Here is a 115,343-nt window from a genome sequence, read left to right as displayed (position 1 = left end):
ATTTTTGGCGATCTCCCGTCCTTTGCTTGAGGCGGGAGTTGTCTCTTGCTATTTTTTATTGTCTTTCTTGCCTTCGACGACCACGTAGGATGGCCGTCCGCTGCGGTCCCAGTCGATCAGGTTCTGGGCTGCCTTGCGGCGCAGTTCGCGCGCGGCGACGTCGGAGTAGAACGCCGCGTGCGGCGACAATAGCACACGCTTGTGCTGCACGATAGCCGATGCCGTCGCCGGCGGTTCCACCGGCAGCACGTCCAGCGCGGCGCCCTTGAGCTGGTTCGATTCGAGCGCCGCCAGCAGGTCGTCGATGTCGACCAGGCCGCCGCGCGCGGAGTTGACCAGGTAGCTGTTGGGCTTGAGCAGGTTCAGCACCGAGGCGTCGATCATGCCGCGCGTCTCGTCGTTGAGCGGGGTGTGCAGCGAGACCACGTCGGCCTGCTTGAACAGCTCTTCGCGGCCCACGCGTTCCACGTAGGCGGGGAAGTCGCCGTCGATGATATGCGGGTCGTAAGCGATCACGCGCTTGAACACATTGCGGCTGATATGCGCCATGCGCTTGCCGATGCGGCCCAGGCCGATGATGCCCAGCGTCATGTCGGAGGCGCGCGGGATGATGCCGGCGGTGGTGTAATGCCATTCGCCGGCCTTCACGGCACGGTCGTAGACGGTGATGTTGCGGATCAGGTCCAGCGCCATGGCCAGCGCGTGCGTGGCGACTTCGCCCACGCCGTAGTCGGGCGAGTTGCCGACCCACACGCCGTATTTGGCGGCGTCTTCGGTGTTGATGGTGTCGAAGCCCGCGCCGTAGCGGCTGGCGATGCGGATTTCAGGGCGCGCCGCGAACACCTTGGCGTTGACCGGCGCGTATTGCACCAGGAGGCCCTGGCATCCTGCGGATGCGGCGATGACTTCTTCCTCGGTGCGGCATTGCGCGGTCACCACTTCGACGCCGGCAGCCTTGTACAGCGCCAGCTCCAGGTCGACGTCGGGGAAATCGTAGTCGGTGATCAGTACTTTCATTGCTTCGTCTCCATGATGGTTGTCTCGGTCCCACCTTGATGCAATTACGTCTGTCGCTGTTTCCTCGCCGGTCGCGTCGGCCTGTGGCTCTGTCCGCAACCGCTTGGATGTGTTTCTGTTTCTATTTCAGGTGTTTCCGATCCAGCCGTTTATCCAAAGGGTGCTTGATGTGTACGCGGGCGCCGGGTGGCGCTTCTGGCATCGCCTGCCTTGGCGCCCGCGGTGTTGCCTAGAACCTGTTTACGATCCCATCCGAGGTTGCTCAAATCCCCTTTCAGGCGGTCTGCGGCGTTGCAAAGCCTCGCCGGGCCACCAGCCCGGCTACGTTTTGCGCCTTGCAGCCCATCCTGAAATGGCATTCGATCAACTCCCGGCGGGATCATAAACAGGTTCTTAGTGACTTAGTGATTATCCTTGGGCACGTAGGCGCCGCTCTTGCCAACCAGGAAGTCGAGGTCGGCGCCGAGGTTGGCCTGCTGCACATGGTCCACATAGAGCTTGATCCAGCCGCGCGTGGCCGGCGACTCCGGCTTTTGCCAGGCGGCGCGGCGGCGTTCCATTTCTTCGTCGCTGATGTCCAGGTGCAGCTTGCGCGCTTCCACGTCCAGCTCGATGAAGTCGCCGTTCTGCACCAGCGCCAGCGGGCCGCCGGCGGCGGCTTCAGGCGTGACGTGCAGCACCACGGTGCCATAGGCGGTGCCGCTCATGCGGGCGTCGGACACGCGCACCATGTCGGTGATGCCCTTGCGCAGCACCTTCGGCGGCAACGGCATGTTGCCGGCTTCAGCCATGCCCGGATACCCCTTGGGGCCGCAGTTCTTCAGCACCAGCACGCAGGTTTCGTCCACGTCCAGGTTCTCGTCGTCGATGCGCTTGTGCAGGTCGTCGCTGTTCTCGAACACCACGGCGCGGCCGCGGTGCTTCAACAGCGCCGGGGTGGCGGCCGACGGCTTGATCACGGCGCCGTCCGGGGCCAGGTTGCCCTTGAGGATGGCGATGCCGGCGGCTTCCTTGAACGGCTTGTCGAAGGAACGGATCACTTCCTCGTTCCAGTTCGGCGCGTCCTTGCAGTTGTCCCACAGGGTGCTGCCGTTGGCGGTCAGCGCCGACTTGTCGATCACGCTTTCCAGCTGGCGGATCACCGCCGGCAGGCCGCCGGCGTAGTAGAAGTCTTCCATCAGGAATTTGCCCGACGGCTGCAGGTCCAGCAGGCAGGGCAGTTGCTGGCCGATGTCGTCCCAGTCCTTCAGGTCCAGCTTGATGCCGATGCGCCCGGCGATCGCCAGCAGGTGGATCACCGCGTTGGTGGAGCCGCCGATGGCGGCGTTGACGCGGATCGCGTTTTCAAACGCCTGGCGGGTCAGGATCTTGGACAGCACCAGGTCTTCCTTGACCATGTCCACGATGCGGCGGCCGGCATTGCGCGCCAGCACGTTGCGGCGGGCATCGACGGCCGGGATGGCGGCATTGTGCGGCAGGCCCACGCCCAGCGCCTCGACCATGCTGGCCATGGTGGAAGCGGTGCCCATGGTCATGCAGTGGCCGTGCGAGCGGTGCATGCAGCTCTCGGCTTCGAAGAATTCTTCCTGCGTCATCTTGCCGCCGCGGACATCCTCCGACATCTGCCACACGCCGGTGCCGGAACCGATTTCACGGCCGCGGTATTTGCCGGACAGCATCGGGCCTCCCGACACGCCGATGGTCGGCACGTCGACCGACGCCGCGCCCATCAACAGGGCCGGGGTGGTCTTGTCGCAGCCCATCAACAGCACCACGCCGTCCAGCGGGTTGGCGCGGATCGATTCTTCCACGTCCATCGACGCCAGGTTGCGGTACAGCATGGCGGTCGGGCGCAGCAGGGTCTCGCCCAGCGACATCACCGGGAACTCCAGCGGGAAGCCGCCGGCTTCCCAGATGCCGATCTTGACCTGTTCGGCCAGGGCGCGGAAGTGCGAGTTGCAGGGAGTGAGTTCGGAATAGGTGTTGCAGATGCCGATCACCGGACGGCCGTCGAACTGGTCGTGCGGGATGCCGCGGTTCTTGACCCAGGAGCGGTAGATGAAACCGTCGCGGTCCTGGCGGCCGAACCAGGCTTGGCTGCGGCGGGTGAGTTTCTTGGTATCGTCAGTCATGTGGGATTCCCTCGATGACGGGCAGGGCGGCCGGTCAGGCCGGACACTGCCCGTACAACATCAAAATGCCGTGCGCGCATCGGCGCGCTACGGTGCTGTTTCGTGGTGACGGCGCAAGCGTGCATGCGCCGTCCTGCGGGCGTCAGGGCTTAACTGTCGTCCTGGTCAAAGAAATAGCGGGAAAAGTCGATCAGCAGGAAGGCCAGCAGGGAACCGAAAGAGGATGCACGGTGCAGCGCGCGCCGGGCGCAGGTGGTGGATGGCAATGCGGCCACGGCGGCATGGGTCCAGCTGCCGTGTGACTTGCCGTTCGCGCTCATTGCTGCGTATGCCAAGAGATGTCTCCGTTGCCTGATGCTGCCTGCGGTATTGGATACCGCGGCGGCTGGGTCCTGGGGTTGCCCGTTCCTGCAGCTGTTGCCTTGCGCTCGTCTCCCCGAGGTTGCAAATGGCCGCAGCATGCGACGTGACTTGTTCGATTGGCAGCGAGTCTATTGCAGCATTCTTTGTTTGGTCAAGTGGTAATACCAAATTGGAACGGCAATTTTGGCCCAGGGGCGAGGCGCGCATCCGGCGCTGTGCCGGTGCAGCATCGCAGGCTTGGCGCTGCGGCCGCAGAAAGCAGGCTGGACAAGGCTTTGCAAGGTGAAAGCCGGCCTGGAAATTTGCTGCGGCGCGAGATGGATGAATTGTTTTGATGCATAGGATTCATCCTTGACACTCGCTATCGGATATGAAATTCTAAGCCGAGTGGTCTGACCACATTACCTGTCAGCCCTGAATCATCGTACAGCAAAGTGCGACGACAAGAAATAAGCAGACAGACAATACAAAAAGCAGCAAGGCACCGGAACCTGCGCACAAGAGACAGCAACCAGAATTCTCATGCAGGTAAAGCATGCAGGAACGGAAAGTCCTACGCCAAAACGTTTCTGCTCCCTGACGCCGGAGGAGACATGAACTTTACACGCAGAATGACACGCAGGACCCTGATCAAGACAGCCGCGGCCGCGACGGCGGCCTGTGCTTTGCTGGCCGCCCAGCCGGCGTTCGCCGCCTGGCCCGAGCGGCCGGTCACGCTGGTGGTGCCCTGGGGCGCCGGCGGCGGCACCGACGCCACCGCGCGCATCATCGGCGCCTTGCTGGAAAAGGATATCGGCCAGCCGGTCAACGTGGTCAACCGCACCGGCGGCAACGGCGTGGTGGGCCACCAGTCGATCGCCGGCGCGGCGCCCGACGGCTACACCATCGGCATCGCCACGGTCGAAATTTCGATGATGCACCACCAGGGGCTGACCAAGCTGACGCCGCGCGATTTCACGCCGCTGGCGCTGATGAACTTCGACCCGGCGGCCTTGACCGTGAGCCACGATTCTCCCTACAAGACCTTCGATGAGCTGATGAAGGCGATCAAGGCCAATCCGGGCAAGCTCAAGGCTTCCGGCACCGGCCAGGGCGGCATCTGGCACCTGGGCCTGGCGGGCATGCTCAACGACCTGAAACTGGCGCCGACGGCGGTGCGCTTCGTGCCCTCCAACGGCGCGGCGCCGGCCATGGTCGACCTGGCTGCCGGCGGTGTGGACATCGTGGCGGCATCGTTGCCCGAGGCGCGTTCGCTGGTCGATGCCGGCAAGGCGACGCCGCTGGTGATCATGGCCAACGAACCGGCGGCGCTGTATCCCAAGGTGCCCACGCTCAAGAGCCTGACCGGCAGCGGCTGGACCAATGGCGCCTGGCGCGGCATCGTCGCGCCCAAGGGGCTGCCGGCCGATATTTCGACCAAGTTGGCGGCCAGCCTGAAGAAGATCTATGACAGCAAGGAGTACAAGGACTTCATGAGCGGACGCGGTTTCGGCGTGATGTATGCCGACTCCGCCGAGTTCGGCAAATTCATGGACAAGAGCGATGCCGACATGGGCGCGATCCTGAAAACGCTGGGCATGGCGCGCTGATGCGGGCGCTGCCGCCCGCTTTTCCGTCATCGCCGGACCACGCGTCCTGCGATGGCGGAGGGCGGCGCCATCTCTCGGCGCCATCTTTCGCCGCCATGACAACCACTTCGCCAAACTCCTTACGACTGATTCCATCATGAAAATCAACGACGCTCTCTCCGGATTGCTGGTCGCGCTTTTCGCGGTCGCCATCTATGTTTCTTCCGCGGCGCTGCCCGCCATGGGGCAGGACATCGGCCCTCATGTCTTCCCGCAGGCGCTGGCCGGCGGCTTCATGATCTGCGCCGTGCTGCTGGTCATCCGTGGGCTGCGCGGCTTGCGTAAGAGCGCCGCGTCCCACGTTTCGGTCATCGCCACCGTCGGCGGCGACGACCAGGACGCGCACTGGTTCACCGTGCCCGAATGGGTGCGCAGCCGCCGCGCGGTGTTCGCCTTCCTGCTGGTGCCGGCAGCGCTGCTGTTCTACATCTGGGTCTCCGAGCCGCTGGGCTTCCTGCCGACCGCGTTCGTGTTGCTGATGGTGCTGTTCCTGACCTTCCGCACGCGCATTGCGGTGGCAATCCCGGTGGCGCTGGCCAGCGCGCTGGGCATCCACTACGTGTTCTACAAATTGCTCAAGGTGCCCTTGCCCTGGGGCGTCTTGCAACCGGTCGCCTGGTAAGGAGCACAGCATGCTTGCAAATATCTATGCGGCGTTCGGGATCGTATTCGACCCTTATGTGCTGGCGGTGATCCTCGGATCGTCGATGTTCGGCCTGTTCATGGGCGCGGTGCCGGGCCTGTCGGCCACCATGGCGGTGGCCTTGCTGGTGCCGGTGACCTTTTTCATGCCGCCGGTGCCGGCCATCGCCGCCATGGTGTCGGCCACCGCGATGGCGATCTTTTCCGGCGACATTCCGGGCTGCCTGCTGCGCATTCCCGGCACGCCGTCGTCGGCGGCCTATACCGACGAAGCCTATGCCATGACCATGAAGGGGCAGGGCGAGATCGCGCTCGGCGCCAGCCTGGTGTTCTCGGTCATTGGCGGCCTGTTCGGCACCGTGGTGCTGATCCTGGCGGCGCCCATGCTGGCCGAGCTGGCGCTGAAGTTCTCTTCGTTCGAGTACTTCTGGCTGGTGTTGCTGGGGTTGACCTGCGCCATCTTCATCGCTTCCGAAAATCCCCTGAAGGGTTTCGTCTCGCTGTTCCTGGGCATGTTCATCGCCTCGGTCGGCATGGGCAACCCGGCCGGCGTGCCGCGCTTCACCTTCGACCAGCCCGACCTGCTGGGCGGGGTGTCGCTGGTGCCGCTGATGGTGGGCATGTTCGCCATGTCCGAGGTGCTGCGTTTCGCGGTGTCGAAGGATTTTTCGATGAAGATCGCCGATGGCCGTGTCGGCAATGTCTTCAAGGGCATGTGGGGATTGATGCTGAAGTATCCGCGCTCGGTCTGGCGCGGCAGCGTGCTGGGCACGCTGGTGGGGGCCTTGCCGGGCGCCGGCGCCGATATCGCGGCCTGGATGTCGTATGCGATGAGCAAGAAGATGTCCAAGGAGCCGGAGAAGTTCGGCACCGGCCATCCGGAAGGCATCGTCGAGTCCGGCGCGGCCAACAACTCGGCGCTGGCCGGGGCGTGGATCCCGGCGCTGGTGTTCGGCATCCCGGGCGACTCCATCACCGCCATCGTGATCGGCGTGCTGTACATGAAGAACCTCAACCCCGGCCCCATGATCTTCGTCGAGAACCCGGTGTCGATGTACGCGATCTTCATCGTCTTCATCCTGGCCAACCTGCTGATGCTGCCGCTGGGCTTCTGGTGCATCAAGATGGCCAAGCGCATCCTGACCATCCCGCGCGGCATCCTGATGCCGCTGATCCTGCTGTTTTGCATCGTCGGCTCCTATGCCACCAACAACAGCGTGACCGATGTGGGCATCATGCTGGTATTCGGCATGCTGGCTTACTTCATGGAAGAGAACGGCTTCCCGGTCGCGCCGGCGGTGCTGGGCGTGGTGCTGGGCGGCATGCTGGAAGAGCATTTCGTGACCTCGATGATCAAGGCCGACGGCGAGTTCCTGGCGTTCTTCAGCCGGCCCATTGCCGGCACGCTGGGCGTGATCACCATCATCGTGTGGCTGCTGCCGTTCGCGCTGAAGATGCTGCGCAAGAGGACGATGGCGCCGGCTTGACGGTAATGCCGTTCAGTGAAGCCGAAATTTCTCCGTCGCCCTGACGAAGGTCAGGGTCCAGCGTCGTTCAACGGCCATTGAGGCACGACGAAAGACACTGGATCCCGGCCTTCGCCGGGATGACGATTTGCAGATGGAAGGCTTAACTGAACAGCATTACCGGTTTGACGGTTGTTTTTTATTTCACCCAATGAAAGGATGGTTGTTTCAATGGCTTCACCCGAACGTTTTTCCGCTGCCGCACTGACGCGCTTCGCCAGTGACCTGCTGCAAAAGGCCGGACTGGACGCGCCCAAGGCCGACAGCGTCGCCGCGACGCTGGTCGACGGCGACTTGCTGGGCCACGATACCCACGGCCTGGCGCTGCTGGCGCCGTATGTGAAGGAGCTGGAAAAAGGCGCGATGGCCAAGAGCGGCCAGCCGGAAGTGCTGTCCGAACGCGCCGCCGCGCTGGCCTGGGACGGCCGCCGGCTGCCGGGGCCGTGGCTGGTGCACCAGGGCATCGATGCGCTGATTCCCAAGGCGCGCGACTATGGCAGCGCTTCGCTGACCATCCACCACAGCCACCACATCGCCTGCCTGGCGGCCTACCTGCTGCGCGCCACCCAGGAGGGTTTCATGATGATCCTGGCCAGCTCCGACCCGGCGGTGCAAAGCGTGGCGCCGTTCGGCGGCACGCGCGCGGTGTTCACGCCCAACCCGATCGCCGCCGGCATCCCGACTTCGGGCACGCCGTTCCTGATCGACATCTCGGCCTCGGTCACCACCAACGGCATGAGCAACCGCCTGCACAAGGCCGGCCGCCAGTTCGAGGAAGAATGGCTGATCGACGGCCAGGGCAATCCCTCGCGCGATCCGGCGGTGCTGGCGGCCGATCCGCCGGGCACCATCCTGCCGCTGGGCGGCTTGTCGGCCGGCCACAAGGGCTTTGGCCTGGCGGTGCTGATCGAGGCGCTGACCGGCGGGCTGTCGGGGTTCGGCCGCGCCGATCCGCCGGCGGGCTGGGGCGCGACCGTGTTCATGTCGCTGTACGACCCGTCGGCGTTCGGCGGCCAGGACGCTTTCCTGCGGCAGATGGATTTTGTCGCCGAGTCCTGCCGCAGCAACCCGCCGCGTCCCGGCGTGGAGCAGGTGCGCATGCCGGGCGACCGCGGCATGCAGCGGCGCGCGCGGCAACTGCAAGAGGGCGTGGCGCTGCATCCGACCATCGCGCCCATGCTGCGCGATGCGGCCGGGCCTTATGGCCTTGCGTTCCCAGCGGCGTTGGCCTGATGGAAAAACGGCCCGGTGCGGTGGAGACCTGCCGGGCCTGAGATACAATCCGGCGTCATAAAAGGAAGCTGAATGGGAAGCCGCATGGGAGGCTGCATGCGGTTTCCAGGCAGATAAAAACTTGATCGGATTCATCCATGCCCATAGAAGCGATTGAGCCGCAGCGGTTATACCGGCAGATCAGCGACCAGTTGCGCAAACTGATCGTCGACGGCGAATTTCCGGTCGGCTCGCGGTTGCCGTCGGAGCGCGACCTGGCGGTGCAGCTCGGCGTGAGCCGGCCTTCGTTGCGCGAGGCGCTGATCGCGCTGGAAGTCGAAGGCTATATCGAAGTGCACATGGGGTCGGGCATCTATGTCTGCCCGCCGGCGCCGCGCGAAGGGCAGATCGACCTCTCCAGCGAAGAGGGGCCGCTGGAACTGATCAGTGCGCGCGAGATGATCGAAGGCGAGGTGGCTTATGCCGCCGCCGGCAATGCCAGCAAGGAGCAGATCGAAGCCATCGAGCAAGCCTTCCAGCTGATGATCGAACATACCAATGCCGGCATCAACCCCTTGCAGGCCGATCGCCTGTTCCATATCCGGGTGGCCGAAGCCACCGGCAACAGCGTGCTGGTGGGGCTGGTGACGCAGTTGTTCGATGCGCGCCTGGGGCCGCTGTTCAAGCGCCTGCACAGCCATTTCGACAGCAAGGTGGTGTGGTATGAGGCGATCGAGGAGCATTCGCGGGTGATGAAGGCGCTGCATGCGCGCGACCCCGAGCAGGCGCGCGAGGCGATGCGGCGGCACATGGATATCTCGTTCACCCGTTACAGCGCCAACCTGACGGCGCAATACGGCAGCCAGGAAAAGCGCGATGCCGCCGAAGCGGGCGACGCCAAGGCCGCCGGCAAGGCGCCCGGACGCAAGCGGGTAGCGGGCAAGGTCGCGGGAAAGGTCGCGGCCAAGACGCCGGTATCCAGGATCGCCGCCAAATCCAAATCAAAATCCAAAGCCGGCGCTGCCGCCGCCAAGCCGCGCGTGCGCGCCGTGCGCAAATTGCCGGCCTGATCCTTTCCCATTCCGCCCGCAAGGAGCGCGGCGGCTTCAGTTGAAATAGCTGCGCGCCATCTCGAAGCGTTTGGCGAAGTAAGGGTTGTCCATGCGCGTGATGTGCACGCGGCCGTTGGTCGATGGCGCATGCACGAAACGGCCGTCGCCGAGGTAGATGCCTACGTGCGAGAAGGGTTTGTTCATGGTGTTGAAGAACACCAGGTCGCCGGCGCGCAATTGGCTGGCATCGATCTGGCGGCCCCTGCGGGCGATATCGGCGGCGCTGCCGCTGATTTTGTAGTTGGCGGCCTGTCCGAAGATGTAGCTCACCATGCCGCTGCAATCCAGGCCGGCCGAGGGGTTCTTGCCGCCGAAACGGTAGCCGGTGTCGATCAGCGAGAGGGCGTAGATGGCGACTTCATTGCCGGCGTCGGATGCCGGCAGCGCCGGCGTATTCGATTCCGGGGCGCCCGGCAGGCGTTCGACCGGGGGCGCCGTGCTGCATGCGGCCAGCGCCAAGGCCAGGCACAGCGCCGCCATGGCGCCGGCCGGGCGCGTCGCGGCCGGGATCGCGGACGCCGGCGGCAAAGCCGCCGGATCGGACATTCCCAAGACCAAACGACGCGCCCGCATGGCTTATTGCCCGATCTTGGCCAGCACCTCTTCCAGCATGGAGAACATCTGGTCGATCTCGTCGCGGCTGACGTTGAGCGAGGGCATGAAACGCAGCAGGTTGGGGCGCGGCGAATTGAGCAGCAGGCCCACCGGCCCCATGTCGCGCGCGGCCTCGACGATCTGCGGGCCGATGTCGCGACCCAGATCCAGCGCGCGCAGCAAGCCTTCGCCGCGTTCGCCTTCGAAACCGTACTTCTCGGACAGCGCCAGCGAGCGTTCGCGCAGGTATTGGCCGCGTTCGCGCACGGTTTCCATGAAGCCGGGCTTCAACAGTTCATTGATCACCGCCACGCCCACCGCCGTCATCAGCGGGTTGCCGTTGTAGGTGCCGCCCTGTTCGCCGGCTTCGAAGCAGGCGATGTCTTCGCGCGCCAGCAGCGCCGCCAGCGGCACGCCGCCGCCGATGCCCTTGCCCAGCGTCATGATGTCGGGCTCGATGCCCGAGAGCTGGTAAGCAAACAGTTCGCCGGTGCGGCCCATGCCGCTTTGCACTTCATCGACGATCAGCAGCAGGTTGGCCTGCTTGGTCAGGCGGCGCAGGCCTTGCATGAATTCGCGGGTGGCGGGGATCACGCCGCCTTCGCCTTGCACCGGCTCCAGCATCACGGCTACGGTGTGCTTGGTGATCAGCTTCTCGACGCTGGCCAGGTCGTTCAGCGTGGCCTTGGGGAAGCCTGGCACTTGCGGCGCGAACATGGTGTCCCAGCCGTCCTTGCCGCTGGCCGACATGGTGGCGATGGTGCGGCCGTGGAAACTGTGCTTGAAGGTGATGATCTCGAAGCGGGCGTCGCCGTTGGTGGCCGGGTTCTTCTTGCCCCATTTGCGCGCCAGCTTGATGGCGCCTTCGTTGGCTTCGGCGCCGCTGTTGGCGAAGAACACGCGGTCGAACACCGAGTTGGCGGTCAGCAGGTTGGCCAGCTCGATCGACGGCGCGTTGTAGAACGCGGGCGAGGGATTGAGCAGTTTCTTCGATTGCGCCGCCAGCGCATCCTGGATGCATTGCGGCGAGTGGCCCAGCGCGTTGACCGCCCAGCCTTGCAGGTAATCCAGGTAGCGTTTGCCCTTGTGGTCGGTCAGCCACATGCCGTCACCCTCGGTAAACACCAGTTCGGGGCGGTTGGTGACGTACATCAGCTTGTTGCTGTCGAAATCTTTGTATTCCATCGATGGGCTCCTGCAAGAATGGGTGGATGGGGATGGTGCGGGGCAGACCGGCCTGAAACTTAAAGGATCGGTGGAAAGCGCACGGCAACCCGAAATGGCGGATAAAAAAAAGCCACAGGGTTTGCCTGTGGCTTCGCGATTCGTTTCATTTCACGCGCACAGCAGCAAACCTCCTTGAGGTTGGCTGCGACGTCGTAAAAATGTGGCGTTGGCGATCATGCGGTCAATATTAGGACGTTTTGCGCACAGCGTCAAAAAGAATTGACCGTCATTTTGCCTGAATCCGGCAAGCGTTGCATTTGCGTCGCCTGCCGCCGCGCCACGCCTTTTCCGGAGACGGCACCGACTGGTGCCATGATCGCAAACGCGCATGACGGCGGCGTGACACGCGCGGGCCTGGCCGGGGCTTGTACCGCCTCAGTTCGCGGCCGGTACGCTGCTGGCCAGATCGGCCTCGGAAGTGAAGGAGTCGGCGTAGAACTCGTCTTCGGGCAGCTTGCACTGGGCCACGAAGTCGCGCTGCGCCGATTCCACCACGATGGGGGCGCCGCAGGCATACACCTGATGACCGGACAGGTCCGGGAAGTCGGCCATGACCGCCTGGTGGACGAAACCGGTGCGACCGCTCCAGCTGTCTTCCGGCTGCGCGTTGGACACTACCGGCACATAGGCGAAGGCGGGCAGGGTGCGCGCCCATGTTTCGCACAGTTCGTTCATGTACAGGTCTTGCGGGCGGCGGCCGCCCCAGTACAGCGTGACCGGGCGTTGCGAGCCGGCATGCTCGAGCTGCTCGACGATCGCCTTGATCGGCGCGAAGCCGGTGCCCGAGGCCAGCAGCACGATCGGCTTTTCCGAATCCTCGCGCAGGAAGAAGGTGCCCAGCGGGCCTTCGATGCGCAGGATGTCGCGTTCCTTCATCGTGGAAAACACCTGGTCGGTGAACAGGCCGCCCGGCAGGTGGCGGATGTGCAGGCTCATGTGCTCATCCTTGTGCGGCGCGTTGGCCATGCTGTAGCTGCGGCGCTTGCCGTCGCGCAGCAGGAACTCGACGTACTGGCCGGCCTTGTACTGCAGGCGGTCGTTGGCCGGCAATTGCAGCGAGAGCACGATGACATCGTCGGCCTTCTTGTCCAGCGCGGCCACGCGCACCGGCAGCTTGCGGATCGGGAATTCGCCCACGCCCGCCACTTCGCGCGCTTCGATGGTCACATCCGACTGCGGCCTGGCGCAGCAGAACAGCGAAAATCCCAGCTTCTCGTCGTTGGCCGACAGCGCGCGCTCCTGGTGCGGGCCGTGCTCGACCTGGCCGGAGACCAGTTTGCCCTTGCACGAGCTGCAGGCGCCGTTTTTACAGCCATAGGGCAGGCCCACGCCTGCGCGGATGGCCGCATTGAGGATGGTTTCGCCTTCATCGCAGGTGAATTGGCGGCCGCTTGGCTGGACTGTGACTTGGAAACTCATACAATTGCGCTTCTGGACTAAGGAAAATAGGTTAATAAAACTGTGAAAAAACTGGGTTTGCCACGCGTTCTGATACTGGGTTGCGGCGATGTCGGCCTGCGCCTGCTGCCGCTGCTGCTGCCGCGCTGCCGCGTGCTGGCCGTCACCAGCAACCCGCAACGCTGCGCAGAGCTGCGTGCGGCCGGCGCCGTTCCCATCGTGGCCGACCTCGACCGGCCGCATACGCTGGGCCGGCTGGCGCGCCTGGCGCCGACCGTGGTGCACCTGGCGCCGCCGCAGTCGGCCGGCCGGCACGACCGCCGCACCCGCAATTTGGCCGCCATTTTACCCGAGGGCACGCGCCTGGTTTATATCAGCACCACCGGCGTCTACGGCGATTGCGGCGGCGAGCGGTTTGACGAAACCCGCCCGGTGCGGCCGCAGAATGCGCGCGCGGTGCGCCGGGTGGATGCCGAAAACGTGCTGCGCGCCTGGGCCAGGCGCTGCGGCGCGCGCGTGTCCATCCTGCGCGTGCCCGGTATCTATGCGGCCGACCGGCTGCCCGTCGAGCGCCTGCAAAAGAGCACGCCCGCGCTGCTTGCCGCCGACGATGTCTATACCAGCCATATCCATGCCGACGACCTGGCGCGCGCGGCGCTGGCGGCCATGCGGCGCGGTTCGCCCAACCGCATCTACCATGCGGTGGACGACACCGAGCTGAAGATGGCCGACTACTTCGACGCCGTGGCCGATGCCGTCGGGCTCCCGCGTCCGCCCCGCTTGCCCCGGAGTGAGATGGAACGCAGCGTATCGCCGATGATGCTGTCGTTCATGTCGGAATCGCGCCGGCTGGATAACCGGCGCCTCAAGCAGGAGCTGGGGGTGCGGCTGGATTACCCCAGCGTGCAGGCGCTCCTGGCGAAGCGGGGGATCGAGCCGGCTTGATGGCACATTGGCGAATCCTTTTCTCTTTATGCAATTTTTGAGTCCTCCTTATTCGGATTTCGAATAAGCATAAGAATTTAAAGTAGTTGTCTTGCATTGGCAGCAACAGTAAAGTCCAGCGCTAACGTGAAATAAATGGGGATTTTGTCCGCATGCCAGACAAGACGGCCACAGGCCGCGGGGCATCGGCGCCGCGCAAGACATCGCCGGACCGCTCGCCAGTTATCCTCCTTCCCAACCAATCCTATCCACTGCAGCGGCTGCCCACGCGCCGCGGGACGACATGAAGCTATCTTTCAAGAACGTCGCCAAGCATTTCGGCGGCCTGCATGTGATCGACGAATTCAGCCGCGATATCGAATCGGGCGAACTGGTCGCGCTGGTCGGCCCTTCCGGTTGCGGCAAGTCGACCCTGCTGCACATTGCCGCCGGCCTGGAAAAGGTCAGCTCGGGCTCGGTCACCGGCGACGGCCAGGAAATCAAGGCGCCGCATCCGGAACGGACCTTGATGTTCCAGGAAAACGCCCTGTACCCCTGGCTCACGCTGGAGCAGAACGTGGCGCTGGCGCTGGAATTCCAGCAGGTCGACAAGAACAAGGCAGCCCAACAGGCGCGCGTGTGGTTGGAGAACGTCAAGCTCAAGGGCTTCGAATCGTATTACCCGCACCAGGTCTCGGGCGGCATGCGCCAGCGCGCGGCCCTGGCGCGCGCCTTCATTTCGCAGCCGAAGGCGCTGCTGCTGGACGAGCCTTTCGGCGCGCTCGACGCGCTCACCCGCATGACGCTGCAAGATGCGCTGCGCGACCTGATCCGCCAGCAGGGGCCGACCGTGCTGCTGGTCACCCATGATGTCGATGAGGCGCTGTTCCTGGCCGACCGCATCTTCGTGTTCAGCCCGCGTCCGGCCAAGGTGCTCAAGGAATTCAATCTCGTGCATCACGAAAAGACGCACGACCTGTCCGAATTCGCGGCCGTCCGCCGCGAGATCCTTTGCCTGCTCGGCATCCATGCCGAACAGGATGATTTTTCCAAAACACTAGAAGGGGTTGGAGTATGAAACTCGCACGCATCCTGGTACCTGCGCTGGCCGCCCTGGCCGCATTGGCGTTCACCAACAACGCGCTGGCGCTGGAGAAATTCAAGATCGGCTACCTGCGCGTGATGGACGACGCGCAAGCCATGGCCGCCTATGAAGCCGGCCTGTACAAGAAGTACGGCCTGGATGTGGAACTGATCGAATTCAAGTCCGGCACCGACCTGGTCAAGGCGATTGTCGGCGGCCAGCTCGACAGCGGCGTGTTCGGCTTCTCCAACGCCGTGGCCTGGGCCTCCAAGGGCGCCGACCTGAAGGTGGTGGGCGGCGCGCAGCTGGGTTACCACGCGCTGGTGGCGCGTGAAGACTCCGGCATCAACAAGGTGGCCGACCTCAAGGGCAAGACCCTGGCCTCGCAAGCCGAGGGCAGCACCGCCGACACCGTGTTGAAGGGCGTGGTGTTCAGGGATGCCGGCATCAAGCCGGACGACGTCAACGTGATGGGCGTGTCGCCGCAGGTGGCGGTGCAGTCGCTGGTGGGCAAGCGTGTCGACGCCGCCTTCCTGTTCGAGCCGCAGGCGCGCATCGCGCAACTGATCGCGCCGGTCAAGCAGATCTATGAAATCGGCGAAGTCTGGCCTTTCCCCTGCATGGTGGTGATTACCTCGGGCGATACGCTCAAGAAGCGCCGCGACGCCGTGTGGAAGTCGCTCGATGCCCAGCGCGACGCCATCGCGCTGCTGCAGAAGAAGCCGGCCGAAGCGTCCAAGCTGATCGCCGGCTACTTCATCGCCGAGCCGACCCTGAAGACGCTCAAGCATGGCGAAGTGCTGCGCGAAGACGTGATCCGCGACGCCATCAAGAGCCAGACCTTCACCCCCAAGATCTCCAAGAAGGACCAGGACCGCATGCAGGAAATTTCCAACATCCTGCAAGAGCAGGGCGCCTTGAAGACGCGTGACGGCAAGCCGTTCGACGTCAACACCATCACCGACCTGTCCTGGCAAACTGCGCGTAAGCTGTAAGCGGGAAGCTACTGCGCAACCCGATCTCGCTCCTGTGATGCTCGCCGTACATCTCGTACGGCTGCGCTTCTCGAAGCGACCTCGGGCTGCTCGCTACGCTTCCCACTCACAGCACAGAGCTGATTTATTTTTTGGTTCGCAGCTTTGCTTCGCTCGCTGCGTATCGTTGAAGTTTTTCACCGGCCGGAGGTTTCCGGCCATCGTCATTTATAAGCGTCAAGCGTTATGAGCTCTCAACGTCGCGTTACCGGTCTCCGCAAGAAACTCGCCATGGTGCTGGCGATCGCTTTCATCCTGTTGATGTGGCAGATCGCCGCGTGGTCGCTGCCGTCGTTCCTGATGCCGGGGGTGCCGTCGGTGGTGGTGCGGCTGTGGGAGGAAGTGCAGTCCAGCAACTTCCGGCTGGCGCTGTATGGCAGCCTGTACCGGTTGGGGCTGGGTTATGGCTCGGCGCTGCTGTTGGGGATCGGTTTCGGGCTGGTCGGCGCGGTGCTGTTCTTCTTCCGCGAGGTGCTGAAGTCGGCCATCGTGATCCTGCAATCGATCCCGTCGATCGCCTGGGTGCCGCTGTTCCTGATCCTGATGGGGTTCGGCAACCTGCCGATGGTGGTGGTGGTGGCCATCGCCGCGTTCTTCCCGGCCGCGCTGTCGGTGATGAACGCGACCGAAAGCGTGCAGCAGGTGCATGTATCGGCCGCGCGCGTGATGGGCGCCTCGCGCCTGGGCTTGTTGCGCCGGGTCTACCTGCCGGCGGTGATGCCGGAACTGATCACCGGCGCCCAACTGGCCTTCGGCAACGCCTGGCGCGCGCTGATCTCGGCCGAGATGCTGGTCGGCTTCGGCAAGGGGCTGGGCCGCACCCTGGCGTATTCCGGCGAAACCGCCGACATGGTGGGGGTGATGGCCAATATCCTGACCATCGCCATTCTCGCCGCGCTGATCGACCAGGTGATCCTGGAAAAGCTGAAGCATCGCCTGCTGCGCTACCAATACGTCTAAGGTCTAAGTCTTCCGCCATGCAGCCCGCACGCCTGTTCTTCCCGCTCTTGCTGCTGCTCTGCGGCAGTGTGCAGGCGGGCGTGCTCGATGCGGCCAGGCAGGCCGGCATCCTGCGCGTGGGACTGGATTACGTGCCGCCGGCCTACAAGGGCGGCATGAAATTCCGCACGCCCGAGAGCGTCGACACCGTGCTGGCCGACGATCTCGCCGCGCAGTTCAAGATCAAATCCGCTTACCTGAAAAATGCATCTGGCATCCGCGCCGATGTGGCGCTGACGCTGGCGCCCGAGGGCGAGGCCGGCGATGCCGATACCGTCGTCATTCCCACCGGCTATCGCGCCGGCGGCATGGCCATCATGCGTACCGACACCAGCATCAGGAAATGGGACGACCTGAAGGGCCGCAGCGTGTGCGTTTCGGAAGGTTCGCCCTACGTCGGCACGCTGGCCTCGCGCTATGGCGCCATCGAGAAGCTGATGCGCGCGCCGGCCGATTCGCTGCTGGCAGTGCGCACCGGACTATGCGACGCGGCCGTGCATGACGACAGCCTGATGAAGGAATTGCTGAAGCTGCCCGAGTGGAAGAAATTCTCCGCCCAGTTGGCGCCTGCCAGCCGCCAGGCGCTGGTGTTGAAGGTGCGCGGCGCCGACGCTGCCGATCTGGCCGCGCTCAGGCAGGCGACCGGCCGCTGGAACAATGCCTTCTGGGCCGGCGTCAGGAAGAAGTGGGTCAACAACGTGGCCTTCGAGGTTTACCTGGACCAGAACGTGCCGGATTGCCACTGAGGCCACTGAGTTTCCGGTTCCGCCCAACTTGCTATCGTGGCAATTCGGCTTTGCCTTTTGGCATCTTTTCCCCGGGTTTGCTTGCTTCCCGTATAACAGGCTGTATCGATGCCGCAGTTTTTTTGCGGATGCATGCTGTTGCCAGGTTGCAGAGTTCGGCAATGGGCGTACCATGGTGGCCAGCACCGAATATCAGCGATAGCAACAGGAGGCCAGCGTGTCCGTCGATCTCGCAATCGTACCCAGTTCCAGCACCACCGCATCTACATCCACTTCCACTGCCTCATCGGTCACCGATCCGGAGGCGGTGCGCCGGGCCGATGAAGCGCGCATGGCGCAAAAGGCCGAGCAGCGCCGCCAGGAACAGATCCAGGCCGACCAGAAGCGCGCCGAGGCTGAACTTGAACAGCGCAACCGCCGCGAACAGATTTCCCGCAATTCCAATGGCGAAGTCATCGGCACCACGGTGAACGCGGTAGCCTGAACGCACCTTCTGCATGAACAAAGCCCGCACGGCGATGCCGTTGCGGGCTTTTGTCTTTCCGGCTCCGGCGCGCCTCAATCCGAGGCGTTGAGCGAACCGAGGAGCCAGGTCTCAGCCATGTCGATCTGGTTGATCAGCATCAGGAAGGTTTCGTCGTTGATGCGCTGTTCGGCGCGCAGGTAGTGGATTTCCATGCGCTCGGCGCGGATCGCCTCCAGCCTCAGTTCGCGTTCGAATTGCTTGAAGCGGTTGGCGGCGCGATGGGTCTCCTCCGAATCGCTCTCGGCATTCATGCGCATGCGGTAGGTTGCCAGCAGGCTGCCGCTGACTTCGGTCAGCAAGGCCAGGTCGGACTCGTCCAGGCCGTGGCCGATGCGTTCCTGGGCTTCCTCGATACGGCGCACCGCCGCTTCCGACAGGCGCATGCGCGCGTTCATTTCTTCCGTGCGGCGGCGCTTGGCTTCGGCATCCAGTTGCAGGTCCTTCAGCATCCACGGCAGCAGGAAGCTGCCGAACAGCAGCGAGCAGACGATCACCCCGGTGGCCAGGAAGATCAGCAGGTCGCGCGCCGGGAAGGGCGTGTGCTCCTTGAGCAGCAGCGGGATCGACATCACGCCGGCCAGCGTGATCGCGCCGCGCACGCCGGAGAGGGCGGTGATGCCGATCAGGCGCAGGTCGAACTTGCGGTTGCGCCCGCTCTGGCCGCGCACTGCGTTGGCGAAACGGCGCATGCGCAGGTTGATCCACACCCAGATGAAGCGCAGCACGATCAGCGCCACGGTGATGGCGAGGATGTAGGCGAACAGGTACCACACCGGCACGTCGCCGGCGGTCTTGGCATCGGCATGGGCGAGGCTGACGATGCCCGGCAGCTGCAGGCCCAGCAACAGGAACGACATGCCGTTGAACACGAACTCCATCATGGTCATGATGCTGCGGCCCTGCATGCGGGTCGCGGCCGACTCGCCGCCGGCGGTTTCGATGTAGGGCATCAGCATGCCCGCCGCGACCGCAGCCAGGATGCCGGACAGGCCGAAGTGTTCGGCGAAGATATAGGCCGTGAAGGGGATCAGGATCAGCAGCACCACCTGGATGCCGGGTTCGTCGCCGGCCCATTCGATGATCTTGCGGCGCACCAGGCCAAATCCCCAGGCGACGATCAGGCCGATGGCCAGGCCGCCCACCGAGATCAGGACGAAACTCAGGCTGGCGTCGAGCAGCGAGAAGGTGCCGGTCACCACCGCGGCGATGGCGAACTTGAAGGCCACCAGGCCGGACGCGTCGTTCATCAGCGCCTCGCCTTCCAGCACGTGCTGCATCGAGGCCGGCAAGCGGCCCTTGCCGATGATGGACGATACCGCCACCGCGTCGGTGGGCGAGAGCACCGCAGCCAGCGCGAAGGCCGAAGGCAGGGAGATCACCGGGATCATCCAGTGGATGAAGTAGCCCACGCCGACCACGGTAAACAGCACCAGCCCCAGGGCCAGCGCCAGGATCGGTTGCGCCAGGCGGAAGAATTCGCGCTTGGGCATGCGCCAGCCGTCGGTAAACAGCAGCGGCGGGATGAACAGCAGCAAGAACAGTTCCGGGTCGAAACTGATCTTCAGTCCGAACAGCGGCAGCGCCAGCACCGCGCCCAGGCCGATCTGGAACAACGGCAGCGGCAGTTTGAAGGGGACCAGGCGCGCGGCCACGCCGGAGACGGCAACGGCCAGCAGCAGGATCAGGACGGTGAAGACGATTTCCATGGTTGAGCGATATTGGATGAGCGGTGCGGAATGCTGCGCCGGCGTCAGTGAGACGGCGGTTGGTAATCCAAACCAAAGCGGGATGAAAGTTCGCTGAGCCGTTTGTCGCGCGTCCACAATTGCGCGCCCGGCGTAATGAGCGTGGACGCCAGGAGAACCAGGTCGACCAGCCCGCATCCTTTGCCAAACAGTTGTTCTCTTTCCACGAATGCAGCGACTTCGTTAAACCCGGCCGAGTGCGCCTGCTGCAGAAAGCCCAGGCTCTTGAGCGTAGCCGCCCGATCCGGCGGGGTGCCGCAGGATATTTCCAGCAGCACCATGGGATGGGTCAATACCGCGTCGGCGTTGAGCAAGGCTTTTAACGCCGCGTTTCCGTAACGGAAATGATGTACCCATACCGAGGTGTCGACCAATACCATCCCGGCCATCAACAGCCTTCCCCGCGCTTGCGAGGAATGTCCTGCATATCCGGCATGGCGCCGCCCAATGCGGCCAAACGCCTGGCGGCGTGGACGCGTACAAAGGTCTTGATTGCCTCGCGGAAGATTTCAGACTTATCCATCGCTGGATCGGCCAATTCAAGGGCCTCTTTGTAGAGGTCGTCATCGATTGTGACAGTGGTACGCATAGGGGCTCCTGCATCAAAATTGATGCTTGATGATGCTGATAATAGCACCGAATGCAAGAGGCTGATATTGGGAAGCGGGGCCATGTCAATGTTGCGGTGAAATCCCCGCCAGCTCCCGCGCAATGAAATCGACAAAGCTGCGGATGCGGTTGGACATCTGGTGCCGTTGCGAATACACCGCGAAGATGTCGGCGTTGGGCGTTTGCCAGCCCGGCAGCACCTGCACCAGCCGGCCGTCTTCCAGGTAGGGACGGATGTCCCACTCGGCGCGCATCAGGATGCCGTGGCCATCGAGCGCCCACTTGACGGCGATCTCGCCGTCGTTGGTGGTGAGGTTGCCGCGTATCTTCACCGTCTCGGTCTTGCGTGCCGCGCCCGAACCGGAAGACAGCCGCCACACGCCATAGGCTTCGTCGCCCTGGCGGATGCCCACGCAGTTGTGCTTGGTCAGGTCGTGCGGAGTGACCGGCGTGCCGCGCTTGTTGAGATAGCCAGGCGTGGCGCACAGCAGGCGCGCATTGGCCGCCAGCCGGCGCGCCACCACGCGGGTGTCGGGCGGTTCGCCGAAGCGGATGCAAACGTCGAAGCTGTCGTCGGTCAGCGGCGGCGGCATCACCGACAGTTGCAACTGCACCGACACCTGCGGATGCTCGCTGACGAACCGGGAAATCACCGGCGCCACATGGCTGCGCCCGAAACCCAGCGTGGCGTTGACCCGCAACAGACCCTCCGGGCGACGCTTGGAGCTGCCCAGCAGCTCCGACAATTCATCGATCTCGTCCAGGATGCGGCGCGCATGCTCCAGGTAGAGCTCACCCTCGGGCGTGAGCGTCATGCGGCGCGTGGTGCGGTTGACCAGCGGCACGCCGGCGCGGCTTTCCATCTGTGCCAGGTGCTTGCTGACCGCCGCCGTGGTCAGTCCCATCTCGCGCGCCGCCGCCGACAGGCTGCCGGCCATGGCCAGCACGGAGAAGAAGCGCAGGTCGGCGGGGAGGACGGTGTCCTGCATCGGTTTATCTTTAATCTAAAGTTAAGAATGCTTTAAGTATAGCGTCGGTTCTTAGCAATCAATGTCGATACAGTACCGGTCACCCATACATTTTTCGAAAGGCCGGAGACATGAAGACATACCGCATTGCAACCATCCCGGGCGACGGCATCGGCAAGGAAGTGGTTCCCGCCGGCCGCAAGCTGCTCGAAGCGCTGGCCGCCACCAGCAGCAAGTTCGCCTTCGAATTCGAAGACTTCGACTGGGGCGGCGACTACTACCGCAAGACCGGCGCCATGATGCCGGCCGACGGCCTGGACGCGCTGCGCAACAAGGATGCCATCCTGTTCGGTTCGGCCGGCGACCCGCACATCCCCGACCACATCACCCTGTGGGGCTTGCGCCTGAAGATCTGCCAGGGCTTCGACCAGTACGCCAACGTGCGTCCGACGCGCATCCTGCCCGGCATCGACGCGCCGTTGAAGCGCTGCAAGCCGGAAGACCTGAACTGGGTCATCGTGCGCGAGAATTCCGAAGGCGAATACGCCGGCGTCGGCGGCCGCGTGCACCAGGGCCATCCGATCGAAGCCGCGACCGATGTCTCGATGATGACCCGCGCCGGGGTCGAGCGCATCATGCGCTTCGCCTTCAAGCTGGCGCAGTCGCGTCCGCGCAAGCTGCTGACCGTGGTCACCAAGAGCAACGCCCAGCGCCATGCGATGGTGATGTGGGACGAGATCGCGCTGCAGATTTCCAGGGAGTTCCCGGACGTGAAGTGGGACAAGGAACTGGTCGACGCCGCCACCGCGCGCATGGTCAACCGTCCCGCCACGCTGGACACCATCGTCGCCACCAACCTGCACGCCGACATCCTGTCCGACCTGGCGGCCGCGCTGGCCGGCAGCCTGGGCATCGCGCCCACCGGCAATATCGATCCCGAGCGCCGCTACCCGTCGATGTTCGAACCGATCCACGGGTCGGCCTTCGACATCATGGGCCGTGGCTTGGCCAACCCGGTCGGCACCTTCTGGTCGGTGGTGATGCTGCTGGAACACCTGGGCGAGCATGAGGCCGCGGCGCAGGTCATGCGCGCGGTCGAGGCGGTCACCGCCGATCCGGCGCTGCATACCGGCGACCTCGGCGGCCAAGCCACCACGGCGCAGGTGACCGAGGCTGTGTGCGGCTTCGTCGCCAAGGCCGCGCAAGTGCGACAGGCGGCCTGAGCCCGAGCCGGCGGCCGACGCGGCCGCCGCTTCCTCCGGATGTACCGAACGCCGGCGCCGCAAGGCGCCGCGGGGGAAGCTTTGCGCGCATTCCAACAAAAATCCAAGACGGGGCCGCGAGCCTCGCCACCCTCTCCAAGGAGGAGACCATGAACACCGATCACACCGATATCGAAGCCCGCGTATCCCGCAAACTCATGTGGCGCATCATTCCCTTCGTGATGCTGCTGTATTTCATCAGCTTCCTCGACCGCGTCAACGTCGGCTTCGCCGCCATCACCATGAACAAGGCGCTGGGCCTGTCGCCGACGGCCTTCGGCCTGGGCGGCGGGCTGTTCTTCATCGGCTACTTCCTGTTCGAGGTGCCGTCCAACCTGATCTTGCACAAGGTCGGCGCGCGCATCTGGATCGCCCGCGTGATGATTACCTGGGGCCTGATCTCGGCCATCTCGGCGTTCGCGGTCGGCCCCAACAGCTTCTATGTGCTGCGCTTTTTGCTGGGCGTGGCCGAAGCCGGTTTCTTCCCCGGCATCATCCTTTACCTCTCGCTATGGTTCCCGGCCAAGCAGCGCGCGGTAGCGGCCGCCTGGTTCATGGCCGCCGCGCCGATCTCGGTGGCGCTGGGCTCGCCCTTGTCGGGCGCCATCATGCAGATGCCTTCCATGTTCGGCCTGGCCGACTGGCAGATGCTCTACATCATCGAGGCGGCGCCGGCGGTGATCCTCGGCTTCGTGGTGCTCAAATTCCTCACCGACAAGCCGGAGCAGGCCGGGTGGCTGGCCGACGATGAGCGCGCATGGCTGGTGGCGCGCCTGAAGTCCGAGGCGGATGCGAAGAAGGGCGGCCACGGCCATACCGCCAGTGCCTGGCGCGCCTTGAAGGACATGCGGGTGCTGACCCTGGCATTGATCTACTTCGGCACTTCCGCCGGGCTCTACACACTGGGCCTGTGGGCGCCGCTGATGATCCGCGAATTCGGTTTCTCGCCGTTCCAGACCGGCCTCCTGAGTGGCGTGCCCAGCGTGGTGGCCGTGGTGGCGATGGTGCTGTGGGCGCGCCATTCCGACCGCAGCGGCGAGCGCACCTGGCATGTGGTGATTCCCTGCGCGCTGGCCTGCGTCGGCTTCCTGCTGGCCGGCAACGCCACCACCGCGCTGTTCGTGGTGCTGTCGCTGGTGGTGGTGAACGTGGGCATCAGCTCGGCCAAGGCGCCGCTATGGGCCATGCCAAGCACCTTTCTTTCCGGCGCCGGCGCGGCGGCGGGCATCGCGATGATCAATTCGCTGGGCAACCTGGGCGGCTTCGTCGGCCCGTTTGCGATCGGCTGGTTGAAGAGCGTGACGGGCGGCTACAGCGCCGGCCTGTACGTGGTGGCAGGCACGCTGGCGCTCTCGGCGGTCGTGACGCTGATGCTGAGCCGCCAGACGCGCCTGCATGCCGCCGGCGTGGCCAAGCCCAGCCACGGCGGCTGAAGGGGGGGCGCATGGACAAGCTCCTGCAGTGCTTGCGCGACTACCTTGAGCGCGCCGCGCAAGCGCACAGCGGTTTGCTGTTCTGATCCGTTCTGATCGCTGGGTCGATGCGTCGTCTGAAGCGGGCCTGCGGGCCCGTTTCGTTTGGGTTTGTTCTGCAACGCAGCATAAATTCTCATGGCTTGACACTTCACCGCCGGGTACCTATCCTCCACAGCCATTGGTCTTACCTTTCCCGGCATCGCCGGCGGCCAGCAAGGCATTGCCTCCATGGCAATGATTCATCCGACCCTTAGGCGCTCACCCGACCGTATGTCTTTTGATCCCATCGTCCAGAAGTCCATTTCCGAGCAAGTCGCCCAGCGCTTGCTGACCATGATCCGCAGCGGCCTGCTCAAACCCGACCAGCAACTGCCGCCCGAGCGCGAGCTGGCCGCCATGCTGGGCGTGGGCCGCCCGGCCGTGCGCGAGGCCATCCGCGGCCTGGCGCTATTGGGCCTGTTGCGCATCCGCCAGGGCGAGGGCACCTTCGTCAGTTCGCTGGAAACGCGCGAGCTGCTGGAACCGCTGGAAATGATCATCGACCTCAACGCCGGCACGCTGGAAGCGCTGTTCGACGCGCGCCTGATCATCGAAACCGGCGTGGCCGCCCTGGCCGCCACCCACATCGGCGAGGCCGAACTGGCGCACCTGGTGCGCAACGTGGAAGACGAAGCGCGGCTGTTGTCCGACCCGGCCGCCTTCGCCGCTGCCGATGTCGAGTTCCATGAAGCCATCATCGAAGCCTGCGACAACCCCTTCCTGCAAAGCATCGCCGGCAGCCTCTACATGCTGGGCAAGAAGAGCCGCACCATCACCTCGCGCATCCCGGCCACGCTGGAGCGCAGCCTGCAGGACCACCGCGAGATCCTCGATGCGCTCAAGGCGCGCGATCCGCAAAAGGCCGCCGACGCCATGCGCAGCCACCTGATCCACGTACGCGACGCCTACCGCGGCGCAGCCCGCAACAAGGACGAATCGGTACACGATTAAGGCATGAAGCGCCGCCGTTGCCGTTTCCATGCGGCGCTCCACAACGGCGGCATTGGCAGTACCGTCGCGGCGCCATGCCCGCGATGCCCGATACAGAACAAGCGATACCGGCAGGGCGCAGGGCCGCCCAACCCCATGAGCCGGAGCATGAACGATCAATCACCGTCATATTTTCACAGGAGAACAGCATGTTGGATCTGGCTGGAAAAGTCGTCTTCATCAGCGGCGCGAGCACCGGCATCGGCGCCGCCGCGGCCCGCGCCTTCGGCGCCCGCGGCGCCCACGTCGTGGTCCACTACAACAGCTCGGCCAAGGAGGCCGAACTGGTCGCCGCCGAGGTGCGCGAAACCGGCAGCAAGGCCATTGCCATCGGTGCCGACGTGCGCGACAGCAACGCCATCAACCGGGCCATCGCCAGCGCGGTCGAACAGCTCGGCCGCATCGACGTGCTGATCAACAACGCCGGCAGCCTGGTCAAGCGCGAGCCGCTGGAAAAGGTCACCGACGAACTGTTCGACGACATCGTCCACATCAACGCCCGCTCGGTCGTGGCCTTCACGCGCGCCGTGATCCCGGTCATGCGGCGCCAGGGCGGCGGCAACATCATCAACGTCACCTCGGTCGCGGCGCGCCACGGCGGCGGCCCGGGCGCGCTGATCTACGCGGCGTCGAAAGGGTTTGTCAGCACCATTACGCGCGGCATGGCCAAGGAACTGCTGGCCGACAAGATCCGCGTCAACGCGGTGGCGCCGGGCGTGATCATGACCCCGTTCCAGGAGCGCTTCACCACGCCGGAACAGCTCGAAGCATTCCGCAAGACCATCCCGATGGGTCGCATCGGCGATCCGGACGAGTGCAGCGGGGCTTTCCTCTACCTGGCCTCGGAGCAGATGTCGGGATATGTGACGGGGCAGATCATCGAGGTGAACGGGGGGCAGTACATGCCTTGACCGGGGATGCCTGCAGGCAGAAAGCCGCCGTTGGCGGCTTTTGTCTTATCTGGGGACGTGCTTTCCTCGCCATGCCAGCTTGGCATGTCCTTTGCTCGTTGTAGCACCATGATGCCGCTTCTTTCCGATGTCCATACCGGCAGCGATAGCGATTTGCTGCGCGACAAGCTGACCCTTCTCCTCGACTCCACCGGCGAAGGCATCTACGGCATCGACCTCGACGGCCGCTGCACCTTCATCAACCGCGCCGGAGCCGACATGCTGGGTTACCGGGTGGCGCAGGTGCTGGGCCGGAACATGCACGACCTGGTGCATCACAGCCATGAGGACGGCGGCCACTATCCGGAGGAGGAGTGCCCGATCCTGATGGCTTTCCGCAAGGGCGAGTCGTGCCGAGTGGATCAAGAGGTGTTCTGGCGCGCCGACGGGACTTGCTTTCCCGCCGAATATTCTTCCTACCAGATCGTCGACGACGGCCGGGTACGCGGGGCGGTGGTCACGTTCAGCGACATATCCAAGCGGCGCCAGGCCGAGGAGCAGCTGCAGCGCGCCAAGGCGGAGCTGGAACTGCGCGTGGCCGAGCGTACCCGCGAATTGTCGGCCGCGCTCAGGCAGGTGCGGCAACTGTCGGCCCATGCGCACTCGGTGCGCGAGGACGAACGCACCCGTATCGCGCGCGAGATCCACGACGAGCTGGGCAGCCTGCTGGTGGCGCTGAAGCTGGATGTGAACTGGATGGCCAAGCGCGTGGCCGACCGCGAGCCGGTGGCGCGCAAGTGCGAGGCGATGGACCGGCTGATCGAGGCGGCGGTGGACAATGTCGGGCGCATCATCACCGACCTGCGTCCCAGCATCCTCGACCACCAGGGCCTGATCGCGGCGCTGGAGTGGCAGGTGCAGGAATTTTCGGAGGCCACCGAGTTGCCGTGCGAGGTGGAGTTCGATATCGCGCCGGAAGCTTTCGCGCCGGACGGCGCCAAGGCCACGGCGGCGTTCCGTATCTTCCAGGAAATGCTGTCCAACGTGGCGCGGCATGCCAGGGCCACGCAAGTGCGCATCGCGGTGCGGCTCACGCCCGCCGAGCTGGCCATGGAGGTGGAGGACAACGGCGTGGGGGCGGCGCGCGATGCGCTGGAGGCTTCGACTTCCTACGGTGTGATGGGCATGCGCGAGCGCGCCTTGCACTTCGGTGGCGCACTGACCATCGCTGGTGCGCGTTTTGCACCAGCCGATGACATGCCCGGCACGCTGGTGTGCCTGCGGTTGCCGTTGGCCAATCGCGGTTGACAGCTTGATACGACAGCTTGATACGACAGCTTGATACAAGGATAAGGGATGCCATGACAGTCACCACCGATGCGATCCGCATCCTGCTGTGCGACGACCACCGCATCGTGCGCGAGGGGTTGAAGCAGATCCTGGCCGACACGCCCGATATCGAGGTCGCCGCCGAATGCGCCAGCGGGCCGGAAGTGATGCACAAGGCGCGGGTGGAGGCGATCGACCTGGTGTTGCTGGATATCGCCATTGCGCAGCAGGACGGGCTGGACGTGCTGCGCCAGATCAAGCAGGAGATGCCGCGGTTGCCGGTGCTGATGCTGTCCACCTATCCCGAGAAGCAGTATGCGGCGCGCTGCTACAAGCTGGGCGCGGCCGGTTACCTGAACAAGAGCACCGATCCGGAGCAACTGGCGGCGGCGATCCGCAAGGCGGCCGCCGGCGGCGTGTATGTCAGTCCGCAGATGGCCGAGACGCTGGCCTCGGGGCTGAGCGCGCGCGCTTCCTCGCATGAGCGGGCCGCGCATGAGAGCTTGTCGCACCGCGAATACCAGGTGTTCCAGATGATCGCGGCCGGGCGCAGCGTCAAGGAGATCGCCGACCAACTGGAGCTGAGCCCCAATACGGTGAGCACCTACCGCAGCCGCATCCTGGAGAAGACCGGGGCATCCAACGATGTCGGCATTGCGATGTATGCAGTGCGGCATCAATTGATGCCTGTGTAGGACGAGTTCCCGCCATACGCCATGCACCTGCATGTGTAGTTGAACCACTACAAGGCGTCGTCACACAATGACGCCATTTCCCCCGCTGGCAAATCCCTTGCACACGTTTGAGGCCATCGCAGCAAGCCACCTCAAACTCACCAAACGGGGGAATCATGCCGAAAGCACCGGAACACAATATCTATCACACCTACGACGCCGAGCGCGCCGGGCAGGGCTGCTCGTGCGGCCGCCACGGCAGCCAGCGGCAGCACGATACCGAGCAGGAGGTATTGCGCCAGACCAGGGCGCAGGACGTGGAGACGCTGACGGAAGACGTGGTGGAAGAGTCGATCATGCGCGCCTTGTTCCCGCACATGGCCCGGCGCCGCGACTTCCTGCGCGCGGTCGGCAAGAACACCGCGCGCGCGGCGATCGCCAGCGTGCTGCCGCTGGGCGCGCTGCAGGCGATGGCGCAGGAGAAAAACGGCGCGCTGGAAAAGAAGGACCTCAAGATCGGCTTCATCGCCATCACCTGCGCGGCGCCGCTGATCATGGCCGATCCCTTGGGCTTCTACCGCAAGCAGGGCCTGAATGTGTCGTTGAACAAGACCGCCGGCTGGGCGCTGATCCGCGACAAGATGATCAACAAGGAGCACGACGCCTCGCACTTCCTGTCGCCGATGCCCATCGCCATGTCCATGGGCGTGGGCAGCAATGCGGTGCAGATGCGCATCGCCACCATCCAGAACATCAACGGCCAGGCCATCACGCTGCATGTGAAGCACAAGGACAAGCGCGACCCCAGGCAATGGAAGGGCTTCAAGTTCGCGGTGCCGTTCGAGTATTCGATGCACAACTTCCTGCTGCGCTATTACCTGGCCGAGCACGGCCTCGATCCGGACCGCGACGTGCAGATCCGCGTCACGCCGCCGCCGGAAATGGTGGCCAACCTGCGCGCCGGCAACATCGACGGTTTCCTCGGCCCCGATCCGTTCAACCAGCGCGCGGTGTATGACGAAGTCGGCTTCATCCATCTCCTTTCCAAGGAAATCTGGGACGGCCACCCATGCTGCGCCTTCGGCGCCTCGGAAGAGTTCGTCAAGCAGAATCCCAACACGTTTGCGGCGTTGTTCCGTTCGGTGCTGACCGCCGCCGCCATGGCGCGCGATCCGGCCAACCGCGCGCTGGTGGCCAAGGTGATTTCGCCGGCGGCCTACCTCAACCAGCCGGAGACGGTGGTCGAGCAGGTGCTGACCGGCCGTTTCGCCGACGGCCTGGGCAATGTGAAGAACGTGCCGGGCCGCGCCGACTTCGATCCGGTGCCCTGGGATTCGATGGGCGTGTGGATCCTCACGCAGATGAAGCGCTGGGGCTACATCAAGGGCGATGTCGATTACAAGGCCATTGCGGAAAAGGTGCTGCTGCTGACCGCGGCCAAGAAGCACATGAAGGAACTGGGCCAGCCGGTGCCGGACGGCGCGTACCGCAAGTACGCCATCATGGGCAAGGAATTCGACCCGGCCAAGGCCGAAGCCTATGCCAACAGCTTCGCCATCAAGAGGACGGCGTGATGGACGCGGGAAAGACCGGCTGGCGCGCGGCGCTGATCTCGCTGCTGTTGCTGGGCTGCCTGCTGCTGGTATGGCATGTGGCCACCTTGCCCAAGGAAAGCGCTGCCGGCGCGGCCCAGGATGAGTACGCCAGGTTGATGGGAAAGAGCGGCGGCGCGGCCAAGAGCGACGGCTTCCCGGGGCTGGCGCAGATGGGCGAGACCATCCGCCGCGAACTCTCCAACCCGTTCTACGACAACGGCCCCAACGACAAGGGCATCGGCATCCAGCTGGGCTACTCGCTGGGACGTGTCGGGCTGGGATTTGCGATAGCGGCGCTGGTGGCGATCCCGTTCGGCTTCTTGCTGGGGATGTCGCCGCTGATGCAGCGCGCGCTCAACCCCTTCATCCAGATCCTCAAGCCGATCTCGCCGCTGGCGTGGATGCCGCTGGCCTTGTACACGATCAAGGATTCCTCGGTGTCGGGCGTGTTCGTGATCTTCATCTGCTCGGTGTGGCCGATGCTGATGAACACGGCCTTCGGCGTGGCATCGGTGCGGCGCGACTGGCTCAACGTGGCCAAGACATTGGAAGTGAGGCCCCTGCGCCGCGCGTTCATGGTGATCCTGCCGGCGGCGGCGCCCACCATCCTGACCGGCATGCGCATCTCCATGGGCATCGCCTGGCTGGTGATCGTGGCGGCCGAGATGCTGGTGGGCGGCACCGGCATCGGCTACTTCGTCTGGAACGAATGGAACAACCTGTCGCTGACCAGCGTCATCTTCGCGATCCTGGTCATCGGCGCGACCGGCATGGTGCTCGACCTGTTCTTCGCGCGCTTGCAGAAGCTGGTCACTTATGTCGAATGAAGGACGAAGCTACATGGAAAAGGCATTCCTCAACGTCGAGGGTTTGAGCAAGCGCTACGCCGCCGACGGTCCGCCGGTGTTCGAGCAGGTGTCGTTCGGCATCGAGCGCGGCGAGTTCGTCTGTGTCATCGGCCATTCGGGCTGCGGCAAAACCACCATCCTGAACGTGCTGGCCGGGCTGGAAGCGGCCAGCGGCGGCGTGGTGATCATGGACCAGCGCGAGGTGAAGGGCCCCAGCCTGGACCGCGGCGTGGTGTTCCAGAGCCATGCGCTGATGCCGTGGTTCAGCGTGCTGGGCAATGTGCTGTTCGCGGTGCGTTCGCGCTGGCCCGACTGGCCGCGCGCCAAGGCCGAGGAGCATGCGCGCCGCTTCATCGGAATGGTGGGCCTGAAGGGGGCCGAGCACAAGAAGCCGTCCGAATTGTCGGGCGGCATGAAGCAGCGCGTGGGCATCGCCCGGGCGTTTTCGATTGAACCCAAGATGCTGCTGATGGATGAGCCCTTCGGCGCGCTCGATGCCTTGACGCGCGGCGTGGTGCAGGACGAGCTGCTGAAGATCTGCGCCGCCACGCGCCAGACCGTGTTCATGATCACGCACGATGTCGACGAGGCGATCCTGCTGGCCGACAAGATCTTCCTGATGTCCAACGGCCCGCAGGCCTGCATCGCCGAGGTGGTGGTCAACACCATGCCCAAGGCGCGCACGCGTGAATCGATGCACCACGATCCGCAGTTCTATCGCATCCGCAACCACCTGGTCGATTTCCTGGTGCACCGTTCCAGGCAGATCCAGGCGGCGCAGGCGGCTGGCGGGGCGACGCCGGTCACGCGTGTGGTCACGCCGGGGCTGGAGGAAGCAGCGGCGCAGGACTCCGGTTTTTCACAGGCGCTAGCCTGAATTTCATCCACATTTTCATCCACATCACATCCCATTCAAGGAGAGCAGCATGGATCGTAACCAAGTCACCCAGAAGATCATCGCCGCCAAGGTCAGCAACAAGATGACCTGGGCCCAGATCGCCGAGCGCATCGGCCAGAGCAAGGAATGGACGACCGCCGCCATGCTCGGCCAGATGACGCTGACGGCCAGGCAGGCCGCTGCCGCCCAGGAGCTGTTCGCGCTGACCGATGAGGAAACCCTGTGGCTGCAGATCGTGCCCTACAAGGGTTCGTTGCCCACGCCGGTGCCGACCGACCCGCTGATCTACCGCTGGTACGAGATCGTCAGCGTCTACGGCAGCACCATCAAGGAACTGATCCACGAGGAGTTCGGCGACGGCATCATGAGCGCCATCGACTTCAAGATGGATATCCAGCGCCAGGCCGATCCGAATGGCGATCGCGTCAATGTGATGCTTTCTGGCAAGTTTTTGCCGTACAAGACCTATTGAGGCGGCGTTCCGGAATTGCGGCCCGCAGCGGGTTCGCAATTCCGGCGCAACACGCTCTAAAATAGGGCGCATGCTCAAAGATAAAAAACTCTCCGCCTACAAGCCCTCGGCCACCCGCATCAAGGCGCGCTTCGTCGCCATCTCCTGGCGCGACCTGGCAGTCAGTTTCGGGCCCTTCATCCTGCTGATCCTGATCGGCGCCTGGCTGGTGATCTGGCTGATCAGGCCGGCGCCGCCGTCCGACATCAGCATCGCGGCCGGCCCCAAGGACAGTAATTTCTGGCGCGTGGCCGAACGCTACCGCACTATCCTGGCGCGCGACGGCATCAAGCTCAATATCGTCGAGACCGGCGGCTCGCTGGATAACCTCAAGCGGCTGGCCGATCCGGCGCAAGACGTGGACGTGGGCTTCGTCCAGGGCGGTCTGGCCAGCGCGGTCACGGCCGATGCGCTGGCGCCGCTGGTGTCCTTGGGCAGCATCTCTTATGTGCCGGTCTCCATTTATTACCGCAGTCCGCCGCCGCGCGAGGACGGCAAGCCCGCGCCGCCGTTGCGCCAGCTGTCGGAACTGGCGGGCAAGCGCATCGCCATCGGCGGCGCGGGCAGCGGCTCCAGCGTGCTGGCCTTGACGCTGCTCAAGGCCAATGGCGTGGAGCAGGGCGGCAGCACCGAGCTGTTGAACATCGGCGGCGATGACGCGGCCCAGGCGCTCACCAGCGGCAAGATCGATGCTGCTTTCCTGATGGGCGATTCGGTCTCGGTGGCGACCATGGGCAAGCTGCTGCGCACGCCCGGCATCCGGCTGCTGGATTTTTCGCAGGCCGATGCCTATGTGCGGCGCTTCCGTTACCTGAATATCCTGAAGATGCCGATGGGCGTGTTCGACCTGGCGCGCAACCTGCCCTCGCGCGATACCCAACTGGTGGCGCCGACGGCGGAACTGGTGGCGCGCGACGACTTGCATCCGGCCTTGTCCGACCTGTTGATCGAGGCCGCGCATGAAGTGCACGGCAAGGCCAACGTGATGCAAAAGGCGGGGGAATTCCCGGCGCCGCTGGAGCATGAATATCCCATCAGCGACGATGCCGCGCGTTATTACAAGTCGGGCAAGACCTTCTTCTACCGCACGCTGCCGTTCTGGCTGGCCAGCCTGGTCGACCGCGCCGTCGTGATCCTGCTGCCGGTGATTTTGCTGCTCATTCCCGGCATCCGCCTGGTGCCGATGCTGTACGGCTGGCGCATCCGTTCGCGCATCTACCGCTGGTACGGCGAGCTGATCTCGCTGGAGCGCGGCATCTCGCGCGAGGCGCCGGAACAGCAGGCGGAAATACTCAAGCGCCTGGACGAGATCGAAGCGGCGGTCAACCGCATGAAGATGCCGCTGGCCTTTGCCGACCAGTTCTATGTGCTGCGCGAGCATATCGGCTTCGTCCGTGCGCGGCTGGAGCATGGGGCGCCCTGAACGCCCCGCCACAGGGGGTGGGCAGGGGAAAAGCCGCCGATTGGCGGCTTTGTTGTATAGTGGGCCGTCGCGGCAAAACCACTGTATGAAAAATACTGTGTATTTGTACAGTACTTGTGCTACAGTGAAGCTTCTTACAGACAGACAAGAAGGGGAATCACTGCCATGACACACTTTGATCTTGCTTCAGACGCACGCTTCGCCGTCGCTTCTTCCACTCCCTCGTCGTTCAGCCTGCGTCTCGGCCGCCGCGAAATCTTCGCCTGCCGCGACACTTACGTACGACGCTACCGCGTCAATCCCGTCATCGAATGCAGCGCCGGCATCGAGCCCGGCCACGTTGAAATCCTGTTGTTCCGCCGCTGGTTGCTGGTGCTGTCCAAGGCGCGCGGCTGATGCGTCGCGCGCTCGACTGGCTGGTGATGGACGGCGGCGGCCATGCCGTGGCGGTCGCAGCCATCGCCGCCATCACCGCTGCCGGCCAGGCGGCCAGCCGTTCAGACGCTGGCGCCGGCCGCGAACGTGACCAGGTGCCTGACATCCAGCCGGATGCCGATCCATTCGCCGATGCCATGGTCATGGTGCGAGGGAACCAGCGACAGTAACTGCTGGCCGTTTTCCAGTTCCAGCGTGTAGAGAAACTCCGCACCGCGAAACGATTTGCGCAATACCTTTGCCTTGAAGGGCGAGGCATCGTCATGCATCACATCGTCGGCGCGCAGCAGTACGTCGACCACTGCCGGGCTGGCGCCGGGCGGGGTTGGCACTATGTCATCCTGGCGAGATTGCCGCGGCTGGTGATCCAGGTACTCCGGGTAGCCGTGGTCATCAGGGTCGCTTCCGCTTATCGTCATTGAACGCAGCCGTCCGGCTGCGGTTTCCACTTCGAAAACGCCATCTTGCCGGGGCCGCTGCAGGCGGCCTTGCATCAGCACGCCGTGGCCGATGAAGTCGGCCACGAAGCGCGTCGCGGGACGGTGGTAGAGCGAATAGGGCGTGTCCCATTGCTCCAGGCGGGCCTGGTTCATGACGCCGACCACGTCGCCCACGGCGAAGGCTTCCATCTGGTCATGCGTGACCATCAGGGCGGTGGTGTGCGTGCGCTTGAGGATGTCGCGCACGTCATGCGCCAGCCTTTCCCGCAATTCCACATCCAGGCTGGAGAAGGGTTCGTCCAGCAACAGCAGGCGCGGTTGCGGCGCCAGCGCACGGGCCAGGGCGATGCGCTGCTGCTGGCCGCCGGAGAGCTGGTGCGGGAATTTCTTGTGGGCGTCCGGCAGGCCGACCAGCGTCAGCATCTGGTCGACGACCTCGGCGCGTTGCGCGCGCGCCATGCCGCGCAGGCCGAAACCGACGTTGGCGGCGATGTCCAGGTGCGGGAACAGGGCGAAGTCCTGGAATACCATGCCGATGCGGCGCTCCTCGGCCGGTACGCGCGTGCCGTGGCCGTCCAGTACGCGGCCGTCCAGCAGGATGCTGCCCGATTGCGCCTGTTCCAGGCCGGCGATGGCGCGCAGCAGGCTGGTCTTGCCGCTGCCGGAGGGGCCGAGCAGCACGCCCAGCTGGCCCGGTTGCAGTTGCAGCGAGACGGCGTCGACCGCCGGCGCCGGCGTGCGCGGATAACGGATGCTGACCTGATCGACTTCGAGAAACATGAGGAACTCACTTAAATGGTTACAATTCGCATTCGCTTGCAGTGTAGCGTATGCGCCGGAGCGAGAGCCTCCCGCGCCATGCCGCGATGCATCCTTTGCGGTATTTCCATTTTGTTGTTGTCGTCCTTCTGATTCTTTTTAGTCCATGCCCATCATCGGTTTGCTCGCAGTCCTGATCGCTTTGCCCATCCTCGGTATCCTCGGCGCCTGGCTCGGCCTGGATGCGGCCGGGGTCGACAGCTTGCGCCGGCAGCTGCAGACCGTGCTGCCCGGCTACCTGGTCACCTCGGGGTGGCTGGCGCTGACGGTGACGCTGGGCGTGGCGCTGGTGGGCGGGGCGGCTGCCGTGGTGATCAGCCTGTTCGAATTCCGCGGCAAGCGTTTCTTCTCCTGGGCGCTGCTGTTGCCGATGGCCATGCCGGCTTATGTCTGCGCCTATGCCTATACCGATTTCCTGCAATACGCGGGCGTCGTGCAAAGCACGCTGCGCGGCTGGTTCCCGGGCTTCCGCTTCGATGTGCGCGGTTTGCCCGGCGCCATTTTCCTGTTCGTTTTCACGCTCTATCCCTACGCCTACCTGCTGGCCCGCAATGCCTTGTCCGAGCGCGGCACGCATTTGATGGAGGCCGCGCGCATGCTGGGCACGCCGCTGCGCGAACGCATCGTGCGCGTGGCGCTACCGCTGGCGCGCCCGGCGCTGATGGCCGGCGCCGCGCTGGCGCTGATGGAGACGCTGGCCGATTACGGCGTTTCCGCCTACTTCGGCCTGACGACGTTTACCACCGGCATCTACAAGGCCTGGATGGTGCTGGACGACCGCATCGCCGCCGCCCAGTATGCGTCGGCGCTGCTGCTGTTCGTGGCGATCTTGCTGTGGCTGGAGCGGCGCGAGCAGCAGCGCATGCGCTTTGCGAGCGTACGCGGCCATCGCGGCCATGATGACGGCGCCGAAGCGCGCTTGCCGGTGCTGGGCGGCGGCAGGGCGCTGCTGGCCTGGCTGGTATGCGGCTTGCCGGTGCTGCTGGGGTTTGTGTTGCCGGTGCTGATCCTGCTGCGATTGTGGTGGGGCGAACTGGGGCACACGGCGCAGACCGGTTTCGAGGGCGGTGCGGCATCGCTGTTCAGCTTTTCCCGCTATGCCGGCTGGTTGTGGAACAGCTTCCGCTTCGGCGGCATGGCGGCGCTGGTGGCCATCGTGCTGGCGCTGTCGCTTTGCTTTGCGCTGCGCGCCGGCGGCTTGTCGCGCGTGTCGGGATGGCTGTTGCGCGGGGTGGCGCGGCTGGCGTCGATGGGTTATGCGATTCCCGGTTCGGTGATCGCGGTCGGCATCCTGCTGCCGGTGGCCTGGTTGCAGGTAGTGTGGCCGGCGGCCGGCCTGGGCGTTTTGCTGACGGCTACCTCGCTGGGTGTGATCTACGCATATCTGGTACGCTTCACGGCGGTCGCGGTGCAGTCGGTGGAAGCCGGCTACACGCGCATCCCGGCCAGCGTGGATGAGGCGGCGCGCACATTGGGCAGCGGCCGCGGCGCCATCGCCTGGCGCCTGCATGTGCCGCTGTTGTGGCGCTCGCTGGCGACGGCGGCGCTGATGGTGTTCGTCGATGTGGTCAAGGAGTTGCCGGCGACCTTGTTGCTGCGGCCTTTCGATACCGACACCCTGGCCGTCATCGCCCACAACCTGGCGCGCGATGAGCGGCTGGGCGAGGCGGCGCTGCCGGCATTGTCCATCGTGGCGGTCGGGCTGGTGCCGGTGCTGGTGGTGATGCGCGCGCTGGATGCGCGCCGGAGCTGATCCCTTGCATTTAAGGCTACGCTGCACAAGTCCCCGTGCGTGCCGCCCCCGTTTTGGGCGGTCTGCGGCGTTGCAAATCCTCGCCGGGCTACCAGCCCGGCTGTGGTTTGCGCCTTGCATCCCATCCCAAACCGGGAGCGTCACATTACGGGGACTTGTGCAGCGTAGCCTTAGGCGCGCCGCTCGCATCATCACAGGCAGCCAATACAACTAGTAAGCCATGCGAATGGAGAAACGATGAGCCAATACGATTACGACCTGTTTACCATCGGCGGCGGTTCCGGCGGCGTGCGCGCCGCGCGTTTTGCCGGACAAGCGGGAGCCCGCGTGGCGATCGCCGAGAGCGGCGACCTCGGCGGCACCTGCGTCAATGTCGGTTGCATCCCCAAGAAACTGATGTCCTACAGCGCGCATTACCACAGCGATTTCAGCGATGCGGCCGGCTACGGCTGGCGCCTGGATGCGCCGCCCGGCTTCGACTGGAACACGCTGATCGCCAACAAGGACCGCGAGATCGCGCACCTGAACGATATCTACAAGCGCCTGCTGGACGGCGCCAACGTGGCGCTGCACCGCGGCTTCGCCAGCGTCGAGGATGCGCACACGGTCAACGTCGATGGCCGGCGTTTCACCGCCAGGCATATCCTGGTGGCCACCGGCGGCCATCCCGAACGCCCGGATATCCCGGGCAAGGAGTTCGGCATCACCTCCGACGATTTCTTCCATCTGACGGCCTTGCCCAAGCGGGCGGTAGTGCTGGGCGGCGGCTACATCGCGGTGGAGTTGGCGTCCATCCTCAACGGCCTGGGCAGCGAGGTCACGCTGGTCTACCGCGGCCAGCGCCTGTTGCGCACGATGGATGCCGACCTCGGCGCGTTCCTGGCCGACGAGATGGCCAAGAAGGGCATCCGGCTGGTGTTCAATGTCAACATCGAGGCGGTGGAGGCAGTCGATGCAGCGCAGGCCGGCGAGCATGCGGCCAAGACCGTGCGCCTGTCCAATGGCGATGCGCTGCAGGCCGAGTGCGTGCTGTTCGCCACCGGCCGCAGGCCCAACACCTCGAGGCTGGGCCTGGAGAAGGCCGGCGTGGCGCTGGAAAAGAATGGCGCCGTCAAGGTCAACGAGAATTTTGAAAGCAGCGTGCCCTCGATCCTCGCCGTGGGCGACGTGATCGACCGCGTGGCGCTGACGCCGGTGGCGCTGGCCGAGGCGATGGCGGTGGTGTCGCGCCTGTTCGGCAATGGCGAGCGGGTGATGTCTTACCAGAACATCCCGACCGCGGTGTTCAGCCATCCCAACATCGGCACCGTCGGCTTGAGCGAGGAACAGGCGCGCAAGGAAGTGGGCCAGGTGAAGATCTTCAAGACCGAGTTCAAGCCGCTGAAACATACCCTTTCGCGCAATACCGAACGCACCTTCATGAAGCTGGTGGTGGATGCCGGCAGCGATCGCGTACTGGGCGTGCATATGGTCGGCGGCGAGGCCGGCGAGATCGTCCAGGGGTTTGCCGTGGCCTTGCAATGCGGCGCCACCAAGGCGCAGTTCGACATGACCATCGGCATCCACCCGACGTCTGCCGAGGAATTCGTGACCATGCGCACGCCGGCCGCATAGGCGGTTGATAAAGTCGGTTGATAAAGGCGATTGCGCCGCGCCATGGAAAACGGGGATGACGATGTCATCCCCGTTTTCCTTTACAGGCCTCAGGCAGAAGACCTATGGGCCGTCAGCGCCACAGCGCGTAGCCGATGCGGAATTGCGGATGCTCCTTCCGGTTGTAGGTCAGCAGGCTTTCCCCGTAGCCGTAGAAATAGCTCGCCACCAGGAAGCCGGCGGTGCCCGGGATCAGGCGCGACAAGGGATAGGAGATCTGGGTATCGGCGCTGCCGTGGTTGCCGCGCTGACCCTTGCGCAGGGTGGTGGCGAATTTCCAGCCGTCCGGCTTGCCGTAGGCCAGCTTCAGGTCGACATGGCCGCGGTAGTCGCCGAGGTCGGGATTGTCGCTGCTCGGGCCGAGGCTGGCGTAGGCCTTGGGGGCAACCGTCAGATGGTAGTCGTTGAGGTTCCCGAAGCTGAAGGTGGGTTGGATGAAGTAGGTATTCACGCTGCGCGACTCGGCGCCGTCGCGGCCGTTGGATTCGTGTTCCAGGCCTGTGGCCAGGGCGATGCGGCTGACGAAGCCGTTGCCAAGGCCGGTATCGGGCAGGTAGTAGAACAGGCTGGGGCGATAGTTGGTGTCGCGAAATGGCGCCGACGGCGCGGACAGGTCCCACAGCGAGAATTGGGTGTAGCCGAAATAGAGATTGTCGAGCAGGCCGCGCGAGCGCGGATCGTCCGGCATGAACAGGCGGAACTTGAAGCTCAATTGGAACTTGGCGCTGGCGTCGCCGCCGCTGTTGCCGGCCACGAAATAGATCGGTTCGTTGAACGACAGGCGGGTACTGTCCAGGATGTCCAGGGCCGCCGGCGCGCCGGCCGGGGTAGCGGCGCCCGGCATCGGCGCGGCATCGGCCAGCGCCGGGGCGGGCGCCAGCGGGGGCTGGCCGGGCGCGGGGCGCACCACCATCACCAGCGCCGGCGAGGCATCGATGCCGATGGGTTCGATGCGCACCATGCCCCGCAAGCGTTCGGGCAACATGCCGCGATAACGGATCTTGCGGAATTCCCCTTGCCGCAGCGTGAGGGCGCTCTCGTCGCCATTGCCGTCATTGCCGCCATTATTGTCATTGCCGGCATGGCTTGCCTCGCGCACCAGCGGGATCTGCATCGGCGCAATCATGTCGGCCGAGGCAGACACCATGATGGTTCCCGGCAGCCGGTAGGTGTGTCCGCCCTCATCGTCTGCGCTGACCAGCAGCGTCAGTTCCAGCGGCTGGCGGGCATCCACCTGCCGGGGCGGCTGGAGCAGGGAGATCCCGGCATGTGCGATGGCCGGGAACAAAGCCAGCAGCGGGGCGGCGCGCAATACCCGGGCCAGGGGGAGCGCAAGCTTGAATGGAGCCGGTTGTCTGGGGCGAAGGGAACGGCGCATGTTGTCCTTGAAAAAGTTGGTCTCGATGCCGGCCGTTAAACGGCCGCCATGTTTTGCGCGCAATTCAATTGCGCCGATGCTGAAGGATCGGGAGATTCTTGATGCTTGTAAAGGCCTTGCGGGCCGTCAAAAGATCGGCCAGGCGCAATAAAGTCGCGGCATGTGCGGCAGGAGGCGCCACGCAGGCGATATGCAGGTCGGGAATATTGCTAAAATTATAATTTTGTAAGGGTATTTCCTGATTGTGGCAGAATGGCGCGCCTTATACGCTCGCCGTGATACTCGTCCAGCGTAGTTGTGATGCAGGCGTTTTTTCCCCGTCGGGATGGGAAAACCGAACGCCAGCCGCGGCGGAAAGGCCGTCAGCGGCGTTGTCGTTATCCCGAAAACCAGACGTTCTGATACGCATCGCCCACTGCCATGTTAAGCGCATCCTACGACAGCCTTTTGGTTGCCGTTTCGTTGTTCGTTGCCATCCTCGCCTCGTATACGGCGCTGGATATGGCCGAACGCATCAATACCACCAACAACCAGCATGCCATGGCCGCGCGCATGTGGCTGGCCGGCGGCGCGGTGGCGATGGGCATCGGCATCTGGTCGATGCATTTTATCGGCATGCTGGCTTTCCGCTTGCCGATCCTGCTGGGCTACGACCCCTGGATCACCACCCTGTCGCTGGCGATCGCCATTGCCGTGTCCGGCTATGCGCTGTGGATCGCCACGCGGCCGCAGCTGCCGTGGCGCCGGCTGTTCAGTAGCGCGCTGCTGATGGGCATCGGCATCGCCTGCATGCATTACACCGGCATGGCGGCCATGCGCATGAGTCCCGGCATCGAATACGACCCGCTGTTGTTCGTCGCGTCCCTGTCCATCGCGATCGTGGCGTCGGCCGCGGCCTTGTGGATCGCCTTTCGCCTGCGCCGCAACACGCCGCATGTGAAAGCGGCCCGCGCCGCCGCCTCGGTGGTGATGGGCGTGGCCATCGTCGGCATGCATTACACCGGCATGGCGGCCGCCAATTTCCCGGGCGATTCGATCTGCCTGGCCGCCCGCGAAGGCGTCAGCCCCGGCTGGCTGGCGATCCTGATCATCGTGGTGACGCTGGCCGTGTTGACCATCGCGTTGCTGACGTCGGTGCTGGATGCCCGCCTCGAGTCGCGCACCGCCAAGCTGGCCAGTTCGCTGGCCGAAGCCAACGAGGAACTGACCCAGATGGTGCTGCACGACCACCTGACCAAGTTGCCCAACCGTACGCTGCTGGAAGACCGCCTGACCCAGGCCATCAACAAGGCCTCGCGCAGCAAAGGCTGCTTCGCGCTGATGTTCATGGATCTGGACGGTTTCAAGTCCATCAACGACTCGCTCGGCCACCATATCGGCGACCGCTTGCTGGTCGAGGTGGCGCAGCGCCTGAACAATGCCATGCGCGCGCACGACACGGTGGCGCGCTTGGGCGGCGACGAGTTCGTGATCCTGGTGGAGCTGGGCCAGCCGGACGACGCCATGCCGGTCGCCGAGAAGCTGGTCGAGGTCGTCAACCAGCCCTTTGCCGTGGAAAAGCACGAGCTGCGCGTCTCGGCCAGTATCGGCATCGCCATCTACCCGGATGACGGCGACACGCGCCATGACCTGGTGATCAATGCCGACGCCGCCATGTACCACACCAAGCGCAGCGGCCGCAACGGCTACAACTTCTTCGAACCGTCGATGAACGCCAATGCGCACAACCAGCTGCAATGGCTGCAGGACTTGCGCGTAGCGCTGGAGCGCGGGCAATTCTTCCTGGTGTATCAGCCCAAGTTCACGTCGCCGCATGGCCCCGTGATCGGCGCCGAGGCGCTGCTGCGCTGGCAGCATCCGGTGCATGGCATGGTCGGCCCGGACGACTTCATCGCGCTGGCTGAACGTTCCGGCCTGATCATCCCGATCGGCGCCTGGGTGCTCGACGAGGCCTGCCGCCAGATGCGCGAGTGGCGCACGCTCGGCTACCGGGACTGGAAGATCGCGGTCAACCTGTCGGCGTTGCAGTTCAACGATCCGCAACTGCTCGACGTGGTGCGGGCGATGCTGGACAAGCACCAGTTGCCGCCGCATTGCCTCACGCTTGAGGTGACCGAATCGACCGCCATGCACGACACCGCATCCAGCATGCAGACGCTGCAGAAGATCGCCGACCTGGGCGTGGATATCTCCATCGACGATTTCGGCACCGGTTATTCCAGCCTGTTGTATCTTAAGCGCTTGCCGGCCAACGAACTCAAGATCGACCGCGGCTTCGTCCGCGACCTGTCGGCCGGCACCGAGGATGCGGCCATCGTTTCGGCCATCGTGGCGCTGGGGCGCACGCTCAACTTGCGCATCGTGGCCGAAGGAGTGGAAACCGAAGTGCAGCAGGCGTTCCTCACCTCGGTCGGCTGCGATGCGCTGCAGGGCTACCTGATGGGGCGCCCGGTGCCGCCGGAACAATTCCTGCAGGCAATCGAACCGCAACAGGCGGCCGCGCGCCAAGCCTGACGGCGCGCCAGCTCAGATGACCTTGCCCGGATTCATCAGGTTGTGCGGATCCAGCGCGGTTTTGATGGCGCGCATCAGTTGCAGTTCGACCGGCGACTTGTAGCGCGTGATCTCTTCGCGCTTGAGCGCGCCGAGCCCGTGTTCAGCCGAGATGGAGCCGCCGAAACGGTCGACGCTGTCATGCACCACCAGGTTGATGGCATGCTGCTGGCCGATGAAGTCGGCATCGGCCATGCCGGGCGGCGGCGAGACGTTGTAATGCAGGTTGCCGTCGCCGAGATGGCCGAAGGTCACCATGCGGCAGGCGGGCGAGGCCTGCTGCACCAGCGTGTCGGTGACTTCGATGAATTCGGCGATGCGCGAGATCGGCACCGAGATGTCATGCTTGATGTTCTTGCCTTCGTGGGCCTGGGCCATCGAAATATTTTCGCGCAACTGCCATAGCGCTTTTGATTGCGCGATCGATGCGGCGATGACGGCGTCGTCGATCCATTGCCGTTCCAGCGCGTGGCCGATGACTTCTTCGAACATGGCGCGGGCGTGTTCTTCCGATTCGCTGTCCGACAATTCCAGCAGCACGTATTGGGCGTGGCGCCGGGCGAAGGGCAGGCGCTGCTCGGGGAAGTGCTTGCACACCAGTTGCAGGCAAAAATCCGACATCAGCTCGAAGCCGGTCAGCGCCGGGCCGCAATGCGATTGCGCCAGGTCCAGCAATTGCAGCGCCTGCGCCGGCGTCTTCAGCGCGGCCAGGGCGGTGACTTGCGCGCGCGGCTGCGGGAACAGCTTCAGTACCGCGGCCGTGATCACGCCCAAGGTGCCCTCGGCGCCGATGAACAGGTCGCGCAGGTCGTAGCCGGTGTTGTCCTTGCGCAGGCCGCGCAGGCTGCTCATCAGCTCGCCTTGCGCCGTGACCACTTCCAGCCCGAGGCATAGTTCGCGGCTATTGCCATAGCGCAGTACGCCGGTGCCGCCGGCATTGGTGGAGAGGTTGCCGCCGATGGTGCAGCTGCCTTCGGCGGCCAGCGACAGCGGAAACAGCCGGCCGGCGGCCGCCGCTTCCTGCTGGATGTGCTGCAGGATGCAGCCGGCTTCGACCGTCATGGTGTTGTTGACCGGATCGACGGCGCGCACGCGGTTCAGGCGTCTGGTCGACAGCACGGCGGCGTTGCCTTGCCGGTCGGGCACGCTGCCCAGCACCAGGCCGGTGTTGCCGCCTTGCGGCACCAGCGGCACGCGATGCTGCGCGCACAGCTTGACGATGGCTACCACCTCGGCGGTGTCTGCCGGGCGCAGTACCGCCACCGCACGGCCGGTGAAACGGCCGCGCTGGTCGGTCAGGTAGCCGGCGGTGTCGTGGGTTTCAGTGAGGACATGCGCCGCGCCGATGGCGGCGCGGCAGGCTTGCAGGAATGGATTCATCGCGCGACGCGGGCGCATGCCCGCCTGTATGGATGGGGCCCGCGCCGGGCAGGGCGCGGGGCAGCACAGGGCCGGGAAAGCTTATTGCGAGGCTTTCTGGATCGCCTGGCGGGCGATTTCCCGGGCCGCTTTCTTGAACGGATGCAGGTAGAGCAGGGCGCACAGGAAGTAGGCGGATGACAGCGCGACTTCGACCCAGCCCAGCAGCGCCGACGTGTGCGAGGCGTCGCTGGTGGCGCGCACCAGGCCTTCGGCCAGGTAGACCAGGATCAGCATCGACGACCATTGCATGGTGTAGACATCGCGTTTCAATACGCCGCGCAGCGGCAGCAGCAGGGGGATCACCTTGAGCACCATCCAGGAGCCGCCCGGACGCAGCGGCGCCAGCGCCAGTTCCCAGGCCACGCACAACAGGATCAGGGAAATCAGGCTGACGATGGCGCCAGCATGGAAATAGCGTGCAATGTGTGCCTGAGAGCTGCTCATGATGGTCTCCGTAATTGTTTGGCGGTTTCTGCCAGCCGTTTGCCCAGTGCGATTGCCAGGGCCCGCGAGTCGTCCGACAGCGGCTGGTTGCCGTTGACGCCCGCCCAGTGACTGGCGCCGTAAGGGGTGCCGCCGCTGTTGGTATTCATCAGTTCAGGATGAGTATAGGGCAGGCCGACGATCAGCATGCCATGATGCAGCAAGGGGATCATCATCGACAGCAGGGTGGACTCCTGGCCGCCGTGCATGCTGCCGGTGGAGGTGAACACGCCGGCCGGCTTGCCGGACAGCGCGCCGGAGAGCCACTGCGGGGCGGTGCCGTCCCAGAAATACTTCATCGCCGCGGCCATGTTGCCAAAGCGCGTGGGCGAACCCAGCGCCAGGCCGTCGCATTGTTCCAGGTCGGCGACTTCCACATAAGGGGCGCCGCTGGCGGGCACATCCGGTTCCACCGCTTCGGCCACCGTCGATACCGCCGGCACCGTGCGCAGGCGGGCATCGCAGCCCGGCACGCTTTCCACGCCCTGGGCGATCAGTTCGGCCAGCTTGCGGGTGGCGCCATGGCGCGAGTAATACAGCACCAGGATGGTGGCGTTGGTGTTGACGGAGGCGGAGGGGGAATGTGCGAGGTTCATGCAACTTATTATATTTCCGTTTTTTCCGCTTGCCATCCATGGGGAGCGGATGGCGCAGTCGCCAAAGGCGAGCCGCGCCGCTGCTATTTTCCGTCGATGACCTGCAACAACTGCCATTGCTGGTTGCGCAGCGCGTAGATGCTGAACACCGGCGCCACCAGGTCGCCCTCGCCGTTGAACGCGATCGGGCCGGTAAGGCCGTTGAAGCGGATGCTGTGCAATGCCGCGGTGATCTTGTCCGGCGCCAGCGAATTGGCCTGTTTGACCGCCGCGATCAATACCTGAGCCGCGTCGTAGGCCAGCGGCGCATACGGGTCGATATAACTGCCGAATTCTTCCTCGTAGCTGCGTTGGAAGCTTTTCCAGCCCTTGAGCTTTTCGATCGGCTGGCTGGCTTCGAGCGAGATGATCTGGTTGGTCACCGTCCCGGCCTGTTTCGGGAAGCGCGGGCTGATGATGCTATTGGCGCCGCTGATGAGCGGGACATTGATGTTGAGGCGCTGCATGGCTTGCGCCAGCATGACCGCCTGGTCGTACAGGCCGCCCCAGAAGATGGCGTCGGGATTGTTATTCCTGGCCGCGTTGAGGACGCTGCTGAAATCCGAGGTCTTGTAGCTGACCGAGTCATGGCTGGTGATGTCGGCGCCTTGCGCGCGCACCGCTTGCGCGAACGTTTCGGCGAACGCGCGCCCGGAGGCGATGCCATTGTCGATCACGGCAATGCGCTTGAGGCCGGCGGTTTTGACCGCGTATTCGCCCAGGTATTTGCCGCCTTTCTCGGTATTGCCGACCATCCTGAAGGTGGTCTGGAAGCCCTGCTGCGTGTAGGCGCGGCTGCTTGCGGAGGGCGCCAGTTGTGGTATGCCGGCGCGGCTGTAGATGGCTGAGGCGGCCATGCTGGTGCCGGAATTGCCGTGGCCGATGACGCCGATCACGCCGCGTTTGACAAAATACTCGGCGACGATCGGCGCGGTGCGCAGGTCGGAATTGTCATTCTGGGTGATCAGTTCGAAGGTGATTTCCTTGCCGTCGATCTTGATCTTCTGGCGGTTGGCGGCGTCGACGGCGAGCTGCGCCGCGTTGGCCATGCTCCTGCCAATGCGCACAGAGGCTTCGACCGGGCTCGACAGCGCGCAGGCGAAGCCGATGTACGCCACGTTCGCTTCATGGGCTGGCGCTGCCGCGGCAGGTTGGCCCGCAGACGCCAAGAGGAGGGCGGCAAGTAACATTCCGATGATGTGACGCATGTGGAAATCCCCCCGAAAAGATTGCCGTTGCCGCCGATGCCAGGAGACGTTGCCCCGGCTTGCGATGCTGTTGATGTCCCTTGAAAAAGTTTAGTCGACATTAAGTTGATCGATGGGTCTTTTGTTGAAAACTTTTCGCTAAAAGTTCGGAAAATGAAGAAATATTGGCGATAATCCAATTTTCAGGCCCATCTGGGCCAGGTTGGATTGATCCTGCCGATCGGTCTAAGCATGGCTGGCGTCATGGCCGATGCGGCCGATGGCAATCCGGCCGGCAGGAACCAGTGGGCATGTGAGGAGGTCTCCTTGCGCTCCTTGCATTTGAAGTGAACCGATCCGATGTCTTCTTTCCGTTTTTCCCTGACCCATATGCGTGGTTTGAGCCGTCAGCAGTTGCGCGATCTGTTTCGCTTCGCCGCGAGCCGGCTGGGCGAGGACCGCTTGCCGCAAGTGGCCGGCAGCCTGACCTTCACCACCATCCTCTCGCTGGTGCCGATGCTGACGATCGCATTAGCGCTGTTTACCGCCTTTCCGCTGTTCTCCACCTTCCGCGCTTCGCTGGAGGCGTATTTCGTCGAGAACCTGATGCCCAAGGGCGTGGCCAACACCATCCTGGGCTACCTCAACCAGTTCGCCTCGAAGTCGGCGCGCCTGTCGGCATTGGGCGCGGTGGCGCTGATCCTGACTTCGGTGATGACCATGTCGACCATCGAAAGCGTGTTCAACCAGATCTGGCGCGTCAAGAAATCGCGCCCGCTGGTGCAGCGCGTGCTGGTGTACTGGGCCATCATCACGCTGGGGCCGTTGCTGATCGGGGTGTCGATCAGCGTGACCTCGTTCCTGTCCACGGCCACCGGCGGCGCCGTCAAGAGCCTGCCCTGGCTGGGCGCAAGCTTCTACACGCTGGTGTCGCTGATGCTGTCGACGGTGGCGTATACCTTGCTCTACAGCACGGTGCCCAACCGGACCGTGGACTGGCGCGATGCGCTGGCCGGCGGCTTGCTGGCGGCGGTCGGGGTGGAAATCGCCAAGCGGCTGTTCGCGATCTATATCCTCAAGTTCCCCACTTACACGATGGTGTACGGCGCGGTGGCCGTGCTGCCGATTTTCCTGCTGTGGATCTACATGATGTGGATGATCACGCTGCTGGGGGCGCTGCTGACGGCGGCGCTGCCGGTGGTGCGCTATGAACGCTGGTGGCATGTGTCGTCGCCGGGGGCGGAGTTCATCGATGCGGTCAAGATCCTCAAGTTCCTGCACGCCGCGCGCGCCGGCGAGGAAACCGCGGTGGTCGACATGGGGGAGGTCAGGCGCGCCACCAGGCTCGGCCTGGGCGAATTGCACGACCTGCTGCGCAAGATGGAGGAAGCCGGCTGGGTCGCCTCGATCCGGCCGGAAATCTCCCGCAAGGCATCATGGAACAAGCGCATCGTCGATGGCATGGATCGCTGGGCGCTGGTGGCCAATCCGTGCGGATTGACGCTGGCGCAGGTCTATCGCCTGTTCGTATTCGACGCCTCGGTGCTGGTCCAGGCGGGCGAGGAGGGCGCATTGGCCACGCGTGTGGAAACGGCGATCGAAGCCGCGCTGGCGCAGTCGCTGGACGAATATTGCAGCGCACCGGAAGCGGCGCAGCAAAAGCTCATGGCCACGGCCAGCGCCGCGCCTGCCCCTTATGCCGCGGTGCCGCTGGAAGAGCGGCGCAAGATGTGGGAGCGCTAGCGCCGGGCCGACGCAGCGGTACTCAGAAGGTGTTCTCAGAAGGAAACCTGCCCGGTCAGCATTTGCCAGTACATGGTCCAGTCGCCGATGAACGAATACAAGGGATGGCGAAAAGTGGCCGGCTGGTTTTTCTCGACCATGAAATGGCCAATCCAGGCAAAGCCGTAGCCGCAGACGATGGCGACCGGCAACCACCACCATTGATGGGTGATCAGCAACAGCATCAGGCTCAGCAAGGCCAGCGTCGAGCCGAGGAAATGCAGTTGGCGATTGACCCGATGCGAGTGTTCGCTCAGGTATGTCGGATAGAAGTCGTTGAAGCTGGCATATTCCCGGTCGGGCAGCGCGCTGGACACATCGATCTCCCAGAGTCCTGATGCTTTCAGCTTAGCCAGCGCGTGTCGGATATTCAATGAAATAGTTGCAAAGCAGCGTGATTGCCGGTTGCCGAAACCGCGCCCTTGCCCGTACCATGGTGTTTGCGCCGAAGGGGCGCATGGCCATGCGCATGTTGCCTGCGCGAATTGGATTTTTCAGGCACCATCGGCTACAGTCAAAACAGCACAATATAAATTTAGGATGACATCATGAAAGTCTCTGAAATCCTCAAGGTCAAAGGCAACATTCTGTTCACCGTCACGCCCGAAACCCCGATTCAGGAGGCGGTCGCCGCGATGGCGGAGAAAGACATCGGTTCCCTGGTGGTGATGGAGTACGGCGACTTGGTCGGCATGCTGACCTTCCGCGAGGTATTGATGACGCTGCACAAGAGCGGCGGCGCGCTGGGTTCGTCGACCGTGCGCAAGCACATGAACGATGCGCCCATTACCGTCACCCCCGACACCGACCTCAACGAAGTGCGCCGCATCATGCTGGAAAAGCACGCGCGCTACGTGCCGGTGATGGAGGCGCGCACCGTGCTGGGCGTGATGTCCTTCTACGACGTGGCCAAGGCGGTGTTGGACGCGCAAGGCTTCGAGAACAAGATGCTCAAGGCCTACATCCGCGACTGGCCGGCCGAGCACGAAGAGAACAACACCTGAGCCAAGTCCGGCGCAGCCCGGCCATGATGGCGGCTCCGTTATACTGGGGCCTGCCTGGCGGCAGGGACGAGGCGATGGCGGAATCCGGCCGGCATATGTCGGCCCGGCCCCGCCAGGCCAGATCGAGACCGTTCCCCGGGGAACGGTTTTTTATTGCCTGTTGCGCCTCGTTCCAGCGTCGCCATCCATCCGAATACAGCCACCGACCTCTCCATGCAAAAGAATAGCCAGTTCGCCTTGTTGGCCCAGCGACGTTTCGCTCCTTTCTTCTGGACCCAGTTCCTCGGCGCGCTCAACGACAACGTTTTCAAGACCGCGCTGCTGACCATCCTGACCTACGACGCGCTGTCGTGGACCGACCTGGATACCGGGCTGCTCAACAACCTCATTCCCGGCCTGTTCATCCTGCCGTTCTTCCTGTTCTCCGCCACCGCCGGCCAGTTGGCCGACAAGCTGGAGAAGGGGCGCGTGGCGCGTTTCGTGAAGTTGCTGGAAATCGCCATCATGGCCGTGGCCGCGTATGGCTGGATGACCCATCATCTCTGGCTGCTGGTGGCGGCGGTGGTCGGCATGGGCATCCACTCGACCATCTTCGGGCCGGTGAAATACGCCTACCTGCCGCAGCAGTTGAAGCGCGAGGAACTGATCGGCGGCAACGGCGTGATCGAGATGGGGACGTTCGTCGGCATCCTGCTGGGCGAAATCCTGGGGGCGGTGCTGGTGGTGCATAAGCCCTGGGGGCTGGAGCTGGTGGCCGGCGTGACGCTGGGCATCGCCGTGCTGGGCTGGCTGGCCAGCCTGGGCATCCCGCACTCGCCGGCGCCCGTGCCCGAGTTGAAGGTCAACTGGAACCCGTTCACCGAGACCGTGCGCAACATCGGCTTTTCGCGCCGCAACCGGCCGGTGTTCCTGGCGCTGCTGGGCAACTCATGGTTCTGGTTTTACGGCGCCATCATGCTGGCGCAGTTCCCGCTCTACGCGAAGAATTACCTGCATGGCGACCATAGCGTGTTCGTGCTGCTGCTGGCGGTGTTCTCGGTCGGCATCGGCGCAGGTTCGCTGCTGTGCGAACGCCTGTCCGGCCACAAGGTGGAAATCGGCCTGGTGCCGTTCGGTTCCATCGGCCTGTCGGTGTTCGGCGTGGATCTCTACCTGGCCAGCCGCGGCTATGCGACGCCGGGCGCGGCGGTCGATGTCGCCGGCTTCCTGGCGCAGGGCGGCAGCTGGCACATCCTGGTCGATTGCCTGGGCATCGGCGTGTTCGGCGGGCTCTACATCGTGCCATTGTTCGCGCTGATCCAGACGCGCTGCGACCCGGCCCACGTCTCGCGCACCATCGCCGGCATGAACATCATGAATGCGCTGTTCATGGTGGTGGCGGCGCTGGTGGCGATGGTGCTGTTGAAGGCCGGCCTGAGCATCCCCGAGATCTTCCTGGTGACTGCGATCCTGAATGCGGTGGTGGCGATCTATATCTTCTCGCTGGTGCCGGAATTCCTGATGCGTTTCCTGGCCTGGCTGCTGATCCACACCTTCTACCGGGTGCGCATCGCCAACGGCCAGGCGATCAGCGCACATGGCGCCGGCGTGATCGTGTGCAACCACGTCAGTTATGTGGATGCCATCGTCATCATGGCGGCCAGCCCGCGTCCGATCCGTTTCGTGATGGACCACAAGATCTTCAAGATCCCGCTCTTGTCCTGGGTGTTTCGCACCGCCCGCGCGATACCGATCGCGCCGCTCAAGGAAGACCCGTGGCTGACCGAGAAGGCCTTTGTCGATATCGCCCAGGCATTGCATGAGGGCGAACTGGTCTGCATTTTCCCGGAAGGCAAGCTGACCCGCGACGGCGAGATCAATCCTTTCCGCGGCGGCGTGCAGAAGATCCTCGCGCGCACGCCGGCGCCGGTATTGCCGATGGCCTTGCGCGGCCTGTGGGGCAGCCTGCTGTCGCGCGACAGCGGCAATCCCTTCGCGCGCTCTTTCAAGCGCGGCCTGTTCTCGCGGCTGGAACTGGTGGTGGGGGAGGCGGTGCCGGCGGAGCAGGCAACGCCGGAGTTGCTGCAACAGAAAGTGGCGGAATTGCGCGGGCAGTGGAAGTAAGCGGCGCATGCCGTGGGGCGGCGCCGGCAAGCCAGCCGCTCGCCGCCCGGCCCGGACGCTGGTAGAATCGACCCCTTACTCCGTCCACTGCGCGTCCACTGCGATCAAGAATCATGTCCGGCAATACCTTTGGCACTCTCTTCACGGTCACCAATTTCGGCGAATCCCACGGCCCGGCCATCGGCTGCGTGGTTGACGGCTGCCCGCCGGGAATGGCGCTGTCCGAGGCCGACATCCAGCCCGAGCTGGACCGTCGCCGTCCCGGCACCTCGCGCCATGTGACCCAGCGCCAGGAGCCGGATACGGTCGAGATCCTGTCCGGCGTGTTCGAGGGCAAGACCACCGGCACGCCGATTGCGCTGCTGATCCGCAACCAGGACCAGCGCAGCAAGGATTACGGCAACATCCTCGACACTTTCCGCCCCGGCCACGCCGACTACACCTACTGGCACAAGTACGGCATCCGCGACCCGCGCGGCGGCGGCCGCTCGTCGGCGCGCCTGACGGCGCCGGTGGTGGGCGCGGCCGCGATCGCCAAGAAGTGGCTGTTCGAGAAATACGGCACCACCTTCAAGGGCTGCATGAGCCAGTTGGGCGAGATCGCGATCCCGTTCGAATCCTGGGAGCATGTGCCCAACAATGCATTCTTCGCCGCCAATGCCGGCATCGTGCCGCAACTGGAAGAGTACATGGATGCCTTGCGCAAGGAAGGCGACTCCATCGGCGCGCGCATCGACGTGGTCGCGCAGAACGTGCCGGTCGGCCTGGGCGAGCCGCTGTACGACAAGCTCGACGCCGAGATCGCCTATGCGTTGATGGGCATCAACGCGGTCAAGGGCGTGGAGATCGGCGCCGGTTTCCGCTCGGTGACGCAGAAGGGTTCGGCGCATGGGGATGCGCTGACGCCGCAAGGCTTCGTCGGCAACAATGCCGGCGGCGTGCTGGGCGGCATTTCCACCGGCCAGGACATCACGGCCTCGATCGCCATCAAGCCGACTTCCAGCATCCGCACCCCGCGCCCGTCCATCGACAAGGCCGGCAACCCGATCGCGGTGGAAACCTTCGGCCGCCACGATCCTTGCGTGGGCATCCGCGCCACCCCCATCGCCGAGGCCATGCTGGCGCTGGTGCTGATGGACCATGCCCTGCGCCATCGCGCGCAATGCGGCGACGTCAAGGTCGATACGCCGCAATTGCGCTGATCGATTTTTTTCGAAAGCAGGCCGGCCATCGCCAAGCGATCGCCGGCTTTGTTTTTTTGCGAACCAGTTGCCGTCATCGTTGGTCGAACCGCTCACCTGAAATCGGCCGGGGAGGGGTGTGGCAAATCGTGGCCAAGGCGTATCATCGCAGCCAGGCATCCCTTTCCGACATCAAATATCAAATCCAACGGAGGCAGGCGTGGCGCTCATCAAACCGGTATTGAAAAACAGCATGCTGGCCGTGGCATTGGCAGGGCTGGTCGCTTGCGAGACAGTGCAAACCACCCAGGGCGGCGCCGTCGGCATCGACCGCAAGCAGCAGATGCTGGTGTCGTCGCAGGAGATGGAGGCAGCCTCCGGCAAGGAGTATGCGCAAGTGCTGGCTCAAGCCCGGGAGCAGGGCAAATTGAACCGCAACGCCGCGCAGACGCAGCGCGTGAGGGCGGTCGCCAATCGCCTGATCCCGCAGACCGGGGTGTTCCGCCAGGATGCGCTGCAATGGAAATGGGAAGTCAACGTGCTGGCCTCGGACGAAGCCAACGCCTGGTGCATGCCCGGCGGGAAGATCGCGGTCTACAGCGGCCTGATCGACCAGCTCAATATCAGCGATGACGAACTGGCCGCGGTCATGGGCCATGAGATCGCCCACGCATTGCGCGAGCATGCGCGCGAACGCGCTTCGCAGCAGGCGGTGGCCAATTCGGCGATCTCCCTCGGCGCGGCCTTGCTGGGCCTTGGCGATTTCGGCCAGCAAAGCGCCCAATACGCCTACATGGGGTTGATGGGGCTGCCCAATTCGCGCGCCAATGAGACCGAGGCCGACCGTATCGGCGTCGAACTGGCGGCGCGCGCCGGCTACGATCCCAAGGCGGCGGTGAGCTTGTGGCAGAAGATGGCGAAGCTGGGCGGCGAGGAACCGATGAAGTTCCTGTCGACCCACCCCTCCAGCGCGGATCGCATCGCCGACCTCACGGTGTACGCGCAACGCGTCGAGCCCTTGTACCAGCAGACCCGCAAGACGCGCTGAGCGGCGGAGTGGAGTAGAGGGCTTTAGGCTTTAGTGACTAAAACCGGAATCCGCTGCCGGAAATGCCGTTCTTTTCGTATGCGCCGCTTCTTCTGCGTTTTTATTGCTGCTTCGCAGCATTATTGACCGTTGTTGCCGCGCGCCGGAAAACGCACCAGGAAGGGTAAGACCTGTCGCTTTATGGCATAATCAAATGCTATTTTCAACGCTCAGTGCCCTTTGCAGGACTGCAACATGCTCAAGACGCTTTACGACAAACTCTGGGAGTCGCACGTCGTTCATACGGAAGATGACGGTACCGCCATCCTGTATATCGACCGCCATCTGCTCCACGAGGTGACCAGCCCGCAAGCCTTCGAAGGCTTAAAGCTAGCCGGACGTCAACCCTGGCGTAATTCGGCCAACCTGATGGTGGCGGACCACAACGTCCCCACGACAGACCGGGCGCACGGCATCGCCGATCCCATCTCCCGCCTGCAGGTCGAGACCCTGGACGACAATGCCAAGGAATACAACCTGACGTATTTCGGCATGAACGACAAGCGCCAGGGCATCGTGCACGTGATCGGCCCTGAACAGGGCGCCACGCTGCCGGGCATGACGGTGGTCTGCGGCGACTCGCACACCTCCACCCACGGCGCCTTCGCCGCGCTGGCGCATGGCATCGGCACTTCCGAGGTGGAGCATGTGCTGGCCACGCAGACGCTGCTGGCGCGCAAGTCCAAAGCCATGCTGGTGCAGGTCGACGGCGCGCTGCCGGCCGGCGTCACCGCCAAGGATATCGTGCTGGCCGTGATCGGCAAGATCGGCACCGCCGGCGGCACCGGCTACGCGATTGAATTCGCCGGTTCGACCATGCGTTCGCTGTCGATGGAAGGCCGCATGACGGTGTGCAACATGGCCATCGAGGCCGGCGCGCGCGCCGGCATGGTGGCTTTCGACGACACCACGATGCATTACCTGAAAGGCCGTCCGTATTCGCCTTCGGGCCCGCACTGGGAGCGTGCCGTCAGCTACTGGCGTTCGCTGCATTCCGATCCGGGCGCCAAGTTCGACATGGTGGTCATGCTCAACGCCGCCGACATCAAGCCGCAAGTCACCTGGGGCACATCGCCCGAGATGGTGGTGTCGGTCGACGCGCGCGTGCCGGACCCCGACAAGGAAAAGGATCCGACCAAGCGCGACGGCATGGAAAAGGCGCTGGCCTACATGGCCTTGAAGCCCAATACCCCGATCGAGGATATCCGCATCGACAAGGTGTTCATCGGCTCCTGCACCAACTCGCGCATCGAAGACCTGCGCGAAGCGGCATCGGTGGTGCGCGGCAAATTCCGCGCCTCCAACGTCAAGTTGGCGATGGTGGTGCCGGGCTCCGGCCTGGTCAAGGAGCAGGCCGAGCGTGAAGGCCTGGACAAGATTTTCAAGGATGCGGGTTTCGAATGGCGCGAGCCGGGTTGCTCGATGTGCCTGGCCATGAACGCCGACCGCCTGGAACCGGGCGAACGCTGCGCCTCGACCTCGAACCGCAACTTCGAAGGCCGCCAGGGCGCCGGCGGCCGCACCCACCTTGTGAGTCCGGCGATGGCTGCTGCGGCAGGCATCGCGGGGCATTTTGTCGATGTCCGTTCCCTGTAACCTGTCATTGAGAGAGAAAACCATGAAAAAAATCTCCGCCCTGTTCCTGCTGTTTGCCGCGTTCGGTTCGTTGACCGCTTGCAATACCGTCGATGGTATCGGCAAGGATGTGCAGACCGTCGGTGAAAAGATGCAGGACGCCAGCAAGAAGTAACAGGAAAAACCGCTCCGCACGCCATGTCGGAGCGGCCAACAGTTGAACAGCAAATAGGAAGGGCGCGGTTGCCGTTTGTGCATGCCGCGCCGACTCAGTGCCATGAATAAATTTATCGTCCATGACGGCTTGGTTGCACCGCTCGATCGCGCCAACGTCGACACCGATGCGATCATCCCGAAGCAGTTCCTGAAGTCGATCAAGCGCAGCGGCTTCGGCCCCAACCTGTTCGACGAATGGCGGTACCTCGACCACGGCGAGCCGGGCATGGACAATTCCAGGCGCCCGCTCAACCCCGATTTCGTGCTGAACCAGGAGCGCTACCAGGGCGCCTCGATCCTGCTGGCGCGCAAGAACTTCGGCTGCGGCTCCTCGCGCGAGCATGCGCCGTGGGCGCTGGACCAATACGGCTTTCGCGCCGTGATCGCGCCCAGCTTCGCGGACATCTTCTTCAATAACTGCTACAAGAACGGTTTGCTGCCCATCATCCTGCCGGAGCAGCAGATCGATCATTTGTTCAACGAAGTGAAGGCTTTCCCGGGCTATCGCCTGGTCATCGACCTGGAAAAGCAGGTCGTGACCACCACCAACGGCAGCCAGGCCTTCCCGTTCGAGATCAGCGAGTTCCGCAAGTACTGCCTGATCAACGGTTTCGACGACATCGGCCTGACCCTACGCAAATCGGACACCATTCGTGCCTACGAAGAGAAACACCTGCACGAACAGCCCTGGCTGAGCAACACGATCTGAGGATCGTAGGAAGTACAGCAAAGCAGGGCGGTCAGATGACCGCCCTTGTCATTCATAACCTTTGAACCATCTTGAGAAAAGAGAGTGCCATGAAGATTGCAATCCTGCCGGGTGACGGCATCGGTCCCGAAATCGTCGACCAGGCCGTGCGCGTCCTGAATTCGCTGGGCGAAAAGTTCGAGATGGAAACCGCACCCGTCGGCGGCGCCGGCTACGAGGCGCATGGCCATCCGCTGCCGGACGGCACCCTCAAGCTGGCCAAGGAAGCCGACGCCATCCTGTTCGGCGCGGTCGGCGACTGGAAGTACGACAAGCTCGAGCGCGCACTGCGCCCGGAACAGGCCATCCTGGGCCTGCGCAAGCATCTGCAACTGTTCGCCAACTTCCGTCCAGCGATCTGCTATCCGGAACTGACCGGCGCTTCTTCGCTCAAGCCCGAACTGGTGGCCAACCTCGACATCCTGATCGTGCGCGAACTCAACGGCGACATCTATTTCGGCCAGCCGCGCGGCATGCGCGAAGCGCCGGACGGTCCGTTCAAGGGCGCGCGCGAAGGATTCGATACAATGCGCTATTCCGAACCGGAAATCCGCCGCATCGCGCATGTGGCCTTCCAGGCCGCGGCCAAGCGCGGCCGTCGCCTGTGCAGCGTGGACAAGGCCAACGTGCTGGAAACCTTCCAGTTCTGGAAGGACATCGTGACCGAAGTCGGCAAGGAATATCCGGAGGTCGAGCTGTCGCACATGTACGTTGACAATGCCGCGATGCAACTGGTCAAGGCGCCGAAGAATTTCGACGTGATCGTCACCGGCAACATGTTCGGCGACATCCTGTCCGACGCCGCGGCCATGCTGACCGGTTCCATCGGCATGCTGCCCTCGGCTTCGCTGGATGCCAATAACAAGGGCCTGTACGAACCGTCGCACGGCTCGGCGCCCGACATCGCCGGCAAGGGCATCGCCAATCCGCTGGCGACCATCCTGTCGGCGGCGATGATGTTGCGTTTCTCGCTGAACCGCGCCGAACAGGCCGACCGTATCGAGAACGCGGTGAAGAAAGTGCTTGCGCAAGGCCTGCGCACCGCCGATATTTATGAAGCAGGCACCACCAAGGTCAATACCCAGCAGATGGGCGAGGCCGTGGTCAAGGCGCTTGGCTAAAGGACAATCCCGCCGCGAGGCGGGTTGCTCGCCGGATGGTCCGGCAAATGTGTTCAATCGACGTTGATAACCATGGAAGTTCTAGGATTTACTAATAGGGAAAGATGATGAAACTGGTTGGTTTAGTTGGCTGGCGTGGAATGGTGGGTTCGGTCCTGATGCAACGCATGCAGGACGAGGGTGATTTCGATCACATCGAACCGGTATTTTTCTCGACCTCGAATGCAGGCGGCAAAGCGCCGTCGTTCGCCAAAACGGCAACGACGCTGAAAGACGCCAACAGCATTGAAGAGCTGAAAAAATGCGACATCATTATTACCGCGCAGGGCGGCGACTACACCACCGAGATCTTCCCCAAGCTGCGCGCGGCCGGCTGGGACGGTTACTGGATCGATGCGGCGTCGACCCTGCGCATGAAGGATGATGCGGTGATCGTGCTGGATCCGGTCAACAACAATGTGATCAAGGATGCGCTGGCCAAGGGCGTCAAGAATTACATCGGCGGCAACTGCACCAACTCCATCCTGCTGATGGGCGTGGGCGGCCTGTTCAAGGAAGGTTTGGTCGAGTGGGTCAGTTCCATGACCTACCAGGCGGCTTCCGGCGGCGGCGCCAACCACATGCGCGAGCTGTTGAAGGGCATGGGCGTGATCAATGCGGCGGTGGCCGATGAGTTGGCCACCCCCTCGTCGGCCATCCTGGACATCGACCGCAAGGTCGCCAAGACCATCCGCGAAGACGTGCCGACCGAGTTCTTCGGCGCGCCGCTGGCCGGCGGCCTGATCCCCTGGATCGACGCGCAGCTGGAAAACGGCCAGTCCAAGGAAGAGTGGAAGGGCCAGGCCGAAGTCAACAAGATCCTCGGCAACGAGAAAGTGATCCCGGTTGATGGCCTGTGCGTGCGTATCGGCGCGATGCGTTGCCACAGCCTGGCGCTGACCATCAAGCTGAAGCGTGACCTGCCGCTGTCGGACATCGAATCGATTATCCGCGCCGGCAACCAGTGGGTGAAATGGGTGCCGAACGAGCGTCCGGCCACGGTCAAGGAACTGACCCCGGCAGCCATCACCGGCGGCCTGGAAATCGGCGTGGGCCGCGTGCGCAAGCTGAACCAGGGGCCGGAATACATCTCGGCCTTCGTGATCGGCGACCAACTGCTGTGGGGCGCGGCCGAACCGCTGCGCCGCATGCTGCGCATCATCCTGGGCAACCTGAACTAGGTTTGCCCGGCGGCCGGCCCGTTGCGGTCGGCCGGATAGGCGGGTCTGATGCGTTTAGGACTTGCCTACATCGTTGTCAGTCTGCAACAATAGCCCGCCAGTGACCATGCAAGTGGTGGCTGGCGGGTTTTTCTCGTCTTGAGAACTTGGTTACACTTGCGGGTGTAAGTTCTTGATGATAAGTTGAAAATCTAAATTCATTTCATGAAAGCCAACAAAATGTGGCTCGCATGCCGGCGGGATGGCCCCATCAAGATCGCTGGTGCCATTGCTGATGCCGGCAGGCCAACAGGCTGAATTTGCTGGAGTTGATGAAATGGGTCTGAAGCCTGACTCTTCGGCCCCAGCGAGAGGCATGCTCCCCGGTGGGGCGGCCGATGGGCACAGAGCAGAGCCGGAACCGGCGCAACATCCGGGATCCGGGCGGCAACATGCCCCAATCACCGCTTCCATTTGATTGAACAAGAGCGTGACGGGTTCTTCGCGGAACGTTTCTCTACGCCATATAAAACATGCCTCTGAATACAAACAAGAAGCTTCCCCTGTCCCAGATCAAGAAACTCAGCGCTGCGCTGGCGCTGGCATTGGCCATCCCGCTGGGGGCGCATGCCGCCAGCCTGGGCAAGCTGACCGTGTTGTCCTCCCTGGGCCAGCCGCTGCACGCCGAGATCGAAGTCACCTCGGTGAGCGCCGACGAAGTGGGCAAGCTCTCGGCCAAGCTGGCATCGGCCGATGCATTCAGCCACGCCAACGTCGATTACAACCCGGTCCTGTCGTCGCTGAGTTTCGCTGTCGAACAGCGCCAGGGACGCCATTTCATTCGCATCAGCTCGTCGCAGCCGGTCAGCGACCCGTTTGTCGACCTGCTGCTGGAGCTGTCCGCCGGCAATTCAAAGCTGGTGCGCGAATACACTTTCCTGCTCGACCCCGCCGACAGCAAGACGCCGCGTAACGCCCAGGTTGCACCGCTGACCCCGGGCGCGCCGGCGGCCAAGAGCGAACCGGCGCCGTCAGCGGCATCTGAAGCGCCGTCGCCGGCGCTGCAGCAGGTGGCGCCGGCCCCGGCCGCAACTGCTCCGGCAGCGGCTCCGGTTTCAAGTCCAACCGCAACCCCGGCGCCTGCCGTAACGCCCGCGCCAGCGCCAGCGGCGGGCGCGCGGATTCCGGTCAGCGGCGAAGAGCCCGCCACCACGATTGTCCAGCGTGCGGCCCCGTCGGCATTGGCCGAAGAACTGATCCGCCGCCAGCAAGCGTCTGCGGCCGCTACGCCTGAGTCTGCCAGCCCCGAGGCGGCTCCCGTTGCGACAGGGCGGTCGGCGTCGGGCGAAGTGGTACGGCCGGCAGCCGCCGCGCCGGCCGCCGGCAAAGCCGCGGATTACCGCGTCAAACAGGGCGACACCCTGGCCGGCATCGCCTTGCGCAACAAGCAAGCCAACGTCTCGCTGGACCAGATGCTGATTGCGCTGTACCGGGCCAACCCGGAAGCGTTCATGGGCAATAACATCAATCGCCTGCGGGCCGACCGCATCCTGGCGATCCCCGACCAGCCGACGGCGTCGGCAGTCGACCAGGATGAAGCGCACGGCATGGTGGTGGCGCAGGCGCAGGATTTCAACGCCTACCGCAACAAGCTGGCCTCGCAGGTTGCCAACGCGCCTGCCGGCAAGCCTGGCGCCGACCGCCGCAGCGGAAGCGGCAAGATCACGACCCGTGTGGAAGAGCGTTCCGGCGCATCGTCCGCCAAAGACCGGCTGGAACTGTCGCGCGCCAACGGCCGCAAGGGCAGCACCGGCAATGCCGGTTCGGCCGAAGAGAAGGCGGCGGCGGAGCGCGCGCTGTCGGAGGCCAATGACCGCGTCAAGGAGCTTGAGAAGAACGTCGGCGATCTCCAGAAACTGCTGGAGATGAAGAACAAGGCCATCGCCGACCTGAGCGAGCAGCAGAAGCCGGCCGATGCCGCCAAGGCCGCACCGGCCTCGGACCCTGCCAAGCCTGACGAGAAACCGGCCGAGCCTGCGGCGGCGCCGGCTCCGGCCGCCCCGGCCCCGGCAACGCCAGCCGTCCCGGCGCCTGCCAAGCCGGCGTCCAAGTCCGGCTTCATCGACAGTGTGCGGGAGAACCCGTACATCCTCGCCGGTGTCGGGGGCGCCGCCGCGTTGCTGGTTGCGGCACTGGGCGTGGCCGGCGTGCGCCGCCGCAAGAAGAAGGCGGAAGAGCCCGTGGCGGAAGAGTCCGCGGAGCCAGAGCCTGCGCCCGTACTCACACCTGCGCCCGTAGCGGCGGCTGTCGCTGAGGCTGATGAAGCTGCCGTCGAGCAAGAGCCGCCAGCCGTGGCAGAGGAGCCAGCGGCTGAAGCAGCGGCGGCCGAGGAAGAAGGCCCGGTCGATCCGATCGCCGAGGCTGACATGTACATCGCTTACGGCCGCGACGAGCAGGCCGAGGATATCCTCAAGCTGGCCTTGCAGACGCAGCCGGAACGCCAGGCGCTGCATTCCAAGCTGCTGGAAATCTATGCCAAGCGCCAGGACGTGGACAGTTTCAACAAGGTTGCCCTCGACCTGCATCAACTGAGCGGCGGCCTGAATGAGGCATGGGGCAAGGCCGCCAGCCTGGGCATCGTGCTCGATCCGACCAATCCCCTGTACGGCGGCACGCCCGAAGAGCCGGCGGCGCCCGAGCCGGAAGAGCCGGGCATGGAGTTCGACCTCAGCGACTTCAAGGGCGCCGAGATCCAGCCATCCGCGGCCATGCCGGCGGTCGACCTGGGCAAGGGCATCGATTTCGACCTGGACTTGGAGAATGGCGCCAAGCCGGACGACAACGAACCGATCCTGCCCGCATCGACTTCCGCCTCATCCTTGCTCGACAGCGGCGATGATGCCAAGCCGGCCATGAGCCTGGCCGACCTCGACCTGGATCTGCCGGCCGAGTCCCCGGCGCCGTCGTCGGCCAACCTGCTGGAAGAGGATGAAGAATCGGCTTTCGAGGCGGAGATGACGACCAAGCTGGATCTGGCGGCTGCGTATCAGGAGATCGGCGACAAGGAAGGCGCGCGCGAATTGCTGGAAGAAGTCACGCGCGGCGGCAACGACGCCCAGGTGGCGCGGGCCAAGGACATGCTGTCGAAGCTGGCCTGAGTCCTTGGGGCCTGTTCGGGTTCTTCGAACGATTACAATAGCCCCATCTCGCGGGCACCTCGCATGAGGTGCCCGTTTGTTTTTGTGGTCCCGCATAGCGGGGCCGCATGCGTGCAATACATGAAATACGTGCAATACACACCAAGGCAATGACAGAGACATCAGGACAATCGGAAGCATTGGCGGCAGGACAGGGCGCAAGCCTGCGTCGCGTGGCGCTGGGCGTGCAATACGACGGCTCGCAATGGCAGGGCTGGCAGACCCAGCCGCACCGCCAGACGGTGCAGGACCAGCTGGAAGCCGCCCTGGCGCGTTTCACCCTGCAGCGTATCGCCACCACGTGCGCCGGCCGTACCGACTCGGGCGTGCATGCGCTGGAGCAGGTGGTGCATTTCGACACGGACATCGCGCGCGACCTGTTCTCGTGGGTACGCGGCACCAATGCCTTCTTGCCGCCGAGCATTGCCGTGCGCTGGGCTTGCGAACTGCCTTATGTGGATGATGCCGCCATTGCCGCCGCAACAGCACAGGCGGAGGATTCGCACGGCGCCGGCCGCGCCGGCATGCCGGCCCAATTCGGCTTCCACGCGCGCTTTTCCGCGCTGGCGCGCACGTATCACTATGTGCTGTACAACCATCCGGTGCGCTCGCCGCTGCTGGCCGGCAAGGCCGGCTGGACCTTCCGGCCGCTGGATGCCGAACGCATGCAGCGGGCCGCGCAGCACCTCATCGGCGAGCACGACTTCACCAGTTTTCGCGCGGTCGAATGCCAGGCCAGGTCGCCGGTGCGCCAGATGCAAAGCATCGCCGTGCGCCGCCACGGCGACATGGTCGTGTTCACCTTGAAGGCCAATGCCTTCCTGCACCACATGGTGCGCAACATCGTCGGTTCGCTGATCTTCGTGGGCAACGGCAACCAGCCGCCGGAATGGATCGCCCAGGTGCTGGCCCAGCGCGACCGCAGCCGCGCCGCGCCGACCTTCATGCCGGACGGCTTGTATCTGGCGCGCGTCGACTATCCGGACACTTGGGCCCTGCCGCAGGAAACGCGCGCCTGGCCCTGGTTGTAGCGGTGACGTCCCAGCCCATGAACAACCGACAACTATCGCAGGTGCCATCGCCATGACCCACCGTACCCGAATCAAGATCTGCGGCCTGACCCGCAAGGAAGACGTCGCCGCCGCCGTGGCCAGCGGGGCCGATGCCGTCGGTTTCGTGTTCTACCCCAAGAGCCCGCGTCATGTGACGGCGCAGCAGGCCGCCGAACTGGCCGCCGATGTGCCGCCTTTCGTCAGCACGGTCGGGCTGTTCGTCAATCCGAGCGTCGAAGAGGTGAGCGCAGTACTGGCGCGCGTGCCGTTGACGCTGTTGCAATTCCACGGCGACGAGACGCCGCAGCAATGCGCCGCTATCGCCGCCGCCGTGGTGCGCCCCTTCATGCGCGCCGCGCGCATCGGAAGCGCTACGCAGCCCGCCGATTTGCTAGAATACGAGCTTCAATATCGCTCTGCCAGCCCGTTCTTCAACGGCTTGCTGCTCGACACCCTGGTCGAGCAATATGGCGGCAGCGGAAAGGTCTTCGATTGGTCAGTCATTCCAAAAGAACTCGCGCCTCGGGCCGTTTTAAGTGGTGGCTTGAGCGTGCACAACGCCACTGAGGCGGTGGCCGGCGTTCGCCCCTACGCGGTCGACATCAGCAGCGGTGTCGAAGCCGCCAAGGGCATCAAGGATGCCGCCAGGATTGCCGCCTTCATACAAGCGGTTCGCCTGGCGGATGCTACGCAAGCGTAGCGCGCAACCTGTACAGAGGATTTCCATGAAAGAACTCAATCCGCTCGGCAACTTCGCCGAGCGTCAAGCCATTGCCCCCGCCGCCTTGCACCAGTCGGCGCCTTACAACCTGCCGGATGCGCGCGGCCACTTCGGCCCCTACGGCGGCAGCTTCGCGGCCGAAACCCTGACGCTGGCCCTGACCGAGCTGCGCGAAGCCTACGCCCACTACCAGCATGACGAGCAGTTCCTGGCCGAGTTCCACACCGAGCTGAAGCACTTCGTCGGCCGCCCGAGCCCGATCTACCACGCCAGGCGCTGGTCCGAGCTGGCCGGCGGCGCGCAGATCTACTTCAAGCGCGAAGACCTGAACCACACCGGCGCCCACAAGATCAACAACGTGATCGGCCAGGCCCTGTTGGCCAAGCGCATGGGCAAGAAGCGCATCATCGCCGAGACCGGCGCCGGCCAGCATGGCGTGGCGACCGCCACCATCTGCGCGCGCTTCGGCATGGAGTGCATCGTCTACATGGGCAGCGAGGACGTCAAGCGCCAGCTGCAGAACGTCTACCGCATGAACCTGCTGGGCGCCAAGGTGGTGCCGGTGGAGTCCGGCTCCAAGACGCTCAAGGATGCCTTGAACGAAGCCATGCGCGACTGGGTCACCAACGTCGAATCGACCTTCTACATCATCGGCACCGTGGCCGGCCCGCACCCCTACCCGATGATGGTGCGCGACTTCCAGTCGGTGATCGGCAACGAGTGCATCGTGCAGATGCCCGAGATCGCCGCGCGCCAGCCCGACTACGTGGTGGCGGCGGTGGGCGGCGGCTCCAACGCCATGGGCATCTTCTACCCTTACATCGATTACCGGGACGTCAAGCTGGTGGGCGTCGAAGCCGCCGGCGACGGCCTGGATTCCGGCCGTCATTCGGCCTCGCTGACGCTGGGTTCGCCGGGCGTGCTGCACGGCAACCGCACCTACCTGCTGCAGGACGAGAACGGCCAGATCATCGAGACCCATTCGGTCTCGGCCGGCCTCGACTATCCGGGCGTGGGCCCGGAACACGCATGGTTGAAGGACAGCGGCCGCGCCAGCTACGAATGCATCACCGATGAAGAGGCGCTGGAGGCGTTCAACACCTGCTGCCGCATCGAGGGCATCATTCCGGCGCTGGAGTCCAGCCACGCGCTGGCCTACGCGGCCAAGCTGGCGGCCACGCTGCCCAAGGACAAGATCGTGCTGGCCAACCTGTCCGGCCGCGGGGACAAGGATATGCATACCGTGCAGCAGCGCCAGGGCTGAGCCTCGGCCCGATGCCTCACGTGGCCCGGCCGGCGCCGCCGTCCGGGCATGCAGCCTGAACAATCACGGAACACGCAAAGACCATGTCCAGAATCCAACCGACTTTCTCCAAGCTGGCCGAGCAGAAGCGCAAGGCCTTGATCACCTTCATCACCGCCGGCGACCCGGCGCCGGAACTGACTGTGCCGCTGATGCACGCGCTGGTGGCCGGCGGCGTCGACATCCTCGAGCTCGGCGTGCCGTTCTCCGACCCGATGGCCGAAGGCCCGGTGATCCAGCGCGCCTGCGAGCGCGCCCTGAAATTCAACGTCAGCACCCGCGACGTGCTCGGCTATGTGCGCCAATTCCGCCAGACCAACAGCCATACCCCGGTAGTGCTGATGGGTTACGCCAATCCGATCGAGCGCTTCGGCATCGATGCCTTCATCGCGGCCGCCAAGGAAGCGGGCGTGGACGGCACCATCGTGGTCGACTATCCGCCGGAAGAGTGCGAAGAGTTTGCGCAGAAGATGCAGGCCAACGGCATGGACCCGATCTTCCTGCTGGCGCCGACCTCGACCGAGGAGCGCATTCGCCAGGTGGCCAAGGTCAGCAGCGGCTTTTCATATTACGTGTCGCTCAAGGGCGTCACCGGCGCCGGCAATATCGACACTGCCGAAGTGGCCGAACGCATCGCCGCCATCCGCAAGCACGTCAAGTTGCCTATCGGCGTGGGCTTCGGCATCCGCGACGGCGCTACCGCGAAAGCGGTGGGCGCGGCGGCGGACGCGGTGGTGATCGGCAGCCGCATCATCTCGGAACTGGAAAACACGCCGCCCGACAAGGCCTGCGCAGCGGTGCAGGCCTTCGTGGCCGATATCCGCCGGGCGCTGGATACCTGAGTCGGCCCGGGTTGCCATCCGGCATGAAGAAAGCCTCCGGTTTGCTCCCGGAGGCTTTCTTTTTTGACAACTCCGCCAGGCCGGATGCTGCCGGAAAGGCTCTCCTGCCAGCCTTGCTTGGCTTTACGTCCGTCGTTGGCGGCCTCTGGTACAATGCGCCACCGGAAATTTGAAAGAGGACTCTATGAGCTGGCTTGAGAAGTTATTGCCACCCCAGATTCAACGCGGCTCCACCAGCCGCAAGGCTATCCCGGAAGGCCTGTGGGTCAAGTGCCCCTCCTGCGAAGCAGTGCTTTACCGTACCGACCTGGAGTCCAATCTCCACGTCTGCCCCAAGTGCAGCCACCACATGCGCATTCGCGCCCGCGCTCGTCTCGATGCCCTGCTCGACGAAGGCGGCCGCTATGAGATCGGCCAGGAGGCGCTGCCGGTCGATACCCTGAAGTTCAAGGACAGCAAGAAGTACCCCGACCGCCTCAAGGACGCCATGGAATCCACCGGCGAAACCGATGCCATGGTGGTCATGGGCGGCGCGATCATGACCCTGCCGGTTGTGGTGGCGTGCTTCGAATTCGAATTCATGGGCGGCTCCATGGGCTCGGTGGTCGGCGAGCGCTTCGCCCGCGGCGCCCAGGCGGCGCTGGAGCAGAAGGTGCCGTTCATCTGCATCACCGCCACTGGCGGCGCGCGCATGCAAGAAGGCCTGCTGTCGCTGATGCAGATGGCCAAGACCACATCCATGCTGACCAAGTTGTCGGAAAAGAAACTGCCTTTCATCAGCGTGCTGACCGACCCCACCATGGGCGGCGTGTCGGCTTCGTTCGCCTTCATGGGCGACGTGGTGATGGCCGAGCCCCGTGCGCTGATCGGCTTTGCCGGCCCGCGCGTGATCGAGAACACGGTGCGCGAGAAATTGCCGGAAGGCTTCCAGCGCGCCGAGTTCCTGGTGACCAAGGGCGCCATCGACATGATCGTCGACCGCCGCCAGATGCGCGAAGAAATCGCCCATTTGCTGGCCCTGCTGCAAAACCAGGCGGCCGAAACCATTTCCTGATACGCGGTATACTTCAGGCCCGGATTTGCTGGATAGCAAATCCGGGCTTTGTTTTTTGCAGATTTGTTTTTTCCATCGAGCGGCGCCATGACATCGCAAGCATCCCCGACCCCCAGCAGCCTCAACGAATGGCTGGCCCTGCTGGAGCAGCGCCACTTCAAGCAGATCGACATGGGGCTGGACCGCGTGCAGCAGGTCAAGCAAAAGCTCGATATCCGGTTCGACTGCCCGGTCATCATGGTGGCCGGCACCAACGGCAAGGGCTCGACCTGCGCCATGCTGGAGTCGATCCTGATGCGCGCCGGCTACCGCGTCGGCCTCTACATCAAACCGCATTTCCTGCACTTCAACGAGCGCGCCCGCATCGGCGGCGACATGGCCAGCGATGAACAACTGGTGACCGCCTTCAACGCCGTCGAAGCAGGACGCATTGAAAGCGGCGATGTCTCGTTGACCTATTTCGAATTCACCACGCTGGCCATCATGAAACTGCTGGCCGATGCCAGGCTGGATGTGGCGATCCTGGAAGTCGGCCTGGGCGGCCGGCTGGATGCGGTCAACGTGGTGGATGCGGATGTGGCCGTCGTCACCAGCATCGACATCGATCACACCGAATACCTGGGCAACACGCGCGAGGAGATCGGCTTCGAGAAGGCCGGCATCTTCCGTCCCGGCAAGGTCGCCGTCTGCGGCGATCCGCTGCCGCCCAAGTCGCTGATTGCCCACGCCGAGCAGATCGGCGCCGACCTGTGGCTGCTGGGGCGCGACTTCAATTACCAGGGCGACAAGCAGCAATGGGCCTACGGCGGACGCGGCATGCGCCGCAATTCGCTGGCTTATCCGAGCCTGCGCGGCGCCAACCAGCTGTTGAATGCATCGGCCGCGCTGGCCGCGCTGGAAGCGCTGCGCGAGGTATTGCCGGTGGGCGCGCAAGACGTGCGCACGGGCCTGGCCACGGTCGAACTGCCGGCGCGCTTCCAGGTGCTGCCGGGCCAGCCGCTGGTGATCCTGGACGTGGCGCACAATCCGCACGCGGCCGCCACGCTGGCGCAAAACCTCGATAACATGGGTTTCCATCCCTACACCTATGCGGTGTTCGGCTCCATGCTGGACAAGGATATCGAAGGCGTCATCGGCCACCTCAAGGACAAGATCGACCACTGGTGCGTGACCGACCTGCCGTTGCCGCGCGCTGCTACGGCGCAACAACTCAAGGATGCCCTGCTGGAAGCCGGTGTGGAGCCGGAATTCAAGCCCGACGCGGCGCGCAGCATCGCGACCTTCGACACGCCCGCTGCTGCGTACGCAAATGCCCTGAGCAGAGCAGGGGAGAATGATAGAATTGTGGTTTTCGGATCCTTCCTTACCGTGGCGGGCGTGATGCAAGTTCGCCGCCCCGGTTTGCACTGATTCCGGAACGGATCCAAAGGCTGGCATACGCGCGCCGCATCCGCCGCAAGGCGCGCATGCGAGAGAGACGGGTGAATGCCCTCCAACCCGCGCCAGGGCCTGATGTGCCGGGCAGTTTTTTCAGACATTCAGATCAATTCAATTCGACTCCGCATGGGCTTGTTCTCGTTTTTCCGTAAAAACAAGCAGGAATCTGCTTCAGACCAAGGCGAATTCCGTTCGCGTTCCGCAGAGGAAACATCGGTCCTGCGCAACCGCAGCAGCCGCGCATCCAATACGTCGGGTCGCGCTCCGGGCGGACGCGGCAAGGCCGGCAAGGAAGCCGCAGCCGATCCGCTGTTGCCGGAAAAGAAACGCGCCCGCCGCCGCCTGATCGGGGCTGTGGCGCTGGCGCTGGCGGTAGTGGTCGTGCTGCCGATGATCCTCGATTCCGAACCGAAGTCCCTGAACGAAGACATCGCCATCCAGATTCCGTCCAAGGACCAGCCGGCCACCAATGCCGTCGCCAGCGGCGCGCAGCCCGATCCGGCCGCGCAACCTGGCGGCGAGAAGTTGGCGTCGGCGGCGTCGGCCCTGGACCAGAAGGAAGAAATTGTCGAGCCGGCAAGCGTCAATCCGGCGCCCGCCGCGGCGGCGCCGCAGGTAGCCCCGGCGGCTCCGGCGGCCCTATCCAAGCCGGCGGAGAAGCCTGCCGCCAAGCCGGAAGAAAAGAAACCGGCTGCGGCCGAGCAGAAGGAAGAAGCGAAGAAGGAAGCGCCGAAGAAAGAAACAGCCAAGCCCAAGGCGGCCGAGCAGGGCGATGATGCGCGCGCGCTGGCGATCCTGCAAGGCAAGTCGACCTCCACCGCCGACAAGAAACCGGCGGCCGCGGGCGGCAAGTTCGTGATCCAGGTCGCCGCGCTGGCGACCCAGGACAAGGTCAATGAATTGCGCAACAAGCTCAGCGGCGCGGGCATCCATTCCTTTACGCAGAAGATCGCGACCCAGTCGGGCGACCGCACGCGCATCCGCGTCGGCCCGTTTGCCAGCCGCGACGAGGCCGAGAAGATGGGCGCCCGCATCAAGAAGCTGGGCCTGAATGCGACCATCGTTCCGGCTTGAATTTGAGCGCCGATAGCGCCATATTGTCATCGTGACGATCTTTGATTACCTGGTGCTGCTGGTGATGGCCTGTTCGGTGATCATCGGCACCTTGCGCGGCCTGGTGCGCGAAGTGCTGTCGCTGGCGAGCTGGATCGTGGCGCTGGTGGTGGCCAATGCCTATGGCGAAGCGCTGGCGGCCATGTTGCCGGAAGTGATACCCGGCGAATCGACACGACTGATTGTGGCATTCATCGCCTTGTTCATCGGTACCCGGCTGTTGATGGCGCTGGTGTCGAGAACCTTGAGCGAATTGATCAAGGCCAGCGGACTGACGCTGGTCGACAGGGGATTTGGCAGCATCTTCGGTGTGGCGCGCGGTGTGCTGATCGTGGTGGTGGTGGCGTTGTTGTGCGGCACCACCTCGATCCCGCAGCAGCCATTCTGGAAAGATGCGGTATTGAGCCCGTGGGTGGAAGAGGCCGCGCTGTCGGTGATGCCGTTCCTCCCGGGCAAGTTTGCGGAACATGTGAGTTTTTCCGTCCCTGTCTGATGCCATGGCATTGGTCGCGGTTTGCAGCAGCGGTTCATTTTCGTTTTCGTTTTTCGTTAGGAGTCCACCATGTGTGGCATCGTCGGTATCGTCTCTCATAGTCCCGTCAACCAAATGCTGTACGACGCGCTGCTGCTGTTGCAGCACCGCGGCCAGGATGCGGCGGGCATCGCCACCAACCATCAGCAGGGTTTCTCGATGCACAAGGCCAATGGCCTGGTGCGCGATGTGTTCCGCACCCGCAACATGCGCTCGTTGCCCGGCAACACCGGCATCGGCCAGGTGCGTTACCCGACCGCCGGTTCGTCCAGCGAAGAAGAGGCGCAACCGTTCTATGTCAACGCCCCGTTCGGCATCATCCTGGCGCACAACGGCAACCTGACCAATGCGGACCAGTTGAAGATCGAGATGTTCAAGAACGATCGCCGCCACCTCAACACCGATTCCGACACCGAAGTGCTGCTGAACGTGCTGGCGCACGAACTGCAACTGGCCACCACCGGCTACTCGCTGGATCCGGCGGCGCTGTTCAAGGCGGTGGCCATGGTGCACAAGCGCGTGCGCGGTTCCTACGCGGTGGTGGCGCAGATCGCCGGCCACGGCCTGCTGGGCTTCCGCGACCCGTTCGGCATCCGTCCGATGTGCCTGGGCTTCAACGAGAGCGACAAGGGCATCGAATACATGATGGCCAGCGAGTCGGTGGCGCTGGAAGGCATGGGCTTCCGCTTCCTGCGCGACGTCATGCCGGGCGAGGCGATCTTCATCGACAACGACGGCAAGCTGTACAATCAGCAATGCGCCGAGAACCCGACGCTGAACCCCTGTGCCTTCGAATACGTCTACCTGGCCCGTCCGGACTCGATCATCGATGGCGCGTCGGTCTATGGCACCCGCCTGAAGATGGGTGAGTTCCTGGCCGACAAGATCCGCCGCGAGTTCAAGCACGGCGAGATCGACGTGGTCATGCCGATTCCCGATTCCTCGCGTCCGGCCGCCATGGAGCTGGCCCTGAAGCTGGGCATCGAATACCGTGAAGGGTTCATCAAGAACCGCTACATCGGCCGCACCTTCATCATGCCGGGCCAGGCGCTGCGCCGCAAATCGGTGCGCCAGAAGCTGAACGCCATCGGCAGCGAATTCAAGGGCAAGAACGTGCTGCTGGTGGATGACTCCATCGTGCGCGGCACCACCAGCCGCGAGATCGTGCAAATGGCGCGCGAGTCCGGCGCCAAGAACGTGATCTTCGCCTCGGCCGCGCCGCCGGTGAAGTTCCCCAACGTCTACGGCATCGACATGCCCACCCGCGACGAACTGATCGCCTACGGTCGCACCGAAGAAGAAGTGTGCCGCGAGATCACCGCCGACTCGCTGGTGTACCAGGACGTGGAAGCGATGAAGCGCGCCATCTCGGAATGCAATCCGGCGCTCAAGAACTTCGAGGCTTCCTGCTTCGACGGCAATTACATCACCGGCGACATCACGCAGGAATACCTCGACCGCATCGAGTACGCCCGCAAGAATCCGAAGCCGGCGCTGGAAGATGTGGTGCGCTCGCAGCTGAACCTGAACCTGGCGCGCGTGGACTGATTCCATCCCCCTCGCACCGCCAGGAAACGACGCCGGTTGCCGCTCACGCGGCGCCGGCGTTTTTCATTGGAGCGGGCGCGGCCAAACTGGCTTATCATTTCGGATTCCCGTCACCGGCTGCGTGCCGCTGGCCCAACTCCCGCATCTCCCGATTCCGCGATGAACGATAAAAAGACCTACGGCTTCACCACCACCATCCTGCACAGCGACCGGCAAAAAGACATCGAGCACGGCTCGCTGCACAAGCCCATCCACACCTCGGTAGCCTTCGGCTACAAGGATGCGCGCCAACTGGCCGACGTGTTCCAGGGCAAGCAGCCCGGCTACCGCTACGGTCGCCAGGGCAACCCGACGGTCACCGCGCTGGAAGAGAAGATCACCAGGATGGAGGGTGGCAAGTCCACCATCTGCTTCGCCACCGGCATGGCCGCCATCGGCGCCATCGTCCAGGGCCTGCTGCGCGAGGGCGACCATGTGGTGTCGTCGGCCTTCCTGTTCGGCAATACCAACAGCCTGTGGATGACGGTGGACGCGCAGGGCGCCAAGGTGTCGATGGTCGACGCCACCGATGTGAAGAACGTGGAAGCCGCGATCACCCCGCAAACGTGCCTGGTGTTCGTCGAGACCATCGCCAACCCGCGCACCCAGGTGGCGGATCTGAAGCGCATCGGCGAGCTGTGCCGCCAGCGCGGCATCCTGTACGTGGTGGACAACACCATGACCTCGCCTTACCTGTTCCAGCCCAAGGCGGTGGGGGCGGGCCTGGTGGTCAATTCGCTGACCAAGTCCATCGCCGGCCACGGCAATGCGCTGGGCGGCGCGCTGACCGATACCGGCGAATACGACTGGACGCAATATCCGCATATCGCCGACAACTACAAGAAGAACCCGGCGCCGCAGTGGGGCATGGCGCAGATCCGCGCCAAGGCCTTGCGCGACTTTGGCGCCTCGCTGGGGCCGGAAGCGGCGCACCACATTGCGGTCGGCGCCGAAACCATGGCGTTGCGCCTGGAGCGCGAATGCAAGAACGCGCTGGCGCTGGCGCAGATGCTGGCCGCCGACGATCGCGTGGCGGCGGTGTACTACCCCGGCCTGGCGTCGCATCCGCAGCACGCGCTGTCGCAAGAACTGTTCCGCTCCTTCGGCAGCTTGCTGTCGTTCGAGCTGAAAGAGGGCATTGACTGCTTCGACTACCTGAACCGTTTGCAACTGGCGGTGCCGTCCAGCAACCTGGGCGACACCCGCACACTGGTGATCCCGGTGGCGCATACCATCTTCTACGAGATGGGCGCCGAGCGCCGCGCCGGCATGGGCATCGCCGAATCGCTGATCCGCGTATCGGTGGGACTGGAAGACACCGATGACCTGGTCGGGGACTTCCGCCAGGCGCTGGATGCCTGAGCGCCGCCTAGGCTGAAATAAAAAATGCCCGCGCTCGAAAGAGGCGGGCATTTTTGTTGCCGTGGTCCCGGCCAAAGCCGGCAGCCGGTTACGGCACCAGATTGGCCACCGCCTCGCGGTCGGCCCATTTGGTGATGTAGCTGGGGGTGAAGGTCTGGAAACGTTCGATCAGCATCGCCGGATCGGCCTCATGCATCATCAGCTTGGACTGGTCGGCGCTGACGAAGCGCTGCGACACCAGATGGTCGACGAAGGCGATCAGGTTGTTGTAGAAGCCTTCCACGTTGTACAGGCAGATCGGCTTGTAGTGGAAGCCCAGTTGCGCCCAGGTCAGCACCTCGAACAGCTCTTCCAGCGTGCCCATGCCACCGGGCATGGCGACGAAGCCGTCCGACAGTTCGGCCATCATGGCCTTGCGTTCGTGCATGTCCTTGACGATGTGCAGGCGGGTCAGGCCATTGTGGCCGAGTTCCTTGTCCAGCAGCGCCTTGGGGATGACGCCGGTGGCTTCGCCGCCCAGCTTCATGATTTCAGTGGCGATGATGCCCATCAGGCCGACGTTGCCGCCGCCATACACCAGCGCGATGTTGTTCTTGACCATTTCCTGGGCCAGCTTGCGCGCCGCGTCGGCATACGCCGGGGTAGCGCCGGGGGAAGAACCGCAATATACGCAAATCGATTTCATGTGTCCTCTGCAATGTCCGTCAATACAATGGCAAATGGCTGTTGTGTTTCTTTGCCGGAAAGCAAACACTCCATCAAGCCTTGGAACATGTTATACCATGCTCTTAGTGCAGTGCAGCATAAACCTGCCCGATGACAGAACAATGACATATCGGCAGGATGGCAGTGTATCCGGCGGGAGGATGTTGCGTCTTGAAAGGACATCATGCAAAACAAGATTGTCAGTCTGGCCCTGCAGGGCGGCGGTTCGCACGGCGCCTTCACCTGGGGCGTGCTGGATCGCCTGCTGGAGGATGGCCGTCTCGCGTTTGAAGGCATCAGCGGCGCTTCCGCCGGCGCCATGAACGCGGTGGTGATGACGCAGGGCTATGTGCAGGACGGCCGCGAAGGCGCGCGCGCCGCGCTGGAACGTTTCTGGAGCAGCCTCTCCACGCGCGAACCCTTCGATTTCATCCAGCCGGATTTCGCCACGGCCGTGCCCAATCCCGCGCCCATGCCGGGCATGCGCACCTTGCTGGCGATGACGCGCTTTTTCTCCCCCGCGCAGTTGAATCCGCTGGATATCAATCCCCTGCGCGACATCCTCGTCGAGCAGGTCGATTTCGAACGCCTGCGCGAGCAGCGCGATGTCAAGCTGTTCATCGCCGCCACCCAGGTCAGCACCGGCATCCTGAAGATCTTCCGCAATCGCGAGCTGTCGGTGGACGTATTGCTGGCCTCGGCCTGCTTGCCGTCATTGCACCGGCCCATCGAGATCGACGGCGAGGCCTACTGGGATGGCGGCCTGACTGCCAATCCACCGATCTTTCCGCTGCTGCATGCCTGTTCCGCGCGCGACGTGATGGTGGTGCTGCTGCATCCCAGCCGGCGCGGGGGAACGCCTACCTCCAGCCACGATATCGGCCAGCGGCTCTCCGAGATCAGCTTCAGCTCGGCCTTCTTCACCGAACTGAGCGCGCTGGCGCTGGCCAAGCGCGAGGCCGAGAACTCCGCGGTGGCCTTCGGTTCGCTGGAGCGGCGCCTGCGCCAGCTCAACATGCACATGATCGATGCCAATGAACTGATGGAGCAGCTGAGCAACCTCTCCAAGCTCAATACGCAAGGCAGCTTCATCCGCAGCCTGCACCAGCAGGGGCGCGAGCGGGCATCGGAATGGCTGGACCAGAATTTCGCGCGCATCGGGAAGGAATCCACCTTCGACCTGGGGCGCTTCCTGCAATGAGCCGCTTAGAGCGTATTGATGATCTCGCTCGGGGCCGTTCAAATGCCCTTTCCGGCGGTCTGCGGCGTTGCAAAGCCTCGCCGGGACAACCGGCCCGGCTGCGTTTTGCGCCTTGCATCCCATCCTGAAATGACATTTGACCGACTCCCGGCGAAATCATCAACACGCTCTGCGCCGATACGCCGCTTCGCGCACGATCGTTCTAATTTGTCTATACTCTGCTGCTTCATCCATGCAGCACGACAGAGACCAGACCATGACCCAGCCCGGCGCCAACGGCAAGCCATCCCGATCGGAATTCCTGCAGGTGCGCGGCCTGCGCTACCACGTGCGCCACTGGGGAAGGCCCGGCGCGCCGAAGCTCTTCATGCTGCATGGCTGGATGGATGTCTCCGCTTCGTTCCAGTTCATGGTGGATGCGCTGCAGGGCGACTGGCATGTGATCGCCCCCGATTGGCGCGGCTTTGGCCTTACCGAGCGCACGCATGCCGATTCCTACTGGTTTCCCGATTACCTGGCGGATCTCGACGCCATCCTGGCGCACTATGCCGGCGCAGCGGGCGAAGAGGCCGTCGACCTGCTGGGCCACAGCATGGGCGGCAATGTCGCCGCCCTGTATGCCGGCGTGCGGCCGCAGCGCATCCGCCGGCTGATCAACCTGGAAGGCCTGGGCCTGCCTTCGGCCAAGGCCGAGCAGGCGCCGGGCCGCTTCGCGCAATGGATGGACGAGGTGCGCAACCGGCCGCTCATGCGCGGCTACGATTCGCTGCCGGAGGTGGCGGCCCGGCTGCAAAAGAACAATGCGCGGCTGTCCGACGAGCGCGCCGCCTTCCTGGCGCCGCATTGGGCGGCGCAGGATGCGGCCGGCCTGTGGCAGATACTGGGCGATCCGGCGCACAAGCAGGTCAGCCCCATCCTCTACCGGGTCGATGAAATGATGGCCTGCTGGAGCCAGATTACGGCGCCGGTGCTGTGGGTCGAGGCGAAGGAGAGCGATATCTGGCGCTTCTTCGGCCAGCATGCGCTGATGCGCGACGAAATCGATCGCCGCATCGGCTTCATTCCGAAGGTGCAGGTAGAGATGGTCGATGACGCCGGCCACATGCTGCACCATGACCAGCCTGCGCTGCTGGCTACCCTGGTCGAACGCTTCCTGGCGCAGCCGGCCTGAGGCTGCCGTGCCGCGGCATTGCGTCTTCGCGCGGCGACGCCGCAGGTCGATGCGCGGTACAATGGATAACGTTTTCAGCCTGTTTTGCGGCTGGTTCGACCGCTGGCCGCCATAAGCGACCAGCCCGGTATCGGGCCAGCGCCACCCCTATGTCCCAGCTCAAGTTCGACCTGCATTGCCACTCCAACGTCTCCGACGGCCTGTTGCCGCCGGAAGGGGTGGCGGCGCGCGCCAAAGCCAATGGCGTGGATGTGTGGGCGCTGACCGACCACGATGAGCTGGGCGGTGTGGCGCGCGCGAGGGCGGCGGCCCAGGCGCTGGGCATGCACTACGTGGCCGGCGTGGAAATTTCGATCACCTGGGCCGGACAGACGGTGCATATCGTGGGATTGCGGGTCGATGAAACCAACCGTACGCTGATCGAGGGCTTGGCCGCTACCCGTAACGGCCGCGAGCGCCGTGCGCGCGAGATCGCAAGCGAACTGGAAAAGGTCGGCATCTGCGGCACCTTCGAAGGCGCGCTCAAGCATGTCGGCAACCCTGACCTGATCTCGCGCACGCACTTCGCCCGTTACATGGTCGAGGCCGGGCACTGCGGCGATACCAGGGAGGTATTCGCCAATTACCTCACCGAAGGCAAGCCCGGCTACGTGCCGCACCGCTGGGCCACGCTGAAGGAGGCGGTAGACTGGATACGCGGCGCCGGCGGCGTGGCGGTGATTGCCCACCCGGGGCGCTACAAGTACACGCAGACGCAATTCGGCGCGCTGTTCGACGAATTCAAGCAACTGGGCGGCGCCGCCATCGAAGTCAATACCGGCAGCCATACTCCGGAACAGTACGAGGAATATGCGCAGATAGCGCGCAGTTACGGTTTCCTGGCCTCGATGGGCTCCGACTTCCACGGCCCGGGCGAATCGCGGGTCGATTTGGGCGGGCTGCCGCCGCTGCCCAAGGGGCTCACGCCGGTGTGGCATGACTGGGGCTTGTAAGCCGGCTGTTGCCAGCTCTTGAATTTCCGGTAGAGAATCCTATCTAATAACCACTTTCCCGATAGGAGTTTTCCCAATGAAACGAATCTTGCTGTTTGTTGCGACCAACATTGCCGTGCTGGTTGTGATGAGCGTCATCTTGTCGTTGCTGGGCGTGGACCGCTTCCTCACGCAGGCCGGCCTGAACCTGCCGATGCTGCTGGTGTTTTCGCTGGTGGTCGGCTTTACCGGGTCGATCATTTCCTTGCTGATGAGCAAGAGCATGGCCAAGTGGTCGACCGGCGCGCGCGTGATCGAAACGCCGGTCAACGGCACTGAAGCCTGGCTGGTGCAGACCGTCGGCACGCTGGCCCAGCGCGCCGGCATCGGCATGCCCGAGGTGGCGGTGTACGAGGGCGATCCCAATGCCTTTGCCACCGGCGCCTTCCGCGACTCGGCATTGGTGGCGGTGTCCACCGGGCTCTTGCAAGGCATGACCAAGGACGAGGTGGAGGCGGTGCTGGGCCACGAAATCGCCCACATCGCCAACGGCGACATGGTGACCATGACGCTGATCCAGGGCGTGGTGAACACCTTCGTGGTCTTCCTTTCGCGCGTGGTCGGTTATTTTGTCGACTCGGCTCTGCGTCGCAATAATGATAATTCCGGCCCCGGCATCGGCTATATGGTGACCGTGATGGTGTGCCAGATCGTGTTCGGCATCGGCGCCTCGATCATCGTGGCCTGGTTTTCGCGCCACCGCGAATTCCGTGCCGATGCCGGCTCGGCGCGCCTCCTGGGCAGCCCGCAGCCGATGATCCAGGCGCTGGCGCGGCTGGGCGGTTTCACGCCCGAAGGCCTGCCGCAATCGATGGCGGCCATGGGCATCAGCGACAAGCCGGGCATCATGGAGCTGTTTTCGACGCACCCGCCGCTGGAGCAGCGCATCGCGGCCCTGCGCGGCCAGCGTTAAAATAAAGAAGCGACAGGAACGGCGGTGGCGACACCGCCGTTTTGCATTTTTTGACGATGGCCGATGGCCTATGCATTGGAAGTGATCTTGGAAGTGATGTCATGAGTCAGTTTTTCGAAATTCATCCCGACAATCCGCAATTGCGCCTGATCAAGCAGGCGGCGCAGATCATCCACAAGGGCGGGCTGGTCGCCTTGCCGACCGATTCCTGTTATGCGCTGGTTTGCCAGCTGGACAACAAGGACGCGGTCGAACGCGTGCGCCGCATCCGCGGCGTGGACGACAAGCACCATCTGACGCTCCTGTGCCGCGACTTGTCTGAAATCTCCCAGTACGCCAAGGTCGACAACCGCCAGTACCGCCTGCTCAAGGCCGCCACGCCGGGCGCCTACACCTTCATCCTGGAAGCCACCAAGGAAGTGCCGCGCCGCCTTTCCCACCCCTCGCGCAAGACCATCGGCCTGCGCGTGCCGCAGAACCGCATCGCCCACATGTTGCTGGAAGAACTGGGCGAGCCGCTGCTGGGCACTACCCTGAACCTGCCGGACGACGAATTGCCGCTGACCAACGCCGACGACATCCGCGCCCGCCTGGAAAAGCAGATCGAACTGGTGATCGACAGCGGCGCCTGCAGCCTGGAGCCCACCACGGTGATCGACCTGACGGATGACAACGAAGTGGTGCTGGTGCGCCAGGGCCGGGGCGATGCCAGCCTCTTCGGCCTGCAGGCGGCCTGAATATCTGTCCGCAATTCTCCGCCGGGGTCGGGTTCCGAAGTTTTGGAATTTCCCCGGCCCGCTCTTGCCTCTCTGATAAAATCCCCGCCCATGAACGATCTCATCCAGACTGTCGCGGTGTATGCGCTTCCCGTTTTGTTCGCCATTACACTGCACGAGGCAGCGCACGCCTACGCGGCAAAGTTTTTCGGCGACAACACGGCTTATTCGATGGGGCGCATGAGCCTCAATCCGCTCAAGCACATCGACCCCTTCGGCACCATCCTGATCCCGATACTGCTGTATTTCGCCACCAGCGGTGCCTTCCTGTTCGGCTATGCCAAACCGGTGCCGATCAGTTTCGGCCATTTGCGCCGTCCCAAGCGCGACATGGCCTGGGTGGCGCTGGCCGGGCCGGGCGCCAATTTCCTGATGGCGCTGCTGTGGACGCTGGTGATCTACGGGCTGGCGCTGGGCGGCGTGCAGGAAGAGTTCTTCATGCTCATGGCCAAGGCCGGGGTGCTGACCAACCTGGTCATGTTTGCCTTCAACCTGTTCCCGATCCCGCCGCTGGACGGCGGCCGTGTGCTGACCAGTTTGTTGCCGAACAAGTATGCGTATAAATTCGCGCAGATCGAACCCTACGGCTTTTTCATCGTGATGGCGCTGGTGCTGCTCAAGGTGATCTACACTTGGTGGATGGCGCCGGTCATGTATGCCGCAAGCCTGTTGCTGCAACTGATGACGTACCCGATCACTTTCCTGTTCCATTGAACCGCCACCGCCAAGAACACAGCCACCGCCATGTATCCTGACCGCGTCGTCTCCGGCATGCGCCCCACGGGCGCGCTGCACCTGGGCCACTATCACGGCGCCCTGAAGAACTGGGTGAGGTTGCAATCCGAATTGCCTTGCCTGTTCTTCGTCGCGGACTGGCATGCGTTGACCACCCACTACGACGATCCGTCCGTGATCGAAACCAGTACCTGGGAAATGGTGATCGACTGGCTCGCTGCCGGCGTCGATCCTGCGCAGTCGACCCTGTTCATCCAGTCGCGCGTGCCCGAGCATGCCGAGCTGCACCTGCTGCTGTCGATGGCCACGCCGCTGGGCTGGCTGGAGCGTGTGCCCACCTACAAGGACCAGCAGGAAAAGCTGTCCGACCGCGACCTGGCGACCTACGGTTTCCTCGGTTATCCATTGCTGCAGGCGGCCGACGTGCTGATCTACCGCGCCAGCCAGGTGCCGGTCGGCGAAGACCAGGTGCCGCACATCGAGATCATGCGCGAGATCGCGCGCCGCTTTAACCACTTGTACGGCAAGGAAAAGGGCTTCGAAGAGAAGGCCCGCGCGGCCGTCAAGAAACTGGGCGGCAAGCGCTCCAAGCTGTATCTGGAACTGCGCACGCAATTCCAGGAAAAGGGCGATGACGAAGCGCTGGAGCAGGCCAAGGCGATGCTGGACGATGCCCAGAACCTGTCGATGATCGACCGTGAACGCCTGTTCGGCTACCTCGAAGGCAGCCGCAAGCTGATCCTGACCGAGCCGCAGGCGCTGCTGACGGAAGCGTCGCGCCTGCCGGGGCTGGATGGCGCCAAGATGTCCAAGAGCTATGGCAATGCCATCGCCCTGCGCGAAGACAAGGAAGCGGTCACGAAAAAGGTGCGCACCATGCCGACCGACCCGCAACGCGTGCGCCGCAGCGACGCCGGCGATCCGGACAAATGCCCGGTATGGCAATTCCACATGGTGTATTCTGCGCCTGAGGTGCAGGAATGGGCGGCCAAGGGGTGCCGTTCAGCCGGGATCGGTTGCCTGGAATGCAAGCAGCCGGTGATCGATGCCATTTTGCAAGAGCAGCAGCCGATGCTGGAACGGGCCCAGCCTTACCTGGACGACCCGTCCCTGGTGCGGGCGATTGTGGCCGACGGCTGCGAAAAGGCGCGCAAGCTGGCGCAAGACACCATGCGCGACGTGCGCGAGTCGATGGGGCTGGGGTATTGAAGCCGAAGCGGCAGGGGCTGCGCAGCCTTTGTCCACATGCCGGAAAGCTTGCCGCCGGCCTGGTTTTTTTACTTCCGCTTTCATCTATCAGCCCCGCGAATTGACCGATCCCGGCCTCTATCCGCTACAATCGGTCTTTTATTTCTGACCATACTTCAAAAGTACGCACATCATGATCAAGGGTAGCATTGTCGCAATCGTCACTCCCATGCATCCGGACGGCAGCCTCGATTTCGGCGGCCTGCGCAAGCTGATCGACTGGCACATCGCCGAGGGAACCGACAGCATCGTCATCGTCGGTACTACCGGCGAGTCGCCCACTGTCTCGATGGAAGAACACTGCGAACTGATCAAGGTCGCGGTGGAGCATACTGCCAAACGCATTCCCATCATCGCCGGCACCGGCGGCAACTCGACGGCCGAGGCCATCGAACTGACCGAGTTCGCCAAGAAGGTCGGCGCCGATGCCTCGCTGCAAGTCGTCCCCTATTACAACCGTCCGACCCAGGAAGGCATGTATCTTCACTTCAAGAAGATTGCCGAGTCGGTCGATCTGCCGGTCATCCTGTACAACGTGCCCGGCCGCACCGTGGCCGATATGAGCAACGAGACCATCCTGCGCCTGGCGCAAGTGAAGGGCATCGTCGGCGTCAAGGACGCCACCGGCAATATCGCGCGCGGCACCGACCTGATCCGCCTGGCGCCGAAATCGTTCGCCATCTATTCCGGCGACGACCCGACCGCGATCGCGCTCATGCTGTACGGCGGCGCCGGCAACATCTCGGTCACCGCCAACGTCGCGCCGCGCGACATGCATGAACTGTGCGTGGCCGCCATGGGCGGCAACGTCGCGCGCGCGGTTGAACTGAACAACAAGCTGCTGCCGCTGCATAACAAGCTGTTTGTCGAACCCAATCCGGTGCCGCTGAAGTGGGCCATGCAGGAGATGGGTTTGATCGACTCCGGCATGCGCTTGCCGCTGGCGCCGCTGGGCGCCGGCTTCCACGACACCGTGCGCGCGGCTTTGCGCGAGTCGGGTGTATTAAAATAACGGACTTGGCTGTTTCTGCCATTTTCTGGCCGTCTTCCGAAAAACGATCCCGCTTTCAATAGTAACGATATGACTAATCGCAAGAACGTTCGTCCTGTAGTCCGCACCGCGTACAGTACTCTTACCCAACGCAGCATCGTCGTCGCACTGGCTCTCGCGTCACTCGCGGGATGCACGTCGGTCGGCAGCTTGCTTGAAGGCGACCGTATCGATTACAAGAGCGCGGAAAAGGCCCGCGGCCCGCGGCTGGAAGTTCCGCCCGACCTGACCCAGCTGCAGCGCGACAACCGCTATGCGATCCCCGAGGCCAACAAGGGCGTGGCTACCGCTTCCGGCTATACCCTGGAGCAACAGACCAAGCCGGCCGCTGAAGTCGCCTCGGTGGCGCCGCAAGCCAACGGCAGCGACATCCACATCGAACGCGACGGCACCCAGCGCTGGCTGGTGGTCAGGCAGAGCCCCGAGACCCTGTGGCCGCAGATCAAGGATTTCTGGCAGGACAGCGGTTTCCTGATCAACATCGAATCGCCGGACACCGGCGTGATGGAAACCGACTGGGCTGAAAACCGCGCCAAGATCCCGCAAGACTTCGTGCGCAACACGCTGGGCAAGGTATTCGACTCGCTGTACTCGACCGGCGAACGCGACAAGTTCCGCACCCGCCTGGAGCGCGGCCCGAACGGCACCACCGAAATCTTCATCAGCCATCGCGGCGCCGAAGAAGTGCTGACCGGTTCGGCCAAGGAAACCTCGGTGTGGACCGCGCGTCCCTCCGACCCGGGCCTGGAGGCTGAATTCCTGGCGCGCCTGATGGTGCGCCTGGGCGCCGAAGAAACCAAGGCCAAGGCGGCCGTGGCCAACGCCCCGTCGCTGCAGGCCCGTTCCAAGCTGTTGAAGAGCGCAGCCGGCTCCAGCGTCCAGGTCGATGAAAGCTTCGACCGCGCATGGCGCCGCGTCGGCCTGGCGCTGGACCGCGTCGGCTTCACCGTGGAAGACCGCGACCGTACCCAGGGCACGTATTTCGTGCGCTATGTCGACCAGAACCAGGACGCCAAGGACAAGAAGGATCAGGGCTTCTTCTCGCGCATCTTCTCCAGTTCCAAGGACAAGGAAAAGACCGCCGCCAAGTACCGTATCGTGGTCAAGGGCAGTGGCGACAGCAGCAACATCGTGGTCCAGAACGGCGAAGGCAAGCCGGAGGTCTCCGATACCGCCGACAAGATCCTCGGCCTGTTGAACGATCAGTTGAAGTAAGTCGATGTAATGGCAATGCGTTATCGGGGCCGCATATGAAGTTCGCGAGCCTCGGTAGCGGCAGCGAAGGCAATGCGCTGCTGATTTCGGCCGCAGCCGGCTCAGAGCGTCCCAATGCGGGGACGACCGTGATGCTGGACTGCGGCTTTGCTTTGCGCGAAACCGAAAGGCGCATGCTGCGCGTCGGTATCGACCCCTCGGATGTTGCCGCCATCGTGGTGACCCATGAACATTCCGACCATGTCAACGGCGTATTCAAGTTCGCGCGCCGTTACCGCATCCCGGTCTGGCTTAGCTACGGCACCTACCAGGCAATCGCGGATCACGCCGCCGATGTCGACATCCAATTGTGCGCCGACGGCCAGAAGATCGCCATCGGCGACCTTGAACTCACTCCCTACACCGTGCCGCACGACGCCCGCGAACCGATCCAGTACATCGCAAGCGACGGCGACCGGCGCCTGGGCGTGCTGACTGACGCCGGGCAAGCGACGTCGCACATGATCCAGGCATTGGGCGCCTGCGATTCGCTGCTGCTCGAATGCAATCACGATCGCGCCATGCTGGAGAACTCTTCTTATCCGGCTTTCCTCAAGCGCCGCATCGGCGGGGCATACGGGCACCTGGCCAATGAAACCAGCGCCGAGATCCTGCAATTGCTCGACAAGAGCCGCCTCAAACAGGTGGTCGGCGCTCACTTGAGCCGCCAGAATAATACGCCCGAACTGGCGCGCGCAGCCTTGGAGAGCGTCCTTGGCGGCAGCTTCGGCGGTATCGATATCGCCTGCCAGGACGAGGGCTTCGGCTGGCTCGAGGTGTAAGGAAAAAGCGAGCAGGTCAGTCTCCTGTCAGCTTTGCCGGGCGTATCCCTGAAACATTCTGTTGCGATTTCATGCCGGCCTGCGCCTTCGCATGGCGCATATCCGATGCCCTTGCCATCCTCGCATGCAAGACCGGAATTCCCATGCAAGCCCTCGGAAGACTAAAAAATCAAATGGGCAAGGGCTGGATGAGGCAGAAAACGCAGGGGGCTTGAAGGGCCTGAATGCGCCAGTAAGGGCTTTGTCAGGAGAGGGGAGGGGAAAGAGTCCGCCCGGCTGTAAAAACGCGTCAGGGACGTTCTATTGCGGCGCAGAGGGTTTTCTTGCGTAGCATGTGATCCGCGATGGGGAGATGTCCGCGCCAAAGCACGAAGACCGGAGAGGGGATGTGGGGGAGGGGCAAAAATGCAGGCGAAAAAAAACCGGTCCTGAGACCGGTTTTTTGAAAATAATCTGATGATTATTTTGCTGGAGCGTCAGCTGGCTTGGCAGCGTCGGCAGCAGGAGCAGCGTCAGCCGGCTTGGCGGCGTCAGCAGCAGGAGCAGCAGCGTCAGCAGCCGGAGCGGCAGGCGCAGCAGCAGGAGCTTCAGCAGCTGCAGGTGCGGCAGCAGGAGCTTCAGCAGCAGGTGCTGGTGCAGGAGCTTCTTCCTTCTTGCCGCAAGCAGCCAGGGCAACAGCCAACAACGAAGCGATCAACAGAGTCTTTTTCATGAATATTCCTTCAATATTTAAAAATTGTGCGATGAATAATTACCGGTAATTATCGCTCTACAGGAGGCTCTCGCCGTACTTGGAAACCTCGCGGTTTCGTTTCGGTTCTTGCTTCTTTTTACTGCCGAAACTTGCTCGGACAACGAAAACTTTCCAGCCCGTCATTATAGCTATTTTTTTCCGATATCACACCGAAATCATTCTTTTTCGTAAGAATTTGTAAGTTCTTACAATTAAACCCATGAGGCCGGAAGGCCTTTATCCAGGCCGTTTTCCGCCGATTGTCGATCGGTCGGGCCAGTGTGTTTTTGGGATATTTTGAAGCAAATCAAGAAAATTCTAGCCATCCGCTTTCATGCCATTGATGCAAGGCTTCGAGCAGGTCTTCGGAAGCGTTTTCGAATTCCGATTTTTCCAGCCGGCGGTGATTTGCCAGCTTGGCGAGGATGACTTTGTCGGCCCGCCCGACCTGGAACGACTCGCCGTTGATGAACACGTTCGAGCCACGATAGAGCATCAGCGATTTGCGGTGCAATGCCAATCCGCGCTTTTTGGCGCCCTGGTAAAAGCGAGCAAATGACAATTGCTCGGCCGGCGCATCGAAGAATACGCTGGGTTTGGGTTCCGACAAATGCTGGCCGAGGAAGATGGCGATGTCGTCGTCGGTGAAGCGTATCTTGTTCAATTCATCGCGGATGCGACCGAGCATGTCGGCCGGCAGTTCGGCCGGATTGGCGCTGGGCTTGAGGTCGGGGTCGGCATAGCGGCCGGGCAGGTCAATGGTGTCCAGCATGAAGTCGAGGAAGGACTCGCCCAGTTCCTGGTAGGCCGGCGCGCGAAAGCCGATGGAATACGTCATGCATTCGCCGACTGCCGTGCCGTCGTGCGCGTAATGCGGCGGCAGGTAAAGCATGTCGCCCGGTTCCAGCACGAACTCTTCTTCCGGCTGGAAGTTGCTCAGTATTTTCAGCGGCACTCCATTTTCCAGCGACAGGTCGTCCTGTGCGCTGATGCGCCAGTGGCGCCGGCCATGCGCCTGCAGCAGGAACACGTCGTAGGAATCGAAATGCGGGCCGACGCCGCCGCCGTCGCTGGCGTAGCTGATCATCAGGTCGTCCAAGCGCGCGTCGGGGATGAAGCGGAACTGGCGCAGCAGCGCATCGGCCGCCGCGTGGTGCAGGTTGACGCCTTGTACCAGCAGCGTCCAGGCCTTTTGCTTGAGCGCCGGCAGCTTGTCGATGGGGCCGTGCTGCATGTCCCAGCCCGCGGCGCGGTGCGTGATCAGGCGCGACTCGACGTCGTCGCGCCTGGCCAGGTCGAACAGTTCGGCGCGCGGCAGCGGCGCCTGGAAGCCGGGAATGGCCTGGCGGATCAGCAGCGGTTTCTTGTGCCAGTAGTCACGCAGGAATTGGGCGGGCGTGAGGCCGCCGAGCAGGGCGAGTTTTTTCATGGCGACATTATAGGCGCGCGCGCCGCGTTGAAACGGCGCCAAGGCGGCGAAGTTTGATGCGGGTATAATCGCGCTTTGATTAACTTTGATTAAAGAAGAGTCCTTGCCGCGCGGGAATGGCAAGGGGGAACGCTCTTTGGCCCCACTGTGCCCGGCCATGAACGGCAAGCGTCGCAACAGCGGCATTGAAAGCATGGCATGGCCGCTCCCGCACCCAATACCGTTAGCAAAGGACCCCACACGATGAAGATCGCAAAGAACTCCGTAGTCTCCGTGAACTACAAATTGTCGGACGCGCAAAACAACCTGATCGAGGAAAGCCGCGAGCCGATGGTTTACCTGCACGGCGGTTACCAGAACACGCTGCCCAAGATCGAAGAAGCGCTGGACGGCAAGGAAACCGGTTTCAAGACCACCATCCAGGTCGAGCCGGAAGATGCCTTCGGCGAGTACGACTCCACCCTGGTCAAGATCGAACCGCTGTCGCGCCTGCCGCAACCGACCGAAGTCGGCATGCAGTTCGAAGGTTCGCCGGACGACGATGGCGAAGAATCGGTCATCTTCACCGTCACCGAAGTGGCCGACGGCAAGGCCGTGCTGGACGGCAACCATCCGCTGGCCGGCATCGCGCTGCGCTTTGAACTGTCCGTGACCGAAGTGCGCGCCGCCTCCGACGAGGAAATCGCCCACGGCCACGTGCATGGAGCGCACGGCCATCATCATCATCACGACGACGCTGCCGGTAACGATGGCGACGACGGCGACCATTTCCGCAGCCATCCGCTGAACTGATCCGGCCGCCGGCCCGCTTCAAATGGAAACGCCCGCAGCATTCGCTGCGGGCGTTTTGCTTTCCGGGGCTTGCCGGTAAGATGCGAGTTCAGCGCCGCTCGCCATCGGCATCGGCCACCGCAAACAATTGCGGAAGATGGTCGTCCACCACGATCTTCAGCCAGCGCTCGCCCGCGCCTACGCTGCCCAGGTTGCCGCTCCACAGGATATGCGGCGGCGCCTTGTCCTTGATGGTTTCGCCATGCACGACCAGCACCCGGCCGTGGAACTTGCCGGCCAGCTCGGAGAAGGTGCGGCGCATCTCGGCAAAACCGTCGCGCTGGGTGCGGAAAAAGGAGTGCTTGGGCGGCGAGCCAAAGGGATTGCCATCGGTGAAGAACACGATGGCGGCCGATTTTTTCAGGGCCGCGAAGGCGAACAGGTGCTGCAGCCAGTTGCGGTTGGCGATCAGGCGGTCTTCGAACTCGTTGTTGCGGCCGCCGTCGAGCAGGAAGTGGTTGTTGCCGGCCGGCAGGTTGACGGTGGCGAACAGGACATTGCCGACCTCCCAGCGCGCGTTCTCGGCATAGCTGCGGAACTTGGCCGTGAGCGACTGGCGCAGCAGCGGCAGCTTGCTGGCGCCGAAAGAGAATTCCCCGGTGTAGAACTGCTCGCGCATGTGCGCCAGGCGCTCGATGGCGTCGGAGCGTTGCGCACGGTCGCGGCAGGAAATCCAGTCGCTGGCGGCCAGCGACATGATCACGCCATTTTGCGCATGCGAGAGGATGTCGCGCCGTTGGCTATACAAGGCATCGTCGCAAGGTTCGGCAGAGGACTTGATGCCGTTGACCACCACGAACGCCAGGTTGTCGGCATCGGTTTCGGCGATGGCCTGGCGCAGCGCTTCTTCGCCGCCGCCGCCGGCAAACGCATGACTGATGATGCCGAAGGCGAAGTCTTGCGGCGCCGCCGATGCCGGCCGTGCCGGCATGGCGGCGGCAAAGGCGAGCAGGGCGGTAAGCAGGAGGCGTGTCATTGTCGGTTCGGCATCGGTTGCGGCCTGCGGTCAAGCCACCAGGTCAATTGTTCCTGCTCAGTTCCTTCAGTTTGTATAGCGCATCCAGCGCCTGACGCGGGGTCAGCGCATCGGGGTCGATTTGCCCCAGCGACTGGAGTATGGCTTGCGCCTGCGGATCCGGTTCGACTGCGATGGGCGGCGCTTGTTCGGCGCTTGTCTCATCCGTCTCCCGTGCGGCAGTGTGCGCGGGTTCTTCGTCGCGTTCGATGAATTGCTGGGTATTGAACAGGTCGAATTGCGGCGTCGGCTGCATGGACTGGCTTTCCAGCGCGGAAAGGTGCTTGCGCGCGGCGCGGATCACCGGCGCCGGCACGCCGGCCAACTGCGCCACTTGCAGGCCGTAGCTCTGCGAAGCCGGGCCGCTTTGCACCGCATGCAGGAACACGATGCTGTCCTTATGTTCCACTGCCGACAAGTGTACGTTGGCCGCGCTCGGATGGATTTCCGGCAATTGCGTCAGTTCGAAATAGTGGGTGGCGAACAGCGTGAAGCTGCGGGTCACGTCGATCAGGTGCTTGGCGATGGCCCAGGCCAGCGCCAAACCGTCGAAGGTCGAGGTGCCGCGCCCGACTTCATCCATCAGCACCAGCGAATGCTCGCTGGCGTTGTTGAGGATGGCGGCCGATTCGGTCATTTCCACCATGAAGGTGGAACGGCCGCCGGCCAGGTCGTCGGCCGCGCCGATGCGGGTGAAGATGCGGTCGATCGGGCCGATCACCGCAGCCGTGGCCGGCACGAAACTGCCGACATAGGCCAGCAGCGTGATCAGCGCCACCTGGCGCATGTAGGTCGACTTGCCGCCCATGTTGGGGCCGGTGATCAAGAGCAGCTTGCGTTCGGCCGCCAGTTGGCAGTCGTTGGCGATGAAACGCTCGATCTGGTTTTCCACCACCGGATGGCGACCCTGTTCGATCTGGATGCAGGGCTCGTCCACCAGTTGCGGCGCGCACCAGTTGTTGCGCGCGGCGTGGTCGGCCAGCGCCACCAGCGTGTCGAGCTGGGCCAGCGCGTGGGCGATGGCTTGCAGCGTGACGATGTGCGGCGCCATGTCGTTCAGCAATTGCTCGTACAGGAATTTCTCGCGCGACAGCGAACGCTCCTGTGCCGACAGCGCCTTGTCCTCGAAGGCCTTGAGCTCGGGGATGATGTAGCGCTCGGCGTTCTTGAGCGTCTGGCGGCGGCGGTAATCTTCCGGCACCTTGTCGCTCTGGCCGTTGGTGACCTCGATGTAGAAGCCGTGCACCTTGTTGTATTCCACCCGCAGGTTGGCGATGCCGGTGCGCGCGCGTTCGCGCGCTTCCAGGTCCAGCAGGTACTGGCCGGCGTTTTCCGACAGGCCGCGCAACTCGTCCAGTTCGGCATCAAAGCCGCGCGCGATCACGCCGCCGTCGCGCACCATCGCGGCCGGTTCCAGCATGATGGCGCGTTCCAGCAGGTCCAGGCATTCCACCGGCGTGGCCAGCGCTTCATGCAGTTGCTTGAGCAGCGGCGCATCGGCGTCGCGCGCGCACATGTCGACATAGGCGCGCAGCGAACTGAGCTGCTGCAAGCCGGCGCGCAGGCCCGCCAGGTCGCGCGGGCGCGCCGACAGCAGGGCGATGCGGGTGGTGATGCGTTCGATATCGGGCACTGCCGCCAGCGTGGCCGACAGGCCTGAGCAGGCGTCGGTGCGCATCAGCGCGTTGATGGCGGCATGGCGCGCGCGCGCCACGGCTTGATCGCGCAGCGCATGGTGCAGCCAGTGGCGCAACAGGCGCGAACCCATCGCGGTGCGGCAATGGTCGAGCGTGGAGAACAGCGTCGGCGCCAGCGCATTGGCGTCCTGGGCGCGGATGGTCTCGGTCAGTTCAAGGTTGCGGCGGGTGGCCGCGTCCAGCCCGATGAATTCGTTTTCCGATTCGACCGTGAGTGCGCGCACATGCTGCAGGCCGCGGCCTTGCGTCGATTGCGCATAACGCAGCAGCGCGCCGGCCGCGCCGATGGCCGTGGTCAGGCCTTGCGCGCCGAAGCCGTCCAGCGTCGCCACCGACAATTGCTCCAGCAAGGCCTTCTCGCTGCTGGGCTGGTCGAAATGCCAGTCGGGCACCGTCACGGCGCGATTGGGCAACAGTGGTTCGCATTGTTCCAGCTGGCTGTCGGCGACCAGGATTTCGGCCGGGGAGATGCGTTCCAGTTCCTGCTTGATGCGGGTTTCGAGGACATTGGCATCGACCGTGAACTCCATCAGCTTCAATGCGCCGCTGGCCATCGACAGCCACGACAGGCCGACCTGCACCTGCTTGCGCGGGCGGCCGGCGGCGATCTGCATCGCCAGCAGGCAGCGTTCGGCCTTTTCCGGCAGCAGGTCGGAGTCGGTCAGCGTGCCGGGGGTGACTACCCGCACTACCTTGCGATCGACCGGCCCCTTGCTGGTGGCCGGGTCGCCGATCTGCTCGCAGATCGCCACCGACTCGCCCAGCTTGATCAGGCGCGCCAGGTATTGCTCGACGGAGTGGAAGGGCACGCCGGCCATCTTGATCGGCGTGCCATTGGAAGAACCGCGCTGGGTCAGCGTCACGCCCATCAGGCGCGAGGCTTTCTCGGCGTCGTCGAAAAACAGTTCATAGAAGTCGCCCATCCGGTAGAACAGCAGGGTCTGCGGATGGTCGGCCTTGATGCGCAGGTATTGCTGCATCATCGGCGTATGGGCGGCGAGGTCTTTGGTCATCAGGCTATTGGTTCAGGACCCGAAGCTCGGGTATTGCGTGTCAGGGATTGCGTCTGCCGCACGCGCCGTGGCGCAGGAAAAGTCCATGGTCGGCGGCAGGAAAGGCTGGCCGGGCGCTGGCGGGTGGCGTCGCGCCGGGCATGCCATAAATCAAAAATGCGGACCTGGGTCCGCATGCATGAGAGGGGATTGTACGCGTAATGGGGCGGGGTAGCCAAGCCGGGCGTGGGACGAATGCACTCGCAAATTAATTGTTAACAGGCCCTAAGCAGATAGTGGGCGGCCGTTATCGCTGTGCATCACGGTGGCGCTGAGCCGGATATCGAGCGCGCCGATCAACTTCATTACCGTGTCAAGACGCGGTGTGGCGCCAGGCGCCAGTGTTTTATAAAGGCTTGCGCGTCCAAGGCCGGCTTTTTGCGCAACGGCAGTGATGCCGCGAGCGCGAATGACATCGCCCAGGGCAGACATCAGCAGAGCAGGGTCATTCTCTTCGAGGGCCGCCTGGATATATGCAGCGATTGCTTCTTCGCTATCCAGATATTCCGCTGCGTCAAAGGGGGCGACCTTCAGATCTTCCGGGGTGAATATTGGGGTTTTCATCGCGACTCCTTGAGAGATCCGGTTAGACATTGCTTCGTAGGGCATTCCAGAGCGCAATCGCCGTCTGGATATCGACTTGCTGGCCCGACTTGTCGCCGCCGCACAGCAGGAGGTAAGTGACTTTGCCTTTGCGGGCGTAATAGACCCGGTAGCCTGGGCCGTAATCGATCTTCATTTCGTGGACGCCTTCCCCGACCGGCTTTGTGATTCCAAAGTTTCCTTCGGCGGCTCTTTTGATCCGAAGGGTAATTCGCGCTTGTGCTTGCTTATCCGCAAGACGGGCATGCCATTGATTGAATCGGCCAGAGCGTTCGATGATGTTCACGAGAGAGATATTGTATCCGAATGGAGACATTAATCTACGCGAATCTTGTAACGAAGCGGAAAAATGGGAAGGGAAAAGTGCCGTGAAATCGCAAATTCCCTATTTGTGAGGTTTCCGCCGTGACAAAAAAACAGGCGGTCGCTTGCGCAACCGCCTGCCCAGCCCGGAGAAGGGGAGAGACCCCGGACTGTAGGGGGCCGGTAAAAATCAGTGCGCCGACGAGGTATCGGCCACGCGGGTCGGCTTGGGCGCCAGCCAGACCGCCATGGCGGCCAGCGAGAACGAGATCGCGGCCATCATGAAGATGTGGTTGGTGGCCAGCATGACGGCCTGGTTCTGCACCGTTTGCGCCAGCGAGGCGGTGGCCTGGTCGGCCGACATGCCGGAGGCGGCCATCGTATTGACGGCGTCGCCCATCCTGTCCACCAGGCCGGACAGCTCGGCGTGGAAGTAAGTGGTGTCGTTCTCCCAGCTGGTATTGACGATGGAAGTGGCGATGGCGCCGGACATGGTGCGGCAGAAGCTCATCAGGCCGGCCGCCGAGGCGGTTTCCTCCGGGTTGACCGAGGACAGCGCCAGGCCGGTCAGCGGCACGAAGAACAACGGCAGCCCGATGCCTTGCAAGAACAGCGGCCAGCCGATCTGGAACATCGACATGTCGGTGGTGTTGAAGGCGCGCACGAAGGTCATCAGCCCCAGCCACACCACGCCGATGCAGACCAGCTTGCGGGCGTCCACGGTGGTCGACATCTTGGCCACCATGGGCGCGGTCATCACCGCCAGGATGCCGGTCAGCGCCGAGACGCAGCCCGACCAGGTCGCCGTGTAGCCCATGTAGCCCTGCAGCCACAGGGGCGTGAGCACCACCGAACCGAAGAAGGCGCCGAAGGCCAGGCAGATGGTGGTCACGCTGGCGGTGAAGCCGCGGTGGCGGAATACCCGCAGGTCGACGATGGGGTTCCTTTCGGTCAATTCCCAGATCAGGAAGGCGATGAAGAACACCACCGCCACCACCGCCAGCAGCACGATCTCGGTGGAGGCGAACCAGTCCTTTTCCTTGCCTTCGTCCAGCATCAGCTGCAACGCGGCGACCCACACCACCATCAGGACCAGGCCGATGCGGTCGATCGGCAGCTTGGCGGTGGTGGTTTCATAGCGCTTGAGCATGCGCCAGCCGATATAGCCGCATATCAGCGCCACCGGCACGTTGATCCAGAAAATGTAGGGCCAGCTGTACTGGTCGCACAGCACGCCGCCCAGGATCGGGCCGGCGATCGGCGCCACCAGCGTGGTCATGGCCCACAGCCCGATGGCGGCCGGCGCCTTTTCCTTGGGGAAGATGCGCAGCAGCAGGGTTTGCGAAAGCGGCATCAGCGGGCCGCCGGCCAGGCCTTGCAGCACGCGGAAGGCGATCAGCATGCCCAGCGAATTGGCCAGGCCGCACAGCGCCGAGAACAGGCCGAACATCACCATCGACAGGATGAATACGCGCACCGTGCCGAAGCGGTTGGCCAGCCAGCCGGTCAAGGGCACCGTGATGGCCTCGGCCACCGCGTACGAGGTGATGACGTAGGTGCCCTGGCTGGTGGAGGCGCCCAGCGAGCCGGCAATGGTGGAGACCGAGACGTTGGCGATGGTGGTGTCGAGCACCGCGATGAAATTGGCCGCCGCCAGCAGGATGCCGGCGCCGACCAGCTTGCCGCCGGTCAGCGGGGCTTCGAACAGGCCCGGCGCTGGCGTCGGCTTGGGCGCAGGCAGCGAGGCCGCATCTGCGCTAACAGTGGATGACATGGAAAACCTCTTCTTGTCTTGTCACGCGCCGCTTACAGCGCGGCTGCCCGGCCGTTCGTGTTCTGCGCGGTCTTGGGGAGGGCATCGCCGGCCTGGATCTGGCCGCGGGTGTCGATCTCGACCACCATCGACAGGCCCACCGACAGCGGACGCTGCGCCAGCTCCTTGGGATCGATCGAGATGCGCACCGGCAGGCGCTGCACCACCTTGATCCAGTTGCCGGTGGCGTTTTGCGCCGGGATCACCGCGAAGGCCGAACCGGTGCCGCCGGACAGGCCGGTCACCACGCCGTGGTATTCGACCGAGCCGCCGTAGATGTCCGCCTTCATGGTGACCGGCTGGCCGATCTTGACCTTGGTCAGTTGGCCTTCCTTGAAGTTGGCGTCCACGTGCATCTGTTGCAGCGGCACCACCGACAGCAGGTTGGCGCCGGTCTGCACGCGCTGGCCGACCTGCACCTGGCGGCGCGCCACCACGCCGTCGACCGGGGCGCGCAGTACGGTGCGCTCCAGATCCAGCCGGGCCTGGTCGCGCTTGGCGCGCGCCAGTAGCACTTCGGGGTTGTTGTCGACGGTGGTGTCGGCGGTCAGCACGGTGCTGGCCTTTTGCGCGCCGAGGGTGGCCTTGGTGTTGGCGCGCGACTGCACTTCACTGGCTTCGGCCGCCTTCAGGCTGGCCTGGGCGTTCAACAGCGCGGTGCGCGCGTTGGAGAGTTCCTCGCCGGACACCGAACCCGACTTGGACAGCGCTTCGCGGCGTTGCAGGTCGATCTCGGCGCGCTTCATGTCGGCCTGGGCCGACAGCAGTTGTGCGGCGGCGCGCTTTTGTTCGGCTTCGCGCGCCAGCACCTGCGCGGCCAGGCCGGCATCGTTGGCGAAGAAGCCCTGAACGCGGCGTTCGGTGCGGTCCAGATCCGCTTCGGCCTGGGCCAGCGCCAGTTTGGCGTCGGCGTCGTCGATGGCGACCAGTACCTCGCCCTTCTTGACGGCTTGCGTGTCGACCACCTTGACGTCGGCCACGATGCCGTTGATGGCCGGCGTGAGCACCGAGATTTCGGTGGCGGTGTAGGCGTTGTCGGTCTCGACGTAGCGCGAGCCGATCAGGTACCAGTAGGCGCCGTAACCGATGCCGGCGATGGCAATCACGCCGCCGAAGATGGAAAAGAGTTTCTTGCGCTTTTGCGCTGCCGCGGCTGTGGCGGCGGCATCGGCGCGTTGCTTGGCGGCGTCATCCGCCGCCATGGTTTGGGTTGCCTGGGAGTCGCTGTGGGACATGATGATTAACCTTTCGCTTGCGTGTCTGTCGTGTGGGATGTGCCGCTGTCGCCGCTGTTGGTGCCGCCGCTGTAGCCGCCGCCCAGCGCGCGCACCAGCGCAACGTCGAGGCTGAACATGCGCGAGCGCAGGTTGGAGAGTTCGCGCAGGTTGGTGATCAGCGTGTCCTGCGCGTTGAGCACATCCAGGTAATTGGCCAGGCCGCCGTTGTAGCGGTTGCTGACGATGCGGTAAGCCTGTTCGGCGGCATCGGCGGCGAGCTGGACTTTTTCGAGCCGTCCGGCCAGCGCTTTTTCGCTGACGGTGACATCGGCCACGTCTTGCAGCGCTTGCGTGACGGCCTGGTCGTAATTGGCCACGGCTTCGTCATAGCCGGCGCTGGCCGAGCGGAACTGGCCGCGCAGGCGGCCGCCATTGAAGATCGGCAGCGAGATGGCCGGGCCGATGCTGCCGATGTCGGAGCCGCGGCTGGTCAGCATGTCGATGCCCAGCGACTGGAAGCCGAAGTAGGCCTTCAGGTTGACGTTGGGGTAGAAGGCGGCGCGCGCCACCTTGATCTGCTTGCCGGCCGCTTCGGCGCGCAGGCGCGCGGCGACGATGTCGGGGCGGCGGCCCAGCAGGTTGACCGGGATCTGGTCGGGCAGCTGGAACGGCTTGCTCATGTCCACCTTCGGGCGCACCAGCAGCAGGCCGCGGTCGGGGCCGGCGCCGGCCAGCGCGGCCAGCTTGTTGCGCTGGAGCGCGATCGATTCGTCGGTGGCCCTGAGGTCGGCTTCGGCCATGGCGCGGCGCGCTTCCATCTGCTTGACCGAGCCCAGCGTTTCCAGGCCGTTGGCGTAGCGCTGGTTGAACAGGTCGAGCGATTCGACGCGCACCTTCAAGGCCGCTTCGTTGGTGTCGCGTTGGGTATAGAGGTGCTCCAGCTCGGCATAGGCCGAGGCGATCGATGTGCCCAGCGTGATGCGCGCCTGGGCGGCGTCGGCGCGGGCCGCTTCCAGCTCGGAAGTGGCGGCCGCCAGCGCGGCGCGGTTCTTGCCCCAGAAGTCGATCTCGTAGCTGAAGTCCAGCGTGGCCTTGGTTTCGTTGTTGTAGTCCTTGGGCACGTATTCGGCCGGGAAGCCGTTGTTGTAGGACTGCTTCATGTGATCCAGCGAGGCGTTGGCGCTGATGTCCGGATACAGGGCCGCGCCTTGTTGCTGCGCCGCGCCTTCGGCCTTGAGCAGGCGGGCGCGGGCGACCGCCATCGAGGGGGCGCCTTGCAGCGCCTCGCCGATCAGCGCATCCAACTGGTCGTCGCCATAGGCGCGCCACCATTGGTCGGCCGGCCACGCCGCCTGCGGCGTGGCGCTGGCCAGCATCTGGCCGCTTTGGTAACTGTCGATGGCCTTGGGTTCGGCGCGCGGGCCGAGGTCGGTGAAGGAGGCGCAACCGGACAGCGTCAGCGCCAGCAGGGCGGCGGCCGAAGCCAGCGCGGTGCGGTGCAGGCGGCGTCCGGCCGCTGCGGCGACAGCAAAGCCTGGCGTCGCCGCGCGAAGGGCGGGAGTGTCTGAAGTGTTCATGGATGTGGATGACAACGATGTTTTTAAACTGTACAGTACAGTATATTATTTGGATTTCAGACGCGTCAAGGGGAATTGCGAAAAATTGCTCGCATCCATGGCGATTCCGCCACGCTCGGTTTTTGTCGTTGAATTGGCCGGCTTTGTCGTCCATCTTCGCCTATAATTCGGCCTGGAACGAAGGTGTAAGGAATTGGAAAGCTTGCCTGAAAATGGAATAAGCAGGCGGCAACTACGCAACACAGGAAAAGGCATGCGCAAGAAAAGTGAAGAACGCCGCCAGGCGATGATTGATGTCGCCGCGCAAGTGTTCAACGAAATCGGTTTCGAGGGCGCCTCGATGGCGGAGATCTCGGCCCGCATCGGCGGCTCCAAGGCCACGCTGTACAACTACTTCAGCTCGAAGGAAGAGATCTTCGTCGAGGTGATGCTCAAGCAGGTCGGCTGCCAGTTCGAGCAGGCCTTCACCGCCTTGAGCGACGAGGATGACGTGCGCCTGGGCTTGCTGCGCCTGGCGCGGCATTATCTCGATATCGTGCTCAAGCCGGATGTGGTCGCAGTCAAGCGCCTGGCCATGTATTACGCCGGCAAGTCCGACCTCGGTCCCCTGCTCTATGAGCGCGGCCCCAAGCGCGGCTGGACGCGCATTGCGGAATTTCTCAAGCTGAAGATGGACGAAGGCAAGCTGCACAAGGGCGATGCCTGGATCGCGGCCCTGCAGTTCCGCTCGCTGGTGGAGTCCGAATGGATGGATGTGCGCATGCTCAATGTCGTGACCGAGCTGCCGCCCGACCAGTTGCAGGCCTCGGCTGAGCGCGCGGTAGAGGCCTTCGTGTATCTGTACCAGCCGCGCTGAGCGGTCACGCCTTCAAGGCATCAAAGAACAAGCCCGGCATCGTCGAGATGCCGGGCTTGCTTTTTGCGGCGTCAAACTTAACGCTGGTGCGCCAGCCGGCCCGCCGAGTAGGTCGCGGCGATGGCGCGGTCGTCGCCCAGGATGGCCAGCGCGAACAACTGTTCCTCCAGGCTGTCGGTGTTGGCGCTGCGGCGCGCTAGCAAAGGCGTGGCGCGCGGATCGAGCAAGATGAAATCGGCATCGCAACCGGGCGCGAAGTTGCCGATGGTGCCTTCCAGCTGCAGTGCGCGGGCGCCGCCCAGCGTGGCCAGGTAGAACATGCGCTGCGCCGGCAGGTAGGTGCCGCCCATGCGGCCGACCTTGTACAGCTCATTCATGGTCTGCAGCATCGAGAAGCTGGTGCCGCCGCCCACATCGGTGGCCAGCGACAGCGGCACGCGCGCCTTGTCTGCATTCACGAAGTCGAACAGGCCGCTGCCCAGGAACAGGTTGGAGGTCGGGCACACCGTGGCGGCCGACTGCGTGGCCGCCATGCGCGCACGGTCCTGGTCGTCCAGCCAGATGCAGTGCGCATACAGCGCGCGCCGGCGCATCAGGCCGTACTGGTCGTACACGTCCAGATAGCTGCGGGCGTCGGGATACAGCTCCTTCACCCATTTCACCTCATCGGTATTTTCCGCCACGTGGGTCTGGATGTAGGCATCCGGATACTGCGCCGCCAGCTCGCCGGCCAGCTTCATCTGCTCGTGCGTCGAGGTCGGCGCGAAGCGCACCGTGATGGCGTAGTGCTGGCGCCCCTTGTTGTGCCAGCGCTTGATCAGATCTTCGCTCTCGCGCACGCCGGTTTGCGCGGTGTCGCGCAGGAAGTCGGGCGCGTTGCGGTCCATCAGGCACTTGCCGGCCACCATGCGCAGGTTGCGCGCGTGGCTGGCTTCGAAGAAGGCGTCCACCGACTGCGGATGCACGGTGCAATACACCGCCGCGCTGGTGGTGCCGTTGCGCAGCAGCTCGGCCAGGAAGAAGTCGGCCACCTCGGCGGCATGCCCGCCGTCCTCGAAGCGGCGCTCGGCCGGGAAGGTGTAGTTGTCCAGCCAGGGCAGCAAGCCCGGCGCCGGCGAGCCGATGATGTCGGTCTGCGGATAGTGGATGTGGGTGTCGATGAAGCCGGGGCAGATGATCTTGCCGCGGTGGTCCTGCACCGGCACGCCGGCGGGGACCGATGCGATCAGCCGGTCGAAGTCGCCGGCCGCCTTGACCTTGCCGTCTTCCACCAGCAGCAGGCCATCGGCATGCCACTGGGTGGCGCGCTCGTCAAAGGCGGGATCGTTGGTGAAGTGCAGCAGGCTGGCGCGGTAGGCTTGCATGGATGTGCTCATGGCGTGTCCTCAATACTGGCCGCCGCGCGCGGGAAAGGAAAGCGCGCCGGCGGCATCGATTCAATGGTCATCATACTGGAAGGCGCAGACGCAGCAACGCCTTCCTGATGGGTTAAAGCGGAATCGTAGCGAGGCTCCGGCAGGGCCGGCATGGTGGATATCGTCTGGTCCGGAGGGAGCCTCTGGGTGACGGCAGGGTGTTCCTCAGCCTCTGCCGTCCAGCGCGTGTGTGGCCAATGCCGGAGGGAATTTGTTGCGGGCCTGCGTAAAGCGCAGCTCCCACAATTGCATCAGCTGGGCCACCACCGCGATGGCGATGCTGGCCGGTTCCTTGCCGTAGATGCCGGGAATGCCGATGGGGCAGGTCATGCGGTTCAACTGCTCTTGCGTGATGCCGCGCTCGGTCAGGCGGTGTTCAAACTGCTTGCGCTTGGTATAGGAGCCGATCAGGCCGAACCAGCCGACATCGCCGCGCGTCGCATCGCGCTTGAGGATGCGTTCGGTCAGTTGCTGGTCGAGGGCGTGGCTGTGGGTCATGACGAGATAATACGCACCCGGCTCGGCCATGTCGACTGCGGCATTGGGCACATCGGTGGCTTCCACCGTGACTTGCGGCGGCAGGTCGGCGGGGAACATGTCTTCACGTTCGTCCACCCACAGCACGCGGCAGGGCAGGTTGGACAGTACCTTGACGATGGCCGTGCCGACATGGCCGGCGCCGAACAGTACCACTTGCGGCTGGTGCGCGCGGCACAGGTCGAGCAGCCAGCGGCGGCCATGGGCATCGCGCGTGACGTAAGTCTGGCGAGCGTCGCGAAACAGCGTGGCGTGCAGGCCGTTGTCCGGCCCGTTGAGGTCGCAGGCTTCGCCGTCGGTTTCCACCAATTGCAACGGATCGGCATTGTCCAGCGGCAAGGCGCGCCAGATGTCGGTGCCGCTGCGCCAGTGCCGTTCCAGTTCCTTGAGCGTGCCCGAGCAGGACTGGTCGACCCGCTCAAAGGCCAGGAACACCACCCCGCCGCAGCATTGGCCCAGGCTCGGGCCGAGCGCGATACGCTCCAGCCGGCGCTGGGCCGGCAACTGGCCGGGGTCGCCTGCCAGCATGGCGCGCGCGATCTGCGCCGCACGCCATTCCAGGTGGCCGCCGCCGATGGTGTCGTACTGCCGGTCGGCGGTATAGACCATGCGCGCGCCGGCCTCGCGCGGCGTCGAGCCCTGGATCCCGGCCACCGTCACCAGCACCGCCGGGGTGGCGGCATCCTGCAATTCCCTCAACGCGGCAAGCCAGGTCGTCATGAATGCTCCTTTATTGGGTCACCACGGCCGCGCGCACCGCATCCACCGCGTCGAGGATGGCCTCGGACGTGGCCGGCGCGCGCAGCGGCGGGTTGACGCGATGTCCGCCCACCGCCGAGACCGCATCGCGGATGGCCAGGAACACCGAGAACGGCAGCAGCAGCGGCGGCTCGCCGGTGGCCTTGGAGCGGTGGATGGTGTCGGACACGTTGCTGTTCTTGAACAGTTCGGTGCGGAAGGTCGTCGGGCAATCGGACACGCCCGGAATCTTGTAGGTCGACGGCGCGTGCGTCATCAGCTTGCCGTCCTTGTTCCACCACAGCTCCTCGGTGGTCAGCCAGCCCATGCCCTGGATGAAGCCGCCTTCCACCTGGCCGATATCGATGGCCGGGTTCAGGCTTTCGCCGGCGTCGTACAGCAGGTCGGCCTGCAGCAGTTTCCATTCGCCGGTCAGGGTATCGATCACCACTTCGGCCACTGCCGCGCCATAGGCGTAATAGAAGAACGGGTGGCCGTTCATGGTCTTGGCGTCCCAGTGCACGCGCGGGGTCGAGTAGAAACCGTCCGACCACAGTTGCACGCGCTGCAGATAGGCCTGCATCACCAGGTCGGGGAAGGCCAGCGACTGCTCGCCGGCAATCGCCAGGCCGTCGGCGAAGCGCACTTCGGCAACGTCGACATTGAAGCGTTTGGCCGCCACTTGCGCCAGCCGCGCGCGGATCTGCAACGCCGCGTCCTGCGCCGCCTTGCCGTTCAGGTCGCTGCCGGTGGAGGCAGCGGTGGCCGAGGTGTTGGCGATCTTGCTGGTGTCGGTGGCGGTGCAGCGCACGCGCTCCAACGGCAGGCCCAGCGCATTGGCCACCACCTGCGCCACCTTGGTGTTCAAGCCCTGGCCCATTTCGGTGCCGCCGTGGTTCACCAGCACCGAGCCGTCGGTATAGACATGCACCAGCGAACCGGCCTGGTTCAGGTGCGGCACGTTGAAGGAGATGCCGAACTTCACCGGCGTCAGCGCCAGGCCCTTCTTCAGCACTTCGCTGCCGGCGTTGAACGCGGCGATGGCCTGGCGCCGCGCCTGGTAGTCGCTGGTGCGCTCCAGTTGGTCGACCAGCGCGTGGATCACGTTGTCTTCCACCTTCTGGCCGTAGTGGGTGGTGTTGCGGGCATCCGGGCCATCGGCGTCGCTCTTGCCGTAGAAGTTGGCGCGGCGCACTTCCAATGCATCCTTGCCGAGATTGCGCGCGATCTCGTCGACGATGTATTCGATCGCAATCGCGCCCTGCGGGCCGCCGAAGCCGCGGAAGGCGGTGTTGGACTGGGTGTTGGTCTTGCCGCACATGGCGTGGATCTCAACGTCCGACAGGTAGTAGGCATTGTCGAAGTGGCACACCGCGCGGGTCGCCACCGGGCCGGACAGGTCGGCCGAGAAGCCGGCGCGTGAGACCATGTCGATCCTGGCTGCGACGATGCGGCCGTTGTCGTCATAGCCGATCTCGTAGTCGTAGGCGAAGCAGTGGCGCTTGCCGGTGACAATCATGTCGTCGTCGCGGTCGGCGCGCAGCTTGACCGGGCGGCGCAGGCGCACCGCCGCCACCGCGGCCGCGCAGGCCCACAGCGCCGACTGCGATTCCTTGCCGCCGAAGCCGCCGCCCATGCGCCGGCATTCCACCAGCACGTCATGCGAGGCCACATGCAGCACGTGCGCGATGTGGTGCTGCATCTCGCTGGGGTGCTGGGTCGAGCAATACACATGCATGCCGCGGCCTTCCTTGGGGATGGCGTAGGAAATCTGCCCTTCGAGATAAAACTGCTCCTGGCCGCCGACGTCGAACTGGCCTTGCAGCCTGTGCGGCGCCTGGGCCAGGGCCGCGGCCGGCGCGCCGCGCGTCAGGTGCATCGGCGGCAGCACGTAGGACTGCGCCGCATGCGCCGCGCGCGGGGTCAGGATGGGTTCCAGTTCCTCATAGTCGATCACCGCGCAGCGCGCGCCGCGGCGGGCGTTGTCGTGGCTGTCGGCCACCACGATGAAGATCGGCTGGCCCACGTACTGCACCAGGCCGTCGGCCAGCACCGGGTCGTCCTTGATGATGGCGCCGCACTGGTTTTCGCCGGGGATGTCGGCGGCGGTCAACACCGCCACCACGCCGGGCGAGGCCTTGACCTTGGATAGGTCGATGTTGCGGATCCTGGCGTGGGCCTTTTGCGACAGGCCCAGCGCCGCATGCAGCGTGCCTTGCAGTTCGACGATGTCGTCGGTGTAGGTGGCTTCGCCGGTCACGTGCAGCAGCGCCGACTCGTGCGGATGCGGCTTGCCGACCTCGGCCCAGCCCTTGGGCGGCAGCGCCAGCCTGGACATGAATTCTTCAGTTTGCTTGTTCATCATTCTCTCCAGCTCATTCTTTCTGTCGCGCTCACGCCGCCGCGACGGCGAAGGCGCGTACTGCGTCGGCTGCCAGCGGCGCCTCGGCGCGGGTCTCCAGCCAGTAGCGGTACAGCAGGTTTTGCGCGGTGCGCAGGCGGTAGGCCGAGGTGGCGCGCATGTCCGACAGCGGCGCGTAGTCCTGCGCCATGGCCGCCATGGCGGCGCGCACCTGTTCTTCGCTCCAGTCCATCCCGTTCAGCACGGCTTCGGCTTGCGCGGCGCGCTTGGGCGTGGCCGCCATGCCGCCGTAGCACATGCGCGCTTCCTTCACCCGGCCGCCGTCCAGCGTGAAGGCGAAGGCGGCGCACACGGCCGAGATGTCCTGGTCGAAACGCTTGGACAGCTTGTAGACGCGGAACTGCACCTCGGCGCGCGGCAGCGGCACGCGCACCGCCTGCACGATTTCGTTGGGCTGCAGCGCCGACTTCTGGTAAGCGATGTAGAAGTCTTCCAGCGGCATCGTGCGCCGGCCATCCACGCTGAACAGGACGATCTGCGCATCGAGCGCGATCAGCCACGGCATCGAGTCGCCGATGGGCGAACCGTTGGCGACGTTACCGCCCAGGGTGCCGGCATTGCGCACCGGCATCGAGGCAAAGCGCTGCCACATCTCGGAGAGTTCTTGCGGGTAATGCTTGTTGAGTTCGCCGTAGGCCTGCTCCAGCGAGATGCCGGCGCCGATTTCCAGGAAGCCGTCCCGCTTTTCCATCCGGCGCAGTTCTTCCACCTGGCCGATGTAGATGATGTCGCCCAAATCGCGCATGTGCTTGGTGACCCACAGGCCGACGTCGGTCGAGCCGGCCAGGATGCGCGCCTGGGGGAGGTCGCTGCGCAATTGCGCCAGTTGCGCCAGCGTGCGCGGCGCATGGAAAGTCTGGCCGTTGTGGGTGACCGCCAGCGCTTCTTCGCGCTGGATGCCCCGTAATGCCTCGGCTACCTGTTGGCGGTCGAACTCCACCGCCGGCAACTGGCCCATGCGGCGCGCGGCATCGATGATGGGGCGGTAGCCGGTGCAGCGGCACAGGTTGCCCGATAACGCATCGTCGATCTCGCGCTTGCTCGGCGCGATGCCGTCCTGGTCATGCTTGAGGTACAGGCCCCACAGCGACATCACGAAGCCCGGCGTGCAGAAACCGCATTGCGAACCGTGGCATTCCACCATGGCTTGCTGCACCGGATGCAGGCAGCCGTCGGATTGCTTGAGGTCTTCCACGGTGAACAGCGCGCGGCCGTCCAGCGTCGGTAAAAACTGGATGCAGGAATTGACGGTCTTCAATTCCAGCCTGTCGTCGCGCAGCTCGCCAAGCACCACCGTGCAGGCGCCGCAGTCGCCCTCGGCGCAGCCTTCCTTGGTGCCGGTGCAATGCAGGTCCTCGCGCAGGTGCTGCAACACGGTGCGGGTATTGGGCAGGCCCTGGGCCTGGCGGATCTCTCCACGGTAATAAAACTGGACAGGGCGCTGGACAGGGCGCTGGGCAGGGCGTTGGATGGGGCGAATCGGTTCTGACATGTGTTTGCTCTATGTAATTGTCTACAAAACAGTTGCTGCTTTGTGGCGCGCTCCAGGGCGGATCGTGGGGCGCACTCTTATTGTTCGAGCGAGCGGGAAGCGTCGGTGTGCCGCGCATGAGCGGTTGTCGGCTTCCTGCACGGCAGGTTTTTGCATGGATATGCATTCAAGAAACGTGCCGGGGTTCTCAAAGGATGGAACTGATTGTCCGTCTCGTTCTGTCGGGAACGATTGTCCAATTCCATCGTTTGACAATCCCGGGATGCACCGCCTCGCGCGGCGCATCCCGTTACTGCCGTTGGTTACTGCCTGTGCTTGCCGCTGCCTTATTCGCCGAGGTAGATCAGCTTGAACAGGAAGATCGCGGCGATGATCCAGATTACCACCGACACGTCCTTCACGCGCCCGGTCAGCAGCTTCAGGCCGGCGTAGCTGATGAAGCCCAGCGCCAGGCCGTTGGCGATCGAGTAGGTGAAGGGCATGACCAGTGCGGTGATCACGGCCGGCACGCATTCGGTGGTGTCATCCCAATCGATGTGCGCCAGTTCGCGCACCATCAGGCAAGCCACGAAGAACAGCGCCGGCGCAGTCGCATAAGCCGGCACCACGCCCGCCAGCGGCGCGATGAACAGGCACAGCAGGAACAGCACGGCAATCGCCACGGCGGTCAGGCCGGTGCGGCCGCCGGCCTGCACCCCGGCCGCACTTTCAATATAGGCAGTGGTGCTGGAGGTGCCAAGCAGGGAACCGGCGACGATGGCGGTGCTGTCAGCCATCAGCGCCTTGTTCAGGCGATCCATCTTGCCGTCCTTCATCAACCCGGCGCGTTGGGCCACGCCCATCAGCGTCCCGGTGGCGTCGAACAGTTCAACCAGGAAGAACACCAGCACCACGTTGAGCAAGCCCATCGACAGCGCGCCCTTCACATCCAGCTGCAGGAAGGTCGGCGCCAGCGACGGCGGCGGCGCGAACACGCCGCTGAAGTGGTTGCCGCCGAACAAGAAGCTCAGCACCGTGACCAGCAGGATGCCGATCAGCAGCGCGCCGCGCACTTTCATCTTGTCCAGCGCCACGATCACCAGGAAGCCGATGATGGCCATCACCGCCGCCGGCTGGTGCAGGTCGCCCATGGTGACGAAAGTGGCCGGGTTGGCGGCGACGATGCCGGCGCTCTTGAGCGAGATGATCGCCAGGAACAGCCCGATGCCGGCCGGGATGGCCGTCCGCAGCGACTTCGGGATGCTCTTGATGATCAGTTCGCGGATGCGCAGCAGGCTGACTATCAGAAACAGGCAACCCGAGATCAGCACCGCGCCCAGCGCGGCTTGCCAGGGGAACCCCATGCCCTTGACCACCGCGTAGGCGAAGTAGGCGTTGAGGCCCATGCCGGGCGCCAGGCCGATGGGGTAGTTGGCGTACAGGCCCATGATCAGGGTGCCGACGGCGGCGGCCAGGCAGGTGGCGACGAACACCGCATCCTTGGGCATGCCGGCGTCGCCCAGGATGGACGGGTTGACGAAGATGATGTAGGCCATCGTCAGGAAGGTGGTCAGGCCTGCCAGCAGTTCGGTGCGGACGGTGGTGCCGTTCTCGCTGAGTTTGAAGTAGTTGTCTAGCGCGTTCATTCTTGGTTGTCTCCGTTTGGTCCTTTTTTATACGCCGGAAAACTTGCCTGCTTCACTTGCTGGCAAAAAATGGGCGTTGCTGTATGCGTATTGGTTGCAGCGTACGTAATGTCGTTGAATTTCATGGTGAGGACGTAAGTCGCGGGAAATAGCCACTATAAACATATGGTTATATGGGTATAAGGCGCTTAAAAAAGGCTGGTGGCAAGAGGGTTGGCATGGCGCATTGCGGATGCACGGGTATGGAATCCTGTTGATGCCGATATCGTTTATGGCTTCGCCGCCGCCCGGTTCCAATAATCCGGCTGCGCATAAACCTCCTTCAGGTAATCGATGAAAAACCGCGTCTTGGCCGGCAAATGCCGCTGCTGCGGATACACCGCCATGATGTCGTAGTGGGGCAGGGCATAGTCGTCCAGCACCGTCACCAGCTCCCCCGAGGCCAGTTGCGCCTGGATTTCCCAGGTCGAGCGCCAGGCCAGGCCCAGGCCCTCGCCGGCCCAGCGGTGCAGCAGTTCGCCGTCGTTGCAATCGAGGTTGCCCTGCACCTTGACGATCACCGGCTTGCCATTTTGCTGGAAATACCAGCCGCGCTGCTGGCCGCCCTGCAGGTTGAAGGCCAGGCAATTGTGGCCGGCCAGGTCGTCCAGCGTCTTGGGCATGCCGTTCCGGTGCAGGTATTCGGGCGAGGCGCACACCACCCGGCGGTTGCTGGCCAGGCGCACGGCCACGAAGCTGGGCTCGATCGCGCCGCCGATGCGGATGCCCAGGTCATAGCCTTCACGCACCAGGTCGACCACGCGGTCGGTCAGGTTGAACGAGATCTGCACCTCCGGGTGCGCCGCCAGGAAGCTCGGGGCATGCGGCGCCACGTGCAGGCGGCCGTAGGCGGCCGGGGTGGAAACCACCAGGTGGCCGGTGGCCTTGTGGCGGCCTTCGGCGATGCTTTTTTCGGCCGTCTCCATCTGCTCCAGCAGCTTGCGGCAATGGTCGAGGAACACGCTGCCTTGCTCGGTCAGCGTCAGGTGGCGCGTGGTCCGGTGCATCAGCTTGGTGCCCAGGCGTTTTTCCAGGGCGTCGATGCGCCGCCCCATCATCACCGGCGTCACTTTCTCTTCCAGCGCGGCCGCCGCCAGGCTGCCTTTATCGACCACCAAGACAAAAGCTTCAATTTGTTTGAGTTTGTCCATTATCCGATCCGATTCAATACTTTTTCTATATTTCCATACTTTTAATAAGTAATAAACAGATTTTTATTGTTCTTATCAATCGAAATTGTAGCGATTAGGATGGGCTCCAGAATGAATCAGAGAACGGTATGCCCGCCAAGGGCGGCCATCACCTTATCGCAATCAGTAATCCTGGAGAACAACATGGCAAAGATGAGAGCAGTCGACGCGGCGGTTTATGTGCTGGAAAAGGAAGGTTGCCTGCAAGCCTTCGGCGTGCCGGGCGCGGCGATCAACCCGTTTTACTCGGCGCTGAAGCGCCACGGCGGCATCAAGCACGTGCTGGCGCGCCACGTCGAGGGTGCCTCGCACATGGCGGAAGGCTACACCCGTGCCAAGGCCGGCAACATCGGCCTGTGCATCGGCACCTCGGGCCCGGCCGGCACCGACATGATCACCGGCCTGTATTCGGCCCAGGCCGACTCCATTCCTATCTTGTGCATTACCGGCCAGGCGCCGCGCGCCCGTTTGTACAAGGAAGACTTCCAGGCGGTCGATATCGAATCCATCGCCAAGCCGGTCACCAAGTGGGCCGTCACCGTGCGCGAGCCGGCGCTGGTGCCGCGCGTGTTCCAGCAGGCCTTCCACCTGATGCGCTCGGGCCGTCCCGGCCCGGTGCTGATCGACCTGCCGTTCGACGTGCAGATGGCCGAGATCGAGTTCGACCCCGATACCTACGCGCCGCTGCCGGTCTATCGCCCCGCGGCCACCCGCGCCCAGATCGAAAAGGCGCTGGCCATGCTCAACGAGTCGGAGCGCCCGCTGCTGACCATCGGCGGCGGCGTGGTCAATGCCGACGCCGCCGCGCTGGCGGTGGAGTTCGCCGAACTGACCGGCGTGCCGGTCATCCCCACGCTGATGGCCTGGGGCGCGATCCCCGACGACCACCCGCAGATGGCCGGCATGGTCGGCCTGCAGACCAGCCACCGCTACGGCAACGCCACCATGCTGGCGTCGGACTTCGTGCTGGGCATCGGCAACCGCTGGGCCAACCGCCACACCGGTTCCGTCGAGGTCTTCACCAAGGGCCGCAAGTTCGTCCACGTCGATATCGAACCGACCCAGATCGGCCGCGTGTTCGGCCCCGACTATGGCATCGTCAGCGATGCCGGCGCCGCATTGAAACTGTTCGTCGACGTGGCGAAGGAAATGAAGGCCGCCGGCAAGCTGCCCGACCGCTCGGCCTGGCTGGCCGAATGCCAGCAGCGCAAGAAGAGCATGCTGCGCCGGACCAATTTCAATGAAACGCCGGTCAAGCCGCAGCGCGTGTATGAAGAGATGAACCGCGCCTTCGATCGCGAGACCTGCTACGTGGCCACCATCGGCCTGTCGCAGATCGCCGCCGCCCAGTTCCTGCACGTCTACAAGGACCGCCACTGGATCAACTGCGGCCAAGCCGGCCCGCTGGGCTGGACCATTCCCGCCGCGCTGGGCGTGGTCGCCGCCGATCCCAAGCGCAAGGTGGTGGCGATCTCGGGCGACTACGACTTCCAGTTCATGATCGAAGAGCTGGCCGTGGGCGCGCAGTTCAACCTGCCTTACCTGCATGTGCTGGTGAACAACTCCTATCTCGGCCTGATCCGCCAGGCGCAGCGCGGCTTCGACATGGACTACTGCGTGCAGCTGGCGTTCGAGAACGTCAACGCACCGGAACTCAACGGCTACGGCGTAGACCACGTCGCCGTGGTCGAAGGCCTGGGCTGCAAGGCGATCCGCGTGACCGACCCCAACGGCATCCAGGACGCCTTCGCGCAAGCCAAGCGCCTGATGGAAGAGTTCCGCGTGCCGGTGGTGGTGGAAATCATCCTCGAGCGCGTCACCAACATCGCCATGGGCACCGAGATCGACGCCATCAACGAATTCGAGGAACTGGCCACCAAGCCGGAACACGCGCCGACTGCCATCAGCATGCTCGACTGAGCGGCTGAACCGCACCGATCCGAAGAGGAGACAAAAGTCGCCGGCAAGAGCGACGCCACCTTGTGGCCGGAAGGATAGAAAAAACCATAGGAGCACTCATGACCAAACTCGCTGCCAACCTCACCATGCTGTTCACCGAACAGCCTTTCCTCGACCGCTTCCAGGCGGCCGCCGACATCGGTTTCAAGGCCGTCGAATTCCTGTTCCCCTATGCCTTTGATCCCGAGCAGATCGCCGACCGCCTGCGCGCGGCCAAGCTGCAACTGGTGCTGCACAACCTGCCGGCCGGCAATTGGGACGGCGGCGAGCGCGGCATCGCCTGCCATCCGGACCGCGTGGCAGAATTTCGCGCCGGCGTGGACGACGCCATCCGCTACGGCCGCGCATTGGGCGTGCAGCAGTTGAACTGCCTGGTCGGCATCCTGCCGCCTGGCGTCTCGCGCGAAGCCGCGCGCGAAGTCCTGGTCGGCAACCTGAAGTACGCCGCCGGCAAGCTGAAGGAGCACGGCATCCGCCTGCTGATCGAACCGATCAACAGCTTCGACATCCCGGGCTTCTTCCTTAACACCACCAAACAGGCGCTGGAACTGATCCTCGCCACCGGCTCCGACAACCTGTTCGTGCAGTACGACATCTACCACATGCAGCGCATGGAAGGCGAGCTGGCCAACACCATCAAGGCCAATCTCTCGCTGATCGCCCACGTGCAACTGGCCGACAACCCCGGCCGCTTCGAACCCGGCACCGGCGAGATCAATTACCGCTACCTGTTCCGCTTCCTCGACGAGATCGGCTACGACGGCTGGATCGGCTGCGAGTACAAGCCCAAGGCTGGAACGAAAGAGGGACTGGGTTGGATCAAGGAACACGGCCTTTAAGCCTTATCGGCACAACATCAATCATCAAGGAGAAACAGCATGGCAAAAGTCGGATTCATCGGCCTGGGCATCATGGGCGCGCCCATGGCGGAAAACCTGCAAAAGGGCGGCCACAAACTGTACCTGCACGACCAGAAGAACCCGCCGGCGGCATTGCTGGAAGGCGGCGCCACCGTCTGCACCTCGGGCGCTGAAGTCGCCAAGCGCGCCGACATCGTCATCGTCATGGTGCCGGACACCCCGCATGTGGAAGCCGTGCTGTTCGGCGACAAGGGTGTGGCCGAAGGCCTGTCGGCCGGCAAGATCGTGGTCGACATGAGTTCGATCTCGCCCATCGCCACCAAGGGCTTCGCGCAAAAGATCAACGCGCTGGGCTGCCAATACCTGGACGCCCCGGTCTCCGGCGGCGAAGTCGGCGCCAAGGCCGCTTCGCTGACCATCATGGTGGGCGGCTCGGAAGGCGCCTTCAACGATGTAAAGCCGCTGTTCGAACTGATGGGCAAGAACATCACCCTGGTCGGCGGCAACGGCGACGGCCAGACCACCAAGGTCGCCAACCAGATCATCGTGGCATTGAACATCCAGGCCGTGGCCGAAGCATTGCTGTTTGCTTCCAAGGCCGGCGCCGACCCGGCGCGCGTGCGCCAGGCGCTGATGGGCGGCTTCGCTTCCTCGCGCATCCTGGAAGTGCACGGCGAACGCATGGTCAAGCGCACCTTCAATCCCGGTTTCCGCATCGAACTGCACCAGAAGGACCTGAACCTGGCCCTGCAAGGCGCCAAGCAACTCGGCATCAGCCTGCCCAACACCGCCGCCGCACAGGAACTGATGAACGCCTGCGCCGCCAACGGCATGAGCGGTCTGGACCACTCGGCGCTGTGCCGTGCGGTAGAGATCATGTCCAACCACGAGATCGCCAAGGCCTGAGGCAATCCCGGGCGATGCCGAAGGCGAGCCGGTAACGCTTTCCCCTTGTGGGCTAGCCGCCGGAGTGCGGTAAAAAATGGATCAGAAAGGCAGTCGGAGCGTAGCGACTCTGCCTTTCCCATTTTTTACCGCGCTCCGGCGGGAACCCTCCGAAGGAGGGCTGGCACTTAGGGCCGCTTTTCTTTGCTTACTTTCTTTGGCGGGCCAAAGAAAGTGAGCGGCTGCCGGGCCGCTCCCGGCGCTCCCCTTCGACCGGAGAGACAGCCCAATAAAGTCAGAGCACCAGAACGCAGCAAGACCAGACTACCCAAATAATCCCACCACTGGAGCCCCCACCATGCGCCGCCAACGCCAGGCCAAAATCGTCGCCACCCTAGGCCCTGCCAGCGCTTCCCGCGAAATGATCCAGGCGCTGTTCGAAGCCGGCGCCGACGTTTTTCGTTTCAACTTCAGCCACGGCACCCACGCCGACCACCAGGCGCGCTACCAGATCGTGCGCGCGGTAGAACGCGAGGTCGGGCGCCCGATCGCGGTGCTGGCCGACCTGCAAGGCCCCAAGCTGCGCATCGGCCAGTTCGCCGAGGGCAAGGTGACGCTGCAGCAAGGGCAGGCATTCACGCTCGACCGCGATGCGCAACCCGGCGACGCCAGCCGCGTCTGCCTGCCGCACCCCGAATTGTTCGAAGCCATCGCCGCCGGCCAGTCGCTGCTGCTGGATGACGGCAAACTGCGCCTGCAGGTGGAATACAGCGACGGCGCGACCATCCGCACCCGCGTGGTCAACGGCGGCGCGCTGTCCGACCGCAAGGGCGTCAACGTGCCTGACGCCGTGCTGCCGATCCCGGCGCTGACCGAGAAGGACCGGCGCGACCTGGCCTTCGCGCTGGACATGGGCGCCGACTGGATTGCGCTGTCCTTCGTGCAGCGTCCGGAAGATGTGGAAGAGGCGCGCAGCCTGATCGGCGGCCGCGCCGCGGTGCTGTCGAAACTGGAAAAGCCCGCCGCGCTGGACCGCCTGGACGAGATCGTGCGCGCCTCGGACGCCATCATGGTGGCGCGCGGCGACCTCGGCGTGGAACTGCCGCCCGAGCGCGTGCCGGGCACCCAGAAGCGCATCCTGCGCGTGTGCCGCCAGCACGGCAAGCCGATCGTGATCGCCACCCAGATGCTGGAATCGATGATCACCGCCCCGGTGCCCACGCGCGCCGAAGTCTCGGACGTGGCCAGCGCCATCTATGACGGCTCCGACGCTGTGATGCTGTCGGCCGAGTCGGCCAACGGCGCCTACCCGCTGCAGGCGGTCTCGATGATGGATCGCGTGATCGCCGAAGTGGAGCGCGACCCGCTGTACCGCAACATGCTCGACGCCCAGCACGAGACGCCGCAACCCAACCGGTCGGACGCCATCTGCTCGGCCCTGCGCGACGTCGCCGGCATCGTCGGCGCCACTGCCACCGTGACCTACACCAGCTCCGGCCACACCAGCCTGCGCGCCGCCCGCGAACGGCCGATGGCGCCGATCTTGAGCATCACCCCGCAACTGGCGACGGCGCGCCGCCTGGCATTGGTCTGGGGCGTGCACTCCACCATCAGCGACCAGATCCACAACGAAAGCGACATGGTCAGCGCCGCCTGCCAGACGGCATTGAAGGAAGGTTTCGCCAGGAAGGGCGACCAGATCGCGATCACCGCCGGCATGCCGTTCGGGCAGCCGGGGAGTACCAATCTGTTGCGGTTGGCGGAGGTGTGGGGATGAGGTATTGAAGAAAGCCCGGTTTCAACGACAAAGGTGCTCAAGGTGTAATGCCGTTCAGTTAAACGCTGAACGGCATTTTTTTGTGCAGTCCAGACTCCGTTCGCCCTGAGTAGCTGCGCAGCAGCGTATCGAAGGGCAGGCAAGACCGTTGACGCTGATACGCTGACACGCTGGCTTCGATACGGCCCTGGCGGGCCTACTCAGCCCGAACGGGGTCTGTGATGAGTGTGATTAAGGATTCGTCTTAACTGAACGGCATTACGCCCTCGGGCGCCTTTGTCGTTTTGGTGCGGGAAATCCGATCCGTTCAGAACTGTTCCCAGTCGCCGTCCGCCACTTTGGCGGAAGCCACCGCAGGCGCATCGGACGGTTTGTTCGCGGCGGCTGCCGGTTTCTGGGGCAGTGCCTTCATCTTTACTGCTGGCGCCGCTTTTTTGACGCTTGCCGCCGGCCTGGCGGCAGTGGCCGGCACGGTGCCTTGTTCCAGCTTGAACACGCTGACCGCCTCCATCAACTGCGCCGCCTGCTCCTGCATCGCCTGCGCGGCGGCGGCAGCTTCTTCCACCAGCGCCGCGTTCTGCTGCGTCGATTCATCCATCAGCGTGATGGCACGGTTGATCTCTTCGATGCCGGTGCTTTGCTCCTGGCTGGCGGCGCTGATCTCGGCGACGATGTCGGTCACGCGCTTGACGCTGGAGACTACCTCGGTCATGGTAGAGCCGGCTTGCGCCACCAGCTTGCTGCCGGTGTCGACCTTGGTCACCGAATCCTCGATCAGGGCTTTGATTTCCTTGGCGGCGGTGGCGCTGCGTTGGGCCAGCGAGCGCACTTCCGAGGCCACCACCGCAAAGCCGCGGCCTTGCTCGCCGGCGCGGGCGGCTTCGACGGCGGCGTTGAGCGCGAGGATGTTGGTCTGGAAGGCAATGCTGTCGATCACGCCGATGATGTCGACGATCTTCTTCGAGGATTCGTTGATCGAGGCCATGGTGTCGACCACCTGGCCGACCACGGCGCCGCCTTCGACCGCCACGCCCGAGGCGGAGACTGCCAACTGGTTGGCCTGGCGCGCGTTGTCGGCGTTTTGCTTGACGGTGGAGGTCAGTTCTTCCATGGCCGAGGCGGTTTCTTCCAGCGAACCGGCTTGCTGCTCGGTGCGCGAGGACAGGTCCATGTTGCCGCTGGCGATTTCCCCGGAAGCGTGGTTGATGGTGTCGGTGCCGCTGCGCACGCGGCCGACGATGGCGCCGAGATTTTCGTTCATCAGTTTCAGGGCCGCCATCAGTTCGCCGGTTTCATCCCTTGACTTCACTTCGACGCGCGTGCTGAGGTCGCCGTCGGCCACGCGCCGGGCTACGGCTACCGCGTTGATCAGCGGGCGCGTGATGCTGCGCGACACCAGCAGCGCCACTGCCGCCGCCAGCAGCAAGGCCGCCACGGCGAGGCTGTTGATGATGGTGCGCGCGCTGGAGGAATCATGCGCGGCGGCTTCTCCTGCCGCGTCCATCAGCCCGCCCTGGTAGTCGAACATGGCGTCGAGCGCGATGAAGTACTTGACCTGCACCGGCATGAATTGCTGGGGCAGGAAGAGCTTGGCTTCGTCGACCTGGCCGGCCTGGGCCAGCGCCATCAGCTTGTCGCGCGCCGGAAGGTAGGCATCGCGCGCGGCGATGGCGGCTTCGATGTAGCGCTTGTCCTCGTCGGTGCGGGCGACCTCGCGCATTTTCATCAGGCCTTCGTTCATCTTCTTGTCGGCCGCCGCCGCATCGGCCGCCAGCGCCTTGATGCGCTCGGCGTCTGCGCTCAGCAGGATGTCGCGGATGTCGAGCGCGATCTTGTTGACCTGGATCTGGATGGTGTTGGCCATCACGGTCTTGGGATAGCGGTCCTTGACGATCAGGTTGATGCCGTCCGTCAGCCGGGCGAGCTGGGTATTGCCGAGGACGGCGATGGCGATCAGGAGCGCAATCACGACGCCGAAGCCGATGGCGAGGCGGGCGCCGATTTTCATGTTGGCAATGTTCATGGTGGACCTTTGGCGCGAGCGTTGTTCGGGAAAAAAAGAGTGATGCAACGAAGAAACACCGTTTCCCGCAGGCATCCATGCGCACGCGCGCAAGCGGCGCGAGGCCGGATGCGTTGGTGAAGCTGTTGTGAGCGTTGAGCGATGCAGCGGACGATTCACCGTCACCCTGATTGCAAGTCTTGTGCCAAAAAATCAGGCGAGTTTTTTATTGTTCTGCGGCGGCAAGCTGGCAAGCCGGTCGGCTGCCCTTGCTCTTGTGGTGCTGCGGCGTCGTCGGAACAGCCCCGGATGAAGGCGGTTCCGATCCGCTATGCGACGCTTGGGGCAGGGGATTGGGCGCGCCCCTCAGCGCGCCGCTTCGGCCAGCTCCAGCGACAGTGCGTTGTGGCGCTCCATCACTGTGCCGAGGTCGATGGTGGTGCATTGCCCCTCGCGCACCACCACACGGCCGTTGATGATGCTCCAGGCGGCATTGGCCGGGGTGCAGAACACCAGCGCCGCCACCGGGTCGTGCAGGCCGCCGGCGAAGCCGATCTGGCGCGTGTCGAACAGCACCACGTCGGCCGACATGCCGGGCTTCAATGCGCCGATGTCGTCGCGGTTCAGGACCTTGGCGCCACCCAGCGTGGCGATTTCCAGCGCTTGGCGCGCGGTCATGGCGTCCGGGCCGAAGCCCACGCGCTGCAGCAGCATGGCCTGGCGCACTTCGCCCATCATGTGGGCGGAGTCGTTGGAAGCGCTGCCGTCCACGCCCAGGCCGACCGGCACGCCCGCATCCACCATCTTGCGGATGGGGGCGATGCCGGAGGCCAGCCGCATGTTGGAACAGGGGCAGTGCGCCACGCCGGTGCCGGTGCGGGCGAACAGGGCGATGCCGTGGTCGTCCAGCTGCACGCAGTGGGCGTGCCAGACGTCGTGGCCGACCCAGCCGCAGTCTTCGGCGTATTCGGCCGGGGTCATGTTGAATTTCTCGCGGCTGTAGGCGATGTCGTTGACGTTTTCGGCCAGGTGGGTATGCAGCGAGACCTTGTAGTGGCGGGCCAGGTTGGCGGCTTCGCGCATCAGGTCGCGCGAGACCGAGAACGGCGAGCAGGGCGCGACCACGATGCGCTGCATGGCGTGGCGGCTTGCATCGTGATAGGTCTCGATCAGGCGGCGCGTGTCTTTCAGGATGGCTTCTTCGTCTTCCACCACGCGGTCCGGCGGCAGGCCGCCCTTGGACTGGCCCACGCTCATGGCGCCGCGCGCGCCGTGGAAGCGCATGCCGATTTCGGCGGCGGCTTCCAGGCTGTCGTCCAGGCGGGTCTGGTTGGGATAGATGTAGAGATGGTCGCTGCTGGTGGTGCAGCCGGAGAGGATCAGTTCGGCCATCGCGGTCAGCGTGGAGACCTTGATCATTTCGGGCGTGAGGCCGGCCCAGATCGGGTAGAGGTTGGTGAGCCAGTTGAACAGTTCGCCGTTTTGCGCGGCGGGGATGGCGCGCGTCAGGCTCTGGTACATGTGGTGGTGGGTGTTGACCAGGCCGGGGATGGCGACGTGGTGTCTTGCGTCGATGATTTCGTCGGCTTGTTGCGGCAGCTCGGCGCTGGGGCCGACTTGTTCGATGACGTTGTTGCGGATGAAGATGGCGCCGTCTTTGATTTCTTCCCTGGTGTCGTTCATGGTGACGACGACTTTTGCGTTCTTGATCAGCAGGGTTTGGTCTTTTTGTTGCATGGGAGGGACTCCTTTTTTGTTCCTTATGGGTTGGTGTTGGGGCTTTGTCGGCGCAGGTGACAGTGGAGTCCCTTTTTTGTCCCTATTAACGCTGCGTCGGAGGGGTTGTTTTTCTGTTGCTGTTGTTGCTGCTGTTGTTGTTGGGTAGTCTGGTCTTGCTGCTGGTCGATGTACTGGCTTAATGCTTTTCTTTCTTCGGTTGGAGGGGAGCGCCGGGAGCGGCCCGGCAGCCGCTCACTTTCTTTGCTCCGCCAAAGAAAGTAAGCAAAGAAAGGCGG

Annotated in this window: 97 protein-coding genes and 2 pseudogenes; 63 read left to right on the top strand and 36 right to left on the bottom strand. The window is 64.0% G+C overall.

The window, feature by feature from the left end; genetic code table 11:
• Positions 1–48 precede the first annotated feature (48 nt).
• The 3 genes from AC07N6_RS20210 to AC07N6_RS20200 all read right to left on the bottom strand — a co-directional run bounded on the left by AC07N6_RS20210 (position 49) and on the right by AC07N6_RS20200 (position 3,484).
• Positions 49–1,017, bottom strand: coding sequence for a C-terminal binding protein (locus AC07N6_RS20210; protein ID WP_494782203.1), 969 nt, complete (start codon positions 1,015–1,017; stop codon positions 49–51).
• Positions 1,018–1,418: 401 nt separating this feature from the next.
• The gene (locus AC07N6_RS20205; protein ID WP_494782202.1) at positions 1,419–3,149 is read right to left on the bottom strand and encodes an IlvD/Edd family dehydratase; all 1,731 of its coding nucleotides are present in this window, start codon (positions 3,147–3,149) and stop codon (positions 1,419–1,421) included.
• Positions 3,150–3,298: 149 nt separating this feature from the next.
• A complete protein-coding gene (locus AC07N6_RS20200; protein ID WP_494782201.1) occupies positions 3,299–3,484 on the bottom strand; it encodes a hypothetical protein in 186 nt (61 codons plus the stop codon).
• 639 nt (positions 3,485–4,123) lie between these two features.
• Between AC07N6_RS20200 and AC07N6_RS20195 the strand changes: the two genes are divergently transcribed.
• The 5 genes from AC07N6_RS20195 to AC07N6_RS20175 all read left to right on the top strand — a co-directional run bounded on the left by AC07N6_RS20195 (position 4,124) and on the right by AC07N6_RS20175 (position 9,590).
• Positions 4,124–5,101, top strand: a complete 978-nt coding sequence (locus AC07N6_RS20195) for a tripartite tricarboxylate transporter substrate binding protein (protein WP_494782200.1) — start codon at positions 4,124–4,126, stop codon at positions 5,099–5,101.
• Between the two features lie 136 nt (positions 5,102–5,237).
• Positions 5,238–5,762 carry a tripartite tricarboxylate transporter TctB family protein gene (locus AC07N6_RS20190; RefSeq protein WP_494782199.1) on the top strand — a complete coding sequence of 175 codons (525 nt, stop codon included), beginning with the start codon at positions 5,238–5,240 and terminating at the stop codon, positions 5,760–5,762.
• A 10-nt stretch (positions 5,763–5,772) separates the two neighbouring features.
• Positions 5,773–7,269, top strand: a complete 1,497-nt coding sequence (locus tag AC07N6_RS20185; RefSeq protein ID WP_494782198.1) for a tripartite tricarboxylate transporter permease — start codon at positions 5,773–5,775, stop codon at positions 7,267–7,269.
• A gap of 210 nt (positions 7,270–7,479) precedes the next feature.
• Positions 7,480–8,541 carry an Ldh family oxidoreductase gene (locus tag AC07N6_RS20180; protein ID WP_494782197.1) on the top strand — a complete coding sequence of 354 codons (1,062 nt, stop codon included), beginning with the start codon at positions 7,480–7,482 and terminating at the stop codon, positions 8,539–8,541.
• A gap of 137 nt (positions 8,542–8,678) precedes the next feature.
• Positions 8,679–9,590, top strand: a complete 912-nt coding sequence (locus tag AC07N6_RS20175; RefSeq protein WP_494782196.1) for a FadR/GntR family transcriptional regulator — start codon at positions 8,679–8,681, stop codon at positions 9,588–9,590.
• A 36-nt stretch (positions 9,591–9,626) separates the two neighbouring features.
• Here AC07N6_RS20175 and AC07N6_RS20170 read toward each other — a convergent pair whose 3' ends face one another.
• The 3 genes from AC07N6_RS20170 to AC07N6_RS20160 form a co-directional block, all read right to left on the bottom strand.
• Positions 9,627–10,112 carry a C40 family peptidase gene (locus AC07N6_RS20170; protein WP_494782249.1) on the bottom strand — a complete coding sequence of 162 codons (486 nt, stop codon included), beginning with the start codon at positions 10,110–10,112 and terminating at the stop codon, positions 9,627–9,629.
• A 96-nt stretch (positions 10,113–10,208) separates the two neighbouring features.
• A complete protein-coding gene (locus AC07N6_RS20165) occupies positions 10,209–11,411 on the bottom strand; it encodes an acetylornithine transaminase (protein WP_494782195.1) in 1,203 nt (400 codons plus the stop codon).
• A gap of 417 nt (positions 11,412–11,828) precedes the next feature.
• Positions 11,829–12,872 carry a CDP-6-deoxy-delta-3,4-glucoseen reductase gene (locus AC07N6_RS20160; RefSeq protein WP_494782194.1) on the bottom strand — a complete coding sequence of 348 codons (1,044 nt, stop codon included), beginning with the start codon at positions 12,870–12,872 and terminating at the stop codon, positions 11,829–11,831.
• Between the two features lie 42 nt (positions 12,873–12,914).
• Here AC07N6_RS20160 and AC07N6_RS20155 point away from each other — a divergent pair, with 42 nt between their 5' ends.
• The 6 genes from AC07N6_RS20155 to AC07N6_RS20130 all read left to right on the top strand — a co-directional run bounded on the left by AC07N6_RS20155 (position 12,915) and on the right by AC07N6_RS20130 (position 18,122).
• Positions 12,915–13,796 carry an NAD-dependent epimerase/dehydratase family protein gene (locus tag AC07N6_RS20155; protein ID WP_494782193.1) on the top strand — a complete coding sequence of 294 codons (882 nt, stop codon included), beginning with the start codon at positions 12,915–12,917 and terminating at the stop codon, positions 13,794–13,796.
• A 283-nt stretch (positions 13,797–14,079) separates the two neighbouring features.
• Positions 14,080–14,853: an ABC transporter ATP-binding protein gene (locus tag AC07N6_RS20150; protein ID WP_494782192.1), complete on the top strand. Its 774-nt coding sequence runs from the start codon at positions 14,080–14,082 to the stop codon at positions 14,851–14,853.
• Complete coding sequence (locus AC07N6_RS20145; RefSeq protein ID WP_494782191.1) at positions 14,850–15,854, top strand: ABC transporter substrate-binding protein; 1,005 nt, start codon at positions 14,850–14,852, stop codon at positions 15,852–15,854. The genes AC07N6_RS20150 and AC07N6_RS20145 overlap by 4 nt, the downstream gene beginning before the upstream one ends.
• Before the next feature lie 225 nt (positions 15,855–16,079).
• The gene (locus AC07N6_RS20140) at positions 16,080–16,853 is read left to right on the top strand and encodes an ABC transporter permease (protein WP_494782190.1); all 774 of its coding nucleotides are present in this window, start codon (positions 16,080–16,082) and stop codon (positions 16,851–16,853) included.
• Positions 16,854–16,870: 17 nt separating this feature from the next.
• Positions 16,871–17,638: a type 2 periplasmic-binding domain-containing protein gene (locus AC07N6_RS20135; RefSeq protein WP_494782189.1), complete on the top strand. Its 768-nt coding sequence runs from the start codon at positions 16,871–16,873 to the stop codon at positions 17,636–17,638.
• Between the two features lie 217 nt (positions 17,639–17,855).
• Entirely contained in the window at positions 17,856–18,122 is a 267-nt protein-coding gene (locus AC07N6_RS20130) for a hypothetical protein (RefSeq protein ID WP_494782188.1), read from the top strand.
• 74 nt (positions 18,123–18,196) lie between these two features.
• On the opposite strand, the gene AC07N6_RS20125 is transcribed toward AC07N6_RS20130, so the two are convergent.
• The 4 genes from AC07N6_RS20125 to AC07N6_RS20110 form a co-directional block, all read right to left on the bottom strand.
• The gene (locus tag AC07N6_RS20125) at positions 18,197–19,870 is read right to left on the bottom strand and encodes a Na+/H+ antiporter (protein WP_494782187.1); all 1,674 of its coding nucleotides are present in this window, start codon (positions 19,868–19,870) and stop codon (positions 18,197–18,199) included.
• A 44-nt stretch (positions 19,871–19,914) separates the two neighbouring features.
• Entirely contained in the window at positions 19,915–20,289 is a 375-nt protein-coding gene (locus tag AC07N6_RS20120) for a type II toxin-antitoxin system VapC family toxin (RefSeq protein WP_494782186.1), read from the bottom strand.
• 8 nt (positions 20,290–20,297) lie between these two features.
• Positions 20,298–20,498, bottom strand: a complete 201-nt coding sequence (locus AC07N6_RS20115; RefSeq protein ID WP_141912883.1) for a type II toxin-antitoxin system VapB family antitoxin — start codon at positions 20,496–20,498, stop codon at positions 20,298–20,300.
• 85 nt (positions 20,499–20,583) lie between these two features.
• The gene (locus tag AC07N6_RS20110) at positions 20,584–21,507 is read right to left on the bottom strand and encodes a LysR family transcriptional regulator (protein WP_494782185.1); all 924 of its coding nucleotides are present in this window, start codon (positions 21,505–21,507) and stop codon (positions 20,584–20,586) included.
• Positions 21,508–21,617: 110 nt separating this feature from the next.
• On the opposite strand from AC07N6_RS20110, the gene AC07N6_RS20105 reads away from it, so the two are divergent.
• From AC07N6_RS20105 to AC07N6_RS20050, 12 genes are all read left to right on the top strand, one after another.
• Entirely contained in the window at positions 21,618–22,709 is a 1,092-nt protein-coding gene (locus AC07N6_RS20105) for a tartrate dehydrogenase (RefSeq protein ID WP_494782184.1), read from the top strand.
• Positions 22,710–22,858: 149 nt separating this feature from the next.
• Positions 22,859–24,181: an MFS transporter gene (locus AC07N6_RS20100; RefSeq protein WP_494782183.1), complete on the top strand. Its 1,323-nt coding sequence runs from the start codon at positions 22,859–22,861 to the stop codon at positions 24,179–24,181.
• Positions 24,182–24,493: 312 nt separating this feature from the next.
• Positions 24,494–25,213, top strand: coding sequence for a FadR/GntR family transcriptional regulator (locus AC07N6_RS20095; RefSeq protein ID WP_494782182.1), 720 nt, complete (start codon positions 24,494–24,496; stop codon positions 25,211–25,213).
• 188 nt (positions 25,214–25,401) lie between these two features.
• The gene (locus AC07N6_RS20090) at positions 25,402–26,163 is read left to right on the top strand and encodes an SDR family NAD(P)-dependent oxidoreductase (RefSeq protein WP_494782181.1); all 762 of its coding nucleotides are present in this window, start codon (positions 25,402–25,404) and stop codon (positions 26,161–26,163) included.
• A gap of 108 nt (positions 26,164–26,271) precedes the next feature.
• Positions 26,272–27,450 carry a sensor histidine kinase gene (locus tag AC07N6_RS20085; protein WP_494782180.1) on the top strand — a complete coding sequence of 393 codons (1,179 nt, stop codon included), beginning with the start codon at positions 26,272–26,274 and terminating at the stop codon, positions 27,448–27,450.
• 53 nt (positions 27,451–27,503) lie between these two features.
• The gene (locus tag AC07N6_RS20080; RefSeq protein ID WP_494782179.1) at positions 27,504–28,166 is read left to right on the top strand and encodes a response regulator; all 663 of its coding nucleotides are present in this window, start codon (positions 27,504–27,506) and stop codon (positions 28,164–28,166) included.
• Positions 28,167–28,321: 155 nt separating this feature from the next.
• Entirely contained in the window at positions 28,322–29,719 is a 1,398-nt protein-coding gene (locus AC07N6_RS20075; RefSeq protein ID WP_494782178.1) for a CmpA/NrtA family ABC transporter substrate-binding protein, read from the top strand.
• A complete protein-coding gene (gene ntrB, locus AC07N6_RS20070) occupies positions 29,719–30,567 on the top strand; it encodes a nitrate ABC transporter permease (protein WP_494782177.1) in 849 nt (282 codons plus the stop codon). Before AC07N6_RS20075 ends, ntrB begins: the two co-directional genes overlap by 1 nt.
• Before the next feature lie 13 nt (positions 30,568–30,580).
• Entirely contained in the window at positions 30,581–31,465 is an 885-nt protein-coding gene (locus tag AC07N6_RS20065) for an ABC transporter ATP-binding protein (protein WP_494782176.1), read from the top strand.
• A gap of 49 nt (positions 31,466–31,514) precedes the next feature.
• On the top strand, positions 31,515–31,958 hold the full coding sequence (cynS, locus tag AC07N6_RS20060; RefSeq protein WP_494782175.1) for a cyanase: 444 nt from the start codon (positions 31,515–31,517) through the stop codon (positions 31,956–31,958).
• Positions 31,959–32,028: 70 nt separating this feature from the next.
• Positions 32,029–33,420: a TAXI family TRAP transporter solute-binding subunit gene (locus tag AC07N6_RS20055; protein WP_494782174.1), complete on the top strand. Its 1,392-nt coding sequence runs from the start codon at positions 32,029–32,031 to the stop codon at positions 33,418–33,420.
• 165 nt (positions 33,421–33,585) lie between these two features.
• Positions 33,586–33,816, top strand: a complete 231-nt coding sequence (locus tag AC07N6_RS20050) for a hypothetical protein (protein ID WP_494782173.1) — start codon at positions 33,586–33,588, stop codon at positions 33,814–33,816.
• Between the two features lie 101 nt (positions 33,817–33,917).
• Here AC07N6_RS20050 and AC07N6_RS20045 read toward each other — a convergent pair whose 3' ends face one another.
• Positions 33,918–35,075, bottom strand: a complete 1,158-nt coding sequence (locus AC07N6_RS20045; protein ID WP_494782172.1) for an ABC transporter ATP-binding protein — start codon at positions 35,073–35,075, stop codon at positions 33,918–33,920.
• A gap of 145 nt (positions 35,076–35,220) precedes the next feature.
• Here AC07N6_RS20045 and AC07N6_RS20040 point away from each other — a divergent pair, with 145 nt between their 5' ends.
• Positions 35,221–36,867, top strand: coding sequence for an ABC transporter permease (locus tag AC07N6_RS20040; protein ID WP_494782171.1), 1,647 nt, complete (start codon positions 35,221–35,223; stop codon positions 36,865–36,867).
• A 237-nt stretch (positions 36,868–37,104) separates the two neighbouring features.
• A complete protein-coding gene (gorA, locus tag AC07N6_RS20035; RefSeq protein WP_494782170.1) occupies positions 37,105–38,481 on the top strand; it encodes a glutathione-disulfide reductase in 1,377 nt (458 codons plus the stop codon).
• A gap of 112 nt (positions 38,482–38,593) precedes the next feature.
• Here gorA and AC07N6_RS20030 read toward each other — a convergent pair whose 3' ends face one another.
• Positions 38,594–39,898, bottom strand: coding sequence for a phospholipase A (locus tag AC07N6_RS20030; protein ID WP_494782169.1), 1,305 nt, complete (start codon positions 39,896–39,898; stop codon positions 38,594–38,596).
• A gap of 420 nt (positions 39,899–40,318) precedes the next feature.
• On the opposite strand from AC07N6_RS20030, the gene AC07N6_RS20025 reads away from it, so the two are divergent.
• The gene (locus AC07N6_RS20025; protein WP_494782167.1) at positions 40,319–42,412 is read left to right on the top strand and encodes a putative bifunctional diguanylate cyclase/phosphodiesterase; all 2,094 of its coding nucleotides are present in this window, start codon (positions 40,319–40,321) and stop codon (positions 42,410–42,412) included.
• Between the two features lie 12 nt (positions 42,413–42,424).
• Here AC07N6_RS20025 and AC07N6_RS20020 read toward each other — a convergent pair whose 3' ends face one another.
• From AC07N6_RS20020 to AC07N6_RS20005, 4 genes are all read right to left on the bottom strand, one after another.
• Positions 42,425–43,831 (bottom strand): FAD-binding oxidoreductase, encoded by a 1,407-nt coding sequence (locus AC07N6_RS20020; protein ID WP_494782166.1) that lies wholly within the window; start codon positions 43,829–43,831, stop codon positions 42,425–42,427.
• An 81-nt stretch (positions 43,832–43,912) separates the two neighbouring features.
• On the bottom strand, positions 43,913–44,317 hold the full coding sequence (locus AC07N6_RS20015; protein WP_494782165.1) for a DUF2069 domain-containing protein: 405 nt from the start codon (positions 44,315–44,317) through the stop codon (positions 43,913–43,915).
• Positions 44,314–44,952: an NAD(P)H:quinone oxidoreductase gene (wrbA, locus tag AC07N6_RS20010; protein WP_494782164.1), complete on the bottom strand. Its 639-nt coding sequence runs from the start codon at positions 44,950–44,952 to the stop codon at positions 44,314–44,316. Before wrbA ends, AC07N6_RS20015 begins: the two co-directional genes overlap by 4 nt.
• 83 nt (positions 44,953–45,035) lie before the next feature.
• Positions 45,036–46,109, bottom strand: a complete 1,074-nt coding sequence (locus tag AC07N6_RS20005; RefSeq protein ID WP_494782163.1) for a branched-chain amino acid ABC transporter substrate-binding protein — start codon at positions 46,107–46,109, stop codon at positions 45,036–45,038.
• A 459-nt stretch (positions 46,110–46,568) separates the two neighbouring features.
• On the opposite strand from AC07N6_RS20005, the gene AC07N6_RS20000 reads away from it, so the two are divergent.
• Complete coding sequence (locus AC07N6_RS20000; RefSeq protein WP_494782248.1) at positions 46,569–47,921, top strand: YihY family inner membrane protein; 1,353 nt, start codon at positions 46,569–46,571, stop codon at positions 47,919–47,921.
• A gap of 35 nt (positions 47,922–47,956) precedes the next feature.
• Here AC07N6_RS20000 and AC07N6_RS19995 read toward each other — a convergent pair whose 3' ends face one another.
• Positions 47,957–48,277, bottom strand: a complete 321-nt coding sequence (locus tag AC07N6_RS19995) for an Mpo1-like protein (RefSeq protein ID WP_494782247.1) — start codon at positions 48,275–48,277, stop codon at positions 47,957–47,959.
• 231 nt (positions 48,278–48,508) lie between these two features.
• Between AC07N6_RS19995 and AC07N6_RS19990 the strand changes: the two genes are divergently transcribed.
• From AC07N6_RS19990 to AC07N6_RS19895, 20 genes are all read left to right on the top strand, one after another.
• Positions 48,509–48,964 (top strand): CBS domain-containing protein, encoded by a 456-nt coding sequence (locus tag AC07N6_RS19990; RefSeq protein ID WP_141912943.1) that lies wholly within the window; start codon positions 48,509–48,511, stop codon positions 48,962–48,964.
• A 213-nt stretch (positions 48,965–49,177) separates the two neighbouring features.
• Positions 49,178–51,067 (top strand): MFS transporter, encoded by a 1,890-nt coding sequence (locus AC07N6_RS19985; protein WP_494782162.1) that lies wholly within the window; start codon positions 49,178–49,180, stop codon positions 51,065–51,067.
• A 113-nt stretch (positions 51,068–51,180) separates the two neighbouring features.
• Positions 51,181–52,269: a chorismate synthase gene (aroC, locus tag AC07N6_RS19980; protein WP_494782161.1), complete on the top strand. Its 1,089-nt coding sequence runs from the start codon at positions 51,181–51,183 to the stop codon at positions 52,267–52,269.
• A 232-nt stretch (positions 52,270–52,501) separates the two neighbouring features.
• On the top strand, positions 52,502–53,296 hold the full coding sequence (locus AC07N6_RS19975; protein ID WP_494782246.1) for a M48 family metallopeptidase: 795 nt from the start codon (positions 52,502–52,504) through the stop codon (positions 53,294–53,296).
• Between the two features lie 234 nt (positions 53,297–53,530).
• Positions 53,531–54,931 (top strand): 3-isopropylmalate dehydratase large subunit, encoded by a 1,401-nt coding sequence (gene leuC / locus AC07N6_RS19970; protein ID WP_494782160.1) that lies wholly within the window; start codon positions 53,531–53,533, stop codon positions 54,929–54,931.
• A gap of 22 nt (positions 54,932–54,953) precedes the next feature.
• On the top strand, positions 54,954–55,085 hold the full coding sequence (locus tag AC07N6_RS19965; protein ID WP_494782159.1) for an entericidin A/B family lipoprotein: 132 nt from the start codon (positions 54,954–54,956) through the stop codon (positions 55,083–55,085).
• Between the two features lie 102 nt (positions 55,086–55,187).
• On the top strand, positions 55,188–55,835 hold the full coding sequence (leuD, locus tag AC07N6_RS19960; RefSeq protein ID WP_494782158.1) for a 3-isopropylmalate dehydratase small subunit: 648 nt from the start codon (positions 55,188–55,190) through the stop codon (positions 55,833–55,835).
• 89 nt (positions 55,836–55,924) lie between these two features.
• The gene (gene leuB / locus AC07N6_RS19955) at positions 55,925–56,995 is read left to right on the top strand and encodes a 3-isopropylmalate dehydrogenase (protein WP_494782157.1); all 1,071 of its coding nucleotides are present in this window, start codon (positions 55,925–55,927) and stop codon (positions 56,993–56,995) included.
• 107 nt (positions 56,996–57,102) lie between these two features.
• Complete coding sequence (asd, locus tag AC07N6_RS19950; RefSeq protein WP_494782156.1) at positions 57,103–58,215, top strand: aspartate-semialdehyde dehydrogenase; 1,113 nt, start codon at positions 57,103–57,105, stop codon at positions 58,213–58,215.
• Between the two features lie 512 nt (positions 58,216–58,727).
• A complete protein-coding gene (locus AC07N6_RS19945; protein WP_494782155.1) occupies positions 58,728–61,352 on the top strand; it encodes a motility hub landmark protein FimV in 2,625 nt (874 codons plus the stop codon).
• Between the two features lie 149 nt (positions 61,353–61,501).
• The gene (locus tag AC07N6_RS19940) at positions 61,502–62,422 is read left to right on the top strand and encodes a tRNA pseudouridine synthase A (RefSeq protein WP_494782154.1); all 921 of its coding nucleotides are present in this window, start codon (positions 61,502–61,504) and stop codon (positions 62,420–62,422) included.
• Between the two features lie 46 nt (positions 62,423–62,468).
• Positions 62,469–63,143 (top strand): phosphoribosylanthranilate isomerase, encoded by a 675-nt coding sequence (locus AC07N6_RS19935; protein ID WP_494782245.1) that lies wholly within the window; start codon positions 62,469–62,471, stop codon positions 63,141–63,143.
• Between the two features lie 25 nt (positions 63,144–63,168).
• On the top strand, positions 63,169–64,428 hold the full coding sequence (gene trpB, locus AC07N6_RS19930) for a tryptophan synthase subunit beta (protein ID WP_494782153.1): 1,260 nt from the start codon (positions 63,169–63,171) through the stop codon (positions 64,426–64,428).
• An 83-nt stretch (positions 64,429–64,511) separates the two neighbouring features.
• Positions 64,512–65,309, top strand: a complete 798-nt coding sequence (gene trpA / locus AC07N6_RS19925) for a tryptophan synthase subunit alpha (RefSeq protein WP_494782152.1) — start codon at positions 64,512–64,514, stop codon at positions 65,307–65,309.
• 184 nt (positions 65,310–65,493) lie between these two features.
• Positions 65,494–66,363 carry an acetyl-CoA carboxylase, carboxyltransferase subunit beta gene (gene accD, locus AC07N6_RS19920; protein ID WP_494782151.1) on the top strand — a complete coding sequence of 290 codons (870 nt, stop codon included), beginning with the start codon at positions 65,494–65,496 and terminating at the stop codon, positions 66,361–66,363.
• Positions 66,364–66,450: 87 nt separating this feature from the next.
• A complete protein-coding gene (gene folC, locus AC07N6_RS19915) occupies positions 66,451–67,773 on the top strand; it encodes a bifunctional tetrahydrofolate synthase/dihydrofolate synthase (RefSeq protein WP_494782150.1) in 1,323 nt (440 codons plus the stop codon).
• Positions 67,774–67,926: 153 nt separating this feature from the next.
• Positions 67,927–68,874, top strand: a complete 948-nt coding sequence (locus tag AC07N6_RS19910; RefSeq protein ID WP_494782149.1) for an SPOR domain-containing protein — start codon at positions 67,927–67,929, stop codon at positions 68,872–68,874.
• Between the two features lie 31 nt (positions 68,875–68,905).
• A complete protein-coding gene (locus AC07N6_RS19905; protein WP_494782148.1) occupies positions 68,906–69,406 on the top strand; it encodes a CvpA family protein in 501 nt (166 codons plus the stop codon).
• Between the two features lie 69 nt (positions 69,407–69,475).
• Positions 69,476–70,993, top strand: coding sequence for an amidophosphoribosyltransferase (purF, locus tag AC07N6_RS19900; RefSeq protein WP_494782147.1), 1,518 nt, complete (start codon positions 69,476–69,478; stop codon positions 70,991–70,993).
• A 159-nt stretch (positions 70,994–71,152) separates the two neighbouring features.
• On the top strand, positions 71,153–72,394 hold the full coding sequence (locus AC07N6_RS19895) for a cystathionine gamma-synthase family protein (RefSeq protein ID WP_494782146.1): 1,242 nt from the start codon (positions 71,153–71,155) through the stop codon (positions 72,392–72,394).
• 88 nt (positions 72,395–72,482) lie between these two features.
• Here the strand turns inward: AC07N6_RS19895 and AC07N6_RS19890 are convergent, their stop codons facing one another.
• Positions 72,483–73,079, bottom strand: coding sequence for an LOG family protein (locus AC07N6_RS19890; RefSeq protein ID WP_494782145.1), 597 nt, complete (start codon positions 73,077–73,079; stop codon positions 72,483–72,485).
• A gap of 204 nt (positions 73,080–73,283) precedes the next feature.
• On the opposite strand from AC07N6_RS19890, the gene AC07N6_RS19885 reads away from it, so the two are divergent.
• From AC07N6_RS19885 to AC07N6_RS19840, 10 genes are all read left to right on the top strand, one after another.
• Complete coding sequence (locus AC07N6_RS19885) at positions 73,284–74,300, top strand: patatin-like phospholipase family protein (protein ID WP_494782144.1); 1,017 nt, start codon at positions 73,284–73,286, stop codon at positions 74,298–74,300.
• A gap of 232 nt (positions 74,301–74,532) precedes the next feature.
• A complete protein-coding gene (locus AC07N6_RS19880) occupies positions 74,533–75,471 on the top strand; it encodes an alpha/beta fold hydrolase (RefSeq protein ID WP_494782143.1) in 939 nt (312 codons plus the stop codon).
• 149 nt (positions 75,472–75,620) lie between these two features.
• On the top strand, positions 75,621–76,463 hold the full coding sequence (locus AC07N6_RS19875; RefSeq protein ID WP_494782142.1) for a 3',5'-nucleoside bisphosphate phosphatase: 843 nt from the start codon (positions 75,621–75,623) through the stop codon (positions 76,461–76,463).
• A 76-nt stretch (positions 76,464–76,539) separates the two neighbouring features.
• Positions 76,540–77,415 carry a protease HtpX gene (htpX, locus tag AC07N6_RS19870; RefSeq protein WP_494782141.1) on the top strand — a complete coding sequence of 292 codons (876 nt, stop codon included), beginning with the start codon at positions 76,540–76,542 and terminating at the stop codon, positions 77,413–77,415.
• Positions 77,416–77,516: 101 nt separating this feature from the next.
• Positions 77,517–78,152 carry an L-threonylcarbamoyladenylate synthase gene (locus AC07N6_RS19865; RefSeq protein ID WP_494782140.1) on the top strand — a complete coding sequence of 212 codons (636 nt, stop codon included), beginning with the start codon at positions 77,517–77,519 and terminating at the stop codon, positions 78,150–78,152.
• A 90-nt stretch (positions 78,153–78,242) separates the two neighbouring features.
• Entirely contained in the window at positions 78,243–78,905 is a 663-nt protein-coding gene (locus AC07N6_RS19860) for a site-2 protease family protein (RefSeq protein WP_494782139.1), read from the top strand.
• Positions 78,906–78,935: 30 nt separating this feature from the next.
• A complete protein-coding gene (locus AC07N6_RS19855; RefSeq protein ID WP_494782138.1) occupies positions 78,936–80,135 on the top strand; it encodes a tryptophan--tRNA ligase in 1,200 nt (399 codons plus the stop codon).
• A 172-nt stretch (positions 80,136–80,307) separates the two neighbouring features.
• Positions 80,308–81,186: a 4-hydroxy-tetrahydrodipicolinate synthase gene (gene dapA, locus AC07N6_RS19850; RefSeq protein WP_494782137.1), complete on the top strand. Its 879-nt coding sequence runs from the start codon at positions 80,308–80,310 to the stop codon at positions 81,184–81,186.
• A 69-nt stretch (positions 81,187–81,255) separates the two neighbouring features.
• Positions 81,256–82,440, top strand: coding sequence for an NlpB/DapX family lipoprotein (gene bamC, locus AC07N6_RS19845; protein ID WP_494782136.1), 1,185 nt, complete (start codon positions 81,256–81,258; stop codon positions 82,438–82,440).
• Positions 82,441–82,475: 35 nt separating this feature from the next.
• Positions 82,476–83,261 (top strand): MBL fold metallo-hydrolase, encoded by a 786-nt coding sequence (locus AC07N6_RS19840; protein ID WP_494782135.1) that lies wholly within the window; start codon positions 82,476–82,478, stop codon positions 83,259–83,261.
• Positions 83,262–83,721: 460 nt separating this feature from the next.
• On the opposite strand, the gene AC07N6_RS19835 is transcribed toward AC07N6_RS19840, so the two are convergent.
• Both AC07N6_RS19835 and AC07N6_RS19830 read right to left on the bottom strand, forming a co-directional pair.
• Positions 83,722–83,973, bottom strand: a complete 252-nt coding sequence (locus tag AC07N6_RS19835) for a hypothetical protein (protein ID WP_494782134.1) — start codon at positions 83,971–83,973, stop codon at positions 83,722–83,724.
• 328 nt (positions 83,974–84,301) lie between these two features.
• Positions 84,302–85,423, bottom strand: coding sequence for a JmjC domain-containing protein (locus tag AC07N6_RS19830; protein WP_494782133.1), 1,122 nt, complete (start codon positions 85,421–85,423; stop codon positions 84,302–84,304).
• Between the two features lie 243 nt (positions 85,424–85,666).
• On the opposite strand from AC07N6_RS19830, the gene AC07N6_RS19825 reads away from it, so the two are divergent.
• On the top strand, positions 85,667–86,215 hold the full coding sequence (locus tag AC07N6_RS19825) for an FKBP-type peptidyl-prolyl cis-trans isomerase (RefSeq protein WP_494782132.1): 549 nt from the start codon (positions 85,667–85,669) through the stop codon (positions 86,213–86,215).
• A gap of 88 nt (positions 86,216–86,303) precedes the next feature.
• Here AC07N6_RS19825 and AC07N6_RS19820 read toward each other — a convergent pair whose 3' ends face one another.
• From AC07N6_RS19820 to AC07N6_RS19790, 7 genes are all read right to left on the bottom strand, one after another.
• Positions 86,304–87,230, bottom strand: coding sequence for a hypothetical protein (locus AC07N6_RS19820; protein ID WP_494782131.1), 927 nt, complete (start codon positions 87,228–87,230; stop codon positions 86,304–86,306).
• Positions 87,231–87,273: 43 nt separating this feature from the next.
• On the bottom strand, positions 87,274–89,979 hold the full coding sequence (gene mutS, locus AC07N6_RS19815; protein WP_494782130.1) for a DNA mismatch repair protein MutS: 2,706 nt from the start codon (positions 89,977–89,979) through the stop codon (positions 87,274–87,276).
• A gap of 264 nt (positions 89,980–90,243) precedes the next feature.
• Positions 90,244–90,582 carry an addiction module antidote protein gene (locus tag AC07N6_RS19810; RefSeq protein WP_494782129.1) on the bottom strand — a complete coding sequence of 113 codons (339 nt, stop codon included), beginning with the start codon at positions 90,580–90,582 and terminating at the stop codon, positions 90,244–90,246.
• Positions 90,583–90,604: 22 nt separating this feature from the next.
• Entirely contained in the window at positions 90,605–90,907 is a 303-nt protein-coding gene (locus AC07N6_RS19805) for a type II toxin-antitoxin system RelE/ParE family toxin (protein ID WP_494782128.1), read from the bottom strand.
• Positions 90,908–91,114: 207 nt separating this feature from the next.
• Positions 91,115–92,698: a DHA2 family efflux MFS transporter permease subunit gene (locus tag AC07N6_RS19800; RefSeq protein WP_494782127.1), complete on the bottom strand. Its 1,584-nt coding sequence runs from the start codon at positions 92,696–92,698 to the stop codon at positions 91,115–91,117.
• 32 nt (positions 92,699–92,730) lie between these two features.
• Positions 92,731–93,972, bottom strand: coding sequence for an HlyD family secretion protein (locus AC07N6_RS19795; RefSeq protein ID WP_494782126.1), 1,242 nt, complete (start codon positions 93,970–93,972; stop codon positions 92,731–92,733).
• Between the two features lie 5 nt (positions 93,973–93,977).
• Entirely contained in the window at positions 93,978–95,531 is a 1,554-nt protein-coding gene (locus tag AC07N6_RS19790) for an efflux transporter outer membrane subunit (protein WP_494782125.1), read from the bottom strand.
• A gap of 253 nt (positions 95,532–95,784) precedes the next feature.
• On the opposite strand from AC07N6_RS19790, the gene AC07N6_RS19785 reads away from it, so the two are divergent.
• Positions 95,785–96,387, top strand: a complete 603-nt coding sequence (locus tag AC07N6_RS19785; protein WP_494782124.1) for a TetR/AcrR family transcriptional regulator — start codon at positions 95,785–95,787, stop codon at positions 96,385–96,387.
• Positions 96,388–96,464: 77 nt separating this feature from the next.
• Here the strand turns inward: AC07N6_RS19785 and guaD are convergent, their stop codons facing one another.
• From guaD to AC07N6_RS19755, 6 genes are all read right to left on the bottom strand, one after another.
• A complete protein-coding gene (gene guaD, locus AC07N6_RS19780) occupies positions 96,465–97,763 on the bottom strand; it encodes a guanine deaminase (RefSeq protein ID WP_494782123.1) in 1,299 nt (432 codons plus the stop codon).
• 204 nt (positions 97,764–97,967) lie between these two features.
• Entirely contained in the window at positions 97,968–99,059 is a 1,092-nt protein-coding gene (gene xdhC / locus AC07N6_RS19775; RefSeq protein WP_494782122.1) for a xanthine dehydrogenase accessory protein XdhC, read from the bottom strand.
• A gap of 10 nt (positions 99,060–99,069) precedes the next feature.
• Positions 99,070–101,439, bottom strand: coding sequence for a xanthine dehydrogenase molybdopterin binding subunit (gene xdhB / locus AC07N6_RS19770; protein WP_494782121.1), 2,370 nt, complete (start codon positions 101,437–101,439; stop codon positions 99,070–99,072).
• A 31-nt stretch (positions 101,440–101,470) separates the two neighbouring features.
• Positions 101,471–102,991 (bottom strand): xanthine dehydrogenase small subunit, encoded by a 1,521-nt coding sequence (xdhA, locus tag AC07N6_RS19765; RefSeq protein WP_494782120.1) that lies wholly within the window; start codon positions 102,989–102,991, stop codon positions 101,471–101,473.
• Between the two features lie 326 nt (positions 102,992–103,317).
• The gene (locus tag AC07N6_RS19760; RefSeq protein ID WP_494782119.1) at positions 103,318–104,616 is read right to left on the bottom strand and encodes an NCS2 family permease; all 1,299 of its coding nucleotides are present in this window, start codon (positions 104,614–104,616) and stop codon (positions 103,318–103,320) included.
• A gap of 269 nt (positions 104,617–104,885) precedes the next feature.
• The gene (locus AC07N6_RS19755; RefSeq protein WP_494782118.1) at positions 104,886–105,806 is read right to left on the bottom strand and encodes a LysR family transcriptional regulator; all 921 of its coding nucleotides are present in this window, start codon (positions 105,804–105,806) and stop codon (positions 104,886–104,888) included.
• 183 nt (positions 105,807–105,989) lie between these two features.
• On the opposite strand from AC07N6_RS19755, the gene gcl reads away from it, so the two are divergent.
• From gcl to pyk, 4 genes and pseudogenes are all read left to right on the top strand, one after another.
• The gene (gcl, locus tag AC07N6_RS19750; RefSeq protein ID WP_494782117.1) at positions 105,990–107,765 is read left to right on the top strand and encodes a glyoxylate carboligase; all 1,776 of its coding nucleotides are present in this window, start codon (positions 105,990–105,992) and stop codon (positions 107,763–107,765) included.
• Between the two features lie 98 nt (positions 107,766–107,863).
• Positions 107,864–108,643, top strand: coding sequence for a hydroxypyruvate isomerase (gene hyi / locus AC07N6_RS19745; protein ID WP_494782116.1), 780 nt, complete (start codon positions 107,864–107,866; stop codon positions 108,641–108,643).
• Between the two features lie 27 nt (positions 108,644–108,670).
• A pseudogene (glxR, locus tag AC07N6_RS19740) lies at positions 108,671–109,570 on the top strand (2-hydroxy-3-oxopropionate reductase); the annotation flags it as partial.
• A 337-nt stretch (positions 109,571–109,907) separates the two neighbouring features.
• Positions 109,908–111,326 carry a pyruvate kinase gene (gene pyk / locus AC07N6_RS19735; RefSeq protein WP_494782115.1) on the top strand — a complete coding sequence of 473 codons (1,419 nt, stop codon included), beginning with the start codon at positions 109,908–109,910 and terminating at the stop codon, positions 111,324–111,326.
• 307 nt (positions 111,327–111,633) lie between these two features.
• Here pyk and AC07N6_RS19730 read toward each other — a convergent pair whose 3' ends face one another.
• The 3 genes and pseudogenes from AC07N6_RS19730 to AC07N6_RS19720 form a co-directional block, all read right to left on the bottom strand.
• On the bottom strand, positions 111,634–113,349 hold the full coding sequence (locus AC07N6_RS19730) for a methyl-accepting chemotaxis protein (protein ID WP_494782114.1): 1,716 nt from the start codon (positions 113,347–113,349) through the stop codon (positions 111,634–111,636).
• 345 nt (positions 113,350–113,694) lie between these two features.
• The gene (locus AC07N6_RS19725; protein WP_494782113.1) at positions 113,695–115,065 is read right to left on the bottom strand and encodes an 8-oxoguanine deaminase; all 1,371 of its coding nucleotides are present in this window, start codon (positions 115,063–115,065) and stop codon (positions 113,695–113,697) included.
• Positions 115,066–115,088: 23 nt separating this feature from the next.
• A pseudogene (locus tag AC07N6_RS19720) lies at positions 115,089–115,343 on the bottom strand (hypothetical protein); the annotation flags it as partial.

The sequence above is a fragment of the Herbaspirillum sp. GW821-FHT09A12 genome (assembly GCF_059418325.1).
The sequence above is the reverse complement of the archived record's forward strand: the minus strand, read 5'-3'. Positions and strand labels throughout refer to the sequence as shown.

Coding starts and splice junctions, on each gene's coding strand:
- AC07N6_RS20100 (WP_494782183.1), top strand. CDS start 22,859: ATGAACACCGATCACACCGATATCGAAGCCCGCGTATCCCGCAAACTC.
- htpX (WP_494782141.1), top strand. CDS start 76,540: ATGAAACGAATCTTGCTGTTTGTTGCGACCAACATTGCCGTGCTGGTT.
- AC07N6_RS19730 (WP_494782114.1), bottom strand. CDS start 113,349: ATGAACATTGCCAACATGAAAATCGGCGCCCGCCTCGCCATCGGCTTC.
- AC07N6_RS20160 (WP_494782194.1), bottom strand. CDS start 12,872: ATGAGTTTCCAAGTCACAGTCCAGCCAAGCGGCCGCCAATTCACCTGC.
- AC07N6_RS20110 (WP_494782185.1), bottom strand. CDS start 21,507: ATGCAGGACACCGTCCTCCCCGCCGACCTGCGCTTCTTCTCCGTGCTG.
- AC07N6_RS20080 (WP_494782179.1), top strand. CDS start 27,504: ATGACAGTCACCACCGATGCGATCCGCATCCTGCTGTGCGACGACCAC.
- AC07N6_RS20185 (WP_494782198.1), top strand. CDS start 5,773: ATGCTTGCAAATATCTATGCGGCGTTCGGGATCGTATTCGACCCTTAT.
- AC07N6_RS19860 (WP_494782139.1), top strand. CDS start 78,243: ATGAACGATCTCATCCAGACTGTCGCGGTGTATGCGCTTCCCGTTTTG.
- AC07N6_RS20090 (WP_494782181.1), top strand. CDS start 25,402: ATGTTGGATCTGGCTGGAAAAGTCGTCTTCATCAGCGGCGCGAGCACC.
- AC07N6_RS20180 (WP_494782197.1), top strand. CDS start 7,480: ATGGCTTCACCCGAACGTTTTTCCGCTGCCGCACTGACGCGCTTCGCC.
- xdhA (WP_494782120.1), bottom strand. CDS start 102,991: ATGTCAGAACCGATTCGCCCCATCCAACGCCCTGCCCAGCGCCCTGTC.
- AC07N6_RS20115 (WP_141912883.1), bottom strand. CDS start 20,498: ATGCGTACCACTGTCACAATCGATGACGACCTCTACAAAGAGGCCCTT.
- AC07N6_RS20205 (WP_494782202.1), bottom strand. CDS start 3,149: ATGACTGACGATACCAAGAAACTCACCCGCCGCAGCCAAGCCTGGTTC.
- AC07N6_RS20120 (WP_494782186.1), bottom strand. CDS start 20,289: ATGGTATTGGTCGACACCTCGGTATGGGTACATCATTTCCGTTACGGA.
- AC07N6_RS19840 (WP_494782135.1), top strand. CDS start 82,476: ATGAAGTTCGCGAGCCTCGGTAGCGGCAGCGAAGGCAATGCGCTGCTG.
- AC07N6_RS19910 (WP_494782149.1), top strand. CDS start 67,927: ATGGGCTTGTTCTCGTTTTTCCGTAAAAACAAGCAGGAATCTGCTTCA.
- AC07N6_RS20175 (WP_494782196.1), top strand. CDS start 8,679: ATGCCCATAGAAGCGATTGAGCCGCAGCGGTTATACCGGCAGATCAGC.
- ntrB (WP_494782177.1), top strand. CDS start 29,719: ATGGACGCGGGAAAGACCGGCTGGCGCGCGGCGCTGATCTCGCTGCTG.
- AC07N6_RS19855 (WP_494782138.1), top strand. CDS start 78,936: ATGTATCCTGACCGCGTCGTCTCCGGCATGCGCCCCACGGGCGCGCTG.
- pyk (WP_494782115.1), top strand. CDS start 109,908: ATGCGCCGCCAACGCCAGGCCAAAATCGTCGCCACCCTAGGCCCTGCC.
- folC (WP_494782150.1), top strand. CDS start 66,451: ATGACATCGCAAGCATCCCCGACCCCCAGCAGCCTCAACGAATGGCTG.
- AC07N6_RS19945 (WP_494782155.1), top strand. CDS start 58,728: ATGCCTCTGAATACAAACAAGAAGCTTCCCCTGTCCCAGATCAAGAAA.
- AC07N6_RS20140 (WP_494782190.1), top strand. CDS start 16,080: ATGAGCTCTCAACGTCGCGTTACCGGTCTCCGCAAGAAACTCGCCATG.
- AC07N6_RS19830 (WP_494782133.1), bottom strand. CDS start 85,423: ATGAAAAAACTCGCCCTGCTCGGCGGCCTCACGCCCGCCCAATTCCTG.
- AC07N6_RS19985 (WP_494782162.1), top strand. CDS start 49,178: ATGCAAAAGAATAGCCAGTTCGCCTTGTTGGCCCAGCGACGTTTCGCT.
- aroC (WP_494782161.1), top strand. CDS start 51,181: ATGTCCGGCAATACCTTTGGCACTCTCTTCACGGTCACCAATTTCGGC.
- AC07N6_RS20065 (WP_494782176.1), top strand. CDS start 30,581: ATGGAAAAGGCATTCCTCAACGTCGAGGGTTTGAGCAAGCGCTACGCC.
- AC07N6_RS19865 (WP_494782140.1), top strand. CDS start 77,517: ATGAGTCAGTTTTTCGAAATTCATCCCGACAATCCGCAATTGCGCCTG.
- trpB (WP_494782153.1), top strand. CDS start 63,169: ATGAAAGAACTCAATCCGCTCGGCAACTTCGCCGAGCGTCAAGCCATT.
- AC07N6_RS19810 (WP_494782129.1), bottom strand. CDS start 90,582: ATGAAAACCCCAATATTCACCCCGGAAGATCTGAAGGTCGCCCCCTTT.
- AC07N6_RS20085 (WP_494782180.1), top strand. CDS start 26,272: ATGATGCCGCTTCTTTCCGATGTCCATACCGGCAGCGATAGCGATTTG.
- gorA (WP_494782170.1), top strand. CDS start 37,105: ATGAGCCAATACGATTACGACCTGTTTACCATCGGCGGCGGTTCCGGC.
- bamC (WP_494782136.1), top strand. CDS start 81,256: ATGACTAATCGCAAGAACGTTCGTCCTGTAGTCCGCACCGCGTACAGT.
- AC07N6_RS20045 (WP_494782172.1), bottom strand. CDS start 35,075: ATGTTTCTCGAAGTCGATCAGGTCAGCATCCGTTATCCGCGCACGCCG.
- AC07N6_RS19875 (WP_494782142.1), top strand. CDS start 75,621: ATGTCCCAGCTCAAGTTCGACCTGCATTGCCACTCCAACGTCTCCGAC.
- xdhB (WP_494782121.1), bottom strand. CDS start 101,439: ATGAACAAGCAAACTGAAGAATTCATGTCCAGGCTGGCGCTGCCGCCC.
- cynS (WP_494782175.1), top strand. CDS start 31,515: ATGGATCGTAACCAAGTCACCCAGAAGATCATCGCCGCCAAGGTCAGC.
- AC07N6_RS19880 (WP_494782143.1), top strand. CDS start 74,533: ATGCAGCACGACAGAGACCAGACCATGACCCAGCCCGGCGCCAACGGC.
- AC07N6_RS20150 (WP_494782192.1), top strand. CDS start 14,080: ATGAAGCTATCTTTCAAGAACGTCGCCAAGCATTTCGGCGGCCTGCAT.
- AC07N6_RS20020 (WP_494782166.1), bottom strand. CDS start 43,831: ATGAATCCATTCCTGCAAGCCTGCCGCGCCGCCATCGGCGCGGCGCAT.
- AC07N6_RS19725 (WP_494782113.1), bottom strand. CDS start 115,065: ATGCAACAAAAAGACCAAACCCTGCTGATCAAGAACGCAAAAGTCGTC.
- AC07N6_RS20040 (WP_494782171.1), top strand. CDS start 35,221: ATGCCCATCATCGGTTTGCTCGCAGTCCTGATCGCTTTGCCCATCCTC.
- accD (WP_494782151.1), top strand. CDS start 65,494: ATGAGCTGGCTTGAGAAGTTATTGCCACCCCAGATTCAACGCGGCTCC.
- AC07N6_RS19895 (WP_494782146.1), top strand. CDS start 71,153: ATGAACGATAAAAAGACCTACGGCTTCACCACCACCATCCTGCACAGC.
- leuD (WP_494782158.1), top strand. CDS start 55,188: ATGAATAAATTTATCGTCCATGACGGCTTGGTTGCACCGCTCGATCGC.
- AC07N6_RS19755 (WP_494782118.1), bottom strand. CDS start 105,806: ATGGACAAACTCAAACAAATTGAAGCTTTTGTCTTGGTGGTCGATAAA.
- AC07N6_RS20030 (WP_494782169.1), bottom strand. CDS start 39,898: ATGCGCCGTTCCCTTCGCCCCAGACAACCGGCTCCATTCAAGCTTGCG.
- asd (WP_494782156.1), top strand. CDS start 57,103: ATGAAACTGGTTGGTTTAGTTGGCTGGCGTGGAATGGTGGGTTCGGTC.
- AC07N6_RS20145 (WP_494782191.1), top strand. CDS start 14,850: ATGAAACTCGCACGCATCCTGGTACCTGCGCTGGCCGCCCTGGCCGCA.
- AC07N6_RS20195 (WP_494782200.1), top strand. CDS start 4,124: ATGACACGCAGGACCCTGATCAAGACAGCCGCGGCCGCGACGGCGGCC.
- AC07N6_RS20000 (WP_494782248.1), top strand. CDS start 46,569: ATGCGTGGTTTGAGCCGTCAGCAGTTGCGCGATCTGTTTCGCTTCGCC.
- AC07N6_RS20190 (WP_494782199.1), top strand. CDS start 5,238: ATGAAAATCAACGACGCTCTCTCCGGATTGCTGGTCGCGCTTTTCGCG.
- AC07N6_RS19940 (WP_494782154.1), top strand. CDS start 61,502: ATGACAGAGACATCAGGACAATCGGAAGCATTGGCGGCAGGACAGGGC.
- gcl (WP_494782117.1), top strand. CDS start 105,990: ATGGCAAAGATGAGAGCAGTCGACGCGGCGGTTTATGTGCTGGAAAAG.
- AC07N6_RS19820 (WP_494782131.1), bottom strand. CDS start 87,230: ATGACACGCCTCCTGCTTACCGCCCTGCTCGCCTTTGCCGCCGCCATG.
- AC07N6_RS20135 (WP_494782189.1), top strand. CDS start 16,871: ATGCAGCCCGCACGCCTGTTCTTCCCGCTCTTGCTGCTGCTCTGCGGC.
- AC07N6_RS19800 (WP_494782127.1), bottom strand. CDS start 92,698: ATGTCATCCACTGTTAGCGCAGATGCGGCCTCGCTGCCTGCGCCCAAG.
- xdhC (WP_494782122.1), bottom strand. CDS start 99,059: ATGACGACCTGGCTTGCCGCGTTGAGGGAATTGCAGGATGCCGCCACC.
- AC07N6_RS19760 (WP_494782119.1), bottom strand. CDS start 104,616: ATGAACGCGCTAGACAACTACTTCAAACTCAGCGAGAACGGCACCACC.
- AC07N6_RS19990 (WP_141912943.1), top strand. CDS start 48,509: ATGAAAGTCTCTGAAATCCTCAAGGTCAAAGGCAACATTCTGTTCACC.
- AC07N6_RS20210 (WP_494782203.1), bottom strand. CDS start 1,017: ATGAAAGTACTGATCACCGACTACGATTTCCCCGACGTCGACCTGGAG.
- AC07N6_RS19975 (WP_494782246.1), top strand. CDS start 52,502: ATGCTGGCCGTGGCATTGGCAGGGCTGGTCGCTTGCGAGACAGTGCAA.
- AC07N6_RS19835 (WP_494782134.1), bottom strand. CDS start 83,973: ATGAAAAAGACTCTGTTGATCGCTTCGTTGTTGGCTGTTGCCCTGGCT.
- AC07N6_RS20075 (WP_494782178.1), top strand. CDS start 28,322: ATGCCGAAAGCACCGGAACACAATATCTATCACACCTACGACGCCGAG.
- hyi (WP_494782116.1), top strand. CDS start 107,864: ATGACCAAACTCGCTGCCAACCTCACCATGCTGTTCACCGAACAGCCT.
- dapA (WP_494782137.1), top strand. CDS start 80,308: ATGATCAAGGGTAGCATTGTCGCAATCGTCACTCCCATGCATCCGGAC.
- leuC (WP_494782160.1), top strand. CDS start 53,531: ATGCTCAAGACGCTTTACGACAAACTCTGGGAGTCGCACGTCGTTCAT.
- AC07N6_RS19885 (WP_494782144.1), top strand. CDS start 73,284: ATGCAAAACAAGATTGTCAGTCTGGCCCTGCAGGGCGGCGGTTCGCAC.
- AC07N6_RS20105 (WP_494782184.1), top strand. CDS start 21,618: ATGAAGACATACCGCATTGCAACCATCCCGGGCGACGGCATCGGCAAG.
- AC07N6_RS20170 (WP_494782249.1), bottom strand. CDS start 10,112: ATGGCGGCGCTGTGCCTGGCCTTGGCGCTGGCCGCATGCAGCACGGCG.
- leuB (WP_494782157.1), top strand. CDS start 55,925: ATGAAGATTGCAATCCTGCCGGGTGACGGCATCGGTCCCGAAATCGTC.
- guaD (WP_494782123.1), bottom strand. CDS start 97,763: ATGAGCACATCCATGCAAGCCTACCGCGCCAGCCTGCTGCACTTCACC.
- wrbA (WP_494782164.1), bottom strand. CDS start 44,952: ATGAACCTCGCACATTCCCCCTCCGCCTCCGTCAACACCAACGCCACC.
- AC07N6_RS20165 (WP_494782195.1), bottom strand. CDS start 11,411: ATGGAATACAAAGATTTCGACAGCAACAAGCTGATGTACGTCACCAAC.
- AC07N6_RS19965 (WP_494782159.1), top strand. CDS start 54,954: ATGAAAAAAATCTCCGCCCTGTTCCTGCTGTTTGCCGCGTTCGGTTCG.
- AC07N6_RS19790 (WP_494782125.1), bottom strand. CDS start 95,531: ATGAACACTTCAGACACTCCCGCCCTTCGCGCGGCGACGCCAGGCTTT.
- AC07N6_RS19785 (WP_494782124.1), top strand. CDS start 95,785: ATGCGCAAGAAAAGTGAAGAACGCCGCCAGGCGATGATTGATGTCGCC.
- AC07N6_RS20095 (WP_494782182.1), top strand. CDS start 24,494: ATGTCTTTTGATCCCATCGTCCAGAAGTCCATTTCCGAGCAAGTCGCC.
- mutS (WP_494782130.1), bottom strand. CDS start 89,979: ATGACCAAAGACCTCGCCGCCCATACGCCGATGATGCAGCAATACCTG.
- AC07N6_RS19890 (WP_494782145.1), bottom strand. CDS start 73,079: ATGAAATCGATTTGCGTATATTGCGGTTCTTCCCCCGGCGCTACCCCG.
- trpA (WP_494782152.1), top strand. CDS start 64,512: ATGTCCAGAATCCAACCGACTTTCTCCAAGCTGGCCGAGCAGAAGCGC.
- AC07N6_RS20050 (WP_494782173.1), top strand. CDS start 33,586: ATGACACACTTTGATCTTGCTTCAGACGCACGCTTCGCCGTCGCTTCT.
- AC07N6_RS20055 (WP_494782174.1), top strand. CDS start 32,029: ATGCTCAAAGATAAAAAACTCTCCGCCTACAAGCCCTCGGCCACCCGC.
- purF (WP_494782147.1), top strand. CDS start 69,476: ATGTGTGGCATCGTCGGTATCGTCTCTCATAGTCCCGTCAACCAAATG.
- AC07N6_RS20125 (WP_494782187.1), bottom strand. CDS start 19,870: ATGGAAATCGTCTTCACCGTCCTGATCCTGCTGCTGGCCGTTGCCGTC.
- AC07N6_RS20015 (WP_494782165.1), bottom strand. CDS start 44,317: ATGAGCAGCTCTCAGGCACACATTGCACGCTATTTCCATGCTGGCGCC.
- AC07N6_RS19795 (WP_494782126.1), bottom strand. CDS start 93,972: ATGTCCCACAGCGACTCCCAGGCAACCCAAACCATGGCGGCGGATGAC.
- AC07N6_RS20025 (WP_494782167.1), top strand. CDS start 40,319: ATGTTAAGCGCATCCTACGACAGCCTTTTGGTTGCCGTTTCGTTGTTC.
- AC07N6_RS19825 (WP_494782132.1), top strand. CDS start 85,667: ATGAAGATCGCAAAGAACTCCGTAGTCTCCGTGAACTACAAATTGTCG.